Origin of the sequence: Pseudomonas sp. MPC6 (assembly GCF_006094435.1) — a bacterium.
In the GTDB taxonomy this organism is placed as follows: Bacteria; Pseudomonadota; Gammaproteobacteria; order Pseudomonadales; family Pseudomonadaceae; genus Aquipseudomonas.
On the sequence record NZ_CP034783.1, the window covers coordinates 1,926,675 to 2,042,017 of the forward strand.

The 115,343-nt window shown below is 59.1% G+C and carries 85 protein-coding genes and 1 pseudogene (1 of these 86 only partly in view); 41 read left to right on the top strand and 45 right to left on the bottom strand.

The window, feature by feature from the left end:
- The 7 genes from tig to ELQ88_RS11155 form a co-directional block, all read left to right on the top strand.
- Positions 1-1,212, top strand: the 3' portion of a protein-coding gene (gene tig / locus ELQ88_RS11125) for a trigger factor (protein WP_128871023.1). 99 nt of this gene lie to the left of the window's left edge; only the last 1,212 of its 1,311 coding nucleotides appear in the window; its start codon lies beyond the left edge, outside the window; it ends in the stop codon at positions 1,210-1,212.
- Positions 1,213-1,304: 92 nt separating this feature from the next.
- Positions 1,305-1,940: an ATP-dependent Clp endopeptidase proteolytic subunit ClpP gene (clpP, locus tag ELQ88_RS11130; RefSeq protein ID WP_064680636.1), complete on the top strand. Its 636-nt coding sequence runs from the start codon at positions 1,305-1,307 to the stop codon at positions 1,938-1,940.
- 109 nt (positions 1,941-2,049) lie between these two features.
- Positions 2,050-3,333: an ATP-dependent Clp protease ATP-binding subunit ClpX gene (clpX, locus tag ELQ88_RS11135; protein WP_007946893.1), complete on the top strand. Its 1,284-nt coding sequence runs from the start codon at positions 2,050-2,052 to the stop codon at positions 3,331-3,333.
- A gap of 251 nt (positions 3,334-3,584) precedes the next feature.
- The gene (gene lon / locus ELQ88_RS11140) at positions 3,585-5,981 is read left to right on the top strand and encodes an endopeptidase La (RefSeq protein WP_128871024.1); all 2,397 of its coding nucleotides are present in this window, start codon (positions 3,585-3,587) and stop codon (positions 5,979-5,981) included.
- Between the two features lie 148 nt (positions 5,982-6,129).
- Complete coding sequence (locus tag ELQ88_RS11145) at positions 6,130-6,402, top strand: HU family DNA-binding protein (RefSeq protein WP_002552737.1); 273 nt, start codon at positions 6,130-6,132, stop codon at positions 6,400-6,402.
- A 233-nt stretch (positions 6,403-6,635) separates the two neighbouring features.
- Positions 6,636-8,507, top strand: coding sequence for a SurA N-terminal domain-containing protein (locus ELQ88_RS11150; RefSeq protein WP_128871025.1), 1,872 nt, complete (start codon positions 6,636-6,638; stop codon positions 8,505-8,507).
- A 228-nt stretch (positions 8,508-8,735) separates the two neighbouring features.
- Entirely contained in the window at positions 8,736-9,584 is an 849-nt protein-coding gene (locus ELQ88_RS11155; protein ID WP_138965029.1) for a DUF2242 domain-containing protein, read from the top strand.
- 384 nt (positions 9,585-9,968) lie between these two features.
- Here ELQ88_RS11155 and ELQ88_RS11160 read toward each other — a convergent pair whose 3' ends face one another.
- Both ELQ88_RS11160 and ELQ88_RS11165 read right to left on the bottom strand, forming a co-directional pair.
- Entirely contained in the window at positions 9,969-11,009 is a 1,041-nt protein-coding gene (locus ELQ88_RS11160) for an AraC family transcriptional regulator (protein WP_138965031.1), read from the bottom strand.
- Positions 11,010-11,012: 3 nt separating this feature from the next.
- A complete protein-coding gene (locus ELQ88_RS11165) occupies positions 11,013-12,143 on the bottom strand; it encodes a carbon-nitrogen hydrolase family protein (RefSeq protein WP_138965033.1) in 1,131 nt (376 codons plus the stop codon).
- 209 nt (positions 12,144-12,352) lie between these two features.
- On the opposite strand from ELQ88_RS11165, the gene ELQ88_RS11170 reads away from it, so the two are divergent.
- Positions 12,353-14,392, top strand: a complete 2,040-nt coding sequence (locus ELQ88_RS11170; RefSeq protein WP_128871028.1) for an NADPH-dependent 2,4-dienoyl-CoA reductase — start codon at positions 12,353-12,355, stop codon at positions 14,390-14,392.
- A gap of 168 nt (positions 14,393-14,560) precedes the next feature.
- A complete protein-coding gene (locus tag ELQ88_RS11175; RefSeq protein WP_138965035.1) occupies positions 14,561-15,487 on the top strand; it encodes a pyridoxal-phosphate dependent enzyme in 927 nt (308 codons plus the stop codon).
- Between the two features lie 31 nt (positions 15,488-15,518).
- Here the strand turns inward: ELQ88_RS11175 and ELQ88_RS11180 are convergent, their stop codons facing one another.
- The 3 genes from ELQ88_RS11180 to ELQ88_RS11190 all read right to left on the bottom strand — a co-directional run bounded on the left by ELQ88_RS11180 (position 15,519) and on the right by ELQ88_RS11190 (position 18,612).
- Complete coding sequence (locus ELQ88_RS11180) at positions 15,519-16,079, bottom strand: cytochrome b (RefSeq protein ID WP_138965037.1); 561 nt, start codon at positions 16,077-16,079, stop codon at positions 15,519-15,521.
- Between the two features lie 454 nt (positions 16,080-16,533).
- Positions 16,534-17,361 carry a phosphonoacetaldehyde hydrolase gene (phnX, locus tag ELQ88_RS11185; RefSeq protein ID WP_128871030.1) on the bottom strand — a complete coding sequence of 276 codons (828 nt, stop codon included), beginning with the start codon at positions 17,359-17,361 and terminating at the stop codon, positions 16,534-16,536.
- Positions 17,362-17,502: 141 nt separating this feature from the next.
- Positions 17,503-18,612: a 2-aminoethylphosphonate--pyruvate transaminase gene (locus ELQ88_RS11190; RefSeq protein WP_128871031.1), complete on the bottom strand. Its 1,110-nt coding sequence runs from the start codon at positions 18,610-18,612 to the stop codon at positions 17,503-17,505.
- Positions 18,613-18,721: 109 nt separating this feature from the next.
- Between ELQ88_RS11190 and ELQ88_RS11195 the strand changes: the two genes are divergently transcribed.
- Positions 18,722-19,585, top strand: a complete 864-nt coding sequence (locus ELQ88_RS11195; RefSeq protein ID WP_138965039.1) for a LysR substrate-binding domain-containing protein — start codon at positions 18,722-18,724, stop codon at positions 19,583-19,585.
- A 133-nt stretch (positions 19,586-19,718) separates the two neighbouring features.
- On the opposite strand, the gene ELQ88_RS11200 is transcribed toward ELQ88_RS11195, so the two are convergent.
- Positions 19,719-20,591 (bottom strand): LysR family transcriptional regulator, encoded by an 873-nt coding sequence (locus ELQ88_RS11200; RefSeq protein WP_138965041.1) that lies wholly within the window; start codon positions 20,589-20,591, stop codon positions 19,719-19,721.
- 88 nt (positions 20,592-20,679) lie between these two features.
- Here ELQ88_RS11200 and ELQ88_RS11205 point away from each other — a divergent pair, with 88 nt between their 5' ends.
- Positions 20,680-22,005: an MFS transporter gene (locus ELQ88_RS11205; protein WP_138965043.1), complete on the top strand. Its 1,326-nt coding sequence runs from the start codon at positions 20,680-20,682 to the stop codon at positions 22,003-22,005.
- 44 nt (positions 22,006-22,049) lie between these two features.
- On the opposite strand, the gene tssI is transcribed toward ELQ88_RS11205, so the two are convergent.
- Positions 22,050-23,465, bottom strand: a complete 1,416-nt coding sequence (gene tssI / locus ELQ88_RS11210; protein WP_138969494.1) for a type VI secretion system tip protein TssI/VgrG — start codon at positions 23,463-23,465, stop codon at positions 22,050-22,052.
- A 230-nt stretch (positions 23,466-23,695) separates the two neighbouring features.
- Between tssI and ELQ88_RS11215 the strand changes: the two genes are divergently transcribed.
- Positions 23,696-24,400: a YebC/PmpR family DNA-binding transcriptional regulator gene (locus ELQ88_RS11215; RefSeq protein ID WP_138965045.1), complete on the top strand. Its 705-nt coding sequence runs from the start codon at positions 23,696-23,698 to the stop codon at positions 24,398-24,400.
- A gap of 203 nt (positions 24,401-24,603) precedes the next feature.
- Here the strand turns inward: ELQ88_RS11215 and ELQ88_RS11220 are convergent, their stop codons facing one another.
- The 4 genes from ELQ88_RS11220 to ELQ88_RS11235 form a co-directional block, all read right to left on the bottom strand.
- The gene (locus ELQ88_RS11220) at positions 24,604-25,917 is read right to left on the bottom strand and encodes a protein kinase (protein ID WP_138965047.1); all 1,314 of its coding nucleotides are present in this window, start codon (positions 25,915-25,917) and stop codon (positions 24,604-24,606) included.
- Positions 25,918-25,928: 11 nt separating this feature from the next.
- Complete coding sequence (zapE, locus tag ELQ88_RS11225) at positions 25,929-27,092, bottom strand: cell division protein ZapE (RefSeq protein ID WP_138965049.1); 1,164 nt, start codon at positions 27,090-27,092, stop codon at positions 25,929-25,931.
- A 1,056-nt stretch (positions 27,093-28,148) separates the two neighbouring features.
- Positions 28,149-28,901, bottom strand: a complete 753-nt coding sequence (locus ELQ88_RS11230) for an anti-sigma factor (protein WP_138965051.1) — start codon at positions 28,899-28,901, stop codon at positions 28,149-28,151.
- Positions 28,898-29,404 (bottom strand): sigma-70 family RNA polymerase sigma factor, encoded by a 507-nt coding sequence (locus ELQ88_RS11235; protein ID WP_138965053.1) that lies wholly within the window; start codon positions 29,402-29,404, stop codon positions 28,898-28,900. The genes ELQ88_RS11230 and ELQ88_RS11235 overlap by 4 nt, the downstream gene beginning before the upstream one ends.
- 156 nt (positions 29,405-29,560) lie before the next feature.
- On the opposite strand from ELQ88_RS11235, the gene ELQ88_RS11240 reads away from it, so the two are divergent.
- Complete coding sequence (locus ELQ88_RS11240) at positions 29,561-30,646, top strand: catalase family peroxidase (protein ID WP_138965055.1); 1,086 nt, start codon at positions 29,561-29,563, stop codon at positions 30,644-30,646.
- Positions 30,643-31,188 (top strand): cytochrome b, encoded by a 546-nt coding sequence (locus ELQ88_RS11245; protein WP_138965057.1) that lies wholly within the window; start codon positions 30,643-30,645, stop codon positions 31,186-31,188. Before ELQ88_RS11240 ends, ELQ88_RS11245 begins: the two co-directional genes overlap by 4 nt.
- A 1,098-nt stretch (positions 31,189-32,286) precedes the next feature.
- On the opposite strand, the gene ELQ88_RS11260 is transcribed toward ELQ88_RS11245, so the two are convergent.
- Both ELQ88_RS11260 and ELQ88_RS11265 read right to left on the bottom strand, forming a co-directional pair.
- Complete coding sequence (locus ELQ88_RS11260) at positions 32,287-32,745, bottom strand: transposase (protein WP_128869488.1); 459 nt, start codon at positions 32,743-32,745, stop codon at positions 32,287-32,289.
- A gap of 502 nt (positions 32,746-33,247) precedes the next feature.
- Positions 33,248-34,456: an MFS transporter gene (locus tag ELQ88_RS11265; RefSeq protein WP_138965059.1), complete on the bottom strand. Its 1,209-nt coding sequence runs from the start codon at positions 34,454-34,456 to the stop codon at positions 33,248-33,250.
- Between the two features lie 94 nt (positions 34,457-34,550).
- On the opposite strand from ELQ88_RS11265, the gene ELQ88_RS11270 reads away from it, so the two are divergent.
- A complete protein-coding gene (locus ELQ88_RS11270; protein WP_128869486.1) occupies positions 34,551-34,997 on the top strand; it encodes a helix-turn-helix domain-containing protein in 447 nt (148 codons plus the stop codon).
- A gap of 255 nt (positions 34,998-35,252) precedes the next feature.
- On the opposite strand, the gene ELQ88_RS11275 is transcribed toward ELQ88_RS11270, so the two are convergent.
- Positions 35,253-36,404, bottom strand: a complete 1,152-nt coding sequence (locus ELQ88_RS11275; protein WP_128869485.1) for a M14-type cytosolic carboxypeptidase — start codon at positions 36,402-36,404, stop codon at positions 35,253-35,255.
- Positions 36,405-36,888: 484 nt separating this feature from the next.
- The gene (locus ELQ88_RS11280; RefSeq protein ID WP_138969495.1) at positions 36,889-37,230 is read right to left on the bottom strand and encodes a DUF3077 domain-containing protein; all 342 of its coding nucleotides are present in this window, start codon (positions 37,228-37,230) and stop codon (positions 36,889-36,891) included.
- Positions 37,231-37,360: 130 nt separating this feature from the next.
- Here ELQ88_RS11280 and ELQ88_RS11285 point away from each other — a divergent pair, with 130 nt between their 5' ends.
- On the top strand, positions 37,361-38,008 hold the full coding sequence (locus ELQ88_RS11285) for a S24 family peptidase (protein WP_128869484.1): 648 nt from the start codon (positions 37,361-37,363) through the stop codon (positions 38,006-38,008).
- A gap of 58 nt (positions 38,009-38,066) precedes the next feature.
- Here the strand turns inward: ELQ88_RS11285 and ELQ88_RS11290 are convergent, their stop codons facing one another.
- From ELQ88_RS11290 to ELQ88_RS11305, 4 genes are all read right to left on the bottom strand, one after another.
- On the bottom strand, positions 38,067-40,022 hold the full coding sequence (locus ELQ88_RS11290) for an acetyl/propionyl/methylcrotonyl-CoA carboxylase subunit alpha (RefSeq protein WP_138965061.1): 1,956 nt from the start codon (positions 40,020-40,022) through the stop codon (positions 38,067-38,069).
- The gene (locus tag ELQ88_RS11295; RefSeq protein WP_128869607.1) at positions 40,022-40,837 is read right to left on the bottom strand and encodes a gamma-carboxygeranoyl-CoA hydratase; all 816 of its coding nucleotides are present in this window, start codon (positions 40,835-40,837) and stop codon (positions 40,022-40,024) included. Before ELQ88_RS11295 ends, ELQ88_RS11290 begins: the two co-directional genes overlap by 1 nt.
- A gap of 235 nt (positions 40,838-41,072) precedes the next feature.
- Positions 41,073-42,677, bottom strand: coding sequence for a carboxyl transferase domain-containing protein (locus ELQ88_RS11300; RefSeq protein ID WP_064676707.1), 1,605 nt, complete (start codon positions 42,675-42,677; stop codon positions 41,073-41,075).
- A 99-nt stretch (positions 42,678-42,776) separates the two neighbouring features.
- Positions 42,777-43,940, bottom strand: a complete 1,164-nt coding sequence (locus ELQ88_RS11305) for an isovaleryl-CoA dehydrogenase (RefSeq protein WP_138965063.1) — start codon at positions 43,938-43,940, stop codon at positions 42,777-42,779.
- 406 nt (positions 43,941-44,346) lie between these two features.
- Between ELQ88_RS11305 and ELQ88_RS11310 the strand changes: the two genes are divergently transcribed.
- Together ELQ88_RS11310 and ELQ88_RS11320 are read left to right on the top strand one after the other, a co-directional pair.
- A complete protein-coding gene (locus ELQ88_RS11310) occupies positions 44,347-46,044 on the top strand; it encodes an AMP-binding protein (protein WP_138965066.1) in 1,698 nt (565 codons plus the stop codon).
- 293 nt (positions 46,045-46,337) lie between these two features.
- Entirely contained in the window at positions 46,338-46,763 is a 426-nt protein-coding gene (locus ELQ88_RS11320; protein WP_138965068.1) for a hypothetical protein, read from the top strand.
- A gap of 257 nt (positions 46,764-47,020) precedes the next feature.
- On the opposite strand, the gene ELQ88_RS11325 is transcribed toward ELQ88_RS11320, so the two are convergent.
- The 4 genes from ELQ88_RS11325 to ELQ88_RS11340 form a co-directional block, all read right to left on the bottom strand.
- The gene (locus ELQ88_RS11325) at positions 47,021-47,920 is read right to left on the bottom strand and encodes a hydroxymethylglutaryl-CoA lyase (protein WP_128869612.1); all 900 of its coding nucleotides are present in this window, start codon (positions 47,918-47,920) and stop codon (positions 47,021-47,023) included.
- Between the two features lie 159 nt (positions 47,921-48,079).
- Complete coding sequence (locus ELQ88_RS11330) at positions 48,080-48,481, bottom strand: MerR family DNA-binding transcriptional regulator (RefSeq protein ID WP_128869613.1); 402 nt, start codon at positions 48,479-48,481, stop codon at positions 48,080-48,082.
- A 359-nt stretch (positions 48,482-48,840) separates the two neighbouring features.
- A complete protein-coding gene (locus ELQ88_RS11335; protein WP_128869614.1) occupies positions 48,841-50,406 on the bottom strand; it encodes a PAS domain-containing methyl-accepting chemotaxis protein in 1,566 nt (521 codons plus the stop codon).
- 79 nt (positions 50,407-50,485) lie between these two features.
- Positions 50,486-50,815, bottom strand: a complete 330-nt coding sequence (locus ELQ88_RS11340) for a hypothetical protein (RefSeq protein ID WP_138965070.1) — start codon at positions 50,813-50,815, stop codon at positions 50,486-50,488.
- Between the two features lie 558 nt (positions 50,816-51,373).
- On the opposite strand from ELQ88_RS11340, the gene vgrG reads away from it, so the two are divergent.
- The 7 genes from vgrG to ELQ88_RS11375 all read left to right on the top strand — a co-directional run bounded on the left by vgrG (position 51,374) and on the right by ELQ88_RS11375 (position 62,885).
- On the top strand, positions 51,374-53,752 hold the full coding sequence (gene vgrG / locus ELQ88_RS11345) for a type VI secretion system Vgr family protein (RefSeq protein WP_138965072.1): 2,379 nt from the start codon (positions 51,374-51,376) through the stop codon (positions 53,750-53,752).
- A 31-nt stretch (positions 53,753-53,783) separates the two neighbouring features.
- The gene (locus ELQ88_RS34590; RefSeq protein WP_228761594.1) at positions 53,784-56,675 is read left to right on the top strand and encodes a hypothetical protein; all 2,892 of its coding nucleotides are present in this window, start codon (positions 53,784-53,786) and stop codon (positions 56,673-56,675) included.
- 11 nt (positions 56,676-56,686) lie between these two features.
- Entirely contained in the window at positions 56,687-57,331 is a 645-nt protein-coding gene (locus ELQ88_RS11355) for a hypothetical protein (protein WP_138965074.1), read from the top strand.
- Positions 57,332-57,764: 433 nt separating this feature from the next.
- Entirely contained in the window at positions 57,765-58,877 is a 1,113-nt protein-coding gene (locus tag ELQ88_RS11360) for a hypothetical protein (RefSeq protein WP_346342816.1), read from the top strand.
- A gap of 9 nt (positions 58,878-58,886) precedes the next feature.
- Positions 58,887-62,252, top strand: coding sequence for an ImcF-related family protein (locus tag ELQ88_RS11365; RefSeq protein WP_138965078.1), 3,366 nt, complete (start codon positions 58,887-58,889; stop codon positions 62,250-62,252).
- Positions 62,249-62,467, top strand: coding sequence for a hypothetical protein (locus ELQ88_RS11370; RefSeq protein WP_152038657.1), 219 nt, complete (start codon positions 62,249-62,251; stop codon positions 62,465-62,467). The genes ELQ88_RS11365 and ELQ88_RS11370 overlap by 4 nt, the downstream gene beginning before the upstream one ends.
- A gap of 37 nt (positions 62,468-62,504) precedes the next feature.
- Positions 62,505-62,885 (top strand): hypothetical protein, encoded by a 381-nt coding sequence (locus ELQ88_RS11375; protein ID WP_138965080.1) that lies wholly within the window; start codon positions 62,505-62,507, stop codon positions 62,883-62,885.
- 211 nt (positions 62,886-63,096) lie between these two features.
- Here the strand turns inward: ELQ88_RS11375 and galU are convergent, their stop codons facing one another.
- On the bottom strand, positions 63,097-63,936 hold the full coding sequence (gene galU / locus ELQ88_RS11380; RefSeq protein ID WP_138965082.1) for a UTP--glucose-1-phosphate uridylyltransferase GalU: 840 nt from the start codon (positions 63,934-63,936) through the stop codon (positions 63,097-63,099).
- Between the two features lie 422 nt (positions 63,937-64,358).
- On the opposite strand from galU, the gene ELQ88_RS11385 reads away from it, so the two are divergent.
- Positions 64,359-66,548, top strand: a complete 2,190-nt coding sequence (locus ELQ88_RS11385) for a hypothetical protein (RefSeq protein ID WP_138965084.1) — start codon at positions 64,359-64,361, stop codon at positions 66,546-66,548.
- 566 nt (positions 66,549-67,114) lie between these two features.
- On the opposite strand, the gene ELQ88_RS11390 is transcribed toward ELQ88_RS11385, so the two are convergent.
- The 16 genes from ELQ88_RS11390 to ELQ88_RS11465 form a co-directional block, all read right to left on the bottom strand.
- Positions 67,115-67,510: a VanZ family protein gene (locus ELQ88_RS11390; RefSeq protein ID WP_138965086.1), complete on the bottom strand. Its 396-nt coding sequence runs from the start codon at positions 67,508-67,510 to the stop codon at positions 67,115-67,117.
- Positions 67,507-69,606: a YjbH domain-containing protein gene (locus ELQ88_RS11395; protein ID WP_138965088.1), complete on the bottom strand. Its 2,100-nt coding sequence runs from the start codon at positions 69,604-69,606 to the stop codon at positions 67,507-67,509. Before ELQ88_RS11395 ends, ELQ88_RS11390 begins: the two co-directional genes overlap by 4 nt.
- Positions 69,603-70,298: a capsule biosynthesis GfcC family protein gene (locus ELQ88_RS11400; protein WP_228761595.1), complete on the bottom strand. Its 696-nt coding sequence runs from the start codon at positions 70,296-70,298 to the stop codon at positions 69,603-69,605. Before ELQ88_RS11400 ends, ELQ88_RS11395 begins: the two co-directional genes overlap by 4 nt.
- 74 nt (positions 70,299-70,372) lie before the next feature.
- Positions 70,373-71,032, bottom strand: coding sequence for a YjbF family lipoprotein (locus ELQ88_RS11405; protein WP_138965096.1), 660 nt, complete (start codon positions 71,030-71,032; stop codon positions 70,373-70,375).
- Between the two features lie 14 nt (positions 71,033-71,046).
- Positions 71,047-72,153, bottom strand: a complete 1,107-nt coding sequence (locus tag ELQ88_RS11410; RefSeq protein ID WP_138965098.1) for a polysaccharide biosynthesis/export family protein — start codon at positions 72,151-72,153, stop codon at positions 71,047-71,049.
- Between the two features lie 87 nt (positions 72,154-72,240).
- Positions 72,241-72,540: a hypothetical protein gene (locus tag ELQ88_RS11415; RefSeq protein ID WP_138965100.1), complete on the bottom strand. Its 300-nt coding sequence runs from the start codon at positions 72,538-72,540 to the stop codon at positions 72,241-72,243.
- A gap of 1,828 nt (positions 72,541-74,368) precedes the next feature.
- A complete protein-coding gene (locus ELQ88_RS11420; protein WP_138965102.1) occupies positions 74,369-75,112 on the bottom strand; it encodes a WecB/TagA/CpsF family glycosyltransferase in 744 nt (247 codons plus the stop codon).
- Positions 75,109-76,128: a lysylphosphatidylglycerol synthase transmembrane domain-containing protein gene (locus ELQ88_RS11425; protein ID WP_138965104.1), complete on the bottom strand. Its 1,020-nt coding sequence runs from the start codon at positions 76,126-76,128 to the stop codon at positions 75,109-75,111. The genes ELQ88_RS11420 and ELQ88_RS11425 overlap by 4 nt, the downstream gene beginning before the upstream one ends.
- Positions 76,128-77,141 (bottom strand): nitroreductase family protein, encoded by a 1,014-nt coding sequence (locus tag ELQ88_RS11430; protein ID WP_138965106.1) that lies wholly within the window; start codon positions 77,139-77,141, stop codon positions 76,128-76,130. Before ELQ88_RS11430 ends, ELQ88_RS11425 begins: the two co-directional genes overlap by 1 nt.
- Positions 77,134-78,360 carry a polysaccharide pyruvyl transferase family protein gene (locus ELQ88_RS11435; RefSeq protein WP_138965108.1) on the bottom strand — a complete coding sequence of 409 codons (1,227 nt, stop codon included), beginning with the start codon at positions 78,358-78,360 and terminating at the stop codon, positions 77,134-77,136. The genes ELQ88_RS11430 and ELQ88_RS11435 overlap by 8 nt, the downstream gene beginning before the upstream one ends.
- Positions 78,357-79,754 carry a hypothetical protein gene (locus ELQ88_RS11440; RefSeq protein WP_138965110.1) on the bottom strand — a complete coding sequence of 466 codons (1,398 nt, stop codon included), beginning with the start codon at positions 79,752-79,754 and terminating at the stop codon, positions 78,357-78,359. The genes ELQ88_RS11435 and ELQ88_RS11440 overlap by 4 nt, the downstream gene beginning before the upstream one ends.
- A 293-nt stretch (positions 79,755-80,047) precedes the next feature.
- Positions 80,048-81,415, bottom strand: a complete 1,368-nt coding sequence (locus tag ELQ88_RS11445; protein ID WP_138969497.1) for an undecaprenyl-phosphate glucose phosphotransferase — start codon at positions 81,413-81,415, stop codon at positions 80,048-80,050.
- 883 nt (positions 81,416-82,298) lie between these two features.
- A complete protein-coding gene (rfaH, locus tag ELQ88_RS11450; RefSeq protein ID WP_138965113.1) occupies positions 82,299-82,805 on the bottom strand; it encodes a transcription/translation regulatory transformer protein RfaH in 507 nt (168 codons plus the stop codon).
- A gap of 57 nt (positions 82,806-82,862) precedes the next feature.
- Positions 82,863-85,097, bottom strand: coding sequence for a polysaccharide biosynthesis tyrosine autokinase (locus ELQ88_RS11455; RefSeq protein WP_138965115.1), 2,235 nt, complete (start codon positions 85,095-85,097; stop codon positions 82,863-82,865).
- Between the two features lie 24 nt (positions 85,098-85,121).
- Positions 85,122-85,556, bottom strand: coding sequence for a low molecular weight protein-tyrosine-phosphatase (locus ELQ88_RS11460; RefSeq protein WP_138965117.1), 435 nt, complete (start codon positions 85,554-85,556; stop codon positions 85,122-85,124).
- Positions 85,557-85,773: 217 nt separating this feature from the next.
- Positions 85,774-86,562: a CPBP family intramembrane glutamic endopeptidase gene (locus tag ELQ88_RS11465; RefSeq protein ID WP_138965119.1), complete on the bottom strand. Its 789-nt coding sequence runs from the start codon at positions 86,560-86,562 to the stop codon at positions 85,774-85,776.
- A gap of 699 nt (positions 86,563-87,261) precedes the next feature.
- On the opposite strand from ELQ88_RS11465, the gene ELQ88_RS11470 reads away from it, so the two are divergent.
- Positions 87,262-87,633, top strand: a complete 372-nt coding sequence (locus ELQ88_RS11470) for a DUF6124 family protein (protein ID WP_128870460.1) — start codon at positions 87,262-87,264, stop codon at positions 87,631-87,633.
- A 417-nt stretch (positions 87,634-88,050) separates the two neighbouring features.
- Complete coding sequence (locus ELQ88_RS11475; protein WP_138965121.1) at positions 88,051-89,199, top strand: hypothetical protein; 1,149 nt, start codon at positions 88,051-88,053, stop codon at positions 89,197-89,199.
- A 332-nt stretch (positions 89,200-89,531) separates the two neighbouring features.
- On the opposite strand, the gene acnA is transcribed toward ELQ88_RS11475, so the two are convergent.
- Positions 89,532-92,273, bottom strand: a complete 2,742-nt coding sequence (gene acnA / locus ELQ88_RS11480) for an aconitate hydratase AcnA (RefSeq protein WP_138965123.1) — start codon at positions 92,271-92,273, stop codon at positions 89,532-89,534.
- 207 nt (positions 92,274-92,480) lie between these two features.
- Here acnA and rlmM point away from each other — a divergent pair, with 207 nt between their 5' ends.
- Both rlmM and tusA read left to right on the top strand, forming a co-directional pair.
- On the top strand, positions 92,481-93,554 hold the full coding sequence (gene rlmM, locus ELQ88_RS11485; RefSeq protein WP_128870463.1) for a 23S rRNA (cytidine(2498)-2'-O)-methyltransferase RlmM: 1,074 nt from the start codon (positions 92,481-92,483) through the stop codon (positions 93,552-93,554).
- Between the two features lie 359 nt (positions 93,555-93,913).
- The gene (gene tusA / locus ELQ88_RS11490) at positions 93,914-94,156 is read left to right on the top strand and encodes a sulfurtransferase TusA (protein ID WP_168187343.1); all 243 of its coding nucleotides are present in this window, start codon (positions 93,914-93,916) and stop codon (positions 94,154-94,156) included.
- Positions 94,157-94,305: 149 nt separating this feature from the next.
- On the opposite strand, the gene ELQ88_RS11495 is transcribed toward tusA, so the two are convergent.
- Complete coding sequence (locus tag ELQ88_RS11495) at positions 94,306-95,715, bottom strand: MATE family efflux transporter (RefSeq protein WP_138965125.1); 1,410 nt, start codon at positions 95,713-95,715, stop codon at positions 94,306-94,308.
- A 1,254-nt stretch (positions 95,716-96,969) separates the two neighbouring features.
- Here ELQ88_RS11495 and pdxB point away from each other — a divergent pair.
- On the top strand, positions 96,970-98,112 hold the full coding sequence (gene pdxB / locus ELQ88_RS11520) for a 4-phosphoerythronate dehydrogenase PdxB (protein ID WP_138965135.1): 1,143 nt from the start codon (positions 96,970-96,972) through the stop codon (positions 98,110-98,112).
- Positions 98,113-98,264: 152 nt separating this feature from the next.
- Here the strand turns inward: pdxB and ELQ88_RS11525 are convergent, their stop codons facing one another.
- Positions 98,265-98,444: a PA1571 family protein gene (locus tag ELQ88_RS11525; protein WP_138965137.1), complete on the bottom strand. Its 180-nt coding sequence runs from the start codon at positions 98,442-98,444 to the stop codon at positions 98,265-98,267.
- 258 nt (positions 98,445-98,702) lie between these two features.
- Between ELQ88_RS11525 and ELQ88_RS11530 the strand changes: the two genes are divergently transcribed.
- Positions 98,703-100,490 carry an ABC transporter transmembrane domain-containing protein gene (locus ELQ88_RS11530; RefSeq protein ID WP_178084751.1) on the top strand — a complete coding sequence of 596 codons (1,788 nt, stop codon included), beginning with the start codon at positions 98,703-98,705 and terminating at the stop codon, positions 100,488-100,490.
- A 566-nt stretch (positions 100,491-101,056) separates the two neighbouring features.
- On the opposite strand, the gene ELQ88_RS11545 is transcribed toward ELQ88_RS11530, so the two are convergent.
- The gene (locus ELQ88_RS11545) at positions 101,057-102,985 is read right to left on the bottom strand and encodes a transglycosylase SLT domain-containing protein (protein ID WP_138965141.1); all 1,929 of its coding nucleotides are present in this window, start codon (positions 102,983-102,985) and stop codon (positions 101,057-101,059) included.
- A 213-nt stretch (positions 102,986-103,198) separates the two neighbouring features.
- On the opposite strand from ELQ88_RS11545, the gene ELQ88_RS11550 reads away from it, so the two are divergent.
- Positions 103,199-105,115, top strand: a complete 1,917-nt coding sequence (locus ELQ88_RS11550) for an ATP-binding cassette domain-containing protein (RefSeq protein ID WP_138965142.1) — start codon at positions 103,199-103,201, stop codon at positions 105,113-105,115.
- Between the two features lie 973 nt (positions 105,116-106,088).
- On the opposite strand, the gene ELQ88_RS11560 is transcribed toward ELQ88_RS11550, so the two are convergent.
- The gene (locus ELQ88_RS11560; protein WP_128870870.1) at positions 106,089-106,529 is read right to left on the bottom strand and encodes a universal stress protein; all 441 of its coding nucleotides are present in this window, start codon (positions 106,527-106,529) and stop codon (positions 106,089-106,091) included.
- 106 nt (positions 106,530-106,635) lie between these two features.
- Between ELQ88_RS11560 and ELQ88_RS11565 the strand changes: the two genes are divergently transcribed.
- The 8 genes and pseudogenes from ELQ88_RS11565 (at position 106,636) to ELQ88_RS11600 (ending at position 115,338) form a co-directional block, all read left to right on the top strand.
- The gene (locus tag ELQ88_RS11565) at positions 106,636-107,073 is read left to right on the top strand and encodes a hypothetical protein (RefSeq protein ID WP_138965144.1); all 438 of its coding nucleotides are present in this window, start codon (positions 106,636-106,638) and stop codon (positions 107,071-107,073) included.
- Between the two features lie 45 nt (positions 107,074-107,118).
- Positions 107,119-107,196, top strand: a pseudogene (locus ELQ88_RS34595) (outer membrane lipoprotein carrier protein LolA); the annotation flags it as partial.
- 522 nt (positions 107,197-107,718) lie between these two features.
- Positions 107,719-109,866, top strand: a complete 2,148-nt coding sequence (gene fadB / locus ELQ88_RS11575) for a fatty acid oxidation complex subunit alpha FadB (RefSeq protein WP_128870868.1) — start codon at positions 107,719-107,721, stop codon at positions 109,864-109,866.
- Positions 109,867-109,898: 32 nt separating this feature from the next.
- Positions 109,899-111,074, top strand: coding sequence for an acetyl-CoA C-acyltransferase FadA (gene fadA / locus ELQ88_RS11580; protein ID WP_138965146.1), 1,176 nt, complete (start codon positions 109,899-109,901; stop codon positions 111,072-111,074).
- 103 nt (positions 111,075-111,177) lie between these two features.
- Positions 111,178-111,414: a DUF1653 domain-containing protein gene (locus ELQ88_RS11585; protein ID WP_128870866.1), complete on the top strand. Its 237-nt coding sequence runs from the start codon at positions 111,178-111,180 to the stop codon at positions 111,412-111,414.
- A 114-nt stretch (positions 111,415-111,528) separates the two neighbouring features.
- The gene (topA, locus tag ELQ88_RS11590) at positions 111,529-114,162 is read left to right on the top strand and encodes a type I DNA topoisomerase (RefSeq protein ID WP_128870865.1); all 2,634 of its coding nucleotides are present in this window, start codon (positions 111,529-111,531) and stop codon (positions 114,160-114,162) included.
- A gap of 276 nt (positions 114,163-114,438) precedes the next feature.
- Positions 114,439-114,963, top strand: a complete 525-nt coding sequence (locus ELQ88_RS11595) for a DUF6586 family protein (RefSeq protein ID WP_128870864.1) — start codon at positions 114,439-114,441, stop codon at positions 114,961-114,963.
- A gap of 141 nt (positions 114,964-115,104) precedes the next feature.
- Positions 115,105-115,338 carry a hypothetical protein gene (locus tag ELQ88_RS11600; RefSeq protein ID WP_128870876.1) on the top strand — a complete coding sequence of 78 codons (234 nt, stop codon included), beginning with the start codon at positions 115,105-115,107 and terminating at the stop codon, positions 115,336-115,338.
- The last annotated feature ends 5 nt before the right edge of the window (positions 115,339-115,343 follow it).

Below are 115,343 nucleotides of genomic sequence, written 5' to 3' on the forward strand. Positions count from 1 at the left end.
CAGACTGCCCAAAAGGCCAAGATCGCTGGTTTCCGTCCAGGCAAAGTGCCGATGAGCGAAATCAAGCGTCGTTTCGGTGCCGATGCGCGCCAGGAAGCGGTAGGCGACGTGATCCAGTCTTCGTTCTACGAAGCGGTTGTCGAGCAAAAGCTGAACCCGGCCGGCGCGCCGTCGATCGAGCCTAAATCGATCGAAGCGGGCAAGGACCTGGAATACGTCGCGGTTTTCGAAGTGTTCCCTGAGTTCACCGTTGCCGGCTTCGAAGGTATCGCAGTCGAGCGCCTGAGCGCCGACGTGGCCGATGCCGACCTGGACAAGATGCTGGACGTGCTGCGCAAGCAGAACACCCGTTTTGAAGTGGCCGATCGCGCTGCCCAGAACGAAGACCAGCTGAACATCGATTTCGTCGGCAAGGTCGACGGTGAAGTGTTCGCCGGCGGTTCCGCCAAAGGCACTCAGCTGGTGCTGGGTTCCGGCCGCATGATCCCTGGCTTCGAAGACGGCCTGGTTGGCGCCAAGGCCGGCGAAGAGCGCGTGCTGAACCTGACCTTCCCCGAGGACTATCAGAACCTCGACCTGGCAGGCAAAGCCGTTGAGTTCACCGTGACCGTGAACACTGTTTCCGAGCCAAAACTGCCAGAGCTGAACGAAGAATTCTTCGCTCAATTCGGCATCAAGGAAACCGGCCTGGAAGGCTTCCGCACCGAAGTTCGCAAGAACATGGAGCGCGAACTGCGTCAGGCGATCAAGTCCAAGGTCAAGAACCAGGTCATGGACGGTCTGCTCGAGACCAACCCGATCGAAGTGCCTAAGGCGCTGCTGTCCAACGAAGTCGACCGTCTGCGCGTGCAGGCTGTTCAACAGTTCGGCGGCAACATCAAGCCTGACCAACTGCCGGCCGAGCTGTTCGAAGAACAAGCCAAGCGCCGCGTAGTCCTGGGCCTGATCGTGGCTGAAGTGGTCAAGCAATTCGACCTCAAGCCTGACGAAGCCCGCGTTCGCGAAATGATCCAGGAAATGGCTTCGGCCTACCAGGAGCCAGAGCAGGTTGTGTCCTGGTACTACAAGAACGACCAGCAGCTGAACGAAGTTCGTTCGGTTGTGCTTGAAGAACAAGTTGTGGATACTGTTCTGCAGAAAGCTAGCGTGACCGATAAATCGGTCTCTTACGAAGAAGCGGTCAAGCCGGTAGAAGCTCCACAAGCCGACTGATTGATTTTGCGTTAGAAGTACACACCATAAGCCAGCTCTCGAGCTGGCTTATGCGTATTCAAGACAAAACTATTTGGGAGCGACTGCAGAGCATGTTCCGTAATTCTTATATTCAGCAGAACTCTGATATCCAGGCCGCAGGCGGCCTGGTCCCGATGGTTGTCGAGCAATCCGCTCGCGGCGAGCGCGCCTATGACATCTACTCGCGTCTTCTCAAGGAGCGAGTGATCTTCCTGGTTGGGCCGGTAGAGGACTACATGGCCAACCTGATTTGCGCGCAGCTGCTGTTCCTTGAAGCGGAAAACCCGGACAAGGACATCCATCTCTACATCAACTCCCCGGGCGGTTCGGTGACGGCGGGCATGTCGATCTACGACACCATGCAGTTCATCAAGCCCAACGTGTCGACCACCTGTATCGGTCAGGCGTGCAGCATGGGCGCGTTCCTGCTGACGGCCGGTGCCGCCGGCAAGCGTTACTGCCTGCCGAACTCGCGTGTGATGATTCACCAGCCACTGGGCGGTTTCCAGGGCCAGGCGTCGGATATCGAAATCCATGCCAAGGAAATCCTCTTCATTCGCGAGCGTCTCAACACGTTGATGGCCAAGCACAGTGGACACACGCTCGAAGAGATCGAGCGCGACACCAACCGCGACAACTTCATGAGTGCAGAAGCCGCCCGTGAATACGGGTTGATCGATCAAGTGATCGACCAGCGCCCCGCTTAAAAGCAGCTCAAAATAGGGTCGGTCGGCTTGTCTGGCCACCTGCGGGCTTGAAAAAGCCCGCAATAGCCTTCATCTTGTGTTGCAAGCCTATCGGATTTGGATCGAACGAATGACTGACACCCGCAACGGCGAGGACAACGGCAAATTGCTCTATTGCTCCTTCTGCGGCAAAAGCCAGCATGAAGTACGCAAATTGATTGCCGGCCCCTCGGTCTTCATTTGCGACGAGTGCGTCGACCTGTGCAATGACATCATCCGTGAGGAGGTGCAGGAAGCCCAGGCCGAGAGCAGCGCGCATAAATTGCCTTCGCCTAAAGAAATCAGCGGCATCCTTGATCAGTACGTGATTGGTCAGGAGCGTGCGAAAAAGGTTCTGGCCGTAGCGGTGTACAACCACTACAAGCGCTTGAACCAGCGTGACAAGAAGAATGACGACGTCGAACTCGGCAAGAGCAACATCTTGCTGATCGGCCCGACAGGCTCGGGTAAAACCCTGCTTGCCGAAACCCTGGCCCGCTTGCTGAACGTTCCGTTCACCATCGCCGACGCAACCACCCTCACCGAGGCGGGTTACGTGGGTGAAGATGTCGAGAACATCATTCAGAAGCTGCTGCAGAAGTGCGATTACGACGTGGAAAAGGCCCAGATGGGCATTGTCTACATCGATGAGATCGACAAGATCTCGCGCAAGTCTGACAACCCGTCGATCACCCGGGACGTTTCCGGTGAAGGCGTGCAGCAGGCCCTGCTGAAGTTGATCGAAGGCACGGTCGCTTCCGTTCCGCCCCAGGGCGGTCGCAAGCATCCGCAGCAGGAATTCCTTCAGGTCGACACCCGTAACATCCTGTTCATCTGCGGTGGTGCGTTCTCCGGTCTGGAAAAGGTTATCCAAAACCGTTCCACCAAGGGCGGCATCGGTTTCAACGCAGAAGTGCGCAGCAAGGAAGAAGGCAAGAAAGTCGGTGAATCCCTGCGTGAAGTCGAACCTGACGATCTGGTCAAGTTCGGTCTGATCCCGGAATTCGTCGGTCGTCTGCCGGTCCTGGCCACGCTGGACGAGCTTGACGAAGCTGCGTTGATGCAGATTCTCACCGAGCCGAAAAATGCGCTGACCAAGCAGTATGCCAAGCTGTTCGAGATGGAAGGCGTAGACCTGGAATTCCGCGCCGACGCGCTGAAATCGGTCGCCAAACGTGCCCTGGAACGCAAGACCGGTGCCCGTGGACTGCGTTCGATCCTCGAAGGCGTCCTGCTCGACACCATGTACGAAATTCCCTCGCAGTCCGAGGTGAGTAAAGTCGTGATCGACGAAAGCGTCATAGAAGGCAAGTCCAAGCCACTGTATATCTACGAAAACAGTGAGCCGGCTGCCAAGGCAGCGCCAGACGCCTAAGCGTCACGCTGCTGGAACACAGAAGGGGCCTTCGGGCCCCTTTGCTATTGTGGTGTAGGAGCTGGCTTGCCAGCGAAGGCGCCCAGCCGACACGATTTTAATGTCTAACCTGAACACGTCAGGCCCACGACAGACCGCAATCTTTTAAGCCATTCTTTTATCCGCTTGTTTTTTTCCAAACCAGCCCCCATCTTGGTTTCAAGCTGACATCCATCTGTTTACGGCCTTACGGCCGCCGTAGAGGCGAAATCATGAAGACGACCATCGAATTGCCTCTCCTGCCATTGCGTGATGTTGTGGTTTATCCGCACATGGTTATCCCGCTGTTCGTGGGGCGCGAGAAATCCATCGAAGCCCTCGAGGCAGCGATGACCGGCGACAAGCAGATCCTTCTGCTGGCTCAGAGAAACCCTGCTGACGACGATCCCGGTGAAGATGCACTCTATCGCGTAGGTACCATTGCGACCGTTCTGCAGCTGCTCAAGCTGCCTGACGGCACGGTCAAGGTTTTGGTCGAAGGTGAGCAGCGGGGCGCCGTGGAGCGCTTCAGCGTAGTCGACGGCCATTGCCGCGCCGAAGTCTCGCTGATCGACGAAACCGACGCGCCCGAGCGCGAGTCGGAAGTGTTTGTGCGCAGCTTGCTGGCTCAGTTCGAACAATATGTGCAGCTGGGCAAGAAAGTCCCGGCTGAAGTCCTGTCGTCGCTCAACAGCATCGACGAGCCAGGCCGCCTGGTCGACACCATGGCCGCGCACATGGCCCTGAAGATCGAGCAGAAGCAGGAAATCCTCGAAATCATCGATTTGTCGGCCCGGGTCGAACACGTCCTGGCGTTGCTGGATGCCGAGATCGACCTGCTGCAAGTCGAAAAACGCATTCGCGGTCGCGTCAAGAAACAAATGGAGCGCAGCCAGCGCGAGTACTACCTGAATGAGCAGATGAAGGCCATCCAGAAAGAACTCGGCGACAGCGACGAAGGCCACAACGAAATCGAAGAGCTGAAAAAGCGCATCGATGCCGCCGGTCTGCCGAAGGATGCCCTGGCCAAGGCCCAGGGCGAGCTGAACAAGCTGAAACAAATGTCGCCCATGTCCGCGGAAGCGACCGTGGTGCGTTCCTACATCGACTGGCTGGTCCAGGTGCCGTGGAAGGCGCAAAGCAAGGTGCGTCTGGACCTGGCTCGTGCCGAAGACATCCTCGACGCCGACCACTACGGCCTCGAAGAAGTCAAAGAGCGGATCCTCGAATACCTCGCCGTGCAAAAGCGCGTGAAGAAGATTCGCGGTCCGGTGTTGTGCCTGGTCGGTCCTCCGGGGGTGGGTAAAACCTCGCTGGCGGAGTCGATTGCCCACGCCACCAACCGCAAATTCGTGCGCATGGCCCTCGGCGGTGTGCGCGATGAAGCGGAAATCCGCGGTCATCGCCGGACTTACATCGGATCGATGCCGGGAAGATTGATTCAAAAGATGACTAAAGTGGGGGTGCGCAACCCGCTGTTCCTGCTCGATGAAATCGACAAGATGGGCAGCGACATGCGCGGCGATCCGGCCTCGGCGTTGCTGGAAGTGCTCGATCCCGAGCAGAACCACAACTTCAACGATCACTATCTGGAAGTCGACTACGACCTGTCCGACGTGATGTTCCTGTGCACCTCGAACTCCATGAACATTCCGCCGGCGCTGCTGGACCGGATGGAAGTGATTCGTCTGCCGGGCTACACCGAAGACGAGAAGATCAACATCGCCGTCAAATACCTTTCGCCGAAGCAGATCACGGCCAACGGCTTGAAGAAAGGCGAGCTCGAATTCGACGCCGAAGCGATCCGCGACATCATCCGCTACTACACCCGCGAAGCCGGTGTACGGGGGCTGGAGCGCCAGATTGCCAAGGTTTGCCGCAAGGCGGTCAAAGAGCATGCGATGGAAAAACGCTTCTCGGTGAAGGTCACGGCCGACATGCTGGAGCATTTCCTCGGCGTGCGTAAATTCCGCTACGGCCTGGCCGAATCCCAGGATCAGGTCGGCCAGGTCACCGGCCTGGCGTGGACGCAGGTGGGCGGCGAGTTGCTGACCATCGAAGCCGCGGTCGTTCCCGGCAAGGGGCAACTGATCAAGACCGGTTCCCTGGGTGACGTGATGGTCGAATCGATCACGGCGGCCTTGACCGTGGTGCGCAGCCGCGCGAAGAGCCTGGGGATCCCCCTGGACTTCCACGAGAAGCGCGACACGCACATCCATATGCCGGAAGGGGCGACCCCGAAGGATGGCCCTAGCGCCGGTGTAGGCATGTGCACGGCCCTGGTCTCGGCATTGACCGGGATTCCGGTACGCGCAGACGTCGCCATGACCGGTGAAATCACCCTGCGTGGCCAGGTGCTGGCGATTGGCGGTCTGAAAGAGAAACTGCTCGCGGCTCACCGTGGTGGAATCAAGACGGTGATCATTCCTGAAGAGAACGTACGCGATTTGAAGGAAATTCCTGACAATATCAAAGCCGATCTTCAGATTAAACCGGTTAAATGGATTGACGAGGTCCTGCAAATTGCGCTGCAATACGCGCCGGAGCCCTTGCCTGATGTGGCTCCAGAGATTGTTGCAAAGGATGAAAAACGCGAGTCTGACTCTAAGGAAAGAATTAGCACGCATTAGTACGTATTTGCCTGGGGGGCTTGTTGACGCTTTTTAGAGCCCTTGTTATAAAGCGGCTCTTCAGTGTCTGTAGGCCATTCAGCACTCGTTTTTTTGCTTTTACCAAAAAACTTAGAATCATACTCAAATAGATATAAGGGGACTTAGAGTGAACAAGTCGGAACTGATTGATGCTATCGCTGCATCCGCTGATATCCCGAAAGCTGCTGCTGGCCGTGCGCTGGACGCTGTAATCGAATCCGTCACTGGCGCTCTCAAGGCTGGCGACTCTGTTGTTCTGGTGGGTTTCGGTACGTTCTCCGTCACCGATCGTCCAGCTCGCATTGGTCGTAACCCGCAGACCGGTAAGACGCTGGAAATCGCAGCCGCCAAAAAACCAGGTTTCAAAGCCGGTAAAGCACTGAAAGAAGCTGTCAACTAAGTTCGATTCAGGTTTTTGCCTATCCGGGTCGGGGTCAAGCCTGACCTGGCAGCGGAGCGGTAGTCCAGTCGGCAAGTTGCCGTGCCGAGACACCGAGGGTCGCACGTTCGAGCCCTCGATCCGCTCCGCCAGTTACGAGAAGGCGCATCCTCGGATGCGCCTTTCTTCTATCCGGATTCTACCCACGCTCCACGGTTGCCTAATTTTGAAGTTCAACCGTTTCTGGGGGACGCATGCTGCAGAATATCAGGGACAATTCACAAGGCTGGATTGCCAAGACCATCATCGGGATCATCGTTGTACTGATGGCGTTCACCGGTGTCGAAGCCATTTTCCAGGCCACGACCAACAGTCAGAACGCGGCCAAGGTCAATGGTGAAGAAATCAGTCAGAGCGAGCTGAGCCAGGCGGTCGATATGCAACGCCGTCAACTCATGCAACAGCTGGGCAAGGATTTCGATGCTTCGTTGCTCGACGAAAAAATGTTGCGCGAATCGGCCCTCAAAGGCTTGATCGATCGCAAGCTGCTGCTGCAAGGCGCAGAAAAATCCGACTTCGCTTTTTCCGAAGCGGCGTTGGACCAGGTGATCCTGCAAACGCCTGAATTCCAGGTGGACGGTGCGTTCAGCGCCGAGCGTTTCGACCAGGTCATCCGTCAACTCGGCTACAGCCGCCTGCAATTCCGCCAGATGCTGGCTCAGGAAATGCTGATCGGTCAGCTGCGCGCCGGTCTGGCAGGCAGCGGTTTTGTCACCGACGCACAGGTGCTGGCCTTCGCCCGTCTGGAAAAACAGACCCGCGATTTCGCTTCCCTGAACGTCAAGGTCGACCCGTCAGCTGTGAAGCTGAACGACGACGAAGTCAAAGCCTACTACGACGAACACGCCAAGGAATTCATGACGCCGGACCAGGTGGTCATCGATTACCTCGAATTGAAGAAGTCGTCCTTCTTCGATCAGGTCAGCGTCAAGGACGAAGACCTGCAAGAGGCGTATCAGAAAGAAACCGCGAACCTGTCCGAACAGCGTCGGGCCGCGCACATTCTGATCGAAGTGAACGACAAGGTGACCGAGGCGCAAGCCAAGGCGAAGATCGAAGAGGTCCAGGCACGCCTGGCCAAGGGCGAGAACTTCGAAGCCCTGGCCAAGGAATTCTCCCAGGACCCGGGTTCGGCCAACAATGGCGGTGACCTCGGTTTCGCAGGCCCGGGTGTCTACGATCCAGCCTTTGAAACAGCGCTGTACGCGTTGGCCAAGGATCAGGTCTCGGAGCCGGTTCGCACCGACTTCGGTTTCCACCTGATCAAGCTGCTGGGTGTCGAAGCGCCGCAGGTTCCAACCTTCGCCAGCCTGAAAGACAAGCTGACCCGCGAGCTGAAAACCCAGCAGGTCGAACAGCGTTTCGTCGAGGCGACCAAGCAACTGGAAGACTCGGCGTTCGAGGCCTCCGACCTGGCCCAGCCGGCGCAAGACTTGAAGCTGACCGTGCACACCTCCAAGCCGTTCGGCCGTGAAGGCGGCGAAGGTGTGGCGGCCAACCGTGCCGTGATCACTGCTGCATTCAGTCCTGAAGTGCTGGATGAGGGTGCCAACAGCACCGCCATCGAGCTCGACCCGGAAACCGTGATCGTGCTGCGCGCCAAGGAACACCTCAAGCCGGCGCAACTGCCGCTCGAAGCCGTGTCCGCCGCGATCCGTGGGCAATTGGCCAAGGAGCACGCCAGTGCTGCCGCCAAGACCAGGGCCGATGAGTTGATCGCCAGCCTGCGCGACGGCAAGACCCCTCTGGACCAGGCCATCGATGGTCAGAACTGGAAAGTCACCGCCGCCGCCACTCGCGCTCAGGAAGGGATCGACCCGACTGTGCTGCAGGCGCTGTTCCGCATGCCAAAACCTGCCGCGAAGGACAAGCCGACCTTCAGCAGCGTGACCCTGGCCGATGGCAGCCTGGTGATCGTGCGTCTCAATGGCGTGAACGAAGCAGCGGCACCGACCGATGAAGAGAAGGCCGAGTACCGTCGCTACCTCGCCTCGCGCATTGGCCAGCAAGACTTTGCGGCTTACCGCAAGCAGCTGGAAGCCGAAGCGGACATCGAGCGGTTCTGATGTTTGATTGAGTGTTGCGCAACACAAAAACCCCCGGCCGAGAGGCCGGGGGTTTTTTTATCAACAAAATCAAATTTTTCACCTGCCATCAGGAATCCGCAATCCTGTGCGACTTTCCCGGCCATAAACGGTCACTAGTCGTGTAACCGTTTTAAGACACCAATCGGTGCGACGCTAAGCATTGATCTGTTGCACAATACGCCCCGGACCGTTTCTTCAGGATGTTCAATGTCTAAATCAATTCCCATGCATGTCGTCGGGCTGGCTCTGGTAATGGCTGCCGCTGCCGGCTGCTCGTCGGAAAAGGCCGCCATCTATGAGCATGAGAACTTCGATGACTCCGGTACCTTTTCCCGCAACTACCCGGTAACCGATGCCCAGACTTGCGAGGCCGCCCGGCGGGCGTTGCTCAGCCAGGGCTATATCATCACCAGCAGCGACCCGAAACTGGTCAGCGGCCACAAGAGTTTCCAGCAGACCGGCGACACCCACATGGAGATCAGCTTCAGTGTGGTCTGCGCCGATGACGGCACCGAGGGGCATCATGCGACCATGTTCGCCAACGCCCTGCAGGATCGTTATGCGCTGAAAAAGACCAACAACTCCGCGAGCCTCGGCGTGGGTGTGCTGGGTTCGGTATCGATGCCGATCGGCTCGTCCGACGACTCGATGGTCAAGGTCGCCAGCGAAACTGTCTCCTCGGCCAAGTTCTACGAGCGTTTCTTCGCCCTGGTCGAGATGTTCCTGCCGCCGGAAGCGAAAAAGGCTGCGCACATCAAGGAAAAGCCGAAAACCGACCTGGGCATGCCTGAAGCCAAGGCCGCACCGGCTCAATTGGCGCCGACTCCGGCACCGGCAGCAGAGCCTGCTCCCGCGCCGGCCCAAGAACCTGTACAGCCAGCGGAACCGGCACCTGCGGCCTCGGAGCCGGTGGCACCGCCGCCTGAAACCGCACCGATCACCCCGGCGGATAACAGCGAACCGGCAACCTCCACCGAAACGGGGAGCGCACCGGCGGACTCCAGCCTGCCGCCACCGACCGAGCCGATTCCGGCCATGCCGGTCACTGCCCAGTAATCATGTGACGGGATCGGGCTGCACGGCGCCGATCCCCGACCACTTTCAGCATTGACCCGCGTCAATCCTGGTCACAGTTCTGCGGCCAGAATCGAAAAAATCCTGTGATAAATTCCCGATCCCCTGCTACGTTTTATCAAGTAGCCGCGTAGCGTCTTGCCTGCGTCATTTTTCTTTCACGTGGGCACTTTATGCTCAGTGCGCAGGTCACTTATTCAGGCATTTTTTTCAAACAAACGTGGGGGATTGAAAATGGACGAATATCAAGAAGAACTGCTCGAATATCAGGCGTTCGAACTCGACCCGCTGGAACCCGCCGAAGACGCGACCGAGCTGTAGACAAGCGCTTTCAGGCTTCAAGCTCGTCGCTGATCGCTTGCAGCTTCAAGCTGTTTTCCTATGACTTCGGCGAAACTCGCCGGGGGTCTGGCCATTCCAGCGTTTGAAGGCCCGTTGAAAGGCTTCGGCTGAGGCAAAACCCAGCAGGTAGGCGATTTCTCCGAACGCCAGTTCGGTGTCGCGGATGTAGGTCATGGCCAGGTCGCGGCGCGTGTCATTGAGGATCGCGCGAAATTGCGTGCCTTCCTCGGCCAGTTTGCGGCGCAAGGTCCAGGTCGGCAGCTTCAGGCGTGCCGCCACTTCTTCCAGGTCGGGCTCCCGGCCACCATTGAGCAACGGCCCCAGCAACTGAGTGATGCGTTCACGCAGGCTGCGGGTGCGTGTCAATTGCTCCAGTTCCCGTTCGCACAGTTGCAGCAAGTGCCGCCAGGTGCTCGGGCAGTGCAGCGGATTGCGCTGAGCCAGGCTGGCCAGGCTCAGGCGCAGTTGATTGTGTTCGGCACCGAACTGGATCGGACAGTCGCCCAGCACGGCATACGTCTCTCGGTAATCCGGCGCTTGAAACTCGATCTCGATGCGTTCGGCGCGCAGCGGGTCAGGGCTGACGCTGGACAGTTGCTGCAACCAGCCGGCAATGATCGAATCCACCACGAAGCGGTTGTAGGCGTTGTAAGGACTGATGGAATAGAAGCGCAGCCAGGCGCCCTGGGCGTCCTCATGAAAGCTCGATTGGCCGCGATAGTTGGAGCCGTACAAGGCTTCGAAACGAATCAGGCAGCGCGCCGCTTCTCGCACCGTCGGCGCCTGGGCAGCGGTGACGCCGGCCAGGCCGGCCTGGCTCAGGCGACTGAGCTGGCCCATGCGCAAACCCAATGCCGGGTCACCGGTCAGTTGAATGGCGCTGTGGCCCAGGTGCATGTAGCGCGGGATCGAGAGCCGGGCGCCGGCTTCGCTCAGGCGCGCCGCGTCAAGGCCATACTGCTCGAGCAAGGGCTGTGGGTCTGCACCGTGACTGCGCACGGCGTCGGCCAGGCTGTGCACAAAGCCCACCGACAGATCGCCCAGTCGCATCGGCAAGGGTTTCATGGTTTATAACCACAGGTTCAGTAAACGCGCGCCACGGGCATTGCCATCGGCGAAATGCTGGCCGTTGCTGCTGAGAAAGCTCTGCCCGGCACTGCCCTGATCCCAGAACTGGCCGCGCAGGAACACGCTCATGCCGGCGATCGCCTGGCTGCTGGGCGGTTGAGCGGTCAGGGTCAAGTGATGCCAGGCCTGGCCTTCGCTCAGCTCCCCGGCCTTGAGGCTGACGGAGCCGGGCGTCGACAAGCCCTTATAGCCGCGCCACGGTTTATCCCAGGTGCCGCGCCCGGTCACGAAGGCCGGCACCGCGACGAACTTCGCGCCCTGAGCGTCAAGCTTGCGGTAGGCGTCCGGGTACCAGCTGTCGCTGCCGATCAGCACCCCCAGGCGTCCCGCCGGGGTATCGACGACGCCGGGCGTGCGCTCGCCATTGGCCGCGATGACGTCATGTTCATCGAACACCGGGTGCATCTGGCGCTGGGGTTGGCCGATCGGCAGGCCGTCACGGCCGAATACTACGCTGCTGTTATACAGCGCGCCGCCGCCGATTTTCAGCCTGCCATCGATGATCACGGGCTCGGGCAACACGATGGAGCCCGCCACCAGGGTTACCTGGAATTCTTTGGCCAGGCCGCCGAACAAGGCCTGGTAGTCCTTGGCCATGCCTTTGGCTTTCATCCGCAGGTGAGCGTCGTCCAGGCGGCTGTCGCCCCTGGCACCGATCAGGGCGCGGACGAACTTCAAGGGATTGCTCGCCGCCAGCCAGTTCATGGCTTCCTTGAGGGTCGTGGCCTGGTACAGCTCATCTTTCTCGCCGCTGACCATCAGCCAGGTGCCGATGTGTTCCGGCAGCACGACGATGGTTTTTTCATTCAGCAGGCCCTGGTCCCGGGCCTTCTGCAAATAGGCCGCGAGCTTGCGGTGCAAGCGCTCGGAGCTTTGGTAGTCGGTGGGAAACAGCTCGGGCTGGATGCCCAGCAGGTTGCCGCGATCGGCGGGTGTGCCTTGATCGACGGCGACGTCGATACGCAGGTCCGACAGGTAGTGACCCACCGGACGGTCCGCGGCCCACATCGCGTAGGTCGTGAGGGCGGCAATCAATGCCATGGAGAAGGTCAGGTACAGAAGTTTGCGCATGGGAAAACAGTCAACGGCCGTGTGCGGGTTCGCTGACTAGGGTAGGGCCCATGCCGGCGCTTGCCAAGGGGCACTGCGCATTTGGATCAATAAGTTGTCAGTTACGGTCATTGAGCGAGCGGTGGAGTGCTCATAGTCTGTGGCACATGACAGAGGGCTGCCAAAGAGCACCCAGACTTTTTCCGTGATCGTTCGTTGTGGAGTTACCGATGGCCGCCGCTCATTACCCAAACCTGTTGGCCCCGCTGGACCTGGGTTTTACCACGTTGCGCAACCGCACCCTGATGGGCTCGATGCACACCGGCCTTGAGGAGAAACCCGGCGGTTTCGAGCGCATGGCCGCGTACTTCGCCGAGCGTGCCCGGGGCGGCGTGGGCCTGATGGTCACAGGCGGTATCGGCCCGAACGATGAGGGCGGGGTGTATTCCGGAGCGGCCAAGCTGACCACCGAGGAAGAAGCGCTCAAGCACCGGATCGTGACCCGCGCGGTGCACGAGGCGGGCGGCAAGATCTGCATGCAGATCCTCCATGCCGGCCGTTATGCCTACAGCCCGAAACAGGTCGCGCCGAGTGCGATCCAGGCGCCGATCAACCCGTTCAAGCCCAGGGAACTGGACGAGGAGGGCATCGAGAAGCAGATCAGCGATTTCGTCACCTGCTCGACCCTGGCGCAAACAGCCGAGTACGACGGCGTCGAGATCATGGGCTCGGAAGGTTATTTCATTAACCAGTTCCTCGCCGCTCACACCAACCACCGCACCGACCGTTGGGGCGGCAGCTACGAAAACCGCATGCGCCTGCCGGTAGAGATCGTGCGTCGGGTGCGCGAAGCGGTCGGCCCGAATTTCATCATCATCTTCCGCCTGTCGATGCTCGACCTGGTGGAAGGCGGCAGCACCTGGGAAGAAATCGTGCAGTTGGCCCAGGCCATCGAGCAGGCTGGTGCGACGATCATCAACACCGGCATCGGCTGGCACGAAGCACGAATCCCGACCATCGCCACCAAGGTGCCGCGCGGTGCGTTCAGCAAAGTCACGGCCAAGCTGCGCGGCTCGGTGAACATTCCGCTGATCACCACCAACCGCATCAACACCCCGGACGTCGCCGAGCAGATCCTGGCCGAAGGCGATGCCGACATGGTGTCCATGGCGCGCCCCTTCCTCGCCGACCCGGACTTCGTCAACAAGGCCGCCGCCGGCCGTGCCGATGAAATCAACACCTGCATCGGCTGCAACCAGGCCTGCCTCGATCACACCTTCGGCGGCAAGTTGACCAGCTGCCTGGTGAACCCGCGGGCCTGCCATGAGACCGAACTCAATTACCTGCCGGTACAGCAGATCAAGAAAATCGCCGTGGTCGGTGCCGGCCCTGCCGGTCTGTCCGCAGCGACCGTGGCCGCCGAGCGTGGCCATCAGGTGACGCTGTTCGATTCGGCCAGTGAAATCGGTGGCCAGTTCAACATCGCCAAGCGTGTACCGGGCAAGGAAGAGTTCTTCGAAACCCTGCGCTACTTCAACCGCAAGCTGCAGACCACCCATGTCGAGGTGTGCCTGAACACCCGGGTCGATGTGGCGCAACTGGTCGCAGGCGGTTACGACGAGGTCATCCTCGCGACCGGCATCGCCCCGCGGACTCCGGCGATTCCAGGCGTGGAGAACGCCAAGGTGCTGAGCTACCTGGACGTGATCCTCGAGCGCAAACCGGTGGGCAAGCGTGTCGCGGTGATCGGCGCCGGCGGGATCGGCTTCGATGTGTCGGAGTTCCTGGTGCACCAGGGGGTGGCCACCAGCCAGGACCGTGAAGCGTTCTGGAAGGAATGGGGCATCGATACCCACCTTGAAGCCCGTGGCGGGGTGGCCGGCATCAAGGCCCAGCCCCATGCACCGGCCCGTGAGGTGTACCTGCTGCAACGCAAGGCCTCCAAGGTCGGCGACGGCCTGGGCAAGACCACCGGCTGGATTCACCGCACCGGTCTGAAAAACAAGCAGGTGCAGATGCTCAACAGCGTCGAATACCTGAAGATCGACGACCAGGGCTTGCACATCCGCATCGGCGAAACCGGCGAACCGCAGGTGTTGCCGGTGGACAACATCGTGATCTGCGCCGGGCAGGATCCGCTGCGTGAACTGCATGACGGCCTGGTGGCAGCGGGGCAGAACGTGCATTTGATCGGCGGCGCGGATGTGGCGGCGGAGCTGGATGCGAAGCGGGCGATCAACCAGGGGTCGCGGTTGGCTGCGCAGTTGTAACAGGCAGGCCGAGCGTGCCAATGGCTTTCGCGGGCAAGCCCGTTCCCACAGCGATTTAGGTTGGTCGTCAATTTTTGTGTACGACGCAACACCTGTGGGAGCGGGCTTGCCCGCGACGACGTCCTCAAGGCTGCTAATATGCCGGCTCTTCACCCAGAGCCGGCATCAATGCTTCTCCCTTCCAGTAACTGGCTCCGCCGAGCCCCCCTCGACCACCTTGATCTCGACTGGCTAACCCAGGCCAATATCGAAGTCGCCATCCTGCGCCTCGACCAGATCGACCCGCTGATCAGCGGCAACAAGTGGTTCAAACTCAGCGAACACCTCAAAGCCGCAGACCGGGCCGGCGCCAAGGGCATCATCAGCCTCGGTGGCGCCCACTCCAATCACCTGCATGCCTTGGCCGCTGCCGGCAAACGCTTCGGTTTCCCCACGGTCGGCCTGCTGCGCGGTCACCCGCAAGACACCCCCACGGTGAAGGACTTGCAAGCATTCGGCATGCAGTTGCACTGGTTGGGGTATGGCGGTTATCGCGCGCGGCACGAGCCCGGTTTCTGGCAGCCATGGCAGGCACAGTATCCCAAGCTGCAGCCGGTGCCGGAAGGCGGCGGCGGTTTGCCGGGCGCCAAGGGCTGCATGCCGCTCAAAGCGATGGTCAGCGCGCAGTTGAGCGGTCTGGGCTGGAACGACTACGACGGCTGGTGGCTGGCCTGCGGCACCGGCACCACCCTGGCCGGCCTGGTGTTGGCCGAAGCGGGCGAGCATCCGGTTTACGGCGCGTTGGCGGTACCCGACGATCATGGCGTGGCGCAGCAGGTGCAGGGGATTGTGCAGGAAGCGGGGTCGGTCGATGCCGGCTATGAACTGCTCGATGCCAGCCGGGGTGGCTTTGCCAAGGTCGATCCACCGCTACTGGAATTCATCGAACAGACCGAAAGGGACAGTGGCATCCCCCTCGAACCGCTGTACACCGGCAAAGCGCTGCTGGCACTTAAACAGCAAGTCGACGCCGGAAAATTTACCCAGGGCACGCGCCTGATCTTCATCCATACCGGCGGCTTGCAGGGCCGGCGGGGGTTCAGCCCAGCTACCTGAAATACGCCGCCCCCACAGGTTCCCGTTGGCCTCAGGTATTACGGTTCACTCGCTTGGGCATCATCCGCAGCAACGTGTTATCCCGCACCACATAATGGTGATAAATCCCCGCCAGGGCATGCAGGCCGATCAGCCAGTAACCCAGGGTGCCGCCGAGTTCATGCCAGCCCTGGATCTGCTTGGCCAGCGCCTTGTCCTCCGCGATCAGCAGCGGCAAATCGAAGCCATAGAACATCACTTGATGGCCTTTGGCACTGGTGACCAGCCAGCCCAGCATCGGCATGGCGATCATGAACAGGTACAACGCCCAGTGCATCAATTTCGCCAGCACGGTTTGCCAGCGGGGGGAGGCCGGGAAGATCTGCGGTGCCGGACCGAGGCTGCGGGCGAATAGTCTCAGCCAGACCAGCACGAACACGGTCAACCCCAGCATGAAGTGCGATTCGGTGATCAACGTGCGACCGCCGCTGCCTTTGGGAAAGATCCCGCGAAATTCGATACAGGCGTAGACCAGCGCCAGCAGGACCAGCATCAACCAGTGCAGCGCGATCGACACGGTGCTGTAGCGTGAGTCGGAATTTTTCCAGGGCATACGGCGTTCCTCACAGGACGGGTCAGGCCACCGTTCTGGGTCGACGATGTGTCTTTAACTGTAATCCTGTTTCGCCGGGTTTGCCTCAGAGGAGAGGGGATTCAATGCTCTGAGCACTGTAGGAGCTGGCTTGCCAGCGAAGGGGCCATCACATTCAACGTAAATGTTGACTGGTCTGACGCCTTCGCGAGCACTGTAGGAGCTGGCTTGCCAGCGAAGGGGCCATCACATTCAACGTAAATGTTGACTGGTCTGACGCCTTCGCGAGCACTGTAGGAGCTGGCTTGCCAGCGAAGGGGCCATCACATTCAATGTAAATGTTGACTGGTCTGACGCCTTCGCGAGCACTGTAGGAGCTGGCTTGCCAGCGAAGGGGCAATCACATTCAACGTAAATGTTGACTGGTCTGACGCCTTCGCTGGCAAGCCAGCTCCTACAGGGGGGAGGCGGTGGATCAGCTGCTTTGCGGCATTTCGCCCTTGGCCAGGCGCTGGTTGATGTCGGCGATCACTTGCGGCAAGTCGGTGATGGTGTCGATCATGTAGTGCGGGCGCGAGCCTTCGAACATCCCGTGGATGCGCTTGCGCTCGCTGGCCAGTTGGTCGCTGCCGAGGGCACGATAACCTTCGTAGTCCAGGCCCAGCGCGTTGCCCGAGCAGATCAGCGCCACAGTCCACATGCCGGCGCGACGGCCTTCGAGAATGCCCGGCACGGTATCGTCGATCTTCACGCACGCCGCGACATCATCGATCCCCAGGGCGATCACATTGGCCAAAGCCTGGGCCGGCCATGGGCGGCCGTTGGGCACTTCGTCGGTGGCGACCACGTGATCGGCCACGTAACCGTTGGTGGCGGCCAACTCGACCACCTTGTCCATGACCTGTTTCGGGTAGCCGGAGCAGGAGCCGATCTTGATGCCTTGCTGGCGCAGGTTGGCGATGGTGTCCAGGGCGCCGGGAATCAGCGCCGAGTGCTCGGCGATTTTCTCGATCTGCAAGGGCATGAAGCGTTTGTAGATGGCGGTGACGTCATCGTCGGTCGGCGTGCGGCCGAACACGGCGCGATAACGTTCGGCCACTTGCGGCTGATCGCACAGCGTCCGGATGTGGTCCCATTTGCCCATGCCCATCGGCCCGCGGGCTTCTTCGATGGAGACCTGGACGTCGAACTCGGCGAAAGCCTCGACGAAAATCTGGGTGGGGGCAAAGGAGCCGAAGTCGACCACGGTGCCGGCCCAGTCGAGGATGGCGGCCTGGAGTTTGGTTGGGTTCGTGTAGTTCATGTGACGTATCCCTTGTAGGAGCGAGCGGTTCGGCGATCCGACTTGCCCGCGAACGAACGATGATGAGGTTTGACGACTGACCGCGTCGCCTGTGTTCGCGGGCAAGCCTCGCTCCTACAGGGGACGGCGGTGTCTGTTGGTTCAGATTTCCAGCACTTCCATCTCGCGCAGCACTTCAGCCACCGCCGCCACGGCCGCGTGCATCTCGGCCTGGTTGACGTGGCCGATGCAGCCGACGCGGAACGTTTCGACCTGGGTCAATTTGCCGGGGTAGAGGATGAAACCCTTGGCCTTGACCCGTTCGTAAAATTCCTTGAACTGATAACGCGGGTCTTTCGGCGCGTGGAAGGTGACGATGATCGGCGCCTGGATGTCGGCCGGCAGGAAGCTGCGCAGCCCCAGTTTGGCCATGTCATCGAGCAGCACCTGGCAATTGTTGGCGTAGCGCTGATGCCGGGCGGGCAAGCCCCCTTCTTCGTTGTATTGCAACAGGGCTTCGTGCAGCGCGGCGACCACGTGGGTCGGCGGGGTGAAGCGCCACTGGCCGGTCTTGGCCATGTAGCTGTGCTGGTCGAACAAGTCCATCGCCAGCGAGTGCGAGTTGCCGGCGGCATCGGCCAGGGCTTCCTTGCGAGCGAAGACGAAGCCCATGCCCGGTACGCCTTCCAGGCATTTGCCCGAGGCGGCGATCAGTGCGTCGAACGGCACCTGTTGCGCGTCGATCGGCAGCGCGCCAAAGGAGCTCATTGCGTCGATGATCAGGCGTTTGCCGTGTTGCGCGATGACCTGGGCGATCTCCGGCAGCGGGTTGAGGATGCCGGTGCTGGTTTCGCAGTGAATCAGTGCCACGTGGGTGATGTCGGGGTCGGCGCCCAGCAGGCGGTCGACGTCGGCGGCGGTGGTCGGTTCGTCTTCGGCGGTTTCAAAGGTGCTGAAGGAGCGGCCGAGCACTTCGCAGATTTTCGCCAGGCGTTTGCCATAGGCGCCGTTGATCAGCACCAGGACTTTGCCGTTGCGGGGCACCAGGGTGCCGATCGCCGCTTCGACCGCGAAGGTGCCGCTGCCTTGCAGGGGCACGCAGTGGTGGCTGGCGCCGCCGTTGATGATCGCCAGCAGTTGCTCGCAGAGGCTGGCGGTCAGTTGATTGAAGCGGTCATCCCATGAACCCCAGTCGACCATCATCGCCTGGCGGGTGCGGGCCGAAGTCGTCAACGGGCCGGGGGTGAGCAGGATGGGTTCGGCGGTACTCATTCTCGTGTCCTCGCAATCGATGGGGTGAAGCTACGGGGCCTAAGTTGCAATTTGCCGAGCTATCAATCAAATTGTTTATTGTTATGCCAGCCATCAGTGAGAGTTATTCATGAACCTGTTCCAGCTCCGTGCGTTCGATGCGGTCGCCCGCGAGGGCAGCTTCACCCGGGCCGCCGCGCGGCTGTTCATCAGCCAGCCGGCGGTCACCGGCCACATCAAGGCGTTGGAGGAGCATTACCAGATCACCTTGTTGCGCCGCACCGCGCGACGAGTGGAGTTGACGGAAGAGGGCACCAAACTGGCGGCGATCACCAGGGCCATGTTCGGCCTGGCGGAAGAGGCGCAGGTGATGCTCGAAGCCAACCGACAGTTGCTCACCGGGCGCCTGGAAGTGGCGGCGGACGGGCCGCACATGGTCATGCCGATGCTGGCCAGCCTGCGCGCGCGTTATCCGGGGATCACCGTGAACCTGCGGCTGGGCAATGCCCAGGAAACCCTGGCGGCGTTGCTCTCGGAACATGCCGATGTGGCGGTGCTGACCGAGGTCGAGCCGCGCAAGGGCTTGCATCTGCAGGCCCTGAGCGAATCACGGATCTGCGCGCTGGTGCCGGCAGCTCATCCCTGGGCGCAGCAGCACAAAGGCGTGCCGATCAAGGCGCTGGACCAGGTGATCATGGTGCTGCGCGAGCCGGGTTCGATCACCCGGCGTACGTTCGACGAGGCGTGCGCCCGGGCCACAGTCAACCCGCGGGTGTTGCTGGAGCTGGACAGTCGTGAAGCGGTGACCGAAGCCGTGGCGGCGGAACTGGGGGTGGGCGTGGTGTCGTCGGTGGAAGTCAGCCATGACCCGCGGGTGGTGGCGGTGCCGATCATTGGTGAGGGGTTGGTGAACCGGCACATGATGGGCTGCCTGGAACGGCGGCGGGAATTGCGCCTGATCCAGGCATTTTTCGGCTTGGCGCCAGCCAGATAAACCGCGGCGCACCCTTCGCGAGCAGGATCCGCGGTCGCCGCAGATCTTGTGAACGACGCAAACCTCGTAGGAGCCGGCTTGCCGGCGAAGGCGTCTTCATGGGCGCGGCAAGACTCAAGGCCGCCTTCGCCGCCTAAACCAGACTCCCACGCACCATCTCCAGAAACGTCGCCACCACCCGCCGCGAACTCTGTTCGCGCAAGCACACCAATGTCTCGGTCAATCGCCGAGTGCAATCGGTAATCGGCAACGCACACACCCGCGAATCCGCACCGAACTCGGCAGCCGACACCACCCCTACGCCAATCCCCACCACCACCGCCTCACGCGCCGCTTCCCGGCCTTCGACCTCGATCGCCGGGCGGATGCGAAACCCGGCCCGGGCCATTTCCTCTTCCAGGGTCTGGCGCGTCACCGAGCCGATCTCCCGCAGCACCAGCGGTGTGTCGTCCAGGTCCGCCAGGCAGATGGATTCGCGGTCGGCCCACGGATGATGGCGGGAAACAAACGCCACCATCGGGTCATTGCGCAGCGGCAGACAGATCAGCCGTTCGTCGCTGACATCCCGTCCCAGCAACGCCAGGTCAGCCTGATAGTTGAACAGGCGAAACAGCGATTCATCGGTATTGCCGGTTTCGATTTTCACGCTGATGCCGGGGTAGCGCTCGCAGAATCGGGCAATCTGGGGCAGCACATGCACCGGCGCATCCACCGCCAGAATCAGGCTGCCGGTCTGCAGCGCCTGGGAAGCCTGCAGCAACTCCTGCGCCTCGGCCTCGATGACAAACAAGCGCTGGGTGACGCTCAACAGGCGCTCGCCCAGATCGGTCAGGCGCACCGAGCGTTTATTGCGGTGGAACAACAACACCCCGAAGCGCTCTTCGAGTTTGCGCACTTGGTCGGAAATCGCCGGCTGCGTGAGAAATAGCCGCTCGGCGGCACGGGTGAAGCTTCCGTGAACGGCCACGGCGTGGAAGGCTTTGAGCTGGGAGTGGGAAACCGACATCGAAACCTCCAGTAACAAGCTGAGCTTGTATTGGAAATACGATAAATCGATTTCATTTATTAATCAGAAATTGTTTTTATCGACCACTATGAACAACCCTATCGGCAGTCTCAAACGTTGGCGCGTGCAGATCTTCGTGATCACCTGGCTCGCTTATGCCGCGTTCTATTTCACCCGCAAAGCCTTTTCCGTGGCCAAACTGGGGATCGCCGAAGACCCCGGCTTCACCCTCGACAAATTGGCCATGGCCAACCTCGACGCCATCTACCTCGCTGCTTATGCCATCGGCCAATTCACTTGGGGCATCCTCGCCGATCGCTTCGGGCCCAGGGTCGTGGTGCTCGGTGGCTTGCTGATTTCCGCCGCCGCGGCGCTGGTAATGGGCAGCTTCGCCACATTGCCGATCTTCGCCACCTGCATGTTGATCCAGGGCCTGGCGCAGTCCACCGGATGGTCGGGGTTGTGCAAGAACGTCGGCAGTTTTTTCCCCGCCGAGCAGCGCGGGCGGGTGCTCGGGCTCTGGAGTTCCTGCTACGCCTTCGGCGGTCTGGTGGCCTCGCCGTTCGCCGGCTGGTGGGCCTACACGCTGATCGGCACCTGGCACGCGGCGTTCATTTCCAGCGCGGCGGTGGTCGGCCTGGTAGCGTTGCTGTTCTTCATTTTCCAGCGCAACAAACCCGAGGACGTCGGTCTGCCGGCGGTGGAACCCGAGCCTGAACCGACCGCCGACGAGGCCCACACGCAAAGCACATACAGCGTCCTCGAACCGCTGCGGGAAATCCTGCGCAACCGCACGGTGCTGGTGTTGGGGCTGGCGTACTTTCTGCTGAAACCGGCGCGCTACGCGATCCTGCTCTGGGGCCCTGTGATCGTCTTCGAGCAGATGCCCTCGGTGGGCAAGGTCGGTGCGGCGATCATTCCGACCGCGTTCGAACTGGCCGGGTTGCTCGGGCCGATCCTGCTGGGCCTGGCCTCCGACAAACTGTTCGGCGCCCGGCGCATGCCGGCCTGCGTGATCAGCCTGCTGGCGCTGACCGTGGCCCTGGCGCTGTTCATGGGCGCACTGCACACCGGCAGCGTAGTGCTGGTGGTCGCCCTGTTGTTTGTCATGGGGCTGACCTTGTACGGACCGGACTCCATGATCAGCGGCGCGGCCGCCATCGATTTCGGCACCGCCAAGGCGGGTGCGACGGCCGCCGGGTTCGTCAACGGCTGCGGCTCGGTCGGGGCGATTCTCGGTGGATTGCTGCCGGGCTACTTCGACTCAGTGACCGTGTTCATCGTCTTCGCCGGCTGCGCGCTGTTCTCCGCGCTGGTGTTAGTCCCGCACTGGAACAGCCGCCCGGCTGCCCTGCTGGCCGCAAGTGCAGCAGGGCCGAATCGGCCGCTGAACGTAAAACCCCTGGGTACATAAGGATTGACGCCCATTCAGGTTGCCACAGGCGCTGGCAAGGCCGACTAGCGCTGAATGTCCGAGCGATTCAGCAGCCAGTCAAGCAGCAAGCGCGTGTCGCCGCGCGGTTCACGGGGGCGGGCCGGTTCAGGCGGGTGAATCTGCCCCAGGCCGACACACAGCACCGGCCGGTCCGGATCGCTGTCGAGAAAACTGACGAACACCTCGCTGCCGGCCCTTGGCAGTCTGCCGGGATCGATCCAGCCGTCCGGCGTGGTCACGGCGAGCGGCAGCCAGAGGCCGACGGACTCATCCGCCTCGGCGTGCATCGCTGGCCACAGCCTGACCTGGATCCGGCCGCGATCGTCCAGCTCGGGCGGTTGCCCGGCCGGGCCCAGCACCCGGGCGGGCTGATAGCCCGGAATGCTCGGCCTGGGTTGTTTCAACGCCGGGCGGAATTCCGTTGACCAGGGAATGGCGTTGAACCGATTGCGGTACAGCAGGGCACTGCAATCCCGGGCCGGAGCCGGAGGCTGTCGCCCCTGATGGCGGGTCTCGATGAGCAGCCATTGCTCGTTGAAGCAGGCGAGCGGATGCGCGGTCACCTGGACGATCCGCGCGCTGCGCAGGGCGCCGTGATTGCTCTGGCCATGGACCTGCTGTTGCAGGCAACGCAGGCGCTGCAACTGGCGGCGGCTGCGTTGGCCCTGCTCGGGATCAGGCCTGGCCATCCTCGGTGAAGTCTTGCCGAAGGCATGGTTGGCCGCGCCATCGCCGGCATTCGGCGCGCCACGGTTGCCGGCCTCCCTTCGCGGGTGCGAGGGCAGGGCGTCATGGCGCTGGAACAACTCACTGATCGCCGGCCGCGCAGGTTCCAGCGGGGCGTCCACCTGGAACGGCGTCAACAGCGGCGCCTGGGGGAAACTCAGGCTGTCGTCGGCCAACACCAGCACATGCCCGTCACGGTCATGTTCGAAGTGATAGTGAATGCCTTCTTCTTCGCACAGGCGCTGCAGCAACCCCAGGTCGCTCTCCTCGTACTGAATGCAAAACGGCCGCCGCGGATAGTGCCCGTTCGCCAACTCGAAGCGATAGCTGTCGGCGGGCAGGTCATGCTCCTCCAGCAGCTGTTGCAGGATCATCGGCACGCTGAGGTCATGGAACACCCGGCGGCGGCTGTTGCCGTCCAGTGCCTGCAGGTAGGGCACCAGCACCATGTTGTAACCGACCTGCTGCGCACCGCGGTAGTCGCGACTGGTGCTGTGGAGGATGCCGTGAAAGCCCTGGCCATGCCCCAGGCTGAGGAACAACGGCTGTTGCAACAGCTGGTCGAAGGGCATGGCCGGCGGCAGGCCGATCACCTCGACCTCGAATCGATAGGGCTGGTTGAGGGCTTCATGCCCGCTGAACTGCACCACCTGAAAACTCAAATCGTCCTCGAGCAGTGTCAGGGTGAAGGGGCTTTCCTTGTCGTTGAGCATCGAATGCGCTTCTGCCATGGAGTACAGGCGAAGAGGGTACGAAACCATGGCCTCTTGTAGTCACCGCAAATCGACTTTTCAGAAACGCCCTACAAGCTCCGGTGAAGATGTCGATTCATCACCCGATCCAAGGGGTGGAATTTTTGGTCGATTGCCAACTTTAGGCCGTATAAACTTGCGCAAAGCGTCGGCCAATAGATGTCTCGGCGCCACAGATAAGAGAGTGAGTAATGGGCGCACAGTGGAAGGTTAAACACAAAGAAGCGGCATCCAACGCCAAGGGCAAGATTTTCGGCAAACTGGTGAAAGAGATCACCATTGCCGCGCGCAACGGTGCCGATGTGGCGACCAACGCGCACCTGCGGCTGGTGGTCGAGCAGGCGAAAAAAGCTTCGATGCCCCGGGAAACCCTGGAACGTGCGATCAAGAAAGGCTCGGGCCAGCTGGGCGAGACCGTGCAATACCATCGCGTGACCTACGAAGGTTTCGCCCCGCATCAGGTGCCGCTGATCGTGGAATGCGTGACCGACAACATCAACCGCACCGTCGCTGAAATCCGCGTCGCGTTCCGCAAGGGCCAGCTCGGCGCTTCCGGTTCGGTGGCCTGGGACTTCAACCACGTCGGCATGATCGAAGCGTCCCCGGACAGCCCGGACGCCGATCCGGAAATGGCCGCGATCGAAGCCGGCGCCCAGGATTTCGAGCCGGGTGAAGACGGCGCGACCCTGTTTCTGACCGAGCCTGCGGACCTCGACGCGGTACAGAAAGCCCTGCCGGAGCACGGCTTCACGGTGTTGTCGGCCAAGCTGGGCTACCAGCCGAAGAACCCGGTCAGCGGCCTGAGCGACGAGCAGATGGCAGAAGTCGAGGCGTTCCTCGAAGGCCTGGACAACCATGATGATGTGCAGGATATGTTTGTCGGGTTGGCCGGCTAAACATCAAAAGATCGCAGCCTGCGGCAGCTCCTGCAGGTGTACACAAAACCCTGTAGGAGCGAGCTTGCTCGCGAAAAACTATCTGGCGCATAGGTCTCCCAGGTACAACGCGTCAACGTTAACGACCATCGCGAGCAAGCTCGCTCCTACAGTGAATGGCATCATTGTGGGAGCGGGCTTGCCCGCGATTGACCGCGCAGCGGTCACCAGCTTTTCAACGCCCGCACAATTTCGTCGAACCCAGGCCGCGCCAGCACCTGCGGCTCGCAGCAACGCCGCTGCAAATCCTCCAACCGCCTACGCCCCTCATCGCTCAACCCCGACTCGATTCGCTCCAGCAGTTCCCCCAGCAGAATTCCAAACGCCCGCACCTCGATCCGTTGCAATGCACGGCTTTCCAAGGTGTCCGCAGTGGCATGGAACGACGCCGCACCAAAGTCCCCAAGCAGGCAATCACCCTGCTCGTTCCACAGAATATTGTGGCCATACAGGTCGCCGTGGGTGATGCCCTGGTCGTGCAGATGTTCGGCCGCTTGAGCGATCCCGCTGGCGATCCGCAAGGCCACGCCAGCGCTGAACCGGGTGTCGTTGGCGTAGACGTCCCGGCTGCAGGATTCCAGGCTCGGCAGTCCGGCCAGGTTGCGGTACACCGGATCGATCAGCTCCATCACCAGCCCGGCCTGCGCCTGCGGATGCCCGATAATCCGCCCTTCGATCCGGATCAGGTTGGGGTGCCGGCCTGCGGTGATGCAGGCGTTCATCTCATGCAACGGCGAGCCATCGCTGGTCATTTCGCCTTTGTAGAGTTTGACCGCGACCTGGGTGGCCGGTTGGCCCGGTCGTTCCCAGGTGGCGCGATGAATCACCCCCGAAGCGCCTTCGCCCAGTTGCTGCTCCAGGCGCAGTGCCGACCAGGGGATGCTCGCGACCGATTCCAGCGCGGCCGCATCGGCTTCGGTTTCCAGCGGGTTACCGGCGTAGGCCAGCCAGGCCAGGCTCGGCAGGGTCAGCAACCAATCGGGCAGTTCGGTCAACCGGTTGGCGGCGATGCGGATCAGCTCGAGTCGATGACAATGAGCCAGGCTTTCAGGCAAACGCTGCAAGCGGTTGCCGGACAGCATCAGTTTTTGCAGGTGCGGGCGTTGACCCAACTCGGTCGGCAGTTCACTGAGGTGGTTGTCGGTCAGGATCAGCCATCGCAATAGCGGTGGCAGCGCCGCGCCTGGCACTGTTGCGATGCGATTGGCCTTGAAGCCGACCATGGTCAGCGCGGTACATTGACCGAGGCAGGCGGGGAGTTCGGTGAACTGGTTGTCCGAGCAGAACAGCACCCGCAAACGATTGAGCCGGTGCAAGTCATCCGGCAGCCGGCTCAAGGCGTTGCCGCTGAGGTTGAGCACCTCCAGCGAGTCCGCCAGGTCGAAGATTTCCCGGGGAAACTCCGTCAGGCCGCAGGCCAGATCGAGGCGGGTGACGCCCGACAATTGGCCGGCGCGCAGTTGGGCAAGGGTGTCCATGAACAGATTCGCTATTGATCGAGGGGAGGGCGCGGTGCCCTGGGAATGGGCGACATGATAGCGGCAACTTCCACCAACTGCCCCAACCGACTCCGCGTCCGCGCCAGATCAATCGCGTCGCCCCCCAGGCTTTCCCGCAACGACCGCTGTCCCAGCAGCACCAGATGCTTGTCCTGATCGTACAAAACATCCACCAGATTGATAAACCGCTGCTGAGCCGCCATGGAACACTCAGCGAGATTGGGCAATTCATCGATCACCCAGTGATCGAAACGCCGGCACAGCTCCAGGTAATCCATGACCGCGGTGGGGTGGTCGCACAGGTCGCCAAAGGTCAAGCCAATGGTTCGCCCTTCGCAGTATCGGGCCCGCAGATGCCGTGTGCCGACGGCCACCGCCAGCGCGGGAGCGCCAGGCTCGGGCAGGTTCAAGGCCCGACGTTGCGCCAGCGTGGCCGGCCAGACGTAATGGCCCTGGGTAAACACCTGCTGGGCGTGGGTTCGCGCCTGGCTGCGGTAGTCATGGGGGCCGCCGACCTCCATGACCTGCATTCGCGTGTTGATCAGGTCGATCACCGGTTTGAAGCGCGCATGGTACAGCGGGTTGGGCAGCAGGCCCTCGGGTGGGTAATTGGAGGTGACCATCAGCAGGATGCCCCGGCGGAACAGCGCCTTGAACAGCCGCGCAATGAGCATCGCATCGCCGATGTCGTGAACGTGAAACTCGTCGAAACACAGCACCCGGCAGTCGAGCAGCAGCTCATCGAGCGTGGCCGCCAGTGCATCGGGCTGCTCGCGATGACTGAACATGCCTTGATGCAGTTGCGCAAAGAACTGATGGAAGTGCAGGCGCTGTTTTTCCGCGATCGGCAGCGCCTGGAAAAACCCGTCGAGCAGCCAGCTCTTGCCGCGCCCCACCGCGCCGTGCAGGTACAGGCCGGGCAGGGTATGCGCCGAGGACCCGAGCAACATCGTGGCGTGCTGCGCCATGCAGTCGATCACTCGCTGCTGGCTGTGGCTGAGGGTATAGCCCTGGGCATGCGCCTTGTGGTGAAAGTAATCGTGGATCACGCGACCGGTCGCGGTACAGGACGCAGGCGATGCCTTGCCGAAAATGCGGCGCAACGCAAGCCAGCGTGGCGTGAGTCGCGAACGGTTGGGCGGTCGAACAGCCACTGTAATGTCACCCCGTAAATGGTCAGGCCGGCTCCCCCGAGCGGCGGCGGCCTAGTGTACCCAAAGGGCGAACAACCCGACCACCGCGCCGTACACGGCCCCCTGTAGGAGCTGGCCATGATTTTTGTGCTCGGCGCAGACCCCCTGTAGGAGCTGGCTTGCCAGCGAAGGCGTCATATCAGCCAATCCATCTGTCGATTGACACACCGCTTTCGCTGGCAAGCCAGCTCCTACAGTTGATGGGGGCTGGCCACACTTTTTGTGCCCGGCACAGACCCCCTGTAGGCGCTGGCTTGCCAGCGAAGGCGTCATATCAGCCAAAACATCTGTCGACTGACACACCGCCTTCGCTGGCAAGCCAGCTCCTACAGTTGATGGGGGCTGGCCACATTTTTTGTGCCCGGCGCAGACCCCCTGTAGGCGCTGGCTTGCCAGCGAAGGCGTCATATCAGCCAATACATCTGTCGACTGACTCACCGCTTTCGCTGGCAAGCCAGCTCCTACAGTTGATGGGGGCTGGCCACGCTTTTTGTGCCCGGCACAGATCCCCTGTAGGAGCTGGCCACACTTTTTGTGCCCGGCACAGACCCCCTGTAGGAGCTGGCTTGCCAGCGAATGCGTCATATCAGCCAAAACATCTGTCGACTGACTCACCGCTTTCGCTGGCAAGCCAGCTCCTACAGTTGATGGGGGCTGGCCACGCTTTTTGTGCCCGGTACAGACCCCCTGTAGGAGCTGGCTTGCCAGCGAAGGCGTCATATCAGGCAATACATCTGTCGACTGACACACCGCCTTCGCTGGCAAGCCAGCTCCTACAGTTGATGGGGGCTGGCCACGCTTTTTGTGCCCGGCACAGATCCCCTGTAGGAGCTGGCTTGCCAGCGAAGGCGTCATATCAGCCAATACATCTGTCGACTGACACACCGCTTTCGCTGGCAAGCCAGCTCCTACAGTTGATGGGGGCTGGCCACGCTTTTTGTGCCCGGCACAGATCCCCTGTAGGAGCTGGGGGCTGGTCATGATTTTTGTGCTCGGCGCAGACCCCCTTTGTGGGGGTCAGAACTGCACGGTCTGCTTGAGCATCTGCGCTGCCGGCGTGTCGCTTGGGCTGACCATCGCATAGTTATACCCACCCCCCGACCAATACTCCGCCTGCAACTCGCCATCGCGGCGACTGCCCCGGGGCAGCAGGAAGTTTTTCGGCCCTGGCGGCCGTACGTAAAAGCTGATCTTGTGCCCGCCCTGATCCTCATACACCACCATCGCCGCCGGCCCTTGCTCGGTGCTGAGCAAGCGTCCGCTGGCTGGTTTGAAGCCCGCGGCCGAGAGGTCAGGCAAGCGATGGGCCTGGGTGAAATAGCGGTCGAGCCAGCCCTGCATATCGCCTTCGTCACCGGCTTTGTAGTCAGCCGGCAAAATGCCCTGCTGGGCAATCAGGCGATAGGCTTGCAGGGCATCGGTCATCGGCAGCGGGGCACCGACCAGGGTCATCTCCCGCGCCTGCCAACCGCTGAACCCGCCGACACTGACCGCAATCAACAGCACCGCGGCGCTCGCCAGGTGACGACGGGTTTGCCGTGTGCGGCGCTGGCGAATCAGCGCCGGGTCGAGGTCCGGGTTGGCCGGCCGCTGCAAGGCGCCGCTCAGGGCGGCGCGCAATAGTTGGGCGTCCTGTTGCCAGGCCCGTACCTGGGCGGCCACTTCAGCGTTGCCGGCCAGAAAGGTCTCCACCTGACGTCGCTCGTCATCGCTCAATTGGTGGTCGACATAGGCGTGCAGGTCCCGCTCGCTTGGGGGCATGCTGATCATTTGAGTCTCCGCAGGGAAGGACGGGCGATTTCGCCATCGCTGAGCTGGCGCAAGGCCTGCCGCGCCCGGGACAGGCGCGACATCACGGTACCGACGGGGACATCGAGGATCTCGGCGACCTCCTTGTAGCTCAAGCCCTCGACCGAAACCCAGAGCAGCAGGGCGCGCTGTTCGGTGTTGAGCCGATCGAAGGCCTGCAGGGTCGATTGCGCGATCACGGTGCGCTCGACCGAGGGCTGCGCATCATCGCGTCCGGTAAAGAATTCGAGCATCCGCGCATAACGCCGGGAGCGCCGGTGCGCATCGAGAAACTGCCGGTACAGAATCGAAAACAACCAGGCACGCAGATCGCCCTCGGGACGTTTGTCGCCCCAGCTCGACAGCGCGCGCTCAAGGCAGCACTGCACCAGATCGTCGGCGCTGCTGGGATTGCGGGTCAATGACACCGCGAATCGTCGCAGCCGGGGAATGATTTCTCGCAGTTGTTCGTCGATATCGTTCATGAAGGCCTGGCCAGTCACTACGCTGGACTAGGAAGACGCCCGGCCCCCGAGGTTATTCCACGCCTGAAAAAATAAATACCGGGCCATGGAATAAACCTGCACCGGGTGCGTCTGCTTGATTCTTCTCACTTGTGGCCGCTGGCCCAGGAGTCTTTCATGGTAGATCGCTCATCACCGCCGACCCGGCCACCCTTGAGTGCCGCGAGCCTGACGTTGCGCCTGGCCGGTATTGCCGTGGTGGTCGCCGCAGTGGCCGGGGCCTTTGCCTACGTCAACGGCACCCTCGATCCACAACGTCTGACCCCGAAAAAGCTGATCAATGTGCTGGAAACCAACAACGGCGTGCACCCGGGCTTCCGCCGTAATCACTCCAAAGGCGTGTGCGTGATCGGCCACTTCGAGAGCAGCGGCGAGGCGCGTGCCTACTCCAGCGCCCAGGTGTTCAAGGATCCGCAAACCCCGGTGGTCGGACGTTTCGCCTTGCCGGCCGGTAACCCTTATGCCCCGGACAATAGCGTGCCGATCCGCAGCCTGGCGCTGCGTTTCACCCAGGCCAACGGTCAACAGTGGCGCACCGGGATGAACAGCATGCCGGTGTTCCCGGTGGGCACGCCCGAGGCGTTCTATCAATTCCAACAGGCGCAGTCGCCGGACCCGGCCACCGGCAAACCCAAACCTGGCGCCGTGCCGGCGTTCTTCGGTGCGCACCCTGAATCGGCACCCTTCCTGGCCTGGGTCAAAACCGCCAAGCCCTCCGCCAGCTACGTGACCGAAACCTACAACAGCGTCAACGCGTTTTACCTGGTGAACGCGGCCGGGCAGCGGCAAGCGGTGCGCTGGAGCATGGTGCCGGTGGCGCAGGATGCGCCTGGTGCCACGGCGCCGGAGGGCGGCGACTTCCTCGAGAAAGACCTGGTCCAGCGGATCGCCGCAGGGCCGTTGCGTTGGCAGTTGAACATCACCCTGGCCAACCCCGGCGACCCGGTCAACGACGCCAGCAAGGCCTGGCCTGGCGATCGCAAAGTGGTCAACGCCGGCACCCTGGTGCTCCAGAGCACCCAGCCGCAACTCAATGGCGAATGCCGTGACATCAACTATGACCCGCTGATATTGCCCGCCGGTATCGAAGGGTCCGACGACCCGCTGCTCGCTGCGCGTTCAGCCGGTTACGCCAAATCCTACCTGCGTCGCACCAGCGAAGTCAGTCAGTTGCCCGCCGCTAAACAGGAGTCTGGTCAATGAGCGCTCATCCAAACCATTTCGCGCCGCTGGCGCGACTGCTGCACTGGCTGATGGCGCTGATGGTCATTGCCATGCTGTTCATCGGCGCAGGCATGGCCGCCTCGGTATCCGAACGTCATGAGTGGCTGATCAATCTTCATAAACCTTTGGGCGTGGCCATTCTGTTGCTGGTGATCGTGCGCATCGTCGTGCGCTTTTCGACGCGACAGCCGCCACTGCCGGCGGACCTGCCAGGTTGGCAAGTGCTGGCGGCCAAGGCCTCGCACTTGTTGCTGTACGCCTTGATGCTGATCTTGCCGCTGCTGGGCTGGGCGATGATTTCGGCGGCGGGAGACCCGGTGATGCTCAGCAGCTCGGTGCAATTGCCGTCGATCGTGCCGGCCAATGCGCAGCTGTTTGCGTTCCTGCGCAAGGCGCACGGCTACCTGGCGTATCTGCTGTTCCTGACGGTGTTGTTGCACCTGGCCGCAGCTTTGTTCCACGCCTGGGTACGTCGCGACGATGTGCTGGACAGCATGTTGCGCGGCAAAGACCGCACCTGATCCCTCACCGCACCCCCTGTAGGAGCTGGCTTGCCAGCGAAGGCGGCCTCAAGCCATGCATCGCCCATGAAGACGCCTTCGCCGGCAAGCCGGCTCCTACAGGGTTCGGCGTTTTTCGCAAAAGGCCTGTACATCGGTGACAGGGTTTGGCGTTTACCACCATTCTTCTGTACACCGCTGATCATGTAGGAGCTGGCTTGCCAGCGAAGGCGGCCTCAAGCCCTGCATCGCCCATGAAGACGCCTTCGCCGGCAAGCCGGCTCCTACAGGGTTCGGCGTTTTTCGCAAAAGGCCTGTACATCGGTGACAGGGTTTGGCGTTTACCACCATTCTTCTGTACACCGCTGATCATGTAGGAGCTGGCTTGCCAGCGAAGGCGGCCTCAAGCCCTGCATCGCCCATGAGGACGCCTTCGCCGGCAAGCCGGCTCCTACAGGGTTCGGCGTTTTTCGCAAAAGGCCTGTACATCGGTGACAGGGTTTGGCGTTTACCACCATTCTTCTGTACACCGCTGATCATGTAGGAGCTGGCTTGCCAGCGAAGGCGGCCTCAAGCCATGCATCGCCCATGAAGACGCCTTCGCCGGCAAGCCGGCTCCTACAGGGTTCGGCGTTTTTCGCAAAAGGCCTGTACATCGGTGACAGGGTTTGGCGTTTACCACCATTCTTCTGTACACCGCTGATCATGTAGGAGCTGGCTTGCCAGCGAAGGCGGCCTCAAGCCCTGCATCGCCCATGAAGACGCCTTCGCCGGCAAGCCGGCTCCTACAGGGTTCGGCGTTTTTCGCAAAAGGCCTGTACATCGGTGACAGGGTTTGGCGTTTACCACCATTCTTCTGTACACCGCTGATCATGTAGGAGCTGGCTTGCCAGCGAAGGCGGCCTCAAGCCCTGCATCGCCCATGAGGACGCCTTCGCCGGCAAGCCGGCTCCTACAGGGTTCGGCGTTTTTCGCAAAAGGCCTGTACATCGGTGACAGGGTTTGGCGTTTACCACCATTCTTCTGTACACCGCTGATCATGTAGGAGCTGGCTTGCCAGCGAAGGCGGCCTCAAGCCCTGCATCGCCCATGAGGACGCCTTCGCCGGCAAGCCGAGCTCTACAACCATACGGCATCCCATAACGGGTAATCATGCACGCGCCTGACGAGCCCAGCTCGCAAGGGATTGGCGATAATATAACGGGCCGCCGTCAACAGATTTTCCTCACGGCGGAGCGCGCGATCATGGAAGCCTTTTTGCCAAAACCGGCCCGAGCGCCCCAAATAAGCATTGATCTCTCTCGCGCTGCGGGATTTAGTCGCAAGCATCAACTGCGCCAGCGTGCTGTTCTGCAGTTCGACCAGCCAGTGAAAGTGATCGGGCATCACTACCCAGGCCAGGGAATCGGCGTATCCCTCTGTTTGAACATGACGAAATTGATTCACCACCAAACGTCCCGCTCGCCAATCGCTGAAAACGGGTTCGCGCAAATGGGTGACGGCAGTAAGCAGATAGATTTGTCCGGACTGGGAGTAACGCCCGGTGCGCAGTTGATTTGCGTGGGAACGAGTGGGCATTCCTTTGCCCTCCTGTGTAGGTAGAAAAGAACAAGGCTAGCGCGCAGATAACTTAATTCCGAAAAGGTTTGGGTCTGGATGTATCAGCCTCAACACCTTCGCTCGCGTTATCGCAATCCATCTGTACGCAGTTGACGATATTTGGCGTTGACCACAATCCATCTGCACACGCTGATCATGTAGGAGCTGGCTTGCCAGCGAAGGCGGCCTCAAGCCATGCACCGCCCATGGAGACGCCTTCGCCGGCAAGCCGGCTCCTACAGGGTTCGGCGTTTTCGCAATCCATCTGTACGCAGGTGACAGGGTTCGGCGTTATCGCAATCCATCTGTGCGCAGGTGACAGGGTTCGGCTTTTTTTCAATCCATCTGTACGCAGTTGACGATATTTGGCGTTGACCACAATCCATTTGCACACGCTGATCATGTAGGAGCTGGCTTGCCAGCGAAGGCGGCCTCAAGCCCTGCATCGCCCATGAAGACGCCTTCGCCGGCAAGCCGGCTCCTACAGAGGGCGAGGTGAAGCCACCTCTCGCGGTTGGTCGTTGGTGGCCAATGTTCGCCACCAATAGATCAACGCCACGGCATTGATGCCTGCGCCCAGCAGGCACACGCCAAGCCACCCGCCCCAGGCGTACATCGCCGTCGAACCGATGGAGCCCAAGGCGCTGCCGATCGAATAAAACACCATGTAGCCGGCAGTCAGTCGGCTCTGGGCTTCGGGGCGCACGCCGTAGATCATGCTCTGGCTGGTGACATGCACCGCCTGCAGCCCCAAATCCAGGGTAATCACCCCCAGCAGCAACGCCCACAACGAAGAGTGGGTGAGGGCGATCGGCAGCCACGAGAGCAGCATCAACAGCAGCGACAATCCACTGGTCCATTGCCCCAGGCCACGATCGGCCAGATGCCCGGCACGGGCGGCGGCCAGCGCGCCGGCGGCGCCTGCCAGGCCGAACAAGCCGATTTGAGTGTGGGACAACGACAGCGGCGGGGCGCTCAACGGCAGCACCATGGGCGTCCACAGCACCATGGCGCTGGCGAACGTCAACAGCGCCAGCACCACCCGTTGCCGCAGCACCGGTTCTTCCCTGAACAACGTAAACACCGATCCGATCAAAGCGCCGTAGGCACTGGCAGGTTGCGCCTGTTCATGCCGGGGCAGCACGCGAAACAGCAGCAGTGCCATCACCAGGGTCAGACCGGCCGACAACAGATAGACCGACCGCCAACCGGCCAGATCAGCCATACCGCCGGCCACCGTCCGGGCCAGCAGAATGCCGACCACGATCCCGCTGGTGACCACGCCCACCACCCGTCCTCGCTGCGCCGGTATGGCCAGTGTGGCGGCGTAGGCCACCAGCACTTGCGTGACCACGGCCAGCAGTCCGGTCAGGGTCATTCCCAGCAACAGCCAGACACTGTTCGGCGCCCACGCGATCATCAGCAGCGCCAGCGCCGACAGCAAGGTTTGCGTGACGATCAAGCGCCGACGATTGAGCAGATCCCCCAGCGGCACCAGCAGCAACAGACCGAGGCCGTAACCGACCTGAGTCAGGGTAACGACGATGCCGACGGTGGCAGGCGCGATGGCAAACGCCTGGGCCATGGCATCCAGCAGCGGCTGTGCGTAGTAGACATTACCGACGGCCAGGCCGCAGGCGACGGCAAACAGCAGCACCACGGTGCGGCTCAATGGCTGGTCATGTTTCATCACCGGTCTCCTTGGGTGGTTTCAAAGTGAAACCAGTTGTACGGTAAGGAAACCGGTTTTATATTGCAACTACATAATCTGGGTGACCGCGAACATGGCCAAACGTACAAGCATGGAAGGCGCCGAATGCCCGGTGGCCCGTTCCGTCGAGGCCATTGGCGATGGCTGGTCGCTGCTGATCGTGCGCGATGCCTTCGATGGCATTCGCCGGTTCGGTGAATTCCAGCGCAGTCTGGGGATGGCCAAGAACATATTGTCGGCGCGTTTGCGCGCGCTGGTGGCCAACGGGATTTTCGATCTGGTGCCGGCGTCGGACGGCAGCGCGTATCAGGAATACGTGCTGACAGAGAAGGGCAAGGGGTTGTTTGCGCTGATCATCGGATTGCGGCAATGGGGCGAGGCGTTTTTCTTCGAGGAGGGAGAGGCGCACTCGCGGCTGGTTGATCGGGAGAGCGGTCGGCCTTTGCAGACGCTGGAACCGCGTGCCGAGGATGGGCGTTTGCTGGGGCCGGAGGATTGCGTACGCATAGCGGCCGAGTGAACGTCAGAAAGATCGCAGCCGTATTCCACCTGCGGGAGCGAGCAGGCTCGCTCCCACATTTTGATCAGCATTGCTCACATGTTTTGTGTCCGACACAAACCCCTGTAGGAGCTGGCTTGCCAGCGAAAGCGGTGGGTCAGGCAACATTTTTTTCATCTGGAAGGACGCCTTCGCTGGCAAGCCAGCTCCTACAGGGGCAGCGTGCAGCCATTTCAATCGGTTGGTCGTTGGTGGCCAGTGTTCGCCACCAATAGATCAGCGCAAGCTATCGACCATATCAGCCACCGTCGTCAGCACATCCTTGCCCAACTGCTTCGACCGTTTCCCCGACCACCCCGTCAACGCATTCGGCGCATCATTGTTGTCCTTGAACGGCATTTCCAGCGTCAGCGACAAACAATCGAATTTCTCCCCGACGGCGTTGCAAGCCAAGGTCATATTGGCCTTGCCCGGCAGATCGCGGGTATAGCCATGCCTGGTCTGGAAATCCTTGGTCTGGTGCTTCAGATGGCTGCGGAACTGTTCTTCGAGTTTCTCGATCCGCGGCGTGTAACCCGGGTTGCCTTCGCAACCGGCGGTGAACACATAAGGAATCTCCTCATCGCCATGGATGTCGAGAAACAGGTCGACCCCGTACTGCTCCATCTGCTGTTGCACGAACAGCACTTCCGGGCTCAGTTCCTGGCTCGCACTCTGCCACGCGCGGTTCAGGTCCTGGCCCATGGCGTTGGTGCGCAAGTGACCGTGGAAGGCGCCGTCCGGGTTCATGTTCGGCACCAGGTACAGGTCGGCGCTGGCCAGCAATTTTTGCAGCACAGGATCGTCATGCCGTTCGAGGCGTTCGATCACGCCTTCCATGAACCACTCGGCCATGTGTTCGCCAGGGTGTTGCTGGGCAATGATCCACACCTTGCGTCGGCCTTCGGCGCCCGTGCCTTTGCGCAGCAGCTGGATGTCCCGACCTTCGACGCTTTTACCGGTGGCCAGCAGCTCGGTGCCGGCCTTGGTCAGCGCCTGCTCGATCAGCCAGTCATGGCGACCGCGGCTATAGGGTTCGAAGTAGGCAAACCAGGCGTGGGTGGCGGTGGTTTCCAGGCTGAAACGCAGGCAATCGCCCTCGAAGATGGTCGGCACGCGGAACCAGTTGACGTGGTCATAGGACGCCACTGCCTGATAACCGTCCCAGGCCTTGTTGTACGAGGATTTGCTCGCATTGTTCAGGCGGAACCAGTGCTCCTGGCCGACATGCAGGCCGCTGGCCTTGAAGTGAAACCACTGGAAGTGCTGACTGCGGGTGTCCGGCCGGATGGCCAGCAACGCCTGGAGCGGGTTGCTGATATCGAGCACTTCAATGTTGCCGCTGTCGAAGTTGGCGCTGATGTCGAGCGAGGATTTGGCCACGGTCATAGTCGATTCCTGAATATGATTTTTATGGCTGGTACTTTACACGCTGGGAAGGGAAAAACCGGGGGAAATTGCGGGCTGGAAAGGGGGGCGTCGTCCTTGACGCCGAGGCAGCTTAGAGGCTGTGCGATTGATTCTCAAGTGCTATTTTTGATTAGTTTGGGCCAATGATGCCGGGCTTCTCTTGCCAACGGATATTCTTTTGATATCATCCGCGCCATTCGGATTTGTAACACCAAAAGACTTCATTAGCCTGAAGGTAAAAGCCAGAAAAACTGGCAAAAAAAGACCCGGCAAAAAGCCGGGTCAAAAACCGTGATTAGCCTGATGAGGAGAGTGTCCAGTAGACCGACCTAAGGTCCCTTGGACAATCGACTGATCTCGCGACCAGCTGCATGCAATAATAATCATTCTCGTTTGCAAGTCAAATGATTTTATCTGCGCGATTGGAAAATTCTTTCCCGTCCTCCCCGAACACATCCTTTTTTCAGCCGTTCTGAGCACACTCCAGGGACCGGTCCACCAGCGCCCGGGCCATCTCGATCATGTGCACCGTCGAAAAAGCCAGATGCCGGTTGGCGCCCTGAAGGTTATTGCCCGACTCGTTGGCGGTGGCGGCTGCACAACGCAGCAGGTCCGAGGCATGGACCAGTGCCTCTTCGCTGCTGATATTGCGCCTCACATCAAAGAAGCGTTCTTCGACCACTTCGTCTGAAACAGCAGGTTTCAAGTAATAGTCCAGCGCTCGCTGCGCGGCCGCAAAGCCTTCGGGCGAGGTGAGGGTGGTGTCGATCGACAGGTCTGGCAGGTCATTGCCGGGGATGGTCATGGTCATGGCTAGCTCCGTGATGGGGTTCATATCCGTGAAACAATCCTAGTACAAATTGTATTTGTGACGAAAATTTAAATACTACAAGTTGTGTTTTGACGGCTGGAGGCACCCACGTATCGTGCCGCACATGGATAAATGGATTGAATTGGTCAAGGCCAAGATGAGTGAACTCAAAATCACTCAAGAGATACTCGCCGAGCGCGTCGGGATGTCCCAGGGGGGCATTGGCCATTGGCTGAACAAACGTCGCCAGCCGGGCATCGATGACATGAACCGGGTGCTGCAGGCGCTGGGCCTGGACTTTCTCGAGGTGGCGCTGGTGATCCGCGAGCCGGACGCCGCGAAGGCCGAGGGCCAGGACCTGGCGCAAAAGTACAACCCGTACTTCCGCTACCCGGTCAGTGGCTGGCGCGCCGCCACAGAGGTGCGTGAAGACGGGCCGGCGGCCTACGGGCAGGCGCGTTTCGAACGGTCCGATTACTCGGCGCTGGGCGCGGCATTCTGGCTGGAGGTGACAGGCGATGCGATGACGGCACCGACGGGCCTCAGCATTGCCGAAGGCATGTTGATCCTGGTGGACCCGGCCGTGGAAGCGCTGCCGGGCAAACTGGTGATCGCCCAATGGCCCGACAGCGCCGAGGCCACGTTTCGCAAGCTGATCGAGGAGGGCGGGCAGCGTTACCTGGTGCCGCTCAATCCGACGTACCCCAAAGCCCTGTACAGCCCGGAGTGCCGAATCATCGGCGTGGTGGTCCAGGCGACAATCAGGTTCTAGCCGGATCGGTCCGCGCCAGGCGCGGGACCGATCTTCAGCTCACGCTTCTTCCTTCAGCTCACGCTTCTTCCAGTTCGACCAGCGCACTGCCTTCGCTGACCATCTCGCCTTCCTGGCAATACAGCGCCTTGATCACCCCGGCATGGGGCGCACGGATGCTGTGCTCCATCTTCATCGCTTCCAGCACCACCAGTTGCGCCCCGGCTTCGACCGATTGCCCGGCCTCCACCAGCACGCGCACGATGCTGCCATTCATGGGCGCGGCAAGCCCGCCCTGATGGCTGTGGCTGGCTTCGACGGCACTGATCGGGTCGTAGGACTCGATGCGGCGCAACTCACCGGCCCAGTGCAGGTACACGCTGTCACCCCGACGGATCGCCCGATGCTGGCGGCGTACGCCGTGGTGCTCGGTCAGCAGTTGTTCGCCCTTGAGTTGCGCGGTGTGGGCATCGGCGCGGCCCAGGGTCAGGGCGCGGTCCTGGCCTTCGCAGCTCAGGTGCAGCGTGGTCTCGGCGGGCAAGCCGCAACGCAGACCGCTGTTGATCGCCCAGGGCGAACTTGGGTCATCGGCGCGCGGAGTCCCCGGCTGGCTTTGCGCTACGGCCTGGGCGGCGGCTTGCCAGAACTCCTCGCCGAGGTCCGCAGGGGCCGGCAGCAGTTGCTCCTGATAACGCGGAATGAACCCGGTATCCAGTTCCGCCGCGGCAAACGCCGGGTGGCCAATGATCCGGCGCAGGAAGTTGATGTTGGTCTTGAGCCCGCCGATCGCAAACTCATCGAGCATGCTCAACAACCGCAACCGCGCCTGTTCACGGTCCTCGCCCCAGGCAATCAGCTTGCCGAGCATCGGATCATAGAACGGCGAAATCTCGTCGCCTTCTTCCACGCCACTGTCGACCCGACGCCCCGGGCCGGGCGCGGATTCGCGATACAACTCCAGACGCCCGGTGGCCGGCAGAAAATCATGGCCCGGGTCTTCGGCGTACAGCCGCACTTCAATCGCATGGCCGAGCAGCGGCACCTGGTCCTGGGTCATCGGCAGCGCTTCACCGCGCGCCACGCGAATCTGCCAGGCCACCAGGTCGAGGCCGGTGATGGCTTCGGTGACCGGGTGTTCGACCTGCAGGCGGGTGTTCATCTCCATGAAGAAGAACTCGCCGCGCGCGTCCAGCAGGAACTCCACGGTACCGGCACCGACATAGCCGATGGCCTGTGCCGAACGCACTGCGGCTTCGCCCATGGCGCGTCGCAGTTCCGGGCTCAGGCCGGGGGCAGGTGCTTCCTCGACGACTTTCTGGTGCCGACGCTGAATCGAGCAGTCACGTTCATTGAGGTACAGGCAGTGGCCATGTTGATCGGCGAACACCTGGATCTCCACATGGCGTGGTTTGAGCAGGTATTTCTCCACCAGCATCCGCGAATCGCCGAACGACGACAGCGCTTCACGCTGCGCCGAGGCCAGCGCTTCGGCGAGCTGGCTGACGTCTTCGACCACTTTCATGCCTTTGCCGCCGCCACCCGCCGTGGCCTTGAGCAGCACCGGGTAGCCGATGCGTTCGCAGGCGTCGCGGAAGGTCTCGAGGTCCTGGGCTTCGCCGTGATAACCCGGCACCAGCGGCACGCCTGCGGTTTCCATCAAGGCTTTGGCCGCGGACTTACTGCCCATGGCGTCGATGGCCGAGGCGGGCGGGCCGAGGAAGATCAAGCCGGCGGCTTCGATGGCGCGGGCGAACCCGGCGTTCTCGGACAGGAAGCCATACCCCGGGTGGATCGCCTGGGCGCCACTGGCCTGGGCCGCGGCGATCAGCTTGTCGATCTGCAGGTAGCTGTCGGCGGCCTTGCTGCCGCCGAGGTCGACGCGGATATCCGCTTCCCGGCTATGGCGCGCGTCGCGGTCAGTGGCGCTGTGCACGGCCACGGTGGTCAGGCCCAGGGCCTTGGCGGTGCGCATCACCCGGCAGGCGATTTCGCCGCGGTTTGCCACCAGCAGGGTAGTGAGAACAGGTGCGCTCATCAACGCGACTCCTTGGGGGTGGTGGCGGCTTGCCAGTTCGGCGCACGCTTTTGCAGAAAGGCCCGCAGACCTTCCTGGCCTTCAGGGCTGACGCGGATCCGCGCGATCGCGTTTTCGGTGTAGCGGCGCAGCGCCGGGGTCAGCGCGCCGTTGCCGACTTCACGCAGCAAGTCCTTGCTGACGCGCATGGCCGCCGGGCTGTTGAGCAACAGGTTGTCGATCCACTGCTCGACCTTTTGTTCCAGTTCATTGCCCGGGTAGCTCTCCGACAACAAACCGATCTCCCGCGCCCGTTGCCCGCCGAAGCGCTCGGCGGTCAGCGCATAACGACGGGCCGCCCGTTCGCCGATGGCTTGCACCACGAACGGGCTGATCACCGCCGGGGCCAGGCCGATGCGCACTTCCGACAGGCAGAACTGCGCGTCGTCGGCACCGATCGCCATGTCGCAGCAACTGATCAGGCCCAACGCGCCGCCAAAGGCCGCGCCTTGCACGACGGCCAGGGTCGGGATTTTCAGCTTGGCCAGGTTGTACATCAACTCCGCCAGTTCCCGGGCGTCGTCGAGGTTGGTGTGGTAATCGAGCTCGGCCGATTGCTGCATCCAGGCCAGGTCGGCGCCGGCGCTGAAGTGCTTGCCGCGACCGCGCACCAGCAGAAAGCGCAGGCTGGCATCGCCCGAGACCTTGTCCAGGGCGAGGATCAGTTCGCGGATCATCTCGGCGTTGAACGCGTTGTTCTTTTCTTCACGGCTGAGCCACAGGGTCGCAAAACCCCGCGGGTCGGTCAGCAGTTCCAGCGTATTGAAGTCGCTCATATTCGTCCGTCTCCACGGCACTTTGTAGGAGCTGGCTTGCCAGCGAAGGCGGCCTTGAGCCCTGTCGCGCCCATGAAGACGCCTTCGCCGGCAAGCCGGCTCCTACAGAATCACATCAGACCCCATCAAATCCGATCAGGATCACATCAGACCCCATCAAATCCGATCAGAATTACATCAGACCCCATCAAATCCGATCAGGATCACATAAGGACCACATCAGATTCCGTCAGGATCACATCCGGAACACGCCGAAGCGGCTCGGTTCGATTGGCGCGTTCAACGACGCCGACAAGGCCAGGGCCAACACATCGCGGGTCTGCGCCGGGTCGATGACGCCGTCGTCCCACAGCCGAGCGCTGGAGTAATAGGGATGCCCCTGTTCTTCATACTGATCGAGAATCGGCTGCTTGATCTCCGCTTCCTGCTCGGCACTGAAACCCTGGCCACTGCGCTCGGCCTGCTCACGCTTGACCTGCACCAGCACCCCGGCCGCCTGCTCGGCGCCCATCACGCCGATCCGCGCATTCGGCCACATCCACAAAAAGCGCGGGTCGTAAGCCCGGCCGCACATGCCGTAGTTACCGGCACCGAAACTGCCGCCGATGATCACCGTGAACTTCGGCACCTTGGCGCAGGCGACCGCGGTCACCAGTTTCGCGCCGTGCTTGGCGATGCCGCCGGCTTCGTATTTCTGCCCGACCATGAACCCGGTGATGTTCTGCAGGAACAGCAATGGAATCCCGCGCTGACACGCCAGCTCGATAAAGTGCGCGCCTTTCTGCGCGGCTTCGGCGAACAGGATGCCGTTGTTGGCGAGAATCGCGATCGGGTAACCGTGCAAGTGCGCAAAGCCACACACCAAGGTCGTGCCGAACAGCGCCTTGAACTCATCGAACACCGAACCGTCGACCAACCGCGCGATCACTTCACGCACATCGAACGGCTGCTTGGCGTCCGCCGACACCACGCCATACAACTCGTCGCTGGCGTAGAGCGGGGCGATCGGCGTGCGCTGCTGCACCTCACCGAGTTTGCGCCAGTTGAGGTTGGCGATGCTGCGCCGGGCAATGGCCAGGGCGTGCTCGTCGCTCTCGGCGTAATGGTCGGCCACCCCGGAAATCTTGCAGTGCACATCGGCCCCGCCGAGGTCCTCGGCGCTGACCACTTCCCCGGTCGCGGCTTTTACCAGCGGCGGGCCGGCGAGGAAAATCGTCGCCTGCTGGCGCACCATGATCGCTTCGTCGGCCATCGCCGGTACATAGGCGCCACCGGCCGTGCACGAGCCCATCACCACGGCAATCTGCGGAATGCCCATGGCGCTCATGTTGGCCTGGTTGAAGAAGATCCGGCCGAAGTGCTCACGGTCCGGGAACACTTCATCCTGGCGCGGCAGGTTGGCGCCGCCGGAGTCCACCAGGTAGATGCACGGCAGGCGGTTCTGCTGGGCGATGGTCTGGGCGCGCAGGTGTTTTTTCACGGTCAGCGGGTAATACGAACCCCCTTTCACCGTGGCATCGTTGGCGACGATCATGCATTCGACGCCTTCCACGCGGCCGATCCCGGCAATCACGCCCGCGGCCGGCACGTCTTCGCCATACACCGCGTAGGCCGCCAGTTGGCTGATCTCGAGAAACGGCGAGCCCGGATCGAGCAGGCGATTGATCCGCTCACGGGGCAGCAATTTGCCCCGGGAGGTGTGGCGTTCTTGCGCCTTCGGGCCGCCACCTTGCTGCACCTGGGCGAGCAGGGTGTGCAGGGCGTCGACCTGTTTGAGCATCGCCGCGCTGTTGGCGGCGAACTCCGCCGAACGAGGGTTGAGCTGGGTATGCAAAATCATCGGGCTACTCCGTAGCAGCTTCAAGTTGCAAGCTACAAGTCAGAAGCAAGCGTGCAGTGTTCTTGCCGCTTGAAACTTGCCGCTTGCCGCTAACGAAATTCATTTCGTTTCGTTGAACAGTTCGCGACCGATCAGCATGCGCCGGATCTCACTGGTGCCCGCGCCGATTTCGTACAGCTTGGCGTCGCGCAGCAAACGACCGGCAGGGAATTCGTTGATGTAGCCGTTGCCACCGAGAATCTGGATTGCATCCAGGGCCATTCGGGTCGCACATTCGGCGCTGTACAGGATGACTCCGGCGGCGTCCTTGCGGGCGGTCTCGCCGCGCTCGCAGGCCTGGGCCACCGCATACAGGTAGGCGCGGCTGGCGTTGAGCTGGGTGTACATGTCGGCGACCTTGCCCTGGATCAGCTGGAACTCGCCGATGCTCTGGCCGAACTGCTTGCGGTCGTGGATGTACGGCACGATCAGGTCCATGCAGGCCTGCATGATCCCGGTCGGGCCGCCGGACAGCACCACGCGTTCGTAGTCGAGGCCGCTCATCAGCACTTTCACGCCGCCGTTGAGCGCGCCGAGGATGTTCTCTTGCGGCACTTCCACGTCATCGAAGAACAGCTCGCAGGTGTTGGAACCGCGCATGCCCAGCTTGTCGAATTTGTTGCTGCGGGTGAAGCCTTTGGAGTCGCGCTCGACGATGAACGCGGTGATGCCGTGCGGGCCCTTTTCCAGGTCAGTCTTGGCGTAGATCACGTAGGTGTTGGCGTCCGGCCCGTTGGTGATCCAGGTCTTGCTGCCGTTGAGCACGTAGTGATCGCCGCGCTTGTCGGCGCGCAGCTTCATCGACACCACGTCGGAGCCGGCATTCGGCTCGCTCATGGCCAGGGCGCCGATGTGCTCGCCGCTGATCAGCTTCGGCAGGTACTTGGTTTTCTGCTCGTGATTGCCGTTGCGGTTGATCTGATTCACGCACAGGTTGGAATGCGCACCGTAGGACAGCGCCACCGACGCCGAGCCGCGGCTGATTTCTTCCATGATCACCACGTGCGCCAGGTAACCCAGGCCGGCGCCGCCGTACTCTTCCGGCACGGTGACCCCCAGCAGGCCCATGTCGCCGAACTTGCGCCACAGGTCCGCCGGGAACAGGTTGTCGATGTCGATCTGAGCGGCGCGCGGGGCGACCTCCTTGGCGACGAAGGACTGAACCTGATCGCGCAGCATGTCGATGGTTTCACCGAGGGCAAAATTCAGGGATGGATAGCTCATGGGTCACCTTTTGGCTTTTTTGTAGGGTAGGGGAGGGCCGCGATCCGGTTCTCACCTTTACGTTAACGTAAGCCTGTGACGAATGGCTGTCAATCACCCTTTACGTTAACGTCAACTTGAGCGACATTAGAGCCAGTTCAAGATGTAACCACGGACCACCTGTAGGAGCTGGCTTGCCAGCGAAGACGTCGGACCAGTCAACATCAATGTCGAATTTGCCGACCTCTTCGCTGGCAAGCCAGCTCCTACAAGGGACCATCCGCAGCTGAACCCTGTAGGAGCTGGCTTGCCAGCGAAGACGTCAGACCAGTCAACATCAATGTTGAACATGCCGACCTCTTCACAAACAAACCCGCCCCCACAGCGAACCGTAGCCAACCCATTAATAAACACAATAGGGGTCGTCATGGATCAACCCACTGCAAGCCCGCAGCGCAGCTACACCCGCGGTTCCCAGGACAAAGCCTTGCTGGCGATGACCATCGGCCAGGCGTTCGACAACACCGTCGCGCAGTACCCGACCGGGGAGGCGCTGGTCGTGCGCCACCAACAACTGCGCTACACCTGGCAGCAACTGGCCGACGCCGTGGACCTGCACGCCAGGGCGCTATTGGCCCTGGGCCTGCAAACCGGTGATCGCCTGGGCATCTGGGCCCCCAATTGCGCTCAATGGTGCATCAGCCAGTTCGCCAGCGCGAAAATCGGCGTGATCCTGGTCAACATCAACCCGGCGTACCGCAGCTCCGAACTGGAATACGTCTTGAAGCAAGCCGGCTGCCAATGGCTGGTCTGCGCCGGCGCCTTCAAGACCTCCGACTATCACGCGATGGTCCAGGGCCTGGTGCCGGAACTGGCGCAGCACGCCACCGGCCAAGTGCACAGCGAACGCCTGCCGGACCTGCGCGGGGTGATCAGCCTCGATGCCCAGCCGCCCGCGGGTTTCCTGCCCTGGTCGCAGCTGACCGATCTGGCCGGTAGCGTGTCCGCCGAGCAACTGCACGAACGCCAGGACAGCCTGCATTTCGACCAGGCGGTGAACATCCAGTACACCTCCGGCACCACCGGCTTCCCCAAGGGCGCGACCCTCAGCCACTACAACATTCTCAACAACGGCTACATGGTCGGCGAAAGCCTCGGCCTCACCGCCAATGATCGCCTGGTGATCCCGGTGCCGCTGTACCACTGCTTCGGCATGGTCATGGGCAACCTCGGCTGCATGACCCATGGCAGCACCATGATCTACCCCAACGACGCCTTCGATCCGCTGCTGACCCTGACCACCGTCGCCGAAGAACAGGCCACCGCGCTCTACGGCGTACCGACCATGTTCATCGCCATGCTCGACCAACCCCAGCGCGCCGAATTCGACCTGTCGAGCCTGCGCACCGGGATCATGGCCGGGGCCACTTGCCCGATCGAAGTGATGCGCCGGGTCATCAGCGACATGCACATGAGTGAAGTACAGATCGCCTACGGCATGACCGAAACCAGCCCGGTATCGCTGCAGACCGGCCCCTCGGACGACCTCGAGCTGCGCGTCACCACCGTCGGCCGCACCCAGCCGCAACTGGAAAGCAAAATCATCGACGAGGCCGGCAACCTGGTGCCCCGCGGCACCATCGGCGAACTGTGCACCCGCGGCTACAGCGTGATGCTCGGCTACTGGAACAACCCGCAAGGCACCGCCGAAGCCATCGACCAGGCCGGCTGGATGCACACCGGCGACCTGGCGAGCATGAACGACGAGGGCTACGTGTGCATCGCCGGCCGCAACAAGGACATGATCATCCGCGGCGGTGAAAACATTTACCCACGGGAACTGGAAGAGTTCTTCTTCACCCACCCGGCCGTGGCCGACGTGCAAGTGATCGGCATCCCGTGCTCGCGCTACGGCGAAGAAATCGTCGCCTGGATCAAATTCCACCCCGGCCACAGCGCCACCGAGCAAGAACTGCAAGCCTGGTGCAAAGAACGCATCGCCCACTTCAAGACGCCGCGTCACTTCAAATTCGTCGAAGAGTTCCCAATGACCGTGACCGGCAAGATCCAGAAATTCCGCATGCGTGAAATCAGCATCGAAGAACTGCGCATCAACAAAACCTGACCCCACCACCCCCTGTAGGAGCTGGCTTGCCAGCGAAGGCGTCGTCACAGCCAACATCGATATTGACTGACACTCCGCTTTCGCTAGCAAGCCGGCTCCTACAACTGATCGAGCATGCCCCGAGCCTCGTGACCGCCGCAGCCCCCCTGTAGGAGCTGGCTTGCCAGCGAAGGCGCCGTCACAGCCAACATTGATGCTGACTGACACTCCGCTTTCGCCAGCAAGCCGGCTCCTACAATTGATCGAGCATACCCCGAGCCTCGTGACCGCCGCAGCCCCCTGTAGGAGCGAGCTTGCTCGCGAAGGACGTTAACGATAACGAGTGCTGCCTGGATAAACGCGGTGCGCTGAAGTCCATCGCAAGCAAGCTCGCTCCTACAGAGGGAGAGGGAGAGGGAGAGAGGGGAAAATCACAAACCGCAGAAAGCACAAAGGGGAGCCGAAGCTCCCCTTTAATTTTGTCGTTACGTGCTCTTTTTTTATTATTGAGGGGCGGTCTGTTTTTGTTTTTAGCAACCGTGACCCTTTACCGCTGTTTTTATCGACCCCCATCCGGGATCAAGAGCAAACGTATTTTTTTGAGCGCTGATCTACTTTCTCGCCAAGCGATCCAACCAGTTCGGGAGCTACCTGAAGGTAGTTTTATTATTCTCTGCCCGGTTGCGGGTCACTCCGAAAAGCACCCTGAAAAGCACATCCTCTCCAAAAAAATCTGTTAGCTGCGTCTCTGCCGTGTTGTTTTTGTTATGTCAGAGTCGTTACGTCTTATTTTTATTAGGGTTGGAACATTTTTTTTTGTTCTTGTTATGCCATAGAGATAGCAGGAGCCGTGCCAACTTTTGAAAACCCTTTAAAATCAAGCAGTTGAGATTTTTCAGGATTTTCCCCGCCGCCAAAATTCACCGATTTGTTTCCGTGTTACTCGTTTGTCCCCCACATTCGGACGTTGCGGTAACACCCCGACACATCCGCCCACTCACTGCGCGCTACGAGCCCTGGCCACGCGCGAACCGCTGGCGCGTCCCAGCACCGTGCTGATCTGCTGGCCAGCCACAATCAAGGCCTCAAGGTCGATACCGCTGTCGATGCCCAGGCCATTGAGCAGGTACACCACGTCCTCGGTGGCCACGTTACCGCTGGCGCCCTTGGCATAAGGGCAGCCACCGAGGCCGGCGATCGAACTGTCGAACACCGCGACCCCCTCCAGCAGACTGGCGTAGATATTGGCCATGGCCTGGCCATAGGTGTCGTGGAAGTGCCCGGCGAGTTTCTCCCGCGGCACATCGGCCGCGACCACCTCAATCAGCTTGCGGGTAGCCCCGGCCGTCCCGGTGCCGATGGTGTCGCCCAGGGACACTTCATAGCAGCCCATGGCATAAAGCTCGCGCGCGACCCGCGCCACTTGCTCCGGCGCGACGTTACCCTCATAAGGGCAACCCAGCACACAGGACACATAACCCCGCACACTCACCCCGTGCTGCTTCGCCGCCTCCATGATCGGCACGAAACGCGCCAGGCTTTCACTGATCGAGCAATTGATATTGCGCTGGGAAAACGCCTCGGACGCCGCGGCAAACACCGCCACCTCCTTGACCCCGGCAGCCACCGCATCCTCAAACCCGCGAAGATTGGGCGCGAGCGCGGCATAGGTCACCCCGGGCTTGCGCTGAATCTGCGCAAACACCTCGGCGGAACCGGCCATCTGCGGCACCCATTTGGGCGAGACAAAACTGCCGACCTCGATATAACCCAGGCCAGCAGCGGTCAGCGCATCGACCAACCGCACCTTGTCCGCGACACTGATGGGTTGGGCTTCGTTCTGCAGACCGTCGCGAGGGCCGACTTCGACCAGGCGTACGTGAGTAGGTAGGGACATGGGAATCGACCTGTGCTGAATGATCTGAATACTGAGATAACCCCTGTAGGAGCGAGCTTGCTCGCGATGGACGTTAACGATAACGGGTGCCACCTGGATAAACGCGGCGCCCTGACGTCCATCGCGAGCAAGCTCGCTCCTACAGTGGAATGCATTGACCTACTGAACCGCCTGCTGACTCTTGATCGTCTGCTCCAACGCCTGACTGCAGCGCTCCTGAGCCGTATCCAACTCCAGCTTCATCTGCTCGATATCCAGCATCTGCTGCTCAAGCTGCTCCCGACGCTCGGCGATTTTGTTCAGCATGGTCTGCAACTGTTTCTGATTGCCGCCGGTAGGATCGTAAAGCTCGATCAACTCACGGCATTCCGCCAGTGAAAAACCAATACGTTTGCCCCGCAAAATCAACTTCAGGCTGACCTTGTCCCGCGGCGAATAGATGCGCTCCTGCCCACGCCGCTCAGGGCTGAGCAGCCCTTGCTCTTCATAAAAGCGAATGGCCCGGGTGGTGATGTCGAGCTCGCGGGCGAGGTCGGAGATGCTATAGGTCTGGCTGCTCATGGAAGCGCTCGAAAAAGGTCATGGCGCTAAGCTAATGGCAGGTTGACGTTTACGTCAAGGGGCGCAAGTCTTTCAACACCTCACACCCCAGGTATCCACCAACCTGCGGCGCCCCGGTATTCACTGACCCCCAAAGCCCCCTGTAGGAGCTGGCTTGCCAGCGAAAGCGTCAGATCAGTCGACATCAATGTTGAATGTGCTGGCCTATTCGCTGGCAAGCCAGCTCCTACAGGGGGCAAGCCCCCTTTACCACAGGCGAGCTCCCTGGCCACAGTATTTGGCAGCCCGAAAAGGTGAGTAGACACCTCAAAAACAAACCCGGGCGCATCAGCGCCCGGTTGTTTACCTTGGAACAGCCATCAGCGATTAAACCGCTCCACCAACGAATACTGGGTATTCGCCGTCTTCGTCAGCTCTTCACTCAACAACGCCGAGTGCTGCGCCTGCACCGAAGTCTGATCCGCCAAATGCGAGATGTTACTGATGTTACGGCTGATCTCTTCAGCCACCGCACTTTGCTCTTCAGTCGCCGCCGCAATCTGCGTGGTCATATCAGTGATGTGGGCCACCGCCTCACTGATCCCCACCAGCGCCTGATCCGCTTCCAGCACCCGCGCCACACCTTCCTCGGCCTGACGATGCCCGGCCTCCATGGTTTGCACCGCGGTACTGGCGGTGTGCTGCAGCTTGGCAATCAGCGCATGAATCTGCCCAGTGGACTCACTGGTACGTTGCGCCAGTTGCCGCACTTCATCGGCCACCACCGCAAACCCGCGACCCATCTCACCGGCACGCGCCGCTTCAATAGCCGCGTTCAACGCCAGCAGGTTGGTCTGGTCGGCAATGCCCTTGATCACATCCACCACGCCGCCAATTTCGTTACTGTCCTTGGCCAACTGAGTCACGGTCAATCCAGTCTCACCGACCACCGTCGACAAACGCTGAATGGCTTCGCGGGTTTCCCCGGCGATATCCCGCCCGCGACCGGTCAGGCGATTGGCTTCCTGAGTCGCATCCGCCGTGCGCTGCACATGGCTGGCAACTTCCTGAGTCGTTGCCGCCATCTGGTTGACCGCCGTCGCCACTTGCTCGGTCTCGACGCGCTGGCGTTCCAGGCCGGTGGAGCTGTTGTGCGCCAGGGTGTCGGACTGCTTCGCTTGCGCGCTCAGGTGCTCGGCGGTGTCCTGCAGACGAGTCAGGCAGGTTTTCAGACGGGCTTCCTGACTCAGAATCGACATCTCCAGCCGCGCCTGTGCGCCGCGACTGTCAGTGTACATCTGCGCAATCAACGGGTCCGACGTGGTCTGCTCGGCCAGGCGCAACAACCGCTTGAGCCCGCGCTGCTGCCAGCGCAACCCCAGCAGACCCAGCGGCACCGACAACCCGGCGGCAAGGGCAAAGCCCCATTGCGAATTCAACGACGCCCCGATCAGGAAACTCAGCTGGCTGACCAGAATGAACGGCAACCAATCCTGCAGCACCGGCAGCCACTTATCCATGGAAGGCACGGCGGACTTGCCCTGGTTGAGGCGCTGGTAAAGCGCTTCGGCACGTTGAATCTGCTCAGCCGTGGGCTTGACCCGCACCGACTCGTAACCGACCACCTGCTGGCCGTCGAACACCGGCGTGACATAAGCGTTGACCCAGTAATGGTCACCGCTCTTGCAGCGATTCTTGACAATGCCCATCCAGGGCAAGCCTTGCTTCAGCGTGCCCCACATATGTGCGAACACCGCAGAAGGCACGTCGGGGTGACGCACCTGATTATGCGGCGCATGGATCAGCTCCTCACGAGTAAACCCGCTGATCTCGACGAAGGCGTCGTTGCAGTAGGTAATCACGCCCTTGGCATCGGTGGTGGAAATCAACCGTTGCTGAGCCGGGAAGGTCCGTTCGCGTTGAGTAATAGGCTGGTTGTTACGCATGGCTATAGTCAGTCCGTGAGGCTTTGACAGGATGTCGGCGCGGTCACGGAATTGTTGAGTTTTTATTTTTCATCCACCCCTAAGCACCCCCCGAAGCCTGCGGCCGCAACCGCCGCCCAATCACCTCCAGCACATCACAGCCATCCCGCAACGGAACGGCGCAGAGCAAGGCAAAGTCACTGAGAATGAAAGACTCGCACTCGATCGAACCGCGCATGGACAGGTTTTCCAGCACCTGGGTCACGGCCTGAATTCGATGGTTGGCCGCGTCGACCAGCACATCCAGTGGCGCCTGGGTATCGACGAAGAGGGTGGGCATGTCACTGCAATTATTGGTGAGCGCCTTGAAGCGATTTTCCGGGTGGGGGGTGGGTTTTATGTAGGGTGAGTCTGAGGAGTTTGATGTCATTTTTTAGGGGCCTTGGAGAGTGAGTTCAGCTACAGCGTTGATGAGTCTTCAAGGGTTCCTACACCCTGCCACAGCATTGGCAGTGACAGCGAAAGATTACCCATGCAGCCCACTCCGCACCAGTTCATGCAAACCGCTAAAACTTGAAGGAAATCTCCGACGACTACGTCACGAAATTCCGCTGGCCGTAAGACCCACTCCGCGAACAAATCCCGCTCCAAAAATTCAACGCAAGCCCAAAAAATCAAGGCTTGACCGCCACTGATCACAAAGCAGTCACAAAATTCGTCAGGCTCAACAACGACGATTTCGAACCCACTTCCACACGCAAAACAAGGCGCGGAAAACTGTACGGTGAATCAGTGAGAAATGAAGTCAGGAAAGGTCTGTGCAGCGAGTAGGAAAATTCGCTCCAGTTTAAAACCGACGCTTCCTACGCACTCATCAGAAGCGTCCTATTTCCAACTAATTCAACTTCACCAAAGCTTCCAACCCCAGGACCAGGGTGGAAGCAAAGCCCTTCCTGATCGTCAACACACAGACCAGGAAGGCCTGAGCATGTCCATTCCCATACGTACCTTCTTCGACCACAGCCGCCACAAGCTGCACGTCCTCAACGCCGACTTGACCCTCGACGTCCTGGCCTTCCACGGCGAAGAACAGCTGAGCCAGCCGTTCCACTACGTCGTCGAATTCACCTGCACCAAACAGGACCTCGCCGCCGACCAGCTGCTCAACCGCGAGGCCCAGTTCAGCCTGCACCCCGTGCCGAAAAAGCTCACCTTCCTGACCAAGGACCTCAAGGTCAAACCGCTGCGCACCTTCAACGGCGTGATCACCGCCTTCAAACGCCTGTCCGGCTCCGTCGACGAAGCCCGCTATGAAATCACCCTTGAGCCGCGCCTGGCATTGCTCGCCCGCGGCCAGCAGTTCCGCCTCTATCAACACCAGTCGGTGCCGGAAATCGTCGAACAGATCCTGCGCAGCCGCCACGATTTCCGCGGCCAGGACTTTTTCTTCAAGCTCACGCGCACCTACCCCAAGCGCCTGCAAGTCATGCAATACGGCGAAAGCGACCCGGCCTTCATCGCCCGCCTGCTGGCCGAAGTCGGCATCTGGTACCGCTTCACCAGCGACGAGCGCCTGAAGATCGACGCCGTCGAATTCCATGACGACCAGCTGCATTACCAATCCGGCATCGAGCTGCCTTACCACTCACCCGCCGGCCTGAGCAGCAGCGAGCAGGACGGCGTCTGGTCCTTGCAAACCCACCACCAGGTGGTGGAACGCCAGGTCAATATCCGCACCTACCAGCACCGCGACGCCCGAGCTCACCTGGACGGCGAGATCGACCACACCCGCGGTGCGACCACCACCTACGGCGAGGCCTACCACTACGCCGAACCCTACAGCGCCCTCGGCGACCGCTACCAATTCTACGAAGACCTGCCGCCGGAAACCGGCTACTTCTACGCCCGTCTGCAACACGAACGCTACCTCAACGACCAGACCCGCCTCAGCGGCACCAGCAGCAGCGCGACCCTGGCTCCCGGTCAGGTGCTGAAAATCACCGGCGGCGCGCCCCAGGCCTTCGCCCGCGGCACGGTGATCACCCACCTCAGCACCCGCGCCGCCCGCGATGCCAGCTTCGAAGCCCAATTCGAGGCCATCCCCTATTCGGAAAGCGTGTGCTTCCGCCCGCCACTGCTGGCCAAACCGCAAATCGCCGGCACCGTCCCGGCGCGGGTCAGCAACCCGCAAAAACACGATCCCTACGCCGAAATCGACGTCGAAGGGCGCTACCGCGTGCAGTTCCTGTTCGACCGCGACACCTGGAACCCCGGCCAGGAAAGCATGTGGCTGCGCCTGGCCCGACCGTATGCCGGCGACACCCACGGCCTGCACCTGCCGCTGATCGCCGGCACCGAAGTGGCGGTGGCCTTCGAACAGGGCGACCCGGATCGGCCGTACATCGCCCATGCCCTGCACGACAGCGAACATCCGGACCACGTGACCCTGCGTGCGCGCAATTACAAACGCAACGTGCTGCGCACGCCGGCCAATAACAAGCTGCGGATGGAGGACACAAGGGGCGAAGAGCGCGTCAAGCTCAGTACCGAGCACAGTGGCAAGAGTCAGCTGAATCTGGGGCATTTGGTTGATGCCGAGCAGAAAAAACGTGGTGAAGGGTTTGAATTGCGCACCGATGGTTGGGGGGCGATTCGGGCGGGGAAGGGGGTGTTCATCAGTGCCGATCAGCAGGCCCAGGCGCAGGGGCCGGTCCTGGAAATGAGCGCGGCCATCGGCCACCTGCAGCAGGCGGGTGAGCAACTGCAGCAACTCTCTGTCGATGCCCAGGCCGCCAACGCAGATCCCGCCGACGTGACCTCGCAACTGAACCTGCTCCAGCAAGACCTGGAGCAACTCAAGTCGTCCGTGCTGCTGCTCAGCGCGCCCCAGGGCATCGCCCTCACCAGCGGCAAGCACCTGCAACTGGCCGCGCAAAACAACCTGATGCTCAACGCCGGTGGCGAAGCCGACCTCAGCGTGGTCAAGCGCTTGTTCATCGGAGTGGGGCAGGGACTCAGCCTGTTCGTGCGCAAACTGGGCATCAAGCTGATCGCCAACCAAGGGCCGGTAAGCGTGCAAGCGCAAAACGACACGCTCGAACTGATGGCCCGTCACGGCCTGGCGATCACCAGCACCGAAGACGAAATCCACATCACCGCCAAGAAGAAAATCACCCTCAATGCCGGTGGCAGCTACATCACCCTCGACCCTTCCAGCATCGAATGCGGCACGGCGGGTGACTTCAAAATCAAGTCGGCGCAGTTCGACTACAGCGGTGCAGCCCAGCAATCGCTGGAAATACCGCCGCTGGCTCAATTGTCCGAGCACAAAGCCGAGTCCGTGGAGCTCTCGGATTTCTCTGCCTGATTCCTACAAGACACAAGGAGTGAAGCACACCATGCGCGATTTTCTCATTTGGCTGTTTGGCACCGAGTCGTCGTTCGGTCGGCACTCACGATCTGCCGAGTTCGTGACTCCCATCCGACCCGCTCCCGCCTTATCGACGGTTGTGGCGGACACTTCGCCAGAGCCAGGCGCCGATGGATTGCAGCCACTGAAAAACTGGAGCCACCCGTTCAAAGACAAAGATCCCTCCAAGCACACACGCAACCCGTTGTTGCAACTGACCCATATGGCCAAAGCCGCAGCGGGCTATTACCCCCTCGGCCGCAGCGGCCTGTTTCACGGCGGCATACATTTCGACAGCGGCACCGCCGGCGCTCTGGATCAATCCAGCGTGCACTGCCTGGCCGACGGCGAAGTGGTGGCGTACCGCATCGACACGCAGGCGCCGACCACGGCTTATTCCATCAATAAAAAAACCGTAGAAAAGCCGTTCTCGCGCAATTTCGTGCTGGTCCGCCACTATCTTCAGCCACCGAAGATCAAAGGCAGCCCGGACACACCGCCCAGCCTGACCTTCTACAGCCTGTACATGCACCTGCAGGACTGGTCGGTGTACCACGAGGACGCCACCTTCACTCGTCCGGCGTTCTGGCCCGAGAGTCCGGTCCGCCGCGTCAAACAAACGGTGAAAGACGTCCGCCCGGGAAATCTTGAGCTGCGTGGCCTGAACGTGCGCACCCAGGACCGGAACGGCAAGGTGATTGACCTCTTGCCACGGGGCGCCGAGGTGACCGTCAGTGGCAAGGGGGACATGCGCAAGCTGGAGAACAGCCTCGGCCCCGCCAATCTGATCAGCGCCGATGGATCGCTGCGCGGCTATGTGTCCATGTCCGAGGTGCTGCTCATCGCCGGGGACGACTATTACGTCAAGGCGCTCGGGGGCTCGCTCAATGTCTACGCCGAACCGAGCTTTCACAGCGAGGTACTCATGGAACTGCCGGATGGCACGCGCTTCACGCTCAGTGGTGACGACTATTACCGCAAGCTGGAATGCATTGACCAGTACGTGCATTTCGCCTCGTTGCAAGGCGAGCAGAAACCGCTGGGGCCGGACCGGGTGGTGGTGCTCGACACGCCCGTCCCCATCAAAGCCGGGGAACTGATCGGCCATCTCGGCCTGTATCAAGGCAGCGGTGCGGAGAAGCCGGAAGAAAAGTTGCATCTGGAGGTATTCAGTGGCGATGGCGTCGAGGTGTTCATCAAGGCCAGTCGCGACTGGGCCCAGCGCCTGCCGGAAAAAGACAGAACCTGGCTGAAACTCGCCAAGGGCACCGCGGTAGTGCCTCATCAAAATAATGTCACCGCCGCGCAACTGAAAGTATTGAGTGCCGCCAGTCCACTCAGCGCGGCCGACTTGTTAATCCCCAAACGCGTGCTGGACGGCCTGTCGGCCGACAGAAAAATCCAGGTGACCGCGAGCGAAAGCCGCAAAGTCAGCAACTGGTATCGCCTGGAGGGGCTGCTCCACGGCGCCGACAACCACCTGCTCAAAGGCTGGGTGCGCGAAGAAGTCGGCGTCACACCCTGGGTCAGCCCTTGGTCGTGGGAAGGCTACGACATCATCGACGAATACGACGTCCCTCAGGAGTTCATGGCCTCATTCCTGCGCGCGGTTAAACGCCTGAGCGAAGCGCAACTCGAGCGTTTCGGCCCCATGGCGGATGAAGGGGACACGGGGCCGTTGAAGACCCGGCTATACGACATCATCGACACCGACCGCAATGGCAGGATGACGGCTGAAGAGCTGCGAACGGCAATCAGCCTGCCCGCCCATGCGCAGTCGATTTCACAGTTGATCGTCAATTGTGAAAGCGAGTGGTACTACAAGGCGGGCAAGTGGGGCCGGCTGGATGAGGTACTTGGCCACAGTGGTTCGACTCCACATTTGAATTGGTTGGCGGAGAAGCAGCGGATCAAGCAGATGTGTTGGTGGGGGGAGGTGGCGGCGAAAGTTGGGCTTCCGGCGCATGGAGAGGTTTATTACTTTCATCCGGTGGGATTGGTGGCAAATTTTCTTGTGAAAGATGAGTGCGCTTGCGGTTGTTGTTTTGGTGCGAAATTTATGAGTACACGTTATGGGCAGCAGTACGGCCCCGTTTACTGGGGGAACTTAAAACTTGCCGATTTCAAGGCCTGGGATGATTTAGTTAACACAGGCATGGTGACAATGGCGGAACGTATTATTCTAGTCGCGATGTCTGAAAACGAGGGGAATCTAGATGCCCTGCAGTCTTATGATAGTGAGATATTAACTGCGGGGGCCATGCAAAAGACGATCAATCCACAAGGTGCCGGAGAGCTGCCAGTACAGGTATATGAGTTTAAGCAGAAACATCCAGATCTTTATCAGTCGTTGTTCGCGGATTGCGGCTGGGAAGTCAAGACGGAGAATAGAAAACAATACCTTTACTATGATGGCGTTACCGGTAGCGAGCTGAAGGTTTTACTTCGGCAAGGCTTTAATCAGACCTCATTTGAGAGCAAGGCAAAACTAATTTCGAAGCCGTTGGCCGTGTTTGCTCATGCAATTAATACGAGTGAATACATCGTTAAACAGGTTTTGGATTTTGTTCAGCGCCTTCGCGCATCAATATCAATATCGCCAAGTGGATATAATTTATGGGTCGTTGGGGACTATGTTCGTTCAAATTTTGGAAGGTCCGTTGTCCTCGATCATCATGTTAACCGGCCCGGTAACGTTGCAGGTGATTTCGGTACTGCCGTCAAGACCTTCCTTATTAACAACCCGACTGTGTCTGAGAATCCAGCAGACTGGGGGGAAGACCATGCAAAGCATGAGGCTGCTTTGTTAGAAATATATGGTCCAACACGTCGTATGACTGATGCTGATCTTCGTTATCAAAGCTTAAAGGGCAAATTATGAGACCTTGCCTATTGATCCTACCAATAATCGTGTTCGGTTCTGGTAGTTATGGAAACGCATCAACTGGATCCGTTGAAGAAGAAAAATCAACGCGCATTTTGGACATTCGATATGGTGACCCAGTTGGTGAGCGATATCGCACGCTGACCATACTGAGCGATGGAAAAGTTGTACGAACTCTTGGTGGGGGCAATGAACGTGGCGGAGCGTTCGAGCGAACTGATCCGCCGCTTGTGTCGCCAAATGGTCACTTCGTCTTCTTGACTCAGGTTGAATCAGGTGAAGCGGGAACTCCAGACGGCTCGGTGATGCACCACGAGGTTGCTTATTGTGAATTGGTCGAAGTTCGCAGTGGCTGCATTGTGGCTAGAGAAACTGGTGAGTTCTGCGGCGGGACATTTACGAGGGGAGGGCTGTGGGACAATCCGATCTATCCTAATTTTAGTTTGGTCACAGAGATTCAGGGAGCAAAAGATTATTTGGAGGGGCGGCTGAAATTCACAGACTCTCCTATTTCATCCGTTGAAAATCTTTTGGTCTGCGATCCGCCCGATGCTGATAATGCGGATGTCTATCGCACTATTTTGAATAGTAAGCTCTTAAAGTTCGATAGCGCTCAGCGCGAACTCTTGGAGCGAAAAATGAAGAGTCATTAGTTTTCGTCCGGATTTTAGTTGTCGGTGGGGAGGCTGTTTTAGGGCGAGGTGCGCAAAAAACCATAGTCGATATCCCGTGCCGTCTCGATGAAAAGGTTTTAAGGGTGAAGGCGAGTTTCGAATGTTAACTCTAGGAATTCAGTGTGGTTAAAAACGTGGCTGAGTAGGAATAAGGCATGAAAAGTATAATTAGTGTTTGTGACAAAACTACCGGTGAGGAGGCCGTTTTCCCATGCTCAGTTGTAATGAAAGTCGTAAATCCCGGTATCAGCAGTTGCGCATTGATTTCACCCCTATCTGAAACGAGAGCGCGTTAGTCATGCCCGTCAGACTGGATAAAGTTCCACCTCTCGCGCCACGTCCTGCACGGCCTCGTATCTGGTTGTGGCTCGGCTTGCTGCTGTCGGGTTTGTTGTTGGGAGTCGGAGAGACCTTGCTGTTCGGCGACGAAACGTTGCACCAGAAACCTGATGAATTCTGGGGCCTGGCCTTAGGCGTACCGATCCTGAGTTGGTGCGTGCTGGGTTTTGGGCGAATGCTGTTTCATATGGGCGAACACGCTGCTGCCGATGGTTGGGATGAAGCGCGGGAAGAAGTCCTGATCCGCAAAATTCGACAGGGTCGACGCTCGCAGCAAGTGTTGGGTGTGAGCTGGTATACCGCGCTTCGAGCGCCAGGGGAGCCGCCGGCCGCACAACTGGATGCCTTGCTGAGCGCAACCATAGCCCTGAAATCTCAGCCGTCGAGGTTGGACCTGACTACTTTTAGTCATAGTCGCCTGTCAGCGGGTACGGACGCAGACCTCAAACGGACACTGCTGCGAATACTTGCACAGGTGCTCGCCGATTTGGCGCCAACCCTGGCGCGATTGCCTGATAGCGCGCCGCTCGCCCTGTTACTGGAAGTCGATAGCGGTTTGTCTGAGGACCAGTGGCGTCGAGTGTGGCGAAAGGCATGGGGCGAGTCCGGCATCCGCCAATTGACAGTACCCGTCGAAGGCAATGGACTGGCCGCGCTGGACCAATGGCTCGACCAGCGCATCGGCGACCAGGCCTTGCTGCTGGTGCTGGCCGTACAGCTTGCACCGGAACAGCCCGAGGGCACGGCAGAAGTCGCCGTCGGTGTGTTGTTCGGCAATCGTCTGACGCAAACCACCTTGGCGCCGATCGCCTACCTGCACCGTCCTGAGCAGGAGCGCCAGCCTACCGACGCCGATCTGCTCTATGCCACGCGTCAAGCCCTCGATTGGGTGCCGCTTGAAGCGAAGTCAATCGAGAAGACCTGGCGGGTGGGTATCGACCCACAACGTCATGCGGCCATCGCGACCGTGTTGGCTAAAGAACCCCTGTTGGGCAAGCAGGCGCCTTGCAACCTCGATGCGTTGCTGGGGCATCCCGGGAAAGCATCCCCTTGGCTGGCCATCGCGGCCGCGACGCAGACGATTGAGCGCGGTGCTGGAGCGCAATTCATCTTCAGTGGTGGTGGCCCTGCCACGGCCGGACTCTGGGGCACGGTCTTGATGCCTGTGTCAGCACTTTCTAAATAGGAATTTCGAATGCAGTTTCGCCACTCTGTAGGAATGGGGGGGCTGGTTGGCTTGCTGTTGCTGACCGGTGTGATCTTGAGCGTGCTGGTTTGGCATGATCCCGAGTCGCTGGGTCTTGCGGCCGGCAGTGACCGGCAGACGATCTGGCTTTGGGTGATATCGGCCGCGACGTTGGTCGTCGCGGGGCTTCTGGCAGGGTATCGACTGCTGGGACTTCAGCTAGGGCAATCGGCTTTTAACCGGCTCGACGCGGATGATGTTGTCCAGCCTCCTCAACCTGCCTCCACTGAGACTCGGACGCAACCGACCGACCTCGTGCAAGCGTATTTGCGCAATCAGCACGGCCCCTTCTGGCGTCGTAAAATTCGCCTGCTGCTAGTCATCGGCGAACCTGACCAGATCCAGGCCATCGCCCCGGGCCTGACCCAAGAAAACTGGCAAGAAGGCCAGGACACCGTCCTGATCTGGGGCGGCAGCGTCCAAGGCAATGCGGAAGATGCGCCCATTGCACAGTACCGCAGCCTCAACCGCTGGCGCGGACTCGACGGCGTCATCTGGGCCCTGAACAAAGAGCAGTCCAGCGACACCGCCGCGATGGGCGCCGGCGTGCGCTACCTGCAAACCCTGGCCCGCCACCTGCAGTGGCAGTTGCCGCTGTACCTGTGGCAAGTCTGCGCCAGTGAGTGGCCGCAGCCCGCTCGCGAGTCTCAAGCAGTCGGCTGCCTGCTACCCGCACGCGCCACCGCCGTGGCCCTGGAAACCTGCCTGGACAACATGATCGTGCCCTTGCGCGAATCAGGCTGGGCGCAAATGCAATGCGACATGAAGCACGACTTCCTGCTGCGCCTGTCGCACGATCTGCAGGTCGAGGGCATTGCCCGCTGGCGTCAGGCGCTCGCGCCCTTGTTCGGCGAGTTCGCCCGGGGTCTGCCGTTGCGCGGGCTATGGTTCAGCCTGCCATTGCCTGCACACGAGGATCACCCTGCGCACCATTGGCCCATCGACCCGGCCTGGCAGGGCGTGCTCGACGACAAGGCCGTGCACAGTCGCCGTTTGGGCCGACACCCCGTGCGCATTGTTTCGGCGGTGGTCATGGGCCTGGCGCTGGTGTGGGGCGCCGGCCTGCTACTGTCCTTCGCCACCAACCGCACCCAGATCGCGCAGGTGCAAAGCGCGCTGGCATCGCTCGAACAAGCCGGGCAGGGCGACGCGCAACTGCTGGCCCTGAACGACCTGATGCGCGAACTGGCGCGCCTGGACTACCGCGCCGAACACGGCGCCCCCTGGTACCAGCGCTTCGGCCTGAACCAGAACCAGAACTTGCTCGAGGCCCTGTGGCCACGCTATGTCGAGGCCAACACCCGCCTGCTGCGCGACCCGGCCGCGTCCAACCTTAAGGCCAAACTCAACGCCCTGATCAAGCTGCCCCCGGGCAGCCCTGAACGCGCCCAACGGGCCCGGGCCGCCTACGACCAGCTCAAGGCCTACCTGATGCTGGCGCACCCGGAAAAAACCGACGCGGCGTTCCTGGCCAAGGTCCTGCAAGAAGCCGAACCGACCCGCGCCGGAATATCCCCGGGTGTGTGGCAAGGCCTGTCACCAAGCCTGTGGCAGTTCTACGCCGAGCACCTGGCGGCGCACCCCGAGTGGCGCATCCAGGCCGACCCGAAGCTGGTCGCCCAGGCCCGGCAAGTGCTGCTCGGCCAGCTGGGCCAGCGCAATGCCGAAACCAGCCTGTACCAGCAGGTGCTCGACGCGGCCGCCAATCACACCCCGGACTTGAGCCTGGCGCAGATGGTCGGCGACACCGAGGCCGGCGCGCTGTTCACCAGCAAGGCCAGCGTCCCCGGCGTGTTCACCCGCCAGGCCTGGGAAGGCCAGGTGCGCCAGGCCATCGCGGCCGTCGCCGAAGCGCGGCGCGAAGAAATCGACTGGGTGCTCAGCGACCACCCCGGCGAGCTCGATGCCGAGCTGACCCCGGATGTGCTGCGGGCGCGCCTGACGGAACGCTACTTCGAGGACTACGCCAGCGCCTGGCTGGATTTTCTCAACCGTCTGCGTTGGCAGCCGGCCGATAGCCTCGGCGAGGTGATCGACCAGTTGACGCTGATGAGCGACGTGCGCCAGTCGCCCTTGATCGCGCTGATGAACACCCTGGCCTACCAGGGCCAGGCCGGCGTGCGCGGCCAGGCGTTGGCCGAGTCGCTGATGCAGTCCGCGCAGAAGCTGGTCGGCCAGGCCCCGGTGCCGGCGATCGACCAGCAGCTGCAGGGACCGACTGGCCCGCTGGACGCCACCTTCGGCCCGTTGCTGGCGCTGCTGGGCAAGGACGCGGAAGGCAGCGGCGACAGCGACCGCTTGAGCCTGCAGGCCTTCCTCAACCGCGTCACCCGGGTGCGCCTGAAACTGCAGCAAGTGCACAACGCACCCGACCCGCAGGCCATGACCCAGGCCCTGGCGCAGAGCGTGTTCCAGGGCAAGAACGTCGACCTCACCGACACCCAATCCTACGGCAGCCTGCTCGCCGCCAGCCTCGGCGCCGAGTGGGGCCAGGTCGGCGAGACGCTGTTGGTGCAGCCGCTGGACCAGGCCTGGCAACGGGTGCTGCAACCCTCGGCGGCCGGGCTCAACCGCCAGTGGCAACGCGCGATCGTCAGCGACTGGCACGGCGCGTTCGCCGGCCGCTACCCCTTTGCTGCCACCGCCAGTGACGCCTCCTTGCCGATGCTGGGACAGATGATCCGCGCCGATTCCGGGCGCATCGACCAGTTTCTGCAGCAGCAACTGGGCGGCGTCTTGCGCAAGGAAGGCAGCCGCTGGGTGGCCGATTCCCGGCACAGCCAGGGCTTGCGTTTCAACCCGCAGTTCCTCACGGCGGTCAATCAGCTCAGCCACCTGGCCGACGTGCTCTACACCGACGGCGGCATGGGCCTGAGTTTCGAACTGCGCGGCAAACCGGTGCGCGACGTGGTGCAAACCACCTTCGTGCTCAATGGCGAGAAACACGAGTACTTCAACCAGAAGGAAAGCTGGCAGCGTTTCAGCTGGCCCGGCTTCAGCAGCCACCCGGGCACCAGCCTGACCTGGACCAGCGTGCAGGCCAACGAACGGCTGTTCGGAGATTACGAAGGCACCTGGGGGTTGATCCGCCTGCTGGAAAAAGCCCGGGTCACCCCGCTGAACGACAGCGACAGCCTGCACCGCCTGCAGCTCAAGGCCCCGGACGGCCTGGAACTGACCTGGAACCTGCGCACGGAGCTGGGCGCGGGGCCGTTGGCGCTGCTCAAGTTGCGGGGGTTCACCTTGCCCCAGCAGATCTTTCTCAGTGAAAACGATGAGGCGGTCCTCAAGGCGCAAAAGAGGAGGAGCAAATGAATGTCCGCCAGAAAACCTGCAAGTCACCGTTGCCCACTACAAATCCCGGCACCAAGACCAAGCCGGATGCGGATGACGAAGCCATCGAGCTGACGGTGCGGGAGTTGAACCTCCTACTGGAGGGAATCGACCTCAGGGGCAATCAACCGCACAAGGTGCTGACGCCACGCTTCGGGCAAGCGATGAGCAGACATTTTTTTTGCGATTTACTCTGATACGCTGCTGAAACACTCGTTTACAGGAGTTGTTCGCATGATTGGCAAGCTAATTTCGACGGGTTTCAGTTTGGCCACCTTGCCCGCCCGCCTGACTTTTCGCAGCGTCCGCGCCTTGGCCATGACGCCTGCCGAAGTCAGCCGCCTGCTGGCGGACATGCGTCAGGCATCGGATCAGGCTGTGCAGGAACTCCAGGGGCTGTTGGCCAACGTCGATGCGGACATGACCCACAAAACGGCGCACCTCAGTGCTGCCGACAAGCGCCTGGCAGCCGAACTGGCCCTGCACGCCGCCGAACAACACCTGAACATGGCCGCGATCAACATTCTGCGGGCCGTCTGGCTGACGCTTCACTCGACGCCGAACTTGCCGCCAAGCGAGCTGGATAAGCGGCTTGAACAGGCACGTAACGACTAACAGACCGTCCGGCGGATCGGTCGATCCGAGCCAGAAATGGGAGCTCAGCATCCTTGAGTCGGCGCTTCAGGTGCAGGTGGTGGGGTTTATGGAGCGCTTACGGATCTGTGCGGGGGGCAGGTGACTGCTGTTCCTACCGCGACCCTTCAATTCTGCCCATAAAAAAGCCACCAGCAAAGGTGGCTTTTCAACACAAGCAGCTCAGGATCTATCAGTAAGCCTTGCCAGTCTTGTAGAAGTTCTCGAAGCAGAAGTTGGTCGCGTCGATGTAGCCTTCGGCGCCACCGCAGTCGAAACGCTTGCCCTTGAACTTGTAGGCCATCACGCAGCCGTTTTGCGCCTGCTTCATCAGGGCGTCGGTGATCTGGATTTCGCCGCCCTTGCCTGGTTCCGTATCTTCGAGCAGGTCGAAGATGTCCGGGGTCAGGATGTAGCGACCGATGATCGCCAGGTTCGACGGCGCGTCTTCCGGCTTTGGCTTCTCGACCATGCTGTGCACGCGGTAGATGTCGTCGCGGATCATTTCGCCGGCGATCACGCCGTACTTGTGGGTTTCCTGCGGATCGACTTCCTGGATGGCGACGATCGAGCAGCGGAACTGCTTGTACAGCTTGACCATCTGGGTCAGTACGCCGTCGCCTTCGAGGTTAACGCACAAGTCATCGGCCAGGACCACGGCAAAAGCTTCGTCGCCGATCAGTGGGCGGCCGGTCAGGATCGCGTGGCCCAGGCCTTTCATTTCGGTCTGGCGCGTGTAGGAGAACGAGCAGTTGTCGAGCAGCTTGCGGATGCCGACCAGGTATTTTTCCTTGTCGGTGCCCTTGATCTGGTTTTCCAGCTCGTAGCTGATGTCGAAGTGGTCTTCCAGGGCGCGCTTGCCGCGACCGGTGACGATGGAGATTTCGGTCAACCCGGCGTCCAGTGCTTCTTCGACGCCGTACTGGATCAGTGGCTTGTTTACCACCGGCAGCATTTCTTTGGGCATGGCTTTGGTCGCTGGGAGGAAGCGAGTGCCGTAACCGGCTGCTGGGAACAGGCATTTTTTGATCATGTGAGTCCTTGATTGGTGGTGCATCCATATTTTCGGCGCAGTCTAATCAGGCAGAGGACTTCTTACAACGCCCGATGCTGACTAACTGACCGTAGCGGTCAACTAATCCTGGACGTGACGTTAAGTTTTTTCTTCGGACCGATTCGCCGATATCTACAGCGGCACGACTTTGGTGGGCGTGAGTCAATGGTGATTCATGGTAAAACTTGGATTGGTCAAATGACCTGTTGTGGATGCAGAGTGGGTGCTGATCACGCCGGAGTACGTCCTCATGTCCGACATCTTCGACGGGGTCATGAACCACGAGTTGCCTTGCTACTTCGACGAATAAGCGCCCAGTGATGGTTCGCCTTGACATTCACGAACACTTTACATCATCACCGGTATACTCCCGGCCGTTCCCGTTTTTAGGATAAGTCGTCATGGTAAATCGCCGGCAATTGTTAAAAATCAGCGCTCTCGGTACCGCCTCCTTTGCGGCGCCGCTGGCGTACTCTGCGAGCAACACAACCGTGGCCTACAACACTGGCAACGTAACTGGCTCTACTTCCCCGAAAGATTTGTCCGATAATGCACGGAATTTGGATTATCTGGTTAACGGTGAAGATGCCTCATACCTCGACCGAAGAGGCGTGCCACGTAAGTCGTGGAAGGGGATGGAGGTTGAGCACAATGCCGATCAGATACGTCGCGAGTCGGAGTTCGATGCGGTCCAGACTCAGCGCGAATCTGAATTTGATTTCGATCAGGTTAACCGCGAAGTCAAGTTCAACACATTTATGGACGCCAGCGGTTACGAGCCGCCCATCCCTTACGCCTTCGGCATTCTGCTGGACCGCATGACGAAGACCATTTCATACCTTGGTAACGAATACCGGGCACGTAGCTCCTGCATTCCACTCACTACGAGCAGGTGGGCGGTTGATGAGGCAAAGCTAAAGTTAATCGGGGATGACTCGCTGCGGCAGAATTTGGCCGCGCTCGCAGAATCTCACGATTCCGCGAACGGCGCCGACCTGAGCGGGTGGGTACGTAAGCGGATTGCCAGCCCTATTGTTACTGTAGGCGGCATGCTCGATGCGCTACCGGTCAATATTTGGGAGTTTGCTAGCTTAATTGTAAGCAAGCCGAATCCCAAAGACACGGGTACATGGGACTGGCGGCCAGCGGTTCAAGCGGCCATTGACGCCGTGAATACGATATATTTCCCATTGGGAGAGTACGGACTCGGCGGTCCGGTTTACTTACGGGACAAAACTGTGCTCCAAGGTGCCGGGAGTGCGGCGAGCCGCCTACGCCCGTTGGGTGACTACGACTGTGTCCGAGTCTGGGTCGATTACGTTGGCGGTACGGGGATCAGTCGCGCAGGGCTTCGCGACATAATGATTTATCCTCAAGGGAACAGTAAGGGGACATACACGACTGGCCATGCCATACACGCAAAAACATCGGTTTCAAGTAAAGCCAAGGTATGGAAGTTGATGCTGGACAATGTACAGGTGTACCAGGTCGGCGGTACGGGTCTTTATCTGCAAGGTAATAGTGCTGCGTCAATTGCAGAATCGATGATCACCAACTTCGAGGCGAAGTTCTGCGGCGAAAACGGTATTTGGGAAAACCGATACTGCTTCGATACCTGGCTGGGGCAAGCGCTGCTAGAGGACTGCAAGCTGTTCGGCGCTCGCCTGCAAGGCGGATCTGCCACGTTCCTACACATGCATACGGTGGCGTGCGGTCAGAACGACGGTATCGGTAACCTGATAGGGGGGGGATACTCAATCGAGGGTAACTATTACGACCTTATCAACTGCCACGCTGACCGTAACTGTGGCCACGGCTTCATCATTGGTGGTTTTGGCTCCGAAGATCTGGCGCAGCATAATCGACTGACTGATTGCATTAGTTTTAACAACGGAGGTACCACCGGCATGAAGGTGGGCCGAAACTTGCAGGTCGGTGCGGTACGCGACCTCAAAGCAATAGGCGGATTCTTCGGAAATATTGGCAGGACCTTACTCACGAACAATGCCGTCGGCGTCGATTTGGTTTCCCCGAACACCTTCCAAGTGGATTTCATCGGGTCGCATTTTCGCGGCAATCAAACCCAAGCTGTACTTTTCGGCGCAATTGTTCCGGCTGGTGAGGTTACCTTCAGCGGATGCTCATTCGAGGGAAACGTATCTATTACGAACAACTACGCCAAAGCTGCTTGGATTGCGTGTAATGGCTCCGTAAACAAGCACATATTTAATTCGCAAACTTGGCACGGCATATCCAGCGCACTCTCCTTTGACAGTACCTCAACGGCGGGAGTTAGTGTTGACTCGCTCGGTGAAATCAAAGCCTCTCGAAACGGTGCTGCGGCCGCCCAGCTCCAGAGAAACGGCGATAATGGCGCAATACAAGAGTTCTGGCGAGCTAACACGAAGGTGGGGGAGGTCGTGGTTAACACAGCCGGCACGCAATATGGGTCGGCTTCCGCAGACTGGTTACAGCCACCTCTCAAGCTGGGGAACTACTACTTGTGGATTGATAGTTCGGGGCGGCTGCGCATTAAGAACGGGGAACCCACGAGCGGCACAGACGGCACCATAGTTGGAGCGCAGGCATAGGCCGATATGGCATTCAATATCGCCATGGCGCTTCAGAGGTTCGGTTCGGCGGTACAGCGGATACCACGGTAGATACCAAACGTGGTGGCCGCGATTATTAGGACCACCACGCCGATGACCAGCGCGATCTGCCACGGGAGGCCCTGCCCCAGACCGAAACCAGCGAGAATCCGACGTTCAGCAGTACGACACCGATGTCCATGTACGTGGCGACGCCGAACACGTTGCCGACCAGTGCGATGACACTGATGTCGTCTCATAAGGGCCCACGCACGGTTTTGCTGAGCAGGGGGGAGAGTGTAGTGCGGATCGATAAGGGCATGCCCCGCCGGTAGGCGAAAGTTAGCGTACGGGAAAATCACCCTGACACTGGGAGGCTCCGTGGATTGCCAAAGACGCCGATGCTGAGCATATAAAGTCTATCAAGAAAATTGGTCTTATACGCAAACAGGTCATCGAGATGACCGGGATATCGTTCACGGTGTTAAACCGAATCCTGGCCAAGTTAGGAGTCGACTATCCGAAGTCGGCTCGCGGAGGCCTCGCCTATTATCAAATTGACCTGATCAGTCAACGCATTCCAACGTCAACAGCAACGATTTCTTAAGCTTCCTGTCCTGATATCCACGCCAAACCAGAACAATTACTAACCCGCACAAAACCCCAAGCGCATTAGCCACCATGTCACCCAAGGACGCAGTACGCAGTGGCAGCAAGCTCTGCTCCAGCTCGATCAGCATCGAACCCGCCAACGGCAAAAGCAGTAACCAGATCAGCCGAGTCCGGGGGAACGCCAAAAAGGTGCTCACGGTCAGACAAAAGAACCCCGCCCAGTGATGCAGCTTGTCCTGGTTTTCGAACATCTGCGGCACCGGCTCGCCGCGCATGCCGGCGAAACACAGCACCAGCAGGATCACGAAAAACGCCAGCTTGGGTAGGGCACGCAGAATCCGCTGCTTCATTCGGTGACCTTGTAGAAGTTATTGTGGAAGAGGTCGATGTTGCGCCGCTCTGTCAGCGAGTACAGCGAGTAGCTGCGGGCCAGGGCAGCGCCACCGTCTCGGGTCAGCGGTGACCAGGCCAGTGAGGCCCGGCGGGTGGTGGAACTGGACATCAACTCATCGAACGGAATCGAGAAGTAAATGCCCTTACCGAAACTACCCTCGCCGTATTCATCCTTAGTCGCGTTGGTGACCGTCATCCAACCACCGAACCGCACGCCATTGCTGAACTCACGGGACAGGTCCAGGGTAACCCCCAGATCCTTAGCCAGGTAGCGCCCGACACTGAGTGCGCCGAGGATGTCCTGGAACGAACTGCGGTAGTAGAGCGTGGCATTACCGGTGATCGTGCTGTAATCACGCAGTCCGAAGCCTTGATCGAAATCGCGCTGCTTGACCCAGTTCATATCCACGCCTACGGCCCAGCGCTCGCCCATTGGACGATACAGGGCTTCACCGCCGACACCGGCGTACATCGACTCAAGATAACCGCCGTAGAGCATGCCATACAGGTCCTGGTCTAGCTGTTTGACCTTGTTCATCTGGAAGGTCGGCATCGTGACGTCCGACGTCGTCATGTATTGACGCAGATCCGTACGCACACGCGGCAGACCGCTGGGGGCGTCGTACTTAAACTTGTCATAGTTGTTCGCCAGGTTTGCACTCAGGGTGCCGCTCCACCACAAATCAGGCTGGAACCGATACTCGGCGCTAAGGTCCGCACTGAACTGATACAACAGGAAGCTGTCGGGGCCACCTACGTTCTGCTTGTAGCCCAGGCCCAGGCCATAGGTGAACGGATCCGGCTTCTGCGCGAACAGGGTCTTTTCCTGATGCGGCACGGGAACATTTTGCTCGGTGACCCGGCGCAGGTCTTCCACCGGCCGGTCTTCCTGGACCACTTCACGGAAAGTATCCCGGGGCAGGCTGACTTCCTGGACCGGCAGGCTGTAGCGCGTGTCGACCAGGGTGAACCAGTCGATCTTGTCGCTGACGCTATTATCGAGAACTCGCGAAGCACGGCCGACGGCTTTCGGGGTATGGAAATAGCGGCCCTGTTCACCGTAGACGATCAGCTCCGAATCACGTTGGGTGATGCGCGAGACGGTATAACCTGCGTTGTTCTGCAAACGCTTGGCGACACCGGCCCATTGCACGTCGGTAGGCGCGGTTGTTGGTTTGACATCCGGTACGGGTTCGGGCTTCGGGTCGAAGCTTTTGGTTGGTGCTTTACGGGTGGCAAAGTTGGTGTGCAGGGTGATGCCGAACATTGCGGTGTTACCGCGTTCCCAGGCTGCGTGGAGGTCGACCGTGTCGTTGGCTTTGAAAACCAAGCCGAGGTTGATTGGGGAGTCCTGGACTTGGTTGTTGCTCTGCGGCTCGTGCTGGTAGTCGTTGCCTTCGTACTCAAGCTTCAGTGACAGAGGATCCCAAGGGGTCTGGTAGGTCACGCCACCGAAGAAGGAAGGGGAGCCTCGGAAGTAGCTATTTCCATTGAAGCTACCCGCGTTTTCAACATTATTGTCGGGCGCTGGCCGGTCTTTAAATTTGTCATCCACCAGACCTAAGGGGTTGCTGATATCACCACGGTTACCGATATAGCCCCATGCCAGACCGAGACTGAGATCGAAGTTGCCTAATCGTTTGTTGCCAACAAAAAATTCACTCGAGAACAGGCCAGTACCGCCAATGTCTCGTGCTCCCACTGCGACCTGCGGAATCCAATGGCTCTCCTCCAGCAGGCGCACTTTGGCGTCAATTGCCTTGTCCTTATAGCTTTGATCGCCACTGAAGGATTCCGGGCCATAGTTGCGGTTACTGATTGAGGTATAGCGGAAGGCTCCCTCAAACCAGTCAAAGGGCTGAAACGAAACGCTGTAGCGACTGTAGGGATCAGTACGGCTGGCAGTCAGAGACAACTCACCTGCTGGTGCCATGCGCGCGCTAGGTGTTTGCAACAGACCTACGCCACCAAAGTCACTCTGGGTATAGCGCGGCTCGGCTATTGCCCAAGAGCTGCAACCGATCAACAGGTAAGGGATCAAGTGATACTTCATGGCTTCACCTCCAGCAGCGGCTGGGTGGCGATGAAAGCGGCCAGTTCAGTATTCAGATCAGGCGTGGGATCGCCCTTGGCGTTACTGCGCAGCGGCACATAAATGCGTGCTCCCGGCGCGGGCGGTGCGGATTTGGTTTCGTTCCAGAGTGCGATACCTTGCTGGAAAACGCGCCCATCCGGCTGGACGATAAAGAGCTGATCAGCGTCAGCGCCAGGATCACGCGGACAGCTTTTCAGATAGCCAATGGCCGGCTGCAAAGGCTGGTACGCCAACTCGCATTCGCCCAGCACCGCGCCCACAACCTTTACCGTTGTAGGACGGGGAGGGTACAGCAGCACATCACCATTGCTCAGGTAGGGATTGTCCCCACGGTTCAGTTCAACCCGCACCGGATCAAGCTGAGCCACCCTGCGGCCAGTGACCGGCATGGCTTGCACCTTGTCGCTGATGCGCGCGGCGAGTGCGGCCAGCTCGGTCTCGTCATCCTGCAGCGCGTTGCTGCGTACGGTTGCAAGATCAAAGAGTACGCCTAACTTGAGGCGCTCCTGCGCATTGCGCAGCGGGACATGCAGCCACGCAGCACCGAGCAGGTAAGCCTTCGGATTGACCTGGGCCGGCAGCAAAACATCATGCAGGCGAGTGCCTTCCTGGAACGAATAACTCCCGGGTTTGGCGGCATCGCCTTGCACGGTTACCTGCGATTCGGCATTTACGGCAAACGTCATGAACAGGCTGCAGCAAAGCAACCAGGAGGAACGAAGAATCATTGAACTACCGGCTTATTCGGGCGCACTTGAACAATGCGTAGGGGCAACTCGGGGGTCAGGTGCTGGACACTGGCCATGATGAAGCCGTCGGCAGGGTCGACCCAATATTGGTTCCGCGCGGTAAAGCCCAGACCGTCCATTGCGATCTCTTCGTCCACGCGCAATAACTCCACGTCGCGGTCGAGGATATGTACGGTTTCCAGGCCTTTTTTCTTGAAGCGGCTGGTGAGGATCACGCCCATCCGATAACCATCGGTGAAGTCCACCTGGCGACGGGTTTGCAGTCCATCGGCAATCCGGTGCAGACCCGTCTTGAAGGGGGACTCACCCTCAAAGCGGGTGCCATCCAGGTTGTCGTTGAAACCGACACTGCGGATGGCCAAGCCATCCTCAAGCATCAGGATCTGGCGACTCGAGGCCATCCAGAATCCAACGCCATCCTGCAGACGCACCAACGCCATCACGGCTTCACCCGTAGGTGCTGCAATGGTGATCTGGTAGTACGGAGTCGCATCCACTTGTTGGCGGGTGAGTTCCAAGGGCTCAGGTCCTTCGAAAGCGGCCTTGAGCGTATCCATCGAAGCGGTCATCAACGGGTTGCAGGCGCTCACCAGCAAGGAGGCCACCGATAGGGTGGCCAGTCGCAGAAATTTCACAAGAATTCCAGTTCTTAGTTGGCGTTGCCCAAGTCGTCTTGAATACCGGCACCAACACCCAGCAGGTTAGCCGTAGGGAATACCTGGCTGATAAAGCGATTCCAGCGGGTGACATCGGCCGGGCCTACATAAACCACATCCTGCGGCTGCAACTTGAAGTGCTGGGCAAGGGCAAACGCTGAAGGCGACTTTAGATCGATTTGGAAAACCTTGACTGGTTCATCCGCCAGATTCTCTACTCCGCGGATTACATATACCTCTTTGCCGCTGGAGGTTTCCTGGCGCAAACCGCCAACACTGCCGAGGGCATCGGTGAGGTTCATGTTGCTGCCCTTGAATATCAGGGCGCGTGTCGCGACAACTTCACCCAACACATAGACCTTTTTCTGGTCGTTGTATGGCAGGTGCAGTTGGTCTCCGTCCTTCAGGTACAGATTGTGCAGGTTCGAGTTCTTGCGATTGAGCGAGTCGAGATCGATGACATACTCACGACCGTCGCGCTTAAGTACCAGGCCGGAAATATCGGCAGTGCCGACCTGTACCGAACCCTGGCCCACCGCATCCAGAAGACTCAGAGGTGCATTGGTGATAGGTAACTGGCCAGTCTTGCCAAACGCGCCAGAGAGAACAACCTTCTGGCTGACGAAGCGCAGCATACTTACATCTACCTGAGGTTCAGCGATAACCTTGGCCAAGCGTGAAGCAATAATGGAACGAAGATCTTCAATGGTTTTGCCAGCAGCAGCGATCGTTCCTACGTACGGATAAAAGAGCGTGCCATCGGGACGAACCAGACGACCGTTGGCTTCGATTTGCTGCTGTGGGCCGGAAGGCGCTGTCAGCTCCGGGTGGTCCCAGACAGTAATGTAAACCAAGTCGCCTGCACCAATACGATACTCAGCGGGCTGGTAGCTCATCAGTTCTGGGGCAACTACGTTCGAATGGTCAGCGGCCGCTTCGATTGCCACCAGCTTAGGTGTAATCGGCACCAGTTCGATCCGGCTGCTTTCGGGTGAACCTTCACGTACCAGATTGCCTGTGTCCATGTGCTGACCAGGGGAGAAAATGCAGCCTTGCAGGGTCAGGCCAACCAGCATGGCCAAGGGAAGCGCGCGATTCATTGTCGAAATTGCTCGAAGGGAATAGGCAAAACAAAACCTCCCAGCATGGCTGGGAGGTTAGCGTATCGAACTTTAAGCGGAGAACTATTACCGGGTGGTGCCAGTTGTGCCAGTGGTGCCAGTGGTGCCGGTAGTACCCGGGGTACCGTCGTTACCGCCACCCCCACTGCTGTTGGAAGCAGCGACGCCGATAGCGACAAGACCCGCGCCAATGGCCAAACCAGTGCCAACTGTTACGGCACCTGCGATTGGTGTCGACAGGGACAGGCCCGAGGTCGCCCCAGGCGCAGTTGCGGTTGTGCTAGGAGCTTTTGCAGGCGCTGTTTCAGCCGCCATCAAAGGCAGACTGATGGAGGTAATGAGGGCCAAGGCCAGTAGCTTTTTCATGATCATGCTCCTTGAAAGGATAGTCCCTGGGGGGTATTAGGGTTAAGGGTATTGCAGTAAGTGTATGTATTGCAAGCTAGTGCTGCTGGTTTAGGGCTTTTTGAGATCAGTTCGCTCACCTTGGTATGCTGGATTGGGTGGACCTATGTGCGATTAGCCCACTAATCATGCCTCGAATTTAAAGATTGAGAGTGGGATTTGGGAGTGGCCGCGCCCCACATTCAAAGCTCTCAGTGGAGGCCTGATGCTGTGCTACCGATCTTTTAAGGAGCCCGTAACCATGATGCGTTGAACTGGACATCAAGGTGGTGTCCCCGCAAACCGTGTGAAGATTTTGCATTGGGAGCTCACCTACTTCTGCCTTCGGCTAAAGCGCCCGAGTTGGAGCGTTTCAAAACATCGCCTGATCTCATCGACAATGCCATCGTGTTGACGTTTTAGAATTTAATTGTTTGCTCGACGGTATTGCCTTATGGCGCGATCGGCTGCGTCAGTTCTTGGCGCCGCGTTTTGTCGCGTAGTTGAGCACAGTTCGGCATGAATTTCGCATCCTATGACCTTCCTGACCCTGTTTTGCTCAAGCAGATACTGCTTGAGGAGTCCAGTCGCCCCGCAGGAAAAGGAACGGGTCTATTAAGTCCAGGTTGTCGACTTTGAAGGAACAGTTCACGTTGCCACGCGACCTTTTGTACGGTCGCAAATCCAAGCAGACGGATGAGCCGGTTTTGGTGCTGTTCGACGTTACAAAAAACGTTGCGGTGCTGGGAATTGACTTGCATTTGTGGGCGACGCAAACACAGCATCGGCGAAGAAAACAGTTAACAGCTGTAGATTGTGCCGATGCAGATCAACATATTCGCATAGTCTAAGTCTGCCGTTGTTTTGACACCGCACCGGTCACCGGCGACAAGCGTGCTCAACCGATCCAAAAGAGCATGGCCCGCTCAAGCATAATGATGCGGCTAACCTGGAAACACGATGGCTTATTGTTGCAGCATTTTGAAACGGTACTCAATCTCCACGGGGTCGATTTCCCCATACCAGCCCCTGATGTGCTGGGTGCCCGATGCGGAGAGCACCAGCTATTGCCGCTGAATTTGATGCGCGGCCGGTTGCTGGAAACCCCGGCTATCCACCGTTATGAAACGTGGACGAAAGTTCTGAAAGAGTCGGATCGAGATCCAGCCAACCAGTCCTGGATGTGGGCCCAAGGCGGAGGCCTAAGCGCCAGTCGTCCTATTTGACTGCAACACTAGCCGAGCGCAGGAGATGCCGCTACACCTCACCGATTATCGCGGCTACCTGACATCGATAACAGAGCAGACCGAGCGGTAAAGCCTTTTGTTAAAGGAGCTAAAATTGGCCGTTCAGCGAAATGCCCCGGTCGCTACGGCCAGCGCTCAGATCTATAGCTTGGGCGAAACACCCAAGTCACCGGCCAGGAAGCTTATACGTAACTGCGCCTCGATCTGTGATGCAACCACAAGCCAATTCAGTCGAAGACTTTTAAGTCTGGTTATCATGGAACTTCACACCACAGATATTACGGTAAAGATAACGCCCATCTATCGGGAAGAGGGGGGTATGGCGCACTTGAAAACAAAGGTTATTTCGCGTTCCCTTGGGAGTGTTTTGGTGTCCAATGTTTTGAACAAGCTCAGTAACCAAACTGTACGGCATGGCTTTTGTAGCCGAGAGTAAGCAAATGCCATAATCAACGAAGCCTGCCACTCGTGGATCGTGGTAGGTCTTTAGCTCAGATGAATGAAAATTTACGAGCTGATTCGTTAATACCAAAGCGATTTGTTTGTCAGTAGGTGTTTGATGATTATTTTGTTGCTTTTTGGTATTTCTCTGATATGGCTCTGTATATAAAAAGAGGGTTTCCAATTATGTAGCGTTTAAATAGCCGGCGAGGCTCTTTGTATAGCCTGTAGATCCATTCGGATTTGATTTTTCTGAGTACTTCGGGTGCTCTATTTGTCTCGCCACTCATGAAGTCAAATAAGGCGCCAACGCCAAATGCTAATGTGGCGTTTGTTTTTTCCAAATTGCGTGCTATCCAGGTTTCTTGTATCGGATTACCTAAGGCAACCAATATTAAGTCAGGCGAGACATGATTTATTTCGTTAACGATATCTGAATCTGTTTTGTTTGTGTATCCGTGAATTTGGCCAACTATTATATGTTTTTCTGCGTATTTGGAATTAATAAATTCTTTAGTTTTTTCCACGGACGTCTCTGATGCTCCGTACAGGAAAATTCGCAATTTGTAGTCTGTTGCCTCAAGGTAGAAAGGGATGAAGTCGGTCCCATTTAGGTTTTCCAGAAATGCACTGCCATAATTAATTTTTTTTGCTATGTCTAGGCCTGTACCGTCATTAAGTAAGAGAAAATTATTGAGTTCGTATTTTAGTGAAGGTTTATTGTGGCAGATATTTATAAGATTTGCATTGGCGAATGCAATTTTGGTTTGTTGTTTGTGTTTAAATAATTTGTCGATTTTTTCAACTGCTTGTGTGCGGGTTGAATTTAGTATGGGTATCCCAAAAAGCTCGACTGTGTCATTCATTTTGCTGATTCTGTTGAGGGAGGAATAAAGTGGAACTTGAGTTCAAGTAGTCCGCCAATAAGGGAAATTATTACTTGGAAGCTAAAAAGAATAATGCCCGATACTAAACCGATTTCTGGAGGGACGCCATATATTGAGAGTGCCCCGATGGTTCCGATTTCCCTAAAGCCAATTCCAGCAATAGAAAATGGAATCATCATAGTGAGAAAAGTAATGGCTCTAACGAAGAAGGCATCGCTCAAATCAATATGAACCGATAAAGATGATATTACTAAGTATTGACTTATGGCGGCGGTTGAAAACGACGCAAGCGACCAGAGTGAAAGCTTAATTAATTTTAGTTCATAAGACTCAACTGGTGACGCTGCTTTTGATGAGATTATAATTTTCTTTGTGATATTCCTAAAAAGTTTGGTCTTTCTTTTTTTGGATAAAGGTAGTGATGTGATGGTCCAGCGGATAAATAATCGGATCGCTCTTGAATCGTGTTTCTTTAGCAGAATTATACAAATCGATAGCGAGAGCCCAAATAATATTGCGCACGAAATTGATAGTATCGTGGCGGTGTTGTCGGTAATGACTCCCTCGTCGTACAGGGCGAGGCAGACAAAAGATACCAAAAATATTATGGAAAGTTGCTGGAATTTGTTGATTAGCATGCTTCCAGCAGATGTTATGCTGTCTACTCCTATGGCTTTATATTTCCTCCAGCGTATGGCGGAGGTTAGCGCCAGTGGAAGAAATAATGCATAAAACCTTACTTGGAAGTCGATTGTTAGTATTTTTCGAAAAAATTGTTGAGCGCTATTTCTTGAGTGTCTTAGTTCTTCATGGATTTGTGCCGAATTCAGTATCACTGATCCGATGATGTTTAGTACTAGGGCGAGGATGTAGTAAGTTGGTGAAATGCTCTTGAATGCGACTATAAGTTCTTGGGTGTCAATAATTGATGAAATTAGTGCGATGACCACCCCGGTCGCTGCTATTTTCAAAATGGTGATTTTGTTTAGTTTCATTATGTTTGTGTGCTCACCAATACTTCGTCAATGCTTCTTCGGGGCGATTCGGCTACGATGAGATCATCAGGCATGCTGCCAACGGCCATCAATGTGATAATTACTTCGTTGTCTGGTATTTTTGCAGATATATGTAGTGCTTTATCACGAGCTTTCGTGGCAGACCAATTTAAGAAACAAGTGGCCAGCCCGATTGAATGCAGTGAATAGCATAGTGTCATTGCCATAAGCCCACCGTCAACGTAACACTGGTTTCGCTCCGCTGCGCCTTCAAAACAGTTTAAATTGGAAGTAACAATTAGAACGTGGCTTGCCTGGTGCCCGAATCCTTTGTTTCCATTTTGCAGAGAGAGAATTTTTTCTTTGTCCTCTTTCTTTGAAAATGAATATATTTTTGTGCTTTGTCTATTACATACGGAGGGGGTTTTAAGAGAAATCTCGACGGCTTTTGCTATTTGTGTTTCACAGACTTGGGTGTTTTCAAATTGGCGCACACTGTGTCTGGATTTTACTAAAGAAGCAAATGACTTACTTGATTCCTCAAGTATGGAATTTTTACTTATTGTTAAAGTTCCACCACCAGTATCGTATCTTTTTCCGCTAGAGATAAGGTTGCGTAATCGAGAGTTCTCTTCTTTATTAACAATACAACTTGAATTTTGCTTTTGATGGAAATCATGGTACGCATCTAGTGTATTCAGCGCCTGCGCAATAATAGGGGATCCACCGTGTTTAGCAATGTGAGCATTGACCAAGTGGTAAAGGTTCTTGATAACGCTCTCGCCAAAGTTTAACTTTGGTTCGCTCAGTGATAGACCCTTCTCTAAGCGATGGTACTCCTTGAGTATAAATGATTCTAAAGATTTTCTATTTTTGTATATGTCGCCTGATGCGCAGTATCTAATGTAACGTGTAAAGTCGTAGACGTAATTTAGGGGAGTACTAAATAGGGAAATTGTTGACTTTAATTTCCATTTCAGTTCCGGGCTGAGTTTTTCTTTGATTTTATCCATTTTTTTCTGTTATTTCTTTAGCGATGGAGAAATTCATTTTTGAAAGTTTCTTTAGTTCGTTTATTTTATCTTGGTTTATTGTTTTAGAAACTGAGTTTTCGTAAGCTTCAATCATGTTTGCAGTGGTTATTTTCTTGGCATCTATAGTTAGTTCTTTACCCTGTTCTACCCCGTAAATATCGCGCATGATTCCGTGGGCTTTCCGGCTGTATGCGATACTTACTGTGGGAATGCCTTGCGATAAAGAAGCAATCGTGGCGTGTGTTCTTGTTCCAATCAGGCATTCACATTGCCCAATCAGGCCTTTGAGTTCTACCGCATTAGGTTCTCCGCTTATTACTCGGACATTTTTCTTATTTTTAACTAACTTCATTACCTCCATGCAGGCGATTACGTCATTATTACTTGGGTTGGTTTCGATTACATGGGCAATAAGTATAACTTGCTTGTTTAGATTGGTGAGGTGATCAATGAGTTCGGCAAAACATTTGTAGTAGGATGACTTGTCAAGTCCGGAGTATTTGATTATGCCTTGGCTTACTGAGATCGCGACAGTTGGAGTGGTAAATGACATACCGAAGTTATCGTTTAGGTAGTCGTTTGCCTCACTCCTGCCTTGTGTGGGAAGTGTAAAAGCGACATCGGCCACGAGATGTAGGTCGGTCTGTATGTCAATTGACTTCAAATATTCGTATGATTCAGTTTCGCGCACGCTGATTGCTGCTATGTTCTGCAAGGAGCGAAGGAAATAATCTTCATCAGGTTTTGTAAAAGGCCCAATTGTATGGCTGCAAAGAAATACGGATTTTTTTCTTGCAATCAATGGATAGGACAAGTGTTTTCTGAGGTTGTGATAATCCGAAGTGAAGATGTCCCCGCCGGTGCATACCACTAAGTCGGAGCTTTTAATAGTGGAAAGACTCTTTACATAAGTTCCTCTTATCTTTTCTGGGGCGAGTTTTTCGGCAAGTGCGATTGCCTTATAACCAATCTTGTTCAAGAATTGGCTTTTGGTGTGGTTGGGTGTTTTGATAATGGATGAAAGATAGACCTTCTCTACTATTCCGTTGTATCTCCATTGGTCAAACGATGGGTCATTTGTGTGGAGGGAAAATTTTGCGCTTGGGATTAGTTCTTGAATACCAAAGATTGTTGAGCTTACTAATGCTTCGCAGCCGCGATTTCTTGTTCCGGTAAGATTGGTAATGGATATTTTCATTGTGAGGTATGGCCGCTAATGTGGTGGATTTTCTTTTGGTGATTTGATTCTATTGTAGCTACTACAAATGTTAGAAGGATTATGTAGTTTAGATTGATTAGATTCTCCTGCAACATTGCGTTAGTCCAATAAATCAGCCAGGCTGATTTTGCAATTGGTGATTTTATGTTAGTGAAAATCTTTATTATGGAAGCAAAAAATGCTGCCACGCCAATTAGTCCGATCTGATAAACCAGCAAGCCTAAGCTGCTTTCGGCGCCACCACCTAGCCAGTCATCTTGGCTTATGTCACCGAGAAGATATGACTTTAATATATTCCCACTAGATCCTATTCCGTGTCCTATAAGACTGCTCAAGTCGCGGTTCGTTAAAGCCGTTTCTATTGGTCCAAATAATCCTAGAATGTGAACGTTCGCGCTAGTATTTAAGTCTGACGCGCCTTTTAAATAAAGTGTGATAAGAGCTATTACGCTAAGGATGTAAACCAAGTTTCGCTGAGTTACTCTGGATGAAACTGCAGATATAAGAATTGATCCTGCAAGCCAAATAATGGCGCCTTTAGATAGGCTTATAATGGTTATTGCCATAGCGATGAAGAATTTTATGTATTTACTCTCTGAGTACAGAGCGAGTGCGATTGATGCAGCTATGTAGCCAAAAAGTATGGGGTCTTCAGATGTCCCTGGAAATCTCAAAATGAAGTGATCCCCGATTGGGGTCCACCAGATGCGAGGGTAGCCCGCAATAAGCTCAAAGCCTTTCGCACCTTGTTGGTCCTGATAGTACTCGGGAGGCATTAGTATTAGGCTAATGAGTGCTCCAATTGGAACTGATAATGCGAGTAATACGAGCCAAGGAGTACTGTTGATTTTTAGACTACTTTTATTGGTTGAAAGTCTATATAGGATCAGTAATGAAAGTACTAAAGGTATGAAGCTGTTGGCCAGATATTGAAATTTAGCTCCGCTGTGTTGTACTGGTGTAATTGTTCCGATAATAACGCAAGCACAGAATATCAACATGCTAAATGGAAATTCTTTATCCTTAAGTGTTAGGGAGATCAGTGTTATCGATAGTAAAACGCATATCGCAGTATTTTTTGTTAGTGCCAAGGATGTTCTAATAGCGCTATGGGTGATTTCTGAAATTTGAGGGGTTATTGTGAAAGAATAAAACCCTATTAAGTAATACGCGATTAGTATTGCGAAACAGCTTTCTATTACTTTTTCAGTCCCGTGGTCGCGGTTGGATACTACAGTCATAGTAATAACTGCGATTGGGATTAGGGTGTATATTATGCTGTTTCCGAACGCGCCAAAAATCCCTGGAATTAAACACATTAGGAGTAGGGTTAGTGCGTTTATTAGGGTTCTTGTGTAGTTTTTTGAAACCATAATGGGCGGGCTCGTGGGGCTGTATTCTGACTGCGAAGCTTTCACTTCTATAATTTTGCTTTGGATCGTATTGCGTAGCTAGTGCCCTGTTTGCAAATTAATTTCCTAATTTTCACCTGTGCTTCAGGTTGTTGTTTTTGACTCGGAAAGTTGCTAGTTAGGAAATAATAAGGAAAAGTGGTTTCTTGTTATCGTGGCCCTTTTCTTTGTGGAGGGCTGCAAGGTCTTATGTTACGTAGCTGAAAATTCAAAAATAAGGATGTATGCCACGTACATTGCTTTGCAGGAATGGGTTAGTAGATGTCTTTCGAAAACAAGCTAAATGGAGTCTTGATCAGAATTTTGATATCCAGCCAAAGCGACCAGTGGTTGATATATGCCAAGTCAAGTTCCACACGCTTTTCCATCTTGTCCAGTGTTTCGGTCTCGCCACGACAGCCGCTGATCTGCGCCAATCCGGTAATCCCCGGTTTGATTCGATGTCGGGCCATATAGGCGTCGATCTTGCCGGTGTAGTAATCGTTATGGGCAACGGCGTGAGGGCGTGGGCCCACCAGTGACATGCGACCTTGTAGGGCATTGAACAGTTGCGGCAACTCATCGATAGAGGTGCGGCGGATAAACCGGCCTACGCGAGTGATGCGTGGGTCTTCACGGCTGGCCTGCCTAACTTGATGGTCATCGTGCATTCGCATTGAGCGGAACTTCCAGACCTTGATGATCTTGCCGTTCCAGCCATGGCGTTTTTGCTTAAATAGTACCGGGCCGGGCGATGACATTTTCACGGCTAGGGCAGTGGCCAGCAACACGGGGCTGAGCAGGATGATGGCGATCAGCGCGACGGTGCGATCCAGTAAGGCTTTGGAGAGTGCCGCGGTGGGGTAAGAGGTCAGCGGACTCTCATTGAGGTGGATTGCGGGGAGTCCCTCGATTTCCGATACAGAGTGGTTAAGCAGAATCAGGCTGCGCAGGTCGGGAATCCAGATCACGTCGACGCTGGAGTCGAGCAAATCAATATAGAGCTCTTCGATTTTCTCGGCTTCCGTCAGGGGTAATGCTATGTAGAGCCGACGAATGCGATGAGTAGCGATCAAGTCGCGCAGGTGGGCGAGACTGCCTAGGATGGGGTACACGTTGTTGCTTGGTAACGGCAGATCGTCCGCAGCCACCAGACCTATTAGAGGTTCTTTTTTTTGGTGAGCCAGTTTGTCCGCGAGATCTAGTGCAAGGTCACCGGTGCCGATAATCAGCGAGGTGCGAGCTGCCTGGATCCTCTGCTGGTAGCGTCTGGAGAGGTTATGTAGCGGCAGGTACAGGCAGGCTTGTAGCGCGAAGCCGGCCACCGCCAGGATAATTATCACTTCACGGGAGAATAGCTCGCTGGTCTTTGTGATGAAAGCCGCAACCGTCAGACCGCAGAGCAATGCCAACCAACCGGCAAGCAGGCGGCCAAGCCCGGCGAGATACCCATGCTGCTTGTGATAAACCTGCATCATGGTGTAAGCCGGTACTGAACCGAGCAGCATGAGAGCCGCAAGCATGCGGTATTGGGTATCGACTTCGCCAGTCTTCATCACAGCCAGTGCGCAAAGCAGGAGGATGAGAACGGAGATTGCGGCCAGCCATTGGGCCCAGAATGTAAGGCTACGACCTGCTGGCATTGTAGTGCTGCGCTTGCGAATCAAGATAAAGTCCCTCGCGTTGGAATGGGCATAGCCTTCCAGGCTGTGCCCGCTGGGAGGAGGAATAACCTCCATGCAGCTGGAGTTACTGTTTGGGCCTGAGGCACAAACCGGTCGTTGTCGTGGCGTTCCCCGTATCCGTAGCAGGGGACGCACTTGCCTTGGCCAATATCAAGGTTTTGGGCACGCTACCGCCCCAGGATTCACCGTTGGTTTCCTGAGAACGTGCGCCGTGGGTGCGACGTGAGCCGTATGCACAAGCGCTGGCAATTTTTAGGGAGAAAGGATCAATCAGGCAGGGCCGAGTCTTTGCTCGGTTCATGGCGCGCAGAGGAGATGAGTCTTTCCTTGACTGCTGCACGACGCGAGGTCTGTGCAATGGCATCCTGCCGAAATGAGTTGTTTTCTCAGCCGACGGCACATTTTACTGATTTGGTAGGAAAAGTGAAGGCAAATACAGTCCTCTCTGAAAGATCCTACATGCGGGACTGTGTGTTTTGAGTAATGGGTCACGGATTTAGTAAGCGGAATGTCTGGGATTCTAGAACTTTTTATTGGTAATTGATGCTCCAAGCGGTACAGATGTGAGTTTTGGTTGGAGATAGTGTGACTGTGATGGCATTTGGCTATGATTTTTTTTGCGCTACGTGGATTGCTGGAGGGGCTGAGATGTGGGGTTTCATAGGCAGGTCAGTTTTGAGTTTGAGTTTGGGTTGGGAGGTGTGGCTTAAGGTCGATCACTATTTCAGCGAGCTCGGCTCCTGCAGGCGGGGAGTGTGCGGGTGTGGCGGGGCGGGATGTGACGGGGATGGTGATAGTGAGGCGGATGTATTGTTTTTGTTTTAGAGGGCGGGGCGTAGGGTCAAGTTTTTTCTATGGCGCTGATCGGGATGCTTAGAGTGTGTTCCCGATGCAGGAGGTGCAGGAGGATTACGATGCGTTCGGCTCCGTCGCGGGCCAAGAATATAGCCTCGAGTTCTTTGTAGCTGCCGCTGTTGATTCGCACGCGGTCTCCGGGCTCAAAAGATACGGATTCTTGCGGTTTTTCGCTAAGTTGTTGTTTGAGCTGTTCGATGAGTTCGTCAGCCACGGCGATAGGCTGTTTGCCGAACGTTACCAATTGGTTCACGCCGCGAGTTGAGCGGATGGGGTGCCAATTATCATTCAGTTGGTCGAGCTGGATAAACAGATAGCCAGGGAACAATGACTCCATCGAAGTGGTGCGGCGGCCGCGCTGGATGCGTTCGATGTTATGGGTGGGGCGGTAGCACTTGAAGGCTTGGCGCGTCAGGTTTTCCTCGGCGCGTGAGTCTTGTCGTGGTTTGCACTGGATCAGGTACCAGCGGGGTGGCGGATGCTGGGGAGGCATGCGGGAAGCTCTCGTGGGTAGATCAGGGCAGCGGTGCTGCCCCGATATTCCGGTGTGCTATTTGTCTGAGGCGTATTCGTACTGGTAGTAGCTGTAGTTGCCGTAACCGTAGGCCGAAGCTTTCCGTTCCACTGCGTTGAAAATTGCGCCTTTGATGTCGATGCCGTTTTGTTCGAAGCGACGCTTGGTCACCTGAATTTCCTTGGCAGCGTTAACGCCGAAACGGGTTACGATCAGGCTTGTGCCGGCCTGGCGTCCGACCAGGGCGGCATCGGTAACCGCTAGGATCGGTGGGGTGTCGATGATCACCAGGTCATACTGGCTGCTGACATTTTCTAGGAACTGGGTGAAATTGCTGTGCATCAACAATTCCGACGGGTTCGGTGGGATCTGCCCGCGAGTGACGACATGCAGGTTTTCCACTTCCGTCGAATGGGTTGCTGTGGTCAGGTCGATCTTGCCGGCCAGTAGGTCAGACAAGCCATTACTCACGTCCAGGCGGAACAGCTTATTTAGATAGCCTTTGCGCATGTCAGCGTCGACCAGCAGAACCTTCTGTCCAGTCTGGGCGATAATGGCCGCGAGGTTCGACGAGACGAAGGATTTTCCCACGGCCGGGCTCGGGCCGGAGATCATCAAGATGTTGTTCTTGGCCTCCAGGGTCGCGAAGTGCAGGCTGGTGCGCAGGCTGCGCAACGATTCCATGGCTAGGTCTGCGGGGTTGTTCACCGCCAGTAGTAGCGAGCCGGTGCTTGCGCGTCCGTTACCTTTTGTATTGTTTTCTATAAGGGACTGTCCCTTGCTGAGCGGGATCGAGGCATAAACTGGGATGCCTAGCTGTTCAATGGCCTCTGGGTCTTCTATGCCGCGATTCAACGCTTTGCGGAGCAGTACGTAAGCCACGGCAATCAAGCCGCCGAACAGGGTGGCGATCAGCACAATCAGCGGTTTTTTCGGTTTGACCGGTTGCTCGATATTCGCATCAGCTGAGTCGATGATGCGCACGTTGCCCACCGTACCCGCGCGAACTATGTCTAGTTCCTGAGTTTTGTTCAGCAGCTGGGTGTAAATCTCGGTCGTCACTTGCATGTCGCGGGCCAGGCGCAGCAGCTCCTGCTGGGTTTCCGGCAGGTTCTTGACCTTTTTTTCCAGCGTGCGTTTCTGTTGATCGAGTTGACTCATCTGTGTCATCAATGCTTGGTAGGCCGGGTGCTCGCGGGTAAAGCGGTGTTCCATTTCTGCTTGCTTGAGCTTCAACTCGGAAATTATCGTTTCCAGGGCCACGATCGAATCGAGCACGGCTTTGGTTTCGATGGTGATGTCCACCGAGCGGGCGCTGGTCTGGTAGGCGTTGAGCTGGCCTTCGGCTTTTTCCAGTTGCTTGCGCACATCCGGTAGCTGGGTTCGCAGGAACTCAAGGCTTTGCGCGGCCTCGGCGGAGTTGCGCTGGACGTTCTGCAATACATAGAGGCGGTTGATTTCATCCAGCACCTTGTTGGCTAGTGCGGGATTTTCGTTTTCTAGCGACAGTGCGATGATGCCGGACTCTTTGCCGCGCTCAATTGCAGACACATCGTCCTGGTACTGCAAAATGGTATTGAGGCGACGCTGTTTGGTTACGCTGAATAACGAGCCTGAATTAGCATTGAGGGTAGCGACTTGCACCTTGAAGCCATTTTGCTCCAATTTTTCGCCAACCTGACCTTTTACAAGGAGTTGGTCGTCCTCATTGATTAGCGTGAACGCGCCATTGCCTTCTGCACGTAACGTAAGCGGTTCACCCAAGTATTCATCTGGGACCTCCAGCTGGAAGATGTCGAGATTTTCCCCGCCCCACGTAAAGCTGTTTAAGCCGAGCAAGGGTGAGGCTAATTCGTTTTCACTGCTTGGCTTGAAGTGCCGGCTCAAAAAGTGACCGATCAGCGGGAAGTAATTAGGCTCAACGATTATATCGAGCTTTAGGTTCTCCACCGCCTTGCCCAGCACCGCCCGGGATTTGAGCAACTCGATTTCGGTCACCGCCGGTGAGGTGCCACCGAACATCTCGGTCATTTCCGCCATGCCGCCCAAGGCAGCCAGGCCACCTTTTTTCTCCTCTACCTGGACGAGTGCATTCGCCTGGTAGATCGGCGTTGACAACAGAGCGACAGCAACACCGATTGCGCAAAACAACGCGGTGATGCCGATGATGATCCACTTGCTATCGATCAAGGTGCCGAGTAGCGCGAGCAGATCGATGCTGTCATCGTCGTCGCGGTGTTCCTGAATGGGTAGGCTGTTTTGGCTTGGCATGCGGGGTACTTTTACAAGAGGTGATTATAATTTTTGCGACCAGCTGTCGACGCCTTGCGCCATCAGTTGGTAGACGTGTTCGAAGGCGACTTTCTGCTGACGGTAGGGGTCGGAGATTTCCTGGTTGTCCTGCCACTTGCCCAGCAGGAACGTCTTGCCGCGCACTTCCGGAGCCATTTCGACGATGCGGTCCACATGGCGTTTTTCCATAGCGAGTATCACATCGGCTTGTTGCAGATGTTCGCGAGTCAGTTGCCGGCCTTTGTGGTCCGGGAGATCGCCGCCATGCTCGCGCAGTACTTCCAGCGCGGTGCTATCCATGGGTTTGTCTACCAGCGCGCCGAGGCCCGCCGAACTGACGTCAATGCCGCGATGGGCCAGTCTGCTTTTAAGCAGGGCTTCGACGGTGGGGCTGCGGCAGATATTGCCGACGCATACGACCAGGATTTTATTGAACATAGGGCTGCGATGGTTGCGAGATCGAGTGTGATGACCGCACAGGCAGCAGGAAGGAGGGGGTGGAATTCCTTTCCAACGCAACAGTACGGCATTCTCCGGTGCATTGCTGCTGCCGGGGCCATTTCAAAAGCGTGCACTTTAGAGGCGCAGGGGGGGAGGGTCAAGGATTGGCTGTTACTTTCTGCCATACGGGTGTTTGCTTTTGTTAGCAATATTATTATGCCAGCATCGGGTAGGTGAATAGGCCAAAGTGCAGCAGATTCAAACCAAAATGCGTGGCGACTGCGGCGGCCAGTCCGGCGTAGCGGTAGGCCAGGCCGTAGCCGATGCCGGCCAGGGTTGCCAGGAATACCCATTGCCAACCGGCGCCCCAGTGGGCCAGGCCGAACAGTAGCGCTGCGCCTAGCAGGGCGAAGTGTTCGCCGTAGGGCAGGTGTTTGAGTCGCTGGGTGAAGCCGCCTTGTATATAGCCGCGGAACAGGGCTTCTTCGACCAGGGTGATCAGCAGGAGGTTGTTGAGGAGCCAGAGTCGGGCGATGTCGGGCCATTTCGGTGACCATTCGATGATGCCGAGCAGGCAGGCGCTGGCGAGGGTGAGCAGGGCGGTCAGGCTCAGGGTGATGGCGCTGGTTTTCAGGGTTTGGGTGAGTGAGCGTTGGGCGATGATCCAGGGGCAGGCGAGGATGAGCCAGAAGCCGATCAGGGGTTTGTCGAGGTTCAGGTACATCGAGAAGGGGATGGCGTTTTCGCTGAAGCGTTGTGGGGGGATGACTTGGGCGTTGTAAAAGCCTGGCAGGTAGTGGAGGGCCAGGGTCAGGGCGAGGAGGATGAATAGGGTGTGGCCCAGGTAGCGGGCGTAGGGGTGGTTTTGTGGCTGGATGGCGAGGCCGGCGAGCAGGAGCAGGGTGAGGGGGAGGGCTGCCTGGAGGTCGAGTTGGCCGTAGGTGAGTGCGAGGACGTAGCCGGCGGTGAGTAGGGTCAGGTAGGGCCAGGGCAGTCGGAGCATGGGTCTTCCTTGGGTGGGGCTTGGTGTCAGGTGGGCATTGAGGCTATCGGGCAAAGCTCCAATGCCTGTCAGTTAAGCGCAATTCATGTGGGAGTGGCAGTGCGACGATTCGACTTGCTCGCGAAAGCGGTGTGTCAGCGATATCAGTGTTATCGCGGGTAAGCCTACCGCCACAGGTATTGAAGTTGGATGTGGGATTATGGTCAGCATATAAACTTTGTTGGGGGGGGCGGTGTGTCAGGCGATATCCATATTGACTGGGCGGGCGTCTTCGCGAGCAAGCTTGCTCCTACAGGGGCCGTGCGTATCTGCAGTTCATGTTTTTGTCGCGTAATTGGCGTATTAAACATCCTCTGGCGGTGCGTGTTTAAAAGGTCTGTAGGTTGTTTCGCACAGGCTACAACGTCTTGCTCCATTACCTACGATTACGTCAGAATCCGCCGGCTTGTGCGTCTTGGGCTTGGGTTCTATCGTTTGCCGGTCGCTGAAAAACAGCGATCGGGTTTGGTAGCCCGGTTACCCGGCGCATAGCGCCACCGTTTGCAGGCCTTTTCAGGCCTCGGTTTTATGGTGGCCATGCGTAGGGCGCTCTCGAGCGCGCCGGGTTGCCAGGTAACCGGTCTACCAACCTTCGTATGGCCGCCACCCACGTTTGGTAGCGAGGGTGATGGCTCCACTTTATTATCTGGAGTTTCATCTATGTTTAAAGTAACGCCCAACCCGCCGGACACCGATCCGACATCGCTGCACGAGCCCCCCGATTCAGAAAAATACGACGAGGTTGTCAAACGCGCCCTCGATTTCTACGCCAACCCTGCCGCCCACACCGCCGTTATCAAAGCCACTCCGAGGCAACTCGACAGCATGTTCATCGTCAACCCGCAAGTTGATGTCGAAACCCTGCTGGGCCACGCTTGCGAATCCCTGGCGTCGGCCAATGTCATGGCCATGGACCTGGCGGATCATCTGGATGGGACAAGCCGCAATTCCCTGTTGGGTATTGCGCAAGTCATCATGCTGGGCGAGTTGGCGGTGAATCGCGCGTTGGATCGGATAGATCATTCCGAGTAACGATGACTACTTGTGGCCAGGGAGTTTGCGCCTGCTGGGTTGTGAAGCGGTTCCAAAAGGGTGACTGCGGTTTTTCAGGGAAAGCTCGGCGACCTTTTTTGGGGCTGCTACGCAGCCCAGCAGGCGCAAGCTCCCTCGCCACAGGTTGGGTGTTTGCTGCGACGATTCTTGTGGGGAGCTTGCGCCAATCCTTTCCTTGATTTGTGCTTCCGCCAGATTTGGCTGTGTTTTATAACTCATCAAGTTATTTAAGTTGTTTGGAGTATTTTTGGGTTACTTATGTAAGTAACGTCTGTAGTCCTATTCCGAAAATTCAACACTTTCCAAATTTTGGCTATGACTGACAATCGGATTTCGCTAAGTTTATTGATGGTTTTATTGAATCTAAAGATTCAACCGTTAATAGAGGATTAGTGAGTGCAAACAGCAAAGAAATACCTGACAGAGACAGCCGTCCATCAAGCCCTGTTACTGCAAGACTTCACGGAGAAAAGCACTCACGATCACGCCATTCGGCTATTGCTGGATGAAGTTCTCTTGGGGCTTGTTGAAAAAGGCTGGCCCCAGGCAAAAATCCAGACAGGACCGCGCATCGTCACCGCTGAAGAAAATTACGGTTTGCTTGGTTATGACCCGACAGAAATCACCCTGGGCAGTGAACACACCCGGTGGGTCGATGAGCACTCCCTGCTGCGAACGCAGACCACCAGTCAAATTCCGGCGGCGCTGCAGCGTGCGGCTGAAGTACGGCAACCGGGGGAGATGATACTGATGGCCGCGCCAGGTATCACGTTTCGGCGCGATAGCAGGGATCGATGGCATTGTGCGGAACCGCATCAAATGGACGTCTGGGTGCTCGGTGATCCGGAGCTGTCGACGCATGAGCACTTGTTACGTCTGGTCAGCGACATCCTTGAATCAGCTGTACCGGACAAGCCCTGGGTCTACAGCAATAGTCCGCACCACTACACCGAAGGCGGAATTGAAGTGAATGTGTTGAATGACGGCGCACCGGTCGAAGTCCTGGAGTGCGGACGTATTGCGACCTCTTTACTGCAGCGCCTGAAGATAGATCCGTTGCAACATGGAGGGCTGGCGCTTGGTATGGGGCTGGATCGCCTAACCATGCTACGCAAAGGCATCCCGGATATTCGTTTGCTGCGTGATCAGAACGTACGGGTTCAGGCGCAGATGCATGATCTGAAACCATGGAGCGCCGTATCACGTTTGCCTTCGATTGCTCGTGACATTTCGTTGGCGGTCACGCCTGGGCTGAGTGAGGAAGTGTTGACCGAGAGAATGCTGCAAGCGGCTGGCGACTGTTCTGACTGGATCGAGGAGATGCGGGTCAAGGGGCGCTGGGTGTTCTCGGAAGTACCTGTGCAGGCGGTTGAACGCCTTGGGCTGCTGCCGGGGCAGGAGAATGTGCTTTTGCGGGTTGTGCTGCGGGATTGTTCGCGATCGATTACTGCGGCTGAAGCGAATGCGTTGTATGCGGGGATTCAGTCGGCGTTGCATGAGGGGGCGCCGGGGGCGGGGTACAGGATGGATTTTACCAAGGTTTAGAAGCTTCACAGGAGCATTGCTGGGGGCGGGTTTCGCTTATGGAGTTCACCGACAATCTTTAGGAGCACTCCGGGGATGATAGGACGCCATCGCGGGCAAGTCTGCTCCCACAGGTATTGGGGGTGGGTGTTGGATTGGAGGCATCATATAAAGCTTTTTTGGGGCGTGGGGTTGGTCGTGATGGCGGTGTGTCAGGTGATATTTTTGTTGGTTGATAGACTGCTTTCGCTGGCAAGCCAGCTCCTACAGGGGGCTGTGGGGGGCATGGATTGTGTGGACGGCCAGGAAGCCGATGTGGGGTTGGTGTTGGCACCAACCCCGGTTTGGTGGGTTTAGGAGGCTATTAGTTGGCGTAGGACGTAGTGCAGGATGCCTCCGGATTTGAAGTATTCCACCTCGTTGAGGGTGTCGATCCGGCACAGCACTTCGATTTTTTCTTGGCGGCCGTTGGGGCGGGTGATGACCAGGGTCAGGTTCATGCGCGGTGTCAGTTCGGCGCCGGTCAGGCCGAGGATGTCGAGGGTTTCTTTGCCGGTGAGGTTGAGGCTTTTGCGGTTCTGGTCGAGTTTGAATTGCAGGGGCAGTACGCCCATGCCGACCAGGTTGGAGCGGTGGATGCGTTCGAAGCTTTCGGCGATGACGGCTTTGACGCCGAGCAGGTTGGTGCCTTTGGCGGCCCAGTCGCGGCTGGAGCCGGTGCCGTATTCCTGGCCGGCGATGACCACCAGCGGGGTGCCGCTGGCCTGGTAGCGCATGGCGGCGTCGTAGATCGGGATTTTTTCGCCGGTCGGGATGTAGATGGTGTTGCCGCCTTCTTCGCCGCCGAGCATTTCGTTGCGAATGCGGATGTTGGCGAAGGTGCCGCGCATCATCACTTCGTGGTTGCCGCGACGGGAGCCGTAGGAGTTGAAGTCGCGCGGTTCCACGCCTTTGTCGCGCAGGTAGTGGCCGGCGGGGCTATCGGCCTTGATGTTGCCGGCCGGGGAGATGTGGTCGGTGGTGACGGAGTCGCCGAGCAGGGCGAGGACTCGGGCGCCGGCGATGTCCTTGACCACGGGGGGCGGGCCGCCGATGTCGTCGAAGAACGGTGGGTGCTGGATGTAGGTCGAGTCGTCCTGCCAGACGTAGGTCGCGGCCTGGGGCACTTCGATCGCCTGCCATTGTTCGTCGCCGGCGAAGACTTCGGCGTATTCCTTGTGGAACATGGCGGTGTTGACCTGGTTCACGGCGTCGGCGATTTCCTTGCTGCTCGGCCAGATGTCGCGCAGGTAGACCAGGTTGCCGTCTTTGTCGGTGCCCAGGGGTTCGCTGCTGATGTCCATTCGCACTGTACCGGCCAGGGCATAGGCGACGACCAGGGGCGGGGAGGCCAGCCAGTTGGTTTTCACCAGGGGGTGCACGCGGCCTTCGAAGTTGCGGTTGCCGGAGAGCACCGAGGCGACGGTGAGGTCGGCTTGCTGGATGGCTTTTTCGATCGGTTCCGCCAACGGGCCGGAGTTACCGATGCAGGTGGTGCAGCCGTAGCCGACCAGGGCGAAGCCGAGTTCGTCGAGGTATTGGGTCAGGCCGGCGGCCTTGTAGTAGTCGGTGACCACTTTCGAGCCGGGGGCCAGTGAGCTCTTGACCCAGGGTTTGCGCTTGAGGCCTTTTTCCACGGCTTTTTTTGCCACCAGGCCGGCGGCCATCATCACGCTCGGGTTGGAGGTGTTGGTGCAGGAGGTGATGGCGGCGATGACCACGGCGCCGTTTTTCAGGCGGTAGGTCTGGCCTTCGTAGTCGTAGTCCGCTTCGCCGGCCAGGTCGGCGTTACCGACGGCGACGCCACCGCCGCCTTCGCTTTCCAGGCGGCCTTCTTCCTTGCTGGTGGGTTTGAATTGCAGGTCGGTGAAGTCACTGAAGGCTTGTGGGACGTTGGGCAGGGAGACGCGGTCTTGTGGGCGTTTCGGCCCGGCGAGGCTGGCTTCGACGCTGCCCATGTCCAGGGCCAGGCTGTCGGTGAAGATCGGTTCTTTGCCGGGCAGGCGCCACAGGCCTTGGGCCTTGCTGTAGGCCTCGACCAGTTTGACCGTGGCCAATGGCCGGCCGGAGAGGCGCAGGTAGTCCAGGGTGATGTCGTCCACCGGGAAGAAGCCGCAGGTGGCGCCGTATTCCGGGGCCATGTTGGCGATGGTCGCGCGGTCGGCCAGCGGCAGGTCGGCGAGGCCGTCGCCGTAGAATTCGACGAATTTGCCGACCACGCCTTTTTTGCGCAGCATTTGGGTGACGGTCAGCACCAGGTCGGTGGCGGTGATGCCTTCCTTGAGCTTGCCGGTGAGTTTGAAGCCGATCACTTCCGGGATCAGCATCGACACCGGTTGGCCGAGCATCGCCGCTTCCGCTTCGATCCCGCCGACGCCCCAGCCGAGTACGCCGAGGCCGTTGATCATGGTGGTGTGGGAGTCGGTGCCGACCAGGGTGTCGGGGAAGGCGTAGGTGCGGCCGTCCTCGTCCTTGGTCCAGACGGTGCGCCCGAGGTATTCCAGGTTGACCTGGTGGCAGATGCCGGTGCCCGGTGGCACCACGCTGAAGTTGTCGAAGGCGCTCTGGCCCCAGCGCAGGAAAGCATATCGTTCACCGTTGCGCTGCATTTCGATGTCGACGTTCTGGCCAAAGGCGCTGGCACTGCCGAATTTGTCGACCATCACCGAGTGGTCGATCACCAGGTCCACCGGCGACAATGGGTTGATGCGCTGCGGGTCGCCCCCGGCCTTGGCCATGGCGGCGCGCATGGCGGCCAGGTCGACCACCGCGGGCACGCCGGTGAAGTCTTGCATCAACACGCGGGCAGGGCGGTACTGGATTTCGCGATCGCTGCGCCGCTCCTTGAGCCAGGCGGCGATGGCCTTGAGGTCGGCGCCGGTGACGGTTTTTTCATCTTCCCAGCGCAGCAGGTTTTCCAGCAGGACTTTCAGCGACATCGGCAGCTGGTCCAGGTCGCCGAGGCTCTTGGCGGCCTCCGGCAGGCTGAAATAGTGGTAGGTCTTGTCGTCGACTTGCAGGGTTTTAAGGGTGTTCAGGCTATCGAGGGACGGCATTGCGATCACTCCTTGAAGTCCGCACGGCACGGACTGAGGGGACGGACAGAGCATTAAAGCTAGCCCTGTTTTCAGTAGCTGGCTAATAACTGGACTCTATGGACAAGTCCAAGGTTCCGAACTCGGCTATCATGCGCCGGTTTTCGTGACAGGCTTTACTACAGGGCAAGTTGCGCAGCGATTCATTGCCGATTGCCAGGAGATTCAATGAACACCCTCTTTATGCATTGCCGGCCGGGCTTCGAAGGCGAAGTCTGTTCCGAGATTTCCGAACACGCCGCACGGCTGAACGTGGCCGGTTATGCCAAGGCCAAGACCGCCAGCGCCTGCGCCGAATTTATCTGCACCGAGGAAGACGGCGCCGAGCGCTTGATGCGCGGCCAGCGTTTTGCCGAGCTTATTTTTCCGCGGCAGTGGGCTCGGGGGATTTTCATCGATCTGCCGGAAACTGACCGTATCAGCGTGATTCTTGCGCACATGGCGGATTTTCCGCTGTGCGGCAGCTTGTGGCTGGAGATGGTCGACACCAATGATGGCAAGGAGCTGTCGAATTTCTGCAAGAAGTTTGAGGGGCATTTGCGTAAGGCGCTGATGGCGGCTGGCAAGTTGGTGGAAGATCCTTCTAAACCGCGGTTGCTGCTGACGTTTAAAAGCGGGCGTGAAGTGTTTATGGGGCTGGCGGAGTCGAATAACTCGGCGATGTGGCCGATGGGCATTCCGCGCCTGAAGTTTCCGCGTGAGGCACCGAGCCGGTCGACTTTGAAGCTGGAAGAGGCCTGGCACCACTTTATTCCGCGGGATCAGTGGGATGAGCGGCTGCACAGTGATATGACCGGCGTGGACCTTGGCGCCGCGCCGGGTGGCTGGACTTGGCAGCTGGTCAATCGGGGCATGTTGGTGACCGCGATCGACAATGGGCCGATGGCGGAGAGCCTGATGGAGACCGGGCTGGTGCAGCATTTGATGGCTGACGGCTTTACCTTCAAGCCGCGGCAGCCGGTGGACTGGATGGTCTGCGATATCGTCGAGAAACCGGCGCGTAATGCGGCGATGCTGGAGGAGTGGATTGGCGAGGGGCATTGCCGGGAAGCGGTGGTTAACCTCAAGTTGCCGATGAAACAGCGGTATGCCGAGGTGAAGCGCTTGCTGGAGCGGATTGCCGACGGGTTCAAGGAGCGTGGGATTCGGGTTGAGATTGGCTGCAAGCAGCTGTATCACGACCGGGAAGAAGTGACCTGTCACCTGCGGCGGCTGGACGTGAAGAAACCGAAATCCCGGTGATACACGGAACGGGCGTCGTGCCTGGGTCCTGCGATCGACACGGCCCCCTGTAGGAGCTGGCTTGCCGGCGAAAGCGGTGGGTCAGGCGAGATTGATGTTGGATGTCAGGCCGCCTTCGCTGGCAAGCCAGCTCCTACACGGGAATTGGCGTCGTGCCTGGGTCCTGGGATCGACACGGCCCCTGTAGGAGCTGGCTTGCCAGCGAAAGCGGTGGGTCAGGCGAGATTGATGTTGAATGTCAGGCCGCCTTCGCTGGCAAGCCAGCTCCTACACAGGGGGGCGGTGTGATGACGAAGATGACCGAACACCCGGCAATGAGCGACAATGCCGGCAAGTTTCAGGAGTGAACCATGAGTGAAATGACCGATACGCCGGTAGACGGCACCCTCGACGCCAGCGGCCTCAACTGTCCGGAGCCGGTGATGATGTTGCACCAGCACATCCGTGACCTGGTGCCCGGCGGCCTGCTGAAGGTGATCGCCACCGACCCGTCGACCCGTCGCGACATTCCCAAGTTCTGCGTGTTTCTCGACCATGAACTGGTGGCGCAGCAGGAAGAGGCAGGCACTTACCTGTACTGGATCCGCAAGAAGTCCGGTTAAACGCTGGCCCCCTGTAGGAGCTGGCTTGCCAGCGAAGGTCGTCAACGATTACGCGTTTCTATCGGTTAAACGTGGCGCTCTCAGGTGTTTCGCTGGCAAGCCAGCTCCTACAGGGGCATCTGCGTGCGCTGTGCGTCAGCGGCTCTGCCTTAACCCGCCGAACGGCTGATGCGGATCTGTTTGCGGGCACTGCGCGTCAAGCGGATCGACAGCATCAGCGCCGCGCAGCTCAGGCCGACGATCAGGCCCTGCCACAACCCGCTCGGGCCGCTCGGGGTGCCGAACCAGTCGGTCAGGCCCAGGGCGTAGCCCACCGGCAAACCGATGCCCCAGTAGGCGAACAGGGTCAGGATCATCGTCACCCGGGTGTCCTGATAACCCCGCAGCGCGCCGGCCGCGGTGACCTGGATCGCGTCGGAGAACTGGAACAGCGCCGAATACACGATCAGCATCGACGCCACCTGGATCACCATCGGGTCGGCGGTGTAGATGGTTGCGATGTGTTCGCGCAGTAGCAGCATCATGCTCGCGGAAATACACGCATACGCCAGCGCCGTGCCCATGCCGACTCCGGCGGCGAAGCGCGCTTCGCGCGGCTGCTGGCGCCCGAGTGCCTGGCCGACGCGCACGGTCACGGCCATGCCGAGGGAGTAGGGGATCATGAACACCAGCGAGCTGAAGTTCAGCGCGATCTGGTGCCCGGCGACCACGGTTGCGCCCAGGCTGCCGATCAGCAGGGCGATCACCGCGAAGATGCTCGACTCGGCGAACACCGCAATCCCGATCGGCAGGCCGATGCCCAGCAGGCGTTTGATCACCGACCATTGCGGCCAGTCGAAACGGCTGAACAGCTTGCTCGATTGGTAGGCCGGCGCCCAGCGTTCCCAGCCGGCCATGCCCAGCGCCATCACCCACATCACGATCGCCGTGGCCCAGCCACACCCGACGCCACCCATGGCCGGCACCCCGAAGTGGCCATAGATGAATATGTAGTTCAGCGGAATGTTCAGCGCCAGCCCGCACAAGCCGAGGACCATGGCCGGGCGCGTGCGGCCGAGGCCGTCACTGAAGCAGCGCAGCACATGGTAGATAGCGACGGCGGGCAGGCCGCTGGCGATGCCGTGCAGGTATTGCATGCACGGGTCGATCAGCTCGGGATCGACTTTCATCAGGTGCAGGATCGGTTCGGCGCTGAATAGCATGACGGTCGCCATCAAACCCACCACCAAAGCCAGCCACAGGGCCTGACGGACGATCGGGCCGATTTCGCTGTGGGTGCCGGCGCCGAACCGCTGGGCGACTTTCGGCGTGGTGGCCAGCAGGGTGCCGGTCATCAACAGGAACACCGGGACCCAGATCGAGTTGCCCAGCGCCACCGCCGCCAGGTCCCGCGGCCCGACCCGGCCGGCCATCACCGCATCGACGAAGCCCATGGCGGTGGTCGCCAGCTGCGCGACCATGATCGGCAGGGCCAGGGCGAGCAGGGTTTTCAGCTCCAGGCGAATTCGGGCGGGGCGGGTGAGGGCGGGAGCGGCGGGGCGGTCGGTTACGGAATTCAAGGGCGGAACGTCCAAAGGTGTTTGATGCGCGGGGCGGGGCATTCTACGCCTTGACGCGTTGGTCAGGAAAAGTCCTGTGTTGGGATTTTGTAATGGGTTCCTTGGGGCGCTCCACATTCCCTGTAGGAGCTGGCTTGCCAGCGAAAGCGATGGGTCAGGCGAGATTGATGTTGGATGTCAGGCCTTCTTCGCTGGCAAGCCAGCTCCTACACGGGAACTGGCGTCGTGCCTGGGTCCTGCGATCGACACGGCCCCCTGTAGGAGCTGGCTTGCCAGCGAAAGCGGTGGGTCAGGCGAGATTGATGTTGGATGTCAGGACGTCTTCGCTGGCAAGCCAGCTCCTACACGGGAACTGGCGTCGTGCCTGGGTCTTGCGATCGACACAGCCCCCCTGTAGGAGCTGGCTTGCCAGCGAAAGCGGTGGGTCAGGCGAGATTGATGTTGGATGTCAGTCCTTCTTCGCTGGCAAGCCAGCTCCTACACGGGAACTGGCGTCGTGCCTGGGTCCTGCGATCGACACGGCCCCCCTGTAGGAGCTGGCTTGCCAGCGAAAGCGGTGGGTCAGTCGACATTGATGTTGGATGTCAGGCTGTCTTCGCTGGCAAGCCAGCTCCTACACGGGAACTGGCGTCGTGCCTGGGTCCTGCGATCGACACGGCCCCCCTGTAGGAGCTGGCTTGCCAGCGAAAGCGGTGGGTCAGTCGACATTGATGTTGGATGTCAGGCTGTCTTCGCTGGCAAGCCAGCTCCTACACGGGAACTGGCGTCGTGCCTGGGTCCTGCGATCGACACGGCCCCCCTGTAGGAGCTGGCTTGCCAGCGAAAGCGGTGGGTCAGTCGACATTGATGTTGGATGTCAGGCTGTCTTCGCTGGCAAGCCAGCTCCTACACGGGAACTGGCGTCGTGCCTGGGTCCTGCGATCGACACGGCCCCCCTGTAGGAGCTGGCTTGCCAGCGAAAGCGGTGGGTCAGTCGACATTGATGTTGGATGTCAGGCTGTCTTCGCTGGCAAGCCAGCTCCTACACGGGAACTGGCGTCGTGCCTGGGTCCTGCGATCGACACGGCCCCCCTGTAGGAGCTGGCTGCCAGCGAAAGCGGTGGGTCAGGCGAGATTGATGTTGGATGTCAGGCCGTCTTCGCTGGCAAGCCAGCTCCTACAGGGGGCGGGGTCTTTTCGTATGAGGTGAGCGATGCCCGCTGGCCCACCACGGTCATCTCCGCCTACACTGCCAACCCGCCAAAGGAGCCTGCCATGCTGATTGTTGCCGACGAAAATATCCCGCTGCTCGATGCCTTCTTCGAAGGTTTCGGTGAAATCCGCCGGGTGCCGGGACGTTCCATCGACCGCGCGACCGTCGAACAGGCGGATGTGCTGCTGGTGCGTTCGGTGACCAACGTCAATCGCGCGCTGCTCGAGGGCAGCAAGGTGCGGTTTGTCGGCACCTGCACCATCGGCACCGATCACCTGGACCTGGATTACTTTCAGCGGGCCGGCATCACCTGGTCCAGCGCGCCCGGTTGCAATGCCCGGGGCGTGGTCGACTACGTGCTGGGCAGCCTGCTGACCCTGGCCGAGATCGAAGGCGCCGACCTGACGCAGCGCACCTACGGGGTGGTGGGGGCCGGCGAGGTGGGGGGGCGGTTGGTCAAGGTCCTGCAAGGGCTGGGCTGGAAGGTGCTGGTCTGCGATCCACCCCGGCAAGCGGCCGAAGGCGGCGATTACGTCAGCCTCGAGCAGATCATCGAACAGTGCGACGTGATCAGCCTGCACACGCCGTTGAAGAAGCACGGTGCGCAGTCGACCTGGCATCTGTTGGACAAGAACCGCCTGAATCAACTCAAGGACGGGACCTGGCTGATCAACGCCAGTCGTGGCCCGGTGGTGGATAACGCCGCGTTGCGCCAGGTGCTGTTGCAGCGTGAAGACCTGCAAGCGGTGCTGGATGTCTGGGAAGGCGAGCCCGAAGTCGATGTGGCGCTGGCCGAACTCTGCGTGCTGGCGACGCCGCACATTGCCGGTTACAGCCTTGACGGCAAGCAGCGCGGGACGGCGCAGATCTATCAGGCGTATTGCCGGTTCCTCGGGCAACCGGAGCAGGTCAGCTTGAGCGATCTGCTGCCGGCGCCCTGGTTGTCGCAGGTGACCTTGAATGGGCAAAGCGATCCGGCCTGGGCCTTGGCGATGGTGTGCCGGGGTGTGTACGACCCGCGCCGCGACGATGCGGATTTTCGCCGCAGTCTGGTCGGAAGTGTGAGCGAGCAGCGGGCGGCGTTTGATGCGTTGCGCAAGCATTATCCGCTGCGGCGGGAGATTGATGGGTTGCAGGTGCGGATCGAGGGGGATTCCCCTGTGCTGCACAAGATGGTGCTGGCGCTGGGGGCGGTGGCGGTTTAGGGACCGGGTCAGCCCCTTCGCGGGCAAGCCTCGCTCCTACGGGTCATGCGTGTAGGAGCGAGGCTTGCCCGCGAATGACGCACCCCATTTGCCGGATCAGCACCCATAAAAAACCCGGCCTCCCGGGCCGGGTCAAGAAGACGGTGGCTATATCAATCTTGTTTGGCAGGCGTGACCAATCGCTGTTCCAGTTCGCGGCAAGCGTCCTGGATCATGCCTTCAGTGATCGGTACTTCGCGCCCTTCTTCATCGATAATCGAGCAACCCAGAGACTGGTCTGGCTGTGTGCGGATCACTTCAATCTTGTCATCGCTGCTGTTCTGCAAGGACATGGCCTGTCTCCTCATCAGGTTGTGTGCTTACTGTAGAGCCGCCAGGTGACCGGGCTGTGACAACTCCCTGCGGTCTTTCCGGGCGGCAATATCAGTCCACCAGAAATACTGCGCGCTTGCCACCGGAACTTTAGACCAATAGCGTCTAGAGGCTAGACATTGCGGTCATAATTAACCCGACTCATTGTGATTTACACCGTTTGCGCCCCCATTGAGCGGTGCAGGCTGGCCCGATTAATGGCTGTATCCTGTACAGGGATGGTCCTGATGCTCTCTGCTCGTCAACGCCGCGCGTTCCGCCTGGCCAGTCGTTTTCTCGCGCCGTATCGTTGGCCGGCCCTCGGTGCCTTGCTCGCCTTGATCGTCACGGCCGGCATCACCCTGTCCATGGGCCAGGGCATTCGCCTGTTGGTGGACCAGGGGTTCATGACCCAGTCGCCGCACTTGCTCAATCAGTCCATTGGCCTGTTCCTGCTGCTGGTGCTCGGCCTGGCGATCGGCACGTTCGCGCGGTTTTACCTGGTGTCGTGGATCGGCGAGCGCGCGGTTGCGGACATCCGCCGCCAGGTGTTCAACCACCTGATTTACCTGCACCCGGGGTTCTACGAAGACAACCGCAGCTCCGAGATCCAGTCGCGCCTGACGGCCGATACCACCTTGTTGCAATCGGTGATCGGCTCTTCGCTGTCGCTGTTCCTGCGCAATTTGCTGATGGTGATCGGCGGGATTGTCCTGCTGTTCATCACCAACCCCAAGCTCACCAGCATCGTGGTGATCGCCTTGCCCCTGGTGATCGCGCCGATCCTGATTTTCGGCCGCCGCGTGCGCAGCCTGTCGCGCCTGAGTCAGGACCGGATTGCCGACATCGGCAGCTACGTCTCCGAAACCCTGAGCCAGATCAAGACCGTGCAGGCCTACAACCATCAGGCCCAGGACGAGCAGCGCTTCGCCGTGACCGTGGAAGAGGCCTTCGACACCGCGCGCAAACGCATCTTCCAGCGCGCCTGGCTGATTACCCTGGTGATCCTGCTGGTGCTGGGCGCGGTCGGGGTGATGCTGTGGGTCGGCGGGATGGATGTGATTGCCGGGCGGATTTCCGCGGGTGAACTGGCGGCCTTTGTGTTTTACAGCCTGATCGTCGGCAGTGCGTTCGGCACCTTGAGCGAAGTGATCGGCGAATTGCAGCGCGCCGCCGGCGCCGCCGAGCGGATTGCCGAGTTGCTGCGCTCGGAAAACATCATCCAGCCACCGACCACCGGCCTGGTGACCTTGCCGGAACGGGTCAAGGGCGACCTGGTGCTGCAAGACCTGCGTTTTTCCTACCCGTCGCGTCCGGAAAGCTACGCCGTCGATGGCTTGAACCTGACCATCAACGCCGGCGAAACCCTGGCTCTGGTCGGACCGTCCGGGGCTGGCAAGTCGACGGTGTATGACCTGCTCCTGCGCTTTTACGATCCCGCCGAGGGCCGCATCCTGCTCGACGGCATCCCCCTGACCCGACTCGACCCGCTGGACCTGCGCCGCTGCTTCGCCCTGGTCTCGCAAAGCCCGGCCCTGTTCTATGGCAGCATCGAAGAGAACATCCGCTACGGCAACCCGGCGGCGACCCTGGCCCAGGTCAGGGAGGCGGCCAAAATCGCCTACGCCCATGACTTTATCGAAGCCATGCCCAACGGTTACCAGTCCCACCTCGGCGATGCCGGCCTCGGCCTGTCCGGCGGCCAGCGCCAACGCCTGGCCATCGCCCGGGCGCTGCTGGTGGATGCGCCGATCCTGCTGCTCGACGAAGCCACCAGCGCCCTCGATGCCCAGAGCGAACACCTGATCCAGCAAGCCCTGCCCAGCCTGATGAAAAACCGCACCACCCTGGTCATCGCCCACCGCCTGGCCACGGTGAAAAACGCCGACCGGATCGCGGTGATGGATCAGGGGAAACTGGTGGCGGTGGGGACGCATCAGGAGTTGATTGCGAGCAATGCGTTGTATGCGCGGTTGGCGGCGTTGCAGTTCAGTGACGGCAAGGCTGAATCCGGTCTTCTCCTATAGGCAATCGGGGTATACATAATCCCGAGTCCGGCAAAGTACCCGTGTAGGAGCCGGCTTGCCGGCGAAGACGGTGGCACATTCAGCAGAGGTGTTGGCTGGCAGACCGCTTTCGCTGGCAAGCCAGCTCCTACAGGGGATCTTCTGTGAACACGAAATCGTGGGCGACGTCGATCCCGTGTAGGAGCCGGCTTGCTGGCGAAGACGGCGGCACATTCAGCAGAGGTGTTGGCTGGCAGACCGCTTTCGCTGCGGTGCGGCGATCCGACAAGCCAGCGCCTACAGGGGATTTTCAGCGAACGCCAGATCGGTGAACGCCACCGATCTGTGTAGGAGCCGGCTTGCCGGCGAAGGCGGCGGCACATTCAGCAGATGTGTTGGCTGGCAGACCGCTTTCGCTGGAAAGCCAGCTCCTACAGGGGATCTTCTGTGAACACGAAATCGTGGACGACGCCGATCCTGTGTAGGAGCCGGCTTGCCGGCGAAGGCGGCGGCACATTCAGCAGAGGTGTTGGCTGGCAGACCGCTTTCGCTGGCAAGCCAGCTCCTACATGAGCGCGTTTACAGGATCATTGATCGTCAAAATACCGCTCATGCCAATCCACCAGCGGCTGTGGCGAGTTGAGCTTCTGGCCATAGATCACCGAGTACGACAACACGTTCTGCACGTACTGGCGGGTTTCGTCGAACGGGATGCTTTCCACCCACACGTCGAAGCTCAGGTGGTCCGCGCCGCGCAGCCACTGGCGCACACGGCCGGGGCCGGCGTTGTAGGCGGCGGAGGCGAGGACGCGGTTGCCGTTGAACTGGGCGTGGACCTGGCTCAGGTACGCGGCGCCGAGCTGGATGTTCTTGTCCGGATCGAGCACCTGCTGTGGCGAGGCCAGTGGAATGCTGAACTTGCGCGCGGTTTCCTTGGCGGTGCCGGGCATCAACTGCATCAGGCCGCTGGCGCCGACGCTGGAACGGGCGTCTTCCATGAAGGCGCTTTCCTGGCGGGTGATGGCGAACACCCAGCTCGAGTGCAGCCCACGGACCTTGGCTTCACGCACCAGGGTTTCGCGGTGGGCCATCGGGAAGCGGATGTTCAGGTCGTCCCAGTACTGCGCCTGGCTGATGGTGCGGATCGCCGGGAAATACCATTTCAGGTCATAGGCCAGTTTGGCCTGGGCGACCATTTCATCGCGGCTCAAGTGGCGGCTGACGTGGTACCACTCGCGACGACCGTCGACGATTTGCCCGCGGGCGTGGAACTCCAGTGCCCGACGGATGCCCGGGGTGTTGCGCACCTTGTTGATCAGGGCCTGGCTGAGCACCAGCGGTTTGTTGTTCAGCGAGTAGGGCGACTGCGAGCGATCGGCGGCCAGGAACCCGTAGAAGTCACGCTCGCGGGCCAGGCCCTTGTAGAGCGTCTGTGCTTCCGGGCTCTGCGGCTGCGCCAGTTCCAGGCTGCGCGCCTGCCAGTAGCGCCAGCGGTTGGTCGTCGCCAGGTCCTGCGGCAGGCGGCGGCTCAACTGGTAGGCTTCGTCCCAGCGGGCCAGGCGCAACAGCAGGCGCATGCGCCATTCCGACACGGTGTTGTCGCGCAGTTCCGGGTCATATTTGGTCATCATGTCCAACGCCCGAGGGTCGAACCGCTTGGCCAGGGACAGCCCGATTTCCCGGGCGATCGCCACTTTTTCGTCGCGGGAGAAGTGCATGCTGCTGGCATAGCCGTCGAGCATCTGCATCGCCCGGTCCGGATCCTGCCGTGCCAAGCGGCGCAGGCCGAGGCTGACCACGTCGGACATCGGCTCGTCGGCCGGGATGAAGCGCGCCGGGTCGTTGAGCAGTTCAGGTTTTTGCGCCACTTCCACCAGCAGGCGGCCGCGGGGGGCGAGGGTGGTCAGGCCGTTGACCAGGCTGTTGGCCAGCGGATAGTTGCGCGCGTGGGCCGCGAGCTTGGTGCGCTCCCAGCGTCGCTGCTCGGTCAGTTGGCCTTCGGCGGCCCAGATACCGAACAGCGTGTCGCAGTTGGCCGGTTGGGTTTTGCCGGTCAGCCAGAGTTTTTGCGCGTTGGCGTAGCCTTCGGTTTTCTGGTTATGGGTGATCTGGTACTGCGCGTTGAGGCAGTCCAGCTCAGTGAAATTCATCTTCGGGTCGTAATACTTGACGAAGGTCGCCCAGTCGCCGCGTTCGGCCAGCCAGCGCAACCAGCGCAATTTCATCCAGTTGGCCTGGGGCAGGTCACCGTGTTCGGCGAGGAATTTCTCGATTTCGGCATTGCTTGCGAATTTCAGGCGCGCGGTCAGCTCGTCATACGCCAGGTACGGTTCCAGCGGATAATCGGCGAGGGCCTGGCTGTAGCGAAAATACGGACCGGTGTCACCCTTGGCCAGGGCGCGCTTGGCTTCGTCGTAATACTGGCGTTGGGTGGACAAATCCACGGCCTGGACGGTTTGAACGGCAGTGGCAGTAAGAAGGAAACAGGACAAAAGACTTAAAAGGCGACTGCGCATGAGACGTCCGGGCAGAGAAATCATGACAAGCGCAAGCGAGGCTCGCGCTGAATTAACTGTAGCTTAGCCTTTTGCCAGCAACGGGCGAAAGCTTTGCCGGCGTTGCAGCATCAACTCGCAACATTTGTCCTGCAGAGTGGGGCCCAGGTTAAATTGCCGGCCTTCTGCAGCCTCAAGTCAGGTAGAATGCGCCCCCGGTTTTTGGAGAAGCTCATGACCCTGCTCAAATTCAGCGATGTGTCCCTTGCTTTCGGCGCTATGCCGTTGTTGGACAAGGTGTCCTGGCAGATCGCCCGTGGTGAGCGGGTGTGCATCATCGGCCGTAACGGCACTGGCAAGTCCAGCATGATGAAGCTCGTCAAGGGCGACCAGAAGCCTGACGAGGGCTCCGTTTGGCGCGCACCCGGCCTCAAGATTGGCGAATTGCCGCAAGAATTGCCGGTAGCCGACGAGCGGACCGTGTTCGACGTGGTGGCCGAAGGCCTGGACGGTGTCGGCGAGCTGCTCGCGCAGTATCACCACCTGAGCCAGAACATCGTCACTGACGCCGACCTGGACAAGCTGATGCACGTCCAGCACGACCTCGAAGCCCGTGACGGCTGGCGTTTGCAGCAACTGGTCGACAGCACCCTGAGCCGCCTGCAGTTGCCGGCCGACAAGACCCTCGCCGAATTGTCCGGCGGCTGGCGTCGCCGCGTCCTGCTGGCCCAGGCCCTGGTCTCCGAACCGGACCTGTTGCTGCTCGACGAACCGACCAACCACCTGGACATCGGTGCCATCGCCTGGCTCGAAGAGGCGTTGAAGGATTTCCAGGGCGCCGTGCTGTTCATCACGCACGACCGTTCCTTCCTGCAGAACCTGGCAACGCGCATCCTCGAACTGGATCGCGGCGGCCTGATCGACTGGAACGGCGACTACGCCAGCTTCCTCGTGCACAAAGAAGCCTCGCTGGCCGCTGAAGACACCGCCAATGCGCTGTTCGACAAGAAACTGGCCCAGGAAGAAGTCTGGATCCGCCAGGGCATCAAGGCGCGCCGTACCCGCAACGAAGGCCGCGTACGCGCCCTGAAAGCCCTGCGCAACGAGCGCAGCGAGCGTCGTGAGCGCACCGGCAAGGCCAACATTCAGCTGGACACCGCCGACAAGTCCGGCAAGCAGGTGATGGTCCTCGATAACGTGAGCTTCGCTCACCCGGGCGGCCCGTTCCTGATCAAGGATTTCTCGATGGTCCTGACGCGCGGCGACCGTATCGGTCTGCTCGGCGCCAACGGTACCGGCAAGACCACCCTGTTGAAACTGATGCTCAGCGGCCTGCAGCCAACCAGCGGCACCGTGGAGGAGGGGACGCGCATCGACGTGGCCTACTTCGACCAGTTGCGCCATCAGCTGGACCTGGAAAAGACCGTGATCGACAACGTGGCCGAAGGTCGCGACTTCATCGATATCGATGGCCAGAGCCGTCACGTGCTGAGCTACCTCGGCGACTTCCTGTTCAGCCCGCAGCGTGCCCGCACGCCGGTCAAGGCGCTGTCCGGCGGTGAGCGTGCCCGTCTGTTGCTGGCGAAACTGTTCAGCAAGCCGGCGAACCTGCTGGTGCTCGACGAACCGACCAACGACCTCGACGTCGAAACCCTCGAGCTGCTGGAAGAGGTCTTGCTGACCTTCAACGGCACCGTGCTGATGGTCAGTCACGACCGGGCATTCCTCGACAACGTGGTCACCAGCACCCTGGTCTTCGAAGGTGAAGGCAAGGTTCGCGAATACGTCGGTGGTTACCAGGACTGGCTGCGCCAGGGCGGCTCGCCGCGCCTGCTGGGCGTGACCGAGAGCAAATCCGGCAAGGCCGACCTGACCTCTGCGGTGGTCACGGCTGAGCCGGCGCCTGTGGCGGCGGCAGAAGCGCCAATGGCGAAGAAAAAGCTCAGCTACAAAGTCCAGCGCGAGCTGGAAGCCTTGCCGGGCCAGATCGAAGCCATGGAACAGCAGATCGCTGCCGTTGAAGCGCAGATGGCGGATGCCGGTTTTTACCAGCGTCCGGCGGCTGAAACCGCAGCGGTGATTGCCCAGCTGGAGCAGTTGCATGCTGAACTCGACGTCATGGTCGAGCGCTGGGCCGAGCTGGATGCCTGATTGATCCTGCTATAAAAAAGCCCGGCGTTCAGTGATGAACGCCGGGCTTTTCGTATGCAACCCGGTCTACCTGTAGAAATATGCCCCCCTGTAGGAGCTGGCTTGCCAGCGAAGGCGGCGTACCTGACACAACGCGGTGCAGCATTCGCCCCTGTAGGAGCTGGCTTGCCAGCGAAGGCGGCGTACCTGACACATCGCGGTGCAGCATTCGCGAGCAAGCTTGCTCCTACAGGGATGGCGGTGTATCTGACACAACGCGGTGCAGCATTCGCGAGCAAGCTTGCTCCTACAGGGATGGCGGTGTACCTGACACAACGCGGTGCGGCATTCGCCCCTGTAGGAGCTGGCTTGCCAGCGAAGGCGGCGTACCTGACACAACGCGGTGCGGCGTTCGCGAGCAAGCTTGCTCCTACAGGGATGGCGGTGTATCTGACACAACGCGGTGCAGCATTCGCGAGCAAGCTTGCTCCTACAGGGATGGCGGTGTATCTGACACAACGCGGTGCGGCATTCGCGAGCAAGCTTGCTCCTACAGGGATGGCGGTGTATCTGACACAACGCGGTGCAGCATTCGCGAGCAAGCTTGCTCCTACAGGGATGGCGGTGTATCTGACACAACGCGGTGCGGCGTTCGCGAGCAAGCTTGCTCCTACAGGGATGGCGGCGTACCTGACACAACGCGGTGCAGCATTCGCCCCTGTAGGAGCTGGCTTGCCAGCGAAGGCGGCGTACCTGACACAACGCGGTGCAGCATTCGCGAGCAAGCTTGCTCCTACAGGGATGGCGGTGTACCTGATACACCGCGGTGCAGCATTCGCCCCTGTAGGAGCTGGCTTGCCAGCGAAGGCGGTGTATCTGACACAACGCGGTGCGGCATTCGCGAGCAAGCTTGCTCCTACAGGATGGCGGTGTACCTGATACACCGCGGTGTGGCATTCGCCAGCAAGCCGGCTCCTACAGGGGGGGTGTGTTGTCAGCTTTTGTTTTGCAGGCGCACCGCAAGCACGTCGCACGGCGCGCCGTGCAGTACGTCATTGGCGGTGGAGCCCAGCAGTAGCGCCAGACCGTGGCGGCCATGGCTGCCGACCACGATCAGGTCGCACCCTTGCTCCTTGGCCAGGTGGTGGATCTCCTGGCGGGGCTGGCCGTAGGTCAGGTGGCTGTATTCCTTGGACAGCTCCGGATACTTGATGATGAGCCGGTCCAGACGCTCCCGGGCCTGATCGAACTGCTGCTGTTGCAGTTGTGACAGGTCCATCGGTACGTCACCGCCAAAGGCCATGGCCATCGGCTCGACGATGTGCACCAGGGAGAGCTTGCAGCCGTTGCTCACCGACAGCTCGCGAGCGCGGTGGATGACAGGGTCGCACTCTTCGGTCAGGTCTACAGCGACCAGGATGTGGTTGTAGGGCATGAGGTGCTCCTCCTGAGGATTGCAATAAGGGTAAGTATGGCTGGTTTCAAGCGCATTGGTTTCAAAGTGACCCGGCGCGCTCATTTAAAAAAACGGGAGTACTGATATGACGGTCTGGATAGTGGTGTCAATCCTGTTAGTGGTCCTGAGCCCGCTGGCATGGTTGCGGCCGTCCCGTGGACAGAGCGGGCGCATGGCCCTGCGCATGGAGGCGCGACGCATCGGCCTGGCCATGCAACTGGCGCCGCAGGACTGGCCGCACTGGCTCAGCCCGGAGCCGCCGAGCCCGTGCGCGCAATACCATAGGCCACGGCGTGGCAATCGGCCAGCGTGCTGGAGCTATTGGCAGAAATCCCCGGGGTTGTGGGTGAATCAGTGGCAGGAGGTGTGTGAGGATCCTCTGCTGCTCAATCATTTCGAAAAATTGCCGGCCAATGTGTACAAGGTCGAGGCGGACAAACAGATGATCACCTTGTACTGGGGCGAGAAGGGCGAAGCCGACGTGTTGCAGCACATCGACGCCACCCTCAAGGCCCTGGCCTGACCCCCGATCCCCTGCCCGCCCCCTGTAGGAGCGAGCTTGCTCGCGATGGTCGTCAACGAAAACGCGGGAAGTCTGACACCGCGCGGTGCTCTCAGGTTGTTCGCGAGCAAGCTCGCTCCTACAGGGAAGGGCGTGGCCTGCGGGTTTTATAAGGCAATAAAAAGCCCGATATCATCATCGGGCGGAAGTTGGCCAGGCAGGCCGGAAATTCTTTGTCACATAGATCTTGCGGCGGGTATTCACCCAACGCGTTGAAAAATATCTCATCTCCCCCGCCAGCGTAGCCTGTTAAACCCAGGCTGCCACGATTTAGGGCGACTTTTCTAACAATTGATCCTATGAATGGCCGCACATGCATCCGCGTGTTGCAGGTCTTCGTGGTACGGAAGTGACCGTAAAGTCGCGCTTCAACCAGTATTTTGGGCGATTGACAATTGTCGGAAATTCCGTGAAGGTGGCGTACCCAAATCAAACGGGCGTATGAATTGAGCGTTTGTATTACAGATCGCTCCTACAGAATCCCGACTATCGCGTTGGCGGGTGTGCCGGGTGGATGGGCGTAGCATTGACGATAATCGTCCCTGCCGAGCCATTTGCCTGCGTCCGACGTGTACTGTTCAGCTTCCATATCGTGGAGATCAGTTGATGATTTACGAAGGTAAAGCCATCACGGTTAAGGCTCTTGAAAGTGGCATCGTCGAATTGAAATTCGACCTCAAGGGTGAGTCCGTCAACAAGTTCAACCGTCTAACCCTGAACGAACTGCGTCAGGCCGTAGACACCATCAAGGCAGATAATTCGATCAAGGGTGTGATCGTCAGCAGTGGCAAGGACGTGTTCATCGTTGGCGCCGACATCACCGAATTTGTCGAGAACTTCAAGCTGCCCGATGCAGAGCTTGTGGCAGGCAACCTCGAAGCCAACAGGATCTTCAGCGATTTCGAAGACCTGAACGTCCCGACTGTCGCCGCGATCAACGGCATCGCCCTGGGCGGCGGTCTGGAAATGTGCCTGGCGGCGGACTACCGCGTCATGGCCAACACCGCCAAGATCGGCCTGCCGGAAGTCAAGCTGGGCATCTACCCAGGCTTCGGCGGTACCGTGCGCCTGCCGCGCATCATCGGTGCCGACAACGCCATCGAGTGGATTGCCGCCGGCAAGGAAAACCGCGCTGAAGACGCGCTGAAAGTCGGCGCCGTCGACGCTGTGGTCGCCCCGGAGAAACTCCTGGACGCCGCACTCAACCTGATCAAGGGCGCCATCTCCGGCGAGTTTGACTACAAGGCCAAGCGTCAGCCGAAGCTGGAAAAGCTCAAGCTCAACGCCATCGAACAGATGATGTCGTTCGAAACCGCCAAAGGTTTCGTCGCAGGCCAGGCCGGCCCGAACTACCCGGCACCGGTCGAAGCGATCAAGACCATCCAGAAAGCCGCGAACTTCGGTCGTGACAAGGCGCTGGAAGTCGAAGCCGCCGGTTTCGTCAAACTGGCCAAGACCTCTGCTGCGCAGTGCTTGATCGGTCTGTTCCTGAACGATCAGGAATTGAAGAAAAAGGCCAAGGCCTACGACGAAATCGCCAAGGACGTGAAGCAGGCTGCGGTATTGGGCGCTGGCATCATGGGTGGCGGTATCGCTTATCAGTCGGCGTCCAAAGGCACGCCGATCCTGATGAAAGACATCAACGAGCACGGCATCGAGCAAGGCCTGGCGGAAGCCGCCAAGCTGCTGGTGAGCCGCGTTGATAAAGGTCGCATGACCGCGGCGAAGATGGCTGAAGTGCTCAACGGCATTCGTCCGACCCTGTCCTACGGTGACTTCGGTCACGTCGACCTGGTCGTTGAAGCCGTCGTCGAGAACCCCAAGGTCAAGCAAGCCGTGCTGGCTGAAGTGGAAGGCCAGGTCAAGGAGGACACCATCCTCGCGTCCAACACCTCGACCATTTCCATCACCTTGCTGGCCAAGGCCCTCAAGCGTCCGGAAAACTTCGTCGGCATGCACTTCTTCAACCCGGTGCACATGATGCCGCTGGTGGAAGTGATCCGTGGCGAGAAGTCCAGCGAGCTGGCGATTGCCACCACCGTGGCCTACGCCAAGAAAATGGGCAAGAACCCGATCGTCGTCAACGACTGCCCGGGCTTTTTGGTCAACCGCGTGCTGTTCCCGTACTTCGGCGGTTTCGCCAAGCTGGTCAGCGCCGGTGTGGACTTCGTGCGCATCGACAAGGTCATGGAAAAATTCGGCTGGCCGATGGGCCCGGCGTACCTGATGGACGTGGTCGGCATCGACACCGGCCACCACGGTCGCGACGTGATGGCTGAAGGTTTCCCGGACCGCATGAAAGACGACCGCCGCTCGGCCGTCGACGTGCTCTATGAAGCCAAGCGCCTGGGCCAGAAGAACGGCAAGGGCTTCTACGCCTACGAGACCGACAAGAACGGCAAGCAGAAGAAAGTCGCCGACCCGTCGGTGCTGGAAGTGCTCAAGCCGATCGTGTTCGAACAGCGTGAAGTCACCGACGACGACATCCTCAACTGGATGATGATCCCGCTGTGCCTGGAGACCGTGCGTTGCCTGGAAGACGGCATCGTCGAAACCGCCGCCGAAGCCGACATGGGCCTGGTCTACGGTATTGGTTTCCCTCCATTCCGCGGCGGTGCGCTGCGCTACATCGATTCGATCGGTGTGGCCGAGTTCGTTGCCCTGGCTGACCAGTACGCTGATTTGGGCGCGCTGTACCACCCGACCGCAAAACTGCGTGAAATGGCCAAAACCGGCCAACGGTTCTTCGGTTAAGCGTCCAAACACTTGAGCGAGAGTGAAATTTTATGAGCTTGAATCCTAGAGACGTCGTGATTGTCGACTTCGGTCGTACGCCGATGGGCCGCTCCAAGGGCGGCATGCACCGCAACACCCGCGCCGAAGACATGTCGGCGCACCTGATCAGCAAACTGCTGGAACGCAACGTCAAGGTCGACCCGAACGAAGTCGAAGACGTGATCTGGGGCTGTGTGAACCAGACCCTGGAGCAGGGCTGGAACATCGCCCGCATGGCGTCCCTGATGACGCAGATCCCGCACACCGCTGCCGGCCAGACCGTCAGCCGCCTGTGTGGCTCGTCGATGAGTGCCTTGCACACTGCCGCGCAAGCGATCATGACCGGCAACGGTGACGTGTTCGTGGTGGGCGGCGTCGAGCACATGGGCCACGTGAGCATGATGCACGGTGTCGATCCGAACCCGCACATGTCGCTGTACGCGGCGAAAGCCTCGGGCATGATGGGCCTGACCGCGGAAATGCTCGGCAAGATGCACGGCATCACTCGCGAACAACAGGACGCTTTTGGCTTGCGCTCCCACCAGCTCGCCCACAAGGCGACCCTGGAAGGCAAGTTCAAGGACGAAATCATCCCGATGCAGGGCTATGACGAGAACGGTTTCCTGAAACTGTTCGACTACGACGAAACCATTCGTCCGGAAACCACCCTGGAAAGCCTGGCGGCTTTGAAGCCAGCGTTTAACCCGAAGGGCGGCACCGTGACAGCGGGTACTTCGTCGCAGATCACCGACGGTGCTTCGTGCATGATCGTGATGTCGGCGCAGCGTGCCCAGGACCTGGGCATCCAGCCGCTGGCGGTTATCCGCTCGATGGCGGTGGCTGGTGTGGACCCGGCGATCATGGGCTATGGTCCAGTACCGGCGACGCAAAAAGCACTGAAGCGTGCGGGCCTTGGCATCAGCGATATCGACTTCTTCGAGCTCAACGAAGCGTTCGCCGCACAGGCCTTGCCGGTGCTGAAAGATTTGAAAGTGCTCGACAAGATGAACGAGAAGGTTAACCTGCACGGCGGCGCGATCGCCCTGGGTCATCCGTTCGGTTGCTCCGGTGCGCGTATCTCCGGCACCCTGTTGAACGTGATGAAGCAGAATGGCGGCACCTTCGGGGTAGCTACCATGTGCATTGGTCTCGGCCAAGGCATCTCCACCGTCTTCGAACGCGTTTAAGCGTTTTCGTTGAAGGAAGCCGGGGCCAAGTGCCCCGGTTTTTGTTTTTCTGAATTATTTTTTTTTGTTTTTATTTTGAAAAGATTTGAGCGAGGGCCAAACCATGCCGATACAACCTGGTCTGTACGAGCATTACAAAGGTCCGCAGTACCGCGTATTCAGCATCGCGCGGCATTCGGAAACCGAAGAGGAAGTGGTCTTCTACCAAGCCCTGTATGGCGATTACGGCTTTTGGGTGCGTCCCTTGAGCATGTTCCTGGAGTCGGTCGAGGTTGACGGCGAACAGGTGCCGCGCTTTGCTTTGGTGCAAGCCGAACCGAGCCTTTTTTCCAAGCCATAAGCTGAGTGCGCGCTGAACCCTGCGCTTGACCTCACCTTGTAGCCACTATATATAGCGGTGCCGCGTCAGGCGCCAACCGCCTTTCACTTCTAGAATTCAGGAATTTTCTGATCCATGGGCAAATCGCTGGTCATTGTGGAATCCCCGGCTAAGGCCAAGACCATCAACAAGTATCTGGGTAACCAATACGTGGTGAAGTCGAGTATCGGCCATATCCGAGACCTGCCCACCAGCGGTTCGGCTAGCGCCAGCAAAGAGCCTGCCGCCAAGCGCGGCAAGGCCGCCGCGGGTGAAGGTCCGGTACTTACGCCGAAAGAGAAAGCGCGCAAGCAGCTGGTCTCGCGCATGGGCGTCGATCCCGATCATGGCTGGAAAGCCAAGTACGAGATCCTCCCGGGCAAAGAGAAAGTCATCGAAGAGCTGCGCCGGCTCGCCAAGGATGCTGACACCATCTATCTCGCAACCGACTTGGATCGCGAGGGGGAAGCCATTGCCTGGCACCTGCGCGAAGCCATCGGTGGCGACGACACCCGCTACAAGCGCGTGGTGTTCAACGAAATCACCAAGAAAGCGATTCAGGAAGCCTTCTCCAAGCCGGGCGAGCTGGACATCGACCGGGTCAACGCCCAGCAGGCGCGTCGTTTCCTCGACCGCGTGGTCGGTTACATGGTTTCGCCGCTGCTGTGGGCCAAGGTCGCCCGCGGCCTGTCCGCCGGTCGCGTGCAATCGGTTGCCGTGAAGCTGGTGGTCGAGCGTGAGCGTGAAATCCGTGCGTTCAACCCGGAAGAGTACTGGGAAGTGCACGCCGACCTCGGCACCGCCAAGGGCGCCACCGTGCGCTTCGACGTGGCTCGCGAGAAAGGCGAGGCCTTCAAGCCGCTCAACGAAGCCCAGGCCATGGCCGCGCTGGAGAAGCTCAAGTCTTCCAGCTACAGCATCGTCAAGCGCGAAGACAAGCCGACCAGCAGCAAGCCGTCGGCGCCGTTCATCACCTCCACCCTGCAGCAGGCCGCGAGCAACCGCCTGGGCTTCGGGGTGAAGAAGACCATGATGATGGCCCAGCGTTTGTACGAAGCGGGCTACATCACGTACATGCGTACCGACTCCACCAACCTTTCGGCCGATGCCGTGACGATGGCGCGCACTTATATTGAAGACGAGTTCGGCAAGAAGTACCTGCCGGAAAACCCCAACGTCTACAGCAGCAAGGAAGGCGCACAAGAGGCTCACGAAGCAATTCGTCCCTCCGACGCCAATACCGAGCCAAGCAAGCTGACAGGCATGGAGCGTGACGCTGAGCGGCTCTACGAGCTGATCTGGCGCCAGTTCCTCGCCTGCCAGATGCTGCCGGCGCAATACCTGTCGACCACGGTCACCGTCGGTGCCGGCGATTTCGAGCTGCGCGCCAAGGGCCGCATCCTCAAGTTCGACGGTTACACCCGCGTGATGCCGCAGATCGCCAAGCCAGGCGATGACGACGTGCTGCCGGACATGGCCCAGGGCGACGCGATGAAGCTGATCAAGCTTGATCCGACCCAGCACTTCACCAAGCCGCCGGCGCGTTACTCGGAAGCGAGCCTGGTCAAAGAAATGGAAAAACGCGGCATCGGTCGTCCTTCGACCTACGCGGCGATCATTTCGACCATCCAGGATCGCGGTTACGTGGCGCTGCACAATCGTCGTTTCTATTCGGAAAAGATGGGCGACATCGTCACCGAGCGCCTGGCCGAGAGCTTCTCCAATCTCATGGACTACGGCTTCACCGCCGGCATGGAAGAGAACCTCGATGACGTGGCCCAGGGCGAACGCGACTGGAAAAACGTGCTCGACGAGTTCTACGGCGACTTCAAGAAGAAGCTCGAAGTAGCCGAAAGCGCCGAAGGCGGGATGCGCGCCAACCAGCCGGTGATGACGGACATTCCGTGCGTGGTGTGCGGTCGTCCGATGCAGATTCGTACGGCGTCGACCGGCGTGTTCCTCGGTTGCTCGGGCTACAGCCTGCCGCCGAAAGAACGCTGCAAGGCCACCGTCAACCTGGTGCCGGGCGATGAAATCGCCGCGGACGACGAGGGTGAGTCGGAGTCGTTGGTGTTGCGTGGCAAGCACCGTTGCCCGATCTGCAGCACGGCGATGGACGCTTACCTGCTGGACGAGAAGCGCAAGTTGCACATCTGCGGCAACAACCCGGATTGCGACGGCTACGAAATCGAAGAGGGCAGTTATCGCATCAAGGGCTACGAAGGTCCGAGCCTGGAATGCGACAAGTGCGGCAGCGAGATGCAGCTCAAGACCGGCCGTTTCGGCAAGTTCTTCGGCTGCACCAACGCGACCTGCAAGAACACCCGCAAACTGCTGAAAAGCGGTGACGCGGCGCCGCCGAAGATGGACCCGGTGAAGATGCCTGAGCTGAAATGCGAAAAGGTCAACGACACCTACATCCTGCGCGACGGTGCTTCCGGGCTGTTCCTGGCCGCCAGCCAGTTCCCGAAAAACCGCGAGACCCGTGCGCCGCTGGTGATGGAGATCGTGCCGCACAAGGACGAGATCGATCCGAAGTACCACTTCCTGTGCGAAGCACCGAAGAAAGACCCGGACGGCCTGCCCACTGTGATCCGTTACAGCCGCAAGACCAAGGAGCAGTACGTGCAGACTGAAGTCGACGGCAAGCCGACTGGCTGGAAGGCATTCTACGACGGCGGCAAGTGGACAGTAGAAGACAAGCGCCCGGCAAAAGTCGCCAAGGCGTGAAATATGCTGTCTGATTGAACACGGGGTCCCTGTAGGCGCCGGCTTGCCGGCGAAGGACGTCAACGATAACGCGCGCTGTCTGGATGAGCGCGCCGCCCTCGGGTTCTTCGCGAGCAAGCTCGCTCCTACGGAGCGCGCGCCGTTGCCACAAAAGGCCGCATGACCACCTTCGGGTGTTCATGCGGCCTTTTTGTTTTGTGCTTGCGGGAGGCGCAGGTGATCCACGACACTGTCTGACCTGCGTGAAGCAATTATTTCGTTGTGGAGGCTGCCGTCATGGCCCACGAACTCTATACCCGTACCAACCAGAAGATTTATTTCGCCGGCCTGTCGCTGGAAGCGCTCGCCAAGGCCGAAGAGGGGCGGGCGATGAACTCGCTGGCGCTGATTCAGGCCGGTCGCGAATCGGCGTTGTTTCACCTGTACGGCGCGTTGCTCGGGTTGTGTCATGAAATCGCCGGCTTCTATCGCTTGCCCCAGGCCAATGCGCCGCGGGCGGAGATGCTGCTGACCCGGGAAGTGCTGGAAGCCATCGCCATTCCTGAAATGGCCGAGATGGTCGAACTGGCGCAGAACCCGCAAACCTGGCTGGCCAGGCTGCTGGCCGCCCATGCGGCGCTGTTTCAGCCGCCGCGGGCCCCGCACAAACCGAAAGGCGATGTAACCCAGCCACTGATCCTGGCCGTTAACCTGGATGAAGAAGAGGCGCCTCAGGAATTGAGTCGGGAAGAGCTGGAAAGCTGGCGTCAGAACCTCAAGGGCCTGGCGATCCGGTTTCGCGAAGGGTTGAACGAGTGCTGAAAAACTGAGTGCCTGGCCGCTGTTTCGCTCAGGGAAGTGTGTTGTAGGAAATTTCCCTGAGTGATGACATCTGGTCAAGATCCCGAGCGAAGCCGGGAAGATGCCTATATAATCCCCGCCTTTCTTGGAGAACTCATCCTTATGCCAACGTCCTTTCTAGAAATTGTCGAGTTACCAGACGGCCGAATCGAGCTGCGCAGGGCCGAGGACGAGGGTTCTCTGGTTACTTTGGATTTCTCCGAGGATGCCAAGGCGTTCCTGCAAGGCCAGCACGTGGAAGTCGCCAAGGCGATGTTGAGCGTCGGCGTTCAAATGGCCGGACGCCTGGTTGAAGGTGAATTTGAACCGGATCAGGGGTCGCGGATTCTTCATTGATCCCC

Coding starts and splice junctions, on each gene's coding strand:
- clpP (WP_064680636.1), top strand. CDS start 1,305: ATGTTCCGTAATTCTTATATTCAGCAGAACTCTGATATCCAGGCCGCA.
- clpX (WP_007946893.1), top strand. CDS start 2,050: ATGACTGACACCCGCAACGGCGAGGACAACGGCAAATTGCTCTATTGC.
- lon (WP_128871024.1), top strand. CDS start 3,585: ATGAAGACGACCATCGAATTGCCTCTCCTGCCATTGCGTGATGTTGTG.
- ELQ88_RS11150 (WP_128871025.1), top strand. CDS start 6,636: ATGCTGCAGAATATCAGGGACAATTCACAAGGCTGGATTGCCAAGACC.
- ELQ88_RS11155 (WP_138965029.1), top strand. CDS start 8,736: ATGTCTAAATCAATTCCCATGCATGTCGTCGGGCTGGCTCTGGTAATG.
- ELQ88_RS11160 (WP_138965031.1), bottom strand. CDS start 11,009: ATGAAACCCTTGCCGATGCGACTGGGCGATCTGTCGGTGGGCTTTGTG.
- ELQ88_RS11165 (WP_138965033.1), bottom strand. CDS start 12,143: ATGCGCAAACTTCTGTACCTGACCTTCTCCATGGCATTGATTGCCGCC.
- ELQ88_RS11170 (WP_128871028.1), top strand. CDS start 12,353: ATGGCCGCCGCTCATTACCCAAACCTGTTGGCCCCGCTGGACCTGGGT.
- ELQ88_RS11175 (WP_138965035.1), top strand. CDS start 14,561: ATGCTTCTCCCTTCCAGTAACTGGCTCCGCCGAGCCCCCCTCGACCAC.
- ELQ88_RS11180 (WP_138965037.1), bottom strand. CDS start 16,079: ATGCCCTGGAAAAATTCCGACTCACGCTACAGCACCGTGTCGATCGCG.
- phnX (WP_128871030.1), bottom strand. CDS start 17,361: ATGAACTACACGAACCCAACCAAACTCCAGGCCGCCATCCTCGACTGG.
- ELQ88_RS11190 (WP_128871031.1), bottom strand. CDS start 18,612: ATGAGTACCGCCGAACCCATCCTGCTCACCCCCGGCCCGTTGACGACT.
- ELQ88_RS11195 (WP_138965039.1), top strand. CDS start 18,722: ATGAACCTGTTCCAGCTCCGTGCGTTCGATGCGGTCGCCCGCGAGGGC.
- ELQ88_RS11200 (WP_138965041.1), bottom strand. CDS start 20,591: ATGTCGGTTTCCCACTCCCAGCTCAAAGCCTTCCACGCCGTGGCCGTT.
- ELQ88_RS11205 (WP_138965043.1), top strand. CDS start 20,680: ATGAACAACCCTATCGGCAGTCTCAAACGTTGGCGCGTGCAGATCTTC.
- tssI (WP_138969494.1), bottom strand. CDS start 23,465: ATGCTCAACGACAAGGAAAGCCCCTTCACCCTGACACTGCTCGAGGAC.
- ELQ88_RS11215 (WP_138965045.1), top strand. CDS start 23,696: ATGGGCGCACAGTGGAAGGTTAAACACAAAGAAGCGGCATCCAACGCC.
- ELQ88_RS11220 (WP_138965047.1), bottom strand. CDS start 25,917: ATGGACACCCTTGCCCAACTGCGCGCCGGCCAATTGTCGGGCGTCACC.
- ELQ88_RS11230 (WP_138965051.1), bottom strand. CDS start 28,901: ATGATCAGCATGCCCCCAAGCGAGCGGGACCTGCACGCCTATGTCGAC.
- ELQ88_RS11235 (WP_138965053.1), bottom strand. CDS start 29,404: ATGAACGATATCGACGAACAACTGCGAGAAATCATTCCCCGGCTGCGA.
- ELQ88_RS11240 (WP_138965055.1), top strand. CDS start 29,561: ATGGTAGATCGCTCATCACCGCCGACCCGGCCACCCTTGAGTGCCGCG.
- ELQ88_RS11245 (WP_138965057.1), top strand. CDS start 30,643: ATGAGCGCTCATCCAAACCATTTCGCGCCGCTGGCGCGACTGCTGCAC.
- ELQ88_RS11260 (WP_128869488.1), bottom strand. CDS start 32,745: ATGCCCACTCGTTCCCACGCAAATCAACTGCGCACCGGGCGTTACTCC.
- ELQ88_RS11265 (WP_138965059.1), bottom strand. CDS start 34,456: ATGAAACATGACCAGCCATTGAGCCGCACCGTGGTGCTGCTGTTTGCC.
- ELQ88_RS11270 (WP_128869486.1), top strand. CDS start 34,551: ATGGCCAAACGTACAAGCATGGAAGGCGCCGAATGCCCGGTGGCCCGT.
- ELQ88_RS11275 (WP_128869485.1), bottom strand. CDS start 36,404: ATGACCGTGGCCAAATCCTCGCTCGACATCAGCGCCAACTTCGACAGC.
- ELQ88_RS11280 (WP_138969495.1), bottom strand. CDS start 37,230: ATGACCATCCCCGGCAATGACCTGCCAGACCTGTCGATCGACACCACC.
- ELQ88_RS11285 (WP_128869484.1), top strand. CDS start 37,361: ATGGATAAATGGATTGAATTGGTCAAGGCCAAGATGAGTGAACTCAAA.
- ELQ88_RS11290 (WP_138965061.1), bottom strand. CDS start 40,022: ATGAGCGCACCTGTTCTCACTACCCTGCTGGTGGCAAACCGCGGCGAA.
- ELQ88_RS11295 (WP_128869607.1), bottom strand. CDS start 40,837: ATGAGCGACTTCAATACGCTGGAACTGCTGACCGACCCGCGGGGTTTT.
- ELQ88_RS11300 (WP_064676707.1), bottom strand. CDS start 42,677: ATGATTTTGCATACCCAGCTCAACCCTCGTTCGGCGGAGTTCGCCGCC.
- ELQ88_RS11305 (WP_138965063.1), bottom strand. CDS start 43,940: ATGAGCTATCCATCCCTGAATTTTGCCCTCGGTGAAACCATCGACATG.
- ELQ88_RS11310 (WP_138965066.1), top strand. CDS start 44,347: ATGGATCAACCCACTGCAAGCCCGCAGCGCAGCTACACCCGCGGTTCC.
- ELQ88_RS11325 (WP_128869612.1), bottom strand. CDS start 47,920: ATGTCCCTACCTACTCACGTACGCCTGGTCGAAGTCGGCCCTCGCGAC.
- ELQ88_RS11330 (WP_128869613.1), bottom strand. CDS start 48,481: ATGAGCAGCCAGACCTATAGCATCTCCGACCTCGCCCGCGAGCTCGAC.
- ELQ88_RS11335 (WP_128869614.1), bottom strand. CDS start 50,406: ATGCGTAACAACCAGCCTATTACTCAACGCGAACGGACCTTCCCGGCT.
- ELQ88_RS11340 (WP_138965070.1), bottom strand. CDS start 50,815: ATGACATCAAACTCCTCAGACTCACCCTACATAAAACCCACCCCCCAC.
- vgrG (WP_138965072.1), top strand. CDS start 51,374: ATGTCCATTCCCATACGTACCTTCTTCGACCACAGCCGCCACAAGCTG.
- ELQ88_RS34590 (WP_228761594.1), top strand. CDS start 53,784: ATGCGCGATTTTCTCATTTGGCTGTTTGGCACCGAGTCGTCGTTCGGT.
- ELQ88_RS11365 (WP_138965078.1), top strand. CDS start 58,887: ATGCAGTTTCGCCACTCTGTAGGAATGGGGGGGCTGGTTGGCTTGCTG.
- ELQ88_RS11370 (WP_152038657.1), top strand. CDS start 62,249: ATGAATGTCCGCCAGAAAACCTGCAAGTCACCGTTGCCCACTACAAAT.
- ELQ88_RS11375 (WP_138965080.1), top strand. CDS start 62,505: ATGATTGGCAAGCTAATTTCGACGGGTTTCAGTTTGGCCACCTTGCCC.
- galU (WP_138965082.1), bottom strand. CDS start 63,936: ATGATCAAAAAATGCCTGTTCCCAGCAGCCGGTTACGGCACTCGCTTC.
- ELQ88_RS11385 (WP_138965084.1), top strand. CDS start 64,359: ATGGTAAATCGCCGGCAATTGTTAAAAATCAGCGCTCTCGGTACCGCC.
- ELQ88_RS11390 (WP_138965086.1), bottom strand. CDS start 67,510: ATGAAGCAGCGGATTCTGCGTGCCCTACCCAAGCTGGCGTTTTTCGTG.
- ELQ88_RS11395 (WP_138965088.1), bottom strand. CDS start 69,606: ATGAAGTATCACTTGATCCCTTACCTGTTGATCGGTTGCAGCTCTTGG.
- ELQ88_RS11410 (WP_138965098.1), bottom strand. CDS start 72,153: ATGAATCGCGCGCTTCCCTTGGCCATGCTGGTTGGCCTGACCCTGCAA.
- ELQ88_RS11415 (WP_138965100.1), bottom strand. CDS start 72,540: ATGAAAAAGCTACTGGCCTTGGCCCTCATTACCTCCATCAGTCTGCCT.
- ELQ88_RS11420 (WP_138965102.1), bottom strand. CDS start 75,112: ATGAATGACACAGTCGAGCTTTTTGGGATACCCATACTAAATTCAACC.
- ELQ88_RS11425 (WP_138965104.1), bottom strand. CDS start 76,128: ATGAAACTAAACAAAATCACCATTTTGAAAATAGCAGCGACCGGGGTG.
- ELQ88_RS11430 (WP_138965106.1), bottom strand. CDS start 77,141: ATGGATAAAATCAAAGAAAAACTCAGCCCGGAACTGAAATGGAAATTA.
- ELQ88_RS11435 (WP_138965108.1), bottom strand. CDS start 78,360: ATGAAAATATCCATTACCAATCTTACCGGAACAAGAAATCGCGGCTGC.
- ELQ88_RS11440 (WP_138965110.1), bottom strand. CDS start 79,754: ATGGTTTCAAAAAACTACACAAGAACCCTAATAAACGCACTAACCCTA.
- ELQ88_RS11445 (WP_138969497.1), bottom strand. CDS start 81,415: ATGCCAGCAGGTCGTAGCCTTACATTCTGGGCCCAATGGCTGGCCGCA.
- rfaH (WP_138965113.1), bottom strand. CDS start 82,805: ATGCCTCCCCAGCATCCGCCACCCCGCTGGTACCTGATCCAGTGCAAA.
- ELQ88_RS11455 (WP_138965115.1), bottom strand. CDS start 85,097: ATGCCAAGCCAAAACAGCCTACCCATTCAGGAACACCGCGACGACGAT.
- ELQ88_RS11460 (WP_138965117.1), bottom strand. CDS start 85,556: ATGTTCAATAAAATCCTGGTCGTATGCGTCGGCAATATCTGCCGCAGC.
- ELQ88_RS11465 (WP_138965119.1), bottom strand. CDS start 86,562: ATGCTCCGACTGCCCTGGCCCTACCTGACCCTACTCACCGCCGGCTAC.
- ELQ88_RS11470 (WP_128870460.1), top strand. CDS start 87,262: ATGTTTAAAGTAACGCCCAACCCGCCGGACACCGATCCGACATCGCTG.
- acnA (WP_138965123.1), bottom strand. CDS start 92,273: ATGCCGTCCCTCGATAGCCTGAACACCCTTAAAACCCTGCAAGTCGAC.
- rlmM (WP_128870463.1), top strand. CDS start 92,481: ATGAACACCCTCTTTATGCATTGCCGGCCGGGCTTCGAAGGCGAAGTC.
- tusA (WP_168187343.1), top strand. CDS start 93,914: ATGACCGATACGCCGGTAGACGGCACCCTCGACGCCAGCGGCCTCAAC.
- pdxB (WP_138965135.1), top strand. CDS start 96,970: ATGCTGATTGTTGCCGACGAAAATATCCCGCTGCTCGATGCCTTCTTC.
- ELQ88_RS11525 (WP_138965137.1), bottom strand. CDS start 98,444: ATGTCCTTGCAGAACAGCAGCGATGACAAGATTGAAGTGATCCGCACA.
- ELQ88_RS11530 (WP_178084751.1), top strand. CDS start 98,703: ATGGTCCTGATGCTCTCTGCTCGTCAACGCCGCGCGTTCCGCCTGGCC.
- ELQ88_RS11545 (WP_138965141.1), bottom strand. CDS start 102,985: ATGCGCAGTCGCCTTTTAAGTCTTTTGTCCTGTTTCCTTCTTACTGCC.
- ELQ88_RS11550 (WP_138965142.1), top strand. CDS start 103,199: ATGACCCTGCTCAAATTCAGCGATGTGTCCCTTGCTTTCGGCGCTATG.
- ELQ88_RS11560 (WP_128870870.1), bottom strand. CDS start 106,529: ATGCCCTACAACCACATCCTGGTCGCTGTAGACCTGACCGAAGAGTGC.
- ELQ88_RS11565 (WP_138965144.1), top strand. CDS start 106,636: ATGACGGTCTGGATAGTGGTGTCAATCCTGTTAGTGGTCCTGAGCCCG.
- fadB (WP_128870868.1), top strand. CDS start 107,719: ATGATTTACGAAGGTAAAGCCATCACGGTTAAGGCTCTTGAAAGTGGC.
- fadA (WP_138965146.1), top strand. CDS start 109,899: ATGAGCTTGAATCCTAGAGACGTCGTGATTGTCGACTTCGGTCGTACG.
- ELQ88_RS11585 (WP_128870866.1), top strand. CDS start 111,178: ATGCCGATACAACCTGGTCTGTACGAGCATTACAAAGGTCCGCAGTAC.
- topA (WP_128870865.1), top strand. CDS start 111,529: ATGGGCAAATCGCTGGTCATTGTGGAATCCCCGGCTAAGGCCAAGACC.
- ELQ88_RS11595 (WP_128870864.1), top strand. CDS start 114,439: ATGGCCCACGAACTCTATACCCGTACCAACCAGAAGATTTATTTCGCC.
- ELQ88_RS11600 (WP_128870876.1), top strand. CDS start 115,105: ATGCCAACGTCCTTTCTAGAAATTGTCGAGTTACCAGACGGCCGAATC.